Origin of the sequence: Oceanibaculum nanhaiense, from assembly GCF_002148795.1 — a bacterium.
Classification (GTDB): domain Bacteria; phylum Pseudomonadota; class Alphaproteobacteria; order Oceanibaculales; family Oceanibaculaceae; genus Oceanibaculum; species Oceanibaculum nanhaiense.
The window spans coordinates 1-112,549 of record NZ_MPOB01000009.1 but is presented as its reverse complement, the minus strand read 5'-3'; the positions used below and the strand labels follow the sequence as shown (position 1 = coordinate 112,549).

Sequence of the window (112,549 nt, the reverse complement as noted above, 5' to 3'; positions counted from 1 at the left end):
CACGATGCGCTCCTTGGCATATTGTGTCGCCCGTTGCAGCGCCAGCATGCCCAGCCCGATGGCCTCGGCGGCGATCAGCACACGCTCCGGATTCATGCCGTGCAGGATGTATTCGAAGCCCCGGCCTTCCTCGCCGATGCGGTCCTCGACCGGAATCTCGAAATCGTCGATGAACAGCGCGTTCGAATCGACGGCGTGGCGGCCCATCTTCTCGATCTCGCGGATCTCGATCCGGCTGCGGTCGAGATCGGTATAGAACAGGCTGAGGCCGTGGGTGGGCTTGCTGACCTCCTCCAGCGGGGTGGTGCGGGCCAGCAGTAGGATCTTGTGGGCCTCCTGCGCAGTCGATATCCACACCTTGTTGCCGTTCACCACATATCGGTCGCCCTTGCGTTCGGCGCGGGTCTTCAGCTGCGTCGTGTTCAGGCCGGTGTTCGGTTCGGTAACGGCGAAGCAGCACTTCTCCTTGCCCTGCAGCATCGGCGTGAGCATGCGGTGCTTCTGCTCCTCGGTGCCGAAGACCAGCACGGGGTTGAGGCCGAACACATTGATGTGGACCGCCGAGGCGCCGCTCATGCCGGCCCCGGATTCGGCAATCGCCCGCATCATCACCGTGGCCTCGCTGACGCCGAGACCGGAGCCGCCATATTCCTCCGGGATGCAGATGCCGAGCCAGCCATCCTTCACCATGGCGTCGTAGAACTCGGTCGGGAAATCGCCGCTCTTGTCCTTCTCGCGCCAGTAATCATCATTGAACCCGGCGCAGATACGGGTGATCGCCTCGCGGACAATTTCCTGATCGGGGGTGAGGGCGAAATCCATCAGCGTGTCTCCATTTCTTCCGGTTCGGATGCGGCGATCGCGGCGCCGTCTGTCAGTAGCTCGTCGATATCCGTGTCACTCAGGCCGGCTTCGCGCAGGATGGCGCGGGTCTGCTCGCCCAGGCGCGGGGCGGGGATCTGCGGATCCGGTTGGGTTGCGGTCCAGCGGCTGGGCACCCGCATGGTGCGGATGGCCCCCTCGCTGGGATGCTCGACCGGCCGGAAGAACCCGCAGGCCGCCAGATGCGGGTCCTCCAACAGGCTTTCCAGCGTGTGCAGCGGCATCACCGGGATATCCGCCTCATCCAGCAGATTCTTCCATTCCGCAGTGCTGCGGGTGGCGAAGACCGCCGCCGCTTCCTCATAGATCGCGTCGATATGGCGGATGCGGCTGCCATGATTGGCGTAGCGCGGGTCGCTGGCCTTCTCCGGCTGGCCGATGGCGGCGAAGAAATTGCGCCAGTGCTTGTCGTTATAGATCAGCGCACAGATATGCCCGTCGCTGGTGCGGTAGGGCGCGCGGTGCTTCGACAGCAGGCGCGGATAACCGCCCTTGTCCAGCGGCGGGTCGTAGGTCAGCCCGCCCAGATGGTCGCCCAGCACGAAACTCGCCATGGTCTCGAACATCGGGATGTCGATGCGCTGGCCCTGGCCTGTCTTTTGCCGGTGGAACAGGGCGGCCAGCACCGCATTCACCGCATGCAGCCCGACGACCCGGTCGGCCATGGTCAGCGGCACATAGCGCGGCGTGCCGTCGCCGGCCTGGGCGATCAATGAGGGGATGGCGCTGGCGCCCTGGATCAGATCGTCATAGGCGGGCAGGGCGCCATAGGGTCCGTCCTGGCCATAGCCGAACAGCCCGGCATAGACGATATCGGGCCGCGCCTTCGCGATCTCCTCATAGCCGAGGCCGAGGCGCTGCATCACCTGCGGGCGCAGATTATACATCAGCACATCGCAGGAGGCGGCGATCCGCATCAGCGCCGCCTTGCCGGAAGGTTTCTTCAGGTCGAGAACGATGCTGCGCTTGCTGCGGTTCAGCTGCAGGAACATCCCGCCCATGCCGGGCGAGCGGCCAGGGCCGATCTGCCGCACGATATCGCCATCCGGGCTTTCGACCTTCAGCACCTCCGCGCCCATGTCGCCCAGCAGCTGGGTCGCATAGGGCCCCATCATCACCGATGTCAGGTCGAGAATGCGCACGCCGTGCAGCGGGCCCATGGGCGTTTCCTCCTGTCGGCGCGCCGGTTCAGGCTGGCGCGCTCTTTGTTCATATTTGTGTCGATACTGTTCACCTGCATGGACAGTGTCAAGGCGAATGGCTGACCTCCCGGAACATGGCTTGCCCTCTGCCCAGACATGGCCAGAATGGCGCTCATAACGGCACAGCACATCGGCACTGGCCGAATTCATCCAAAGGAGAGGAAACATGACGACAAAAGTCGCGATAGTGACCGGGGCGGGCAGCGGTGTCGGCCGCGCGGCGGCACTGGCGCTGGCGAAAGACGGCTTCGTGGTCGGCCTGGCCGGCCGCCGTAAGGAACCGCTGGAGGCGACCGCCGCCCAGATCGTCGAACTCGGCAGCGAGGCGTTGGTTGTGCAGACGGATGTTGGCGATCCGGCCTCGGTGAAGGCCCTGTTCGCCGCGGTGAAGGCGAAATACGGGCGGCTCGATTTCCTGTTCAACAATGCCGGCATGGGCGCGCCCGCCATTCCGCTGGAAGATCTCAGCTACGAGCAGTGGAAGAATGTCGTGGATGCCAATCTGACCGGCACCTTCCTGTGCACCCAGGAGGCCTTCCGGATCATGAAGGACCAGTCGCCGCGCGGTGGCCGGATCGTCAATAACGGCTCGATCTCGGCGCATGTCCCGCGGCCCTTCTCCTCGCCCTACACGGCGACGAAGCATGCGGTGACCGGCCTGACCAAATCCACCTCGCTGGATGGCCGGCAATACGACATCGCCTGCGGCCAGATCGATATCGGCAACGCCGCGACCGAGATGACCGACCGCATGACCAAGGGCGTGCCGCAGCCAAACGGCACCATGATGGTCGAGCCGCGCATGGATGTTGCCCATGTCGGAAGCTCGGTCGCCTATATGGCCAGCCTGCCGCTGGACGCCAATGTGCAGTTCATTACCGTGATGGCGACCAAGATGCCTTTCATCGGTCGCGGCTAGGTCTTTCAAAGGAGCCCTCCCAATGCACCGCAGCAGGCTGGCCGGTTTCATCATCGACTGTCTCGGCGAGGATCTCGACGGGGCGTCAGATTTCTGGAGCCAGGCGCTCGGCCTGCCGCGGCGGCGGGACAAGGCAACCGAGGATGCCGGCTACATCAAGCTGGAAATGCCGCCTGGCAAGTCATTGGGTGAAATGGATATCGAGGTGCAGAAGGTCGATCACCCAAGCCGCGTGCACCTCGATATCGAAGCCGACGATATCCCGGCGGAGGTTGCCCGGCTGGAAAGGCTGGGGGCGAAGAAGATCGCCGAGATCAAGGGCTGGGTGGTGATGGCTGCCCCGACCGGTCACCGATTCTGCGTGGTAAAGGCGAAGAGCGGCGGTTTCGACGAAAACGCGAATCGCTGGGAATAGGGCGCCTGCATGGCCCTGATGAGCGCTGATGAGGAAGCAAAAGCGCTGAAGGCCGGCATCGCCATCGTGCTGCTCGGTGTCTTCATGTTCGCCTGCGTCGATACGCTGAACAAGGTGCTGGGGCAGAGCCACAGCATCGCGCAGATCCTCTGGGTCCGCTTCCTGATCTTCGTGCCGATCGCGCTGGCACTATCCTACAGACGGCATGGTGGGCTTACCTGGCGCTCGCAGCGGCCGTTGCTGCAGGGGGCGCGGGCGGCGCTACTGGTCATCGAGATGGGGTTCTTCGTCGCCGCGCTGAAGTACCTGCCGCTGGCCGATGTGCAGGCCATCGCCGCCAGCGCGCCGCTGATGGTGGTGGCGCTGTCCGTGCCGTTCCTGGGGGAAAAGGTCGGGTGGCGGCGCTGGTCGGCGGTCACGGTGGGGTTCGTCGGCGTTCTTATCATCGTCCGGCCGGGCTTCGAGAGTATGAGCACCGGCACCATCCTGACGCTGATTGGTACCGCCATGTGGGCCGTCTATCAGATCATGCTGCGCATCGTCGGCCGCTACGATCCGGCCCCGACCACGGCGCTGTGGACGGCGGTGATCGGCCTCGCCATGACCAGCATGGTCGTACCGTTCCACTGGACCGCGCCGACGCCGCTCGGCTGGTTCCTGCTGCTGCTGATCGGCATATTGGGCGCGGCGGGCCACACCGTGTTCATGAAGGCCTTCACCCTGGCACCGGCCTCGGCCTTGCAGCCCTTCACCTATACCCAGCTGGTACTGGTGACCTTCCTGGGCTGGCTGGTGTTCAACGATCTGCCGGACGGCTGGACGGTGGCCGGCGCCAGCCTGATCGTGGCCGCCGGCCTCTATTCGATCTACCGGGCGCGGCTGCGCGCCGCGTCAGGCGACTAACACTAGCGGATCGACTCGAACAGGCCAGCCAGCAGCCGGGCGCGCGGTTCCAGCGAGGAGACCAGCAGATGCTCACCATGGGTATGCGGGCCGCCGCCGCGAACGCCCAGACCATCCAGCGTCGGTACGCCCAGCGCGCCGGTGAAATTACCGTCGCTGCCGCCGCCGAACTGGCCGTGGGTCAGCTCAATCCCCTCCGCCTCGGACAGCTGGCGCGCCATCTCGTACAGCGCCATGGTGCCCTCGCTGGCGCGGAACAGCGGCCGCACTGGCCCCGGCTCGACCACCAGCGTCACCTCGGGATCGTCCGGCTGGAGTGCGGCCATGGTCGCCTGCACCTCGGCGAAGGCTTCTTCGGTCGGGGCGACGCAGAGCACTTCCGCCGTACATTCGATGGGAATGACGTTCACCCACTGGCCACCGCGCACCACGCCGACGGAATAGGTGATGCCGCGCTCGAAATCGGACAATCCTTCCAGCCGGTCGATCAGCCGGGCCATGGCGCGGATAGCGCTGCGCCCGGCACGGTTATCGGCGCCGGCATGCGCCGGCTTGCCATGCATGTGCAGCCTGTAGCGCAGGAAGGCATGACGGCCGGTGACCACATTGCCCTGGCGTGAGGGTTCCGGCACCAATACGCAACGGCTGCGCTTCGCCTCGGCCTCGATCAGCGCACGGGTCGAGGGGCTGCCGACCTCCTCGTCGGAGATGAACAGGAAGGTGATCGGCAGGGCCGGCTTCTGCCCGGCCTTCAGCAGCTGCCGCAACGCGTAATAGGCGAGGTACATCCCGCCCTTCATGTCGTAGATGCCGGGGCCATAAACCTTATCGCCCTCGCGGCGCAGTTTCAGCGGCCCGTCGATGGTGCCGCCCGGATGCACCGTGTCGAGATGGCCCAGCACCAGGATGCCGGGCGCGTCCGGATCGTCGCCGAAGGGCAGGGTAGCCTTCACCACATCGGCATAACCATCGGTGCCGGGAATCCGCTCGATGGCGGCGCCGAGGGCGCGCATCGCCCCCTCGGCCTCGTCCATCATGCGGTTCACCCGGTCCGGCTCGTAGGTCGGGCTTTCGATCCGCACCCAACCGCAGATACCGTCGAGGATCTCCTCGGCATTGAACAGGTTGGAGGCGGATGTCATCCCTAGACCCCCAACGCCTTGCGGAAGCGCAGCTTCAGCTCGACGCCATCCCGGGTTGGCAGGGCGCGCGGCGTCTCCTCGGCGGAAATGCCGACGCGGGCAAACAGCGTGCCGCCGCCCTGGCGGATGCGGGTCTTCAGCTCGGCCACGCCGTCCATATCGTTCACGTCACGGCAGTCGGGAATGCCGCAGGCCGCCGCCACGCCGACCAGATCGACACCCTTGCCGGTGTGGCTGGCCTGCATGCCGGTCTCGCCGTAATGCGCATTGTCGAAGGCGACGATGGAGAGGTTGGCCGGATGCTGCACACCGATGGTGGCCAAAGACCCCATGCCCATCAGCATCTCGCCATCGCCGGTGATGACCAGCACCTTCCGGTCCGGCTGGGCCAGTGCAATGCCCAGCCCCATGATGGCGGCACCGCCCATGGCACCCCAGAGATAGAAATTCAGATCGTGATCGCCAGCGGCGAAGGCGTCATAGGTGGTCGAGCCGAGGCCAGTAACGACGAGGAGATTATTGTCGCGCCCGTCCAGCAGGGCCTTGGCGACCGCGCGGCGGTCCAGCTTGTTGGAGCGGCTCATTTCTTCACCCATTGCTTGCGGCCGATCAGGCGCTGCCCCAGCAGCACGGCGGCGACGCTGTCGCCATTGAAGGCAATGTCGGCGGCGGCCTCGACGGTCTCCGCGACTTCTTCCGGCTTGTCCGCGCGATAGACCAGTGCGCCCATCATCTCGAAGGAGTGCGGCGTGGCCTGGCTCATCGGCAGCTGCCAGGGGTTGAACTCCGCCCACTCGCCGCGCATCGTCACCAGCGTCAGCAGCGGAAAGCGGCAGGATTTCGCCAGCGAGAGCATGTTCACGCAATTGCCAACGCCGCTGCTCTGCATCAGCAGGGCGGCCCGCTGCCCGCCGAGCCAGGCACCGGCGGCAAGCGCGATACCTTCCTCCTCAGTGGTCAGGGAAACCGTGTGCATCTGCGGGTCGGCCTGGCACAGCTTGATCAGCCGGCTGTGGCCGGCATCGGGCACATAGCCGACCTGGCGGATTTCGGCGCGTTTCAGCACCTCGAATATCTGCTCCGGCCAGTTGCCGGCCGGATTGCTGTCGGAAGCTGTCATGAAGGGGCTGTCTTTTTTAGTTGTTAAAATTGCAGGCAGCTTAACAGCCCTTCCGGCCCAGGCAACCGCGTGAGGCGCAGGGCTGCATGACAGCAGCGCACAACGAAAACGGCGCAAACAAAAACGGGCGCCCTGAGGGCGCCCGTTCCGTAATCCCAGTCGGGAAGGCTTACTTCGCCGCCAGATACTCGTCGATGACCTTGGAGTCGCTCGACTTGATGGTCATCCCGCCGGGGCCGGCGGCAATACGCGTCACCTGCTTCGCCGGTTCGCCATGCTTGGAGAAGGCTTCCCACTCCTTGGAGCCGGACTTGAACACCCAGAGGCGGCCATCTTCGATCTTCGTCTCGAAGCCGGCCTTCTTGACGATATAGGCGTCAATGGTCGCGCTGTCGGTGGACTTCACCGTCATGCGGTTCGGACCCGCCGCGATGCGGGTCACCTGCTTGGCCGGCTCACCCTTCTTCTGGAAATCCGCCAGCTCCTTGGAGCCGGTCTTGAACACCCAGAGACGGCCATCCTCCACCATCGTGGTGAAGCCCGGCTTGTCGTAAGGCGACGACATCTTGTGCGAGTCGGCAGTGGCGCAGCCTGCAACGAGCACGCCCAGCGACATTGCCAGTACCATTTTACGGAAAAGAGACATGCAAAACCCCCGTTTGCTACAATCCTTGCGGATATCCAAAATCCGAGAGGACTATAGTCACGAGGGTTTGCGGTTTTATTACAGGATGACGAATTTGTTCACTATGCGCGCCGAATAAATTCTGAACAGATGGCGCCGCGGGCGATCAATGCTCGTTGATCTCACCCTTCTTGTAGAGGAATTCGTCCATATATTTCGCGAAGTGCTCATTGTTGCGGCGCAGCCATTCCAGCGCCATACAGGCGTGCTCGATCTCCTCGCGCATATTGTGCAGCAGGATTTCCTTCAGGCTCTCATCCTCGCAATCATCGGCGCGCTGGCGGTACCAGTCGACCGCCTCCAGCTCTTCAATCACCGAAACGATGGCATGATGCATCGTCAGGGTTTCCTTGCTGAGACGTTCGCGCGGGGCGTGAAGGTTTTCGCTCGACATCTGGCTTGTGCTCCTTGCTGGGTGCGAGACGGAAATGAAAGCTGCGCAACGGTTGGGATAACGCCACGCAGAATGCAATCGTTCCAGACAGTTTTAATCCAGTCAGGACAGCACGACAATAAACCCGCCATTGCCGCGCCCTGCTGGCCGTTCATTCTTTGTTAGGAATATCGCCCTATATTCCCTCTCATCGCCACCAATCAAACGCCAATCAAACGAGGGAATCGCTATGAATGTAGGAAGCGCCGCCGGCGTCCAGTCGCTCGCCATTACGGGCATGCGCCCCGAACAGCAGCAGCAGGTTCCCGCCCAGGGGGGTGCCGCCAATCTTCAGGCCGCCGGCGAGACTGCCCGCGGTGCCGGCCAGCAGGGCGGACAGCAGCCAGCCGCTCCGGCGGAGTCCGGCCGTGGCACCACGCTGGACATCAGCGTCTAGGACTACGGAGAAGGCGGCCGGCCTTTTTGACAGGCCGCCTTCACAAGCATATTCTTTTCCGCCAACGAGCGGCGGAAAGAGACTGTGATCGCAATGATTGCGACACTTGCCGGAACGACCAGCTACACAGCGCCCGGGGCGACAATTTCGTCCAGGGCGCTTTCTGTCGTCTCAGCGCCGGAAGCGAAAGTGCCAGCGCCGCAGACGCCGACCGACAACACGGCATCCACCACCGCCTCGCAAGACCAGGCCGCTCAGGCCGGCAATGGCCGGTTGATTGACCTCCAGACCTTCACCAACGCAAGCAATGCGGAACAGGAGGGGGAAGAGGAATCCACCGACCCGTCTGGCCTCACCGAAGAGGAGCGGGCGCAGGTCGATGAGCTGAAGCAGACCGACCGCAAGGTACGCGCACACGAGCAGGCACATGCTGCCGCCGGCGGCGCCTATGCAAGCTCCCCATCCTATGAGTACGAAAACGGCCCGGATGGCAACCGCTACGCCATTGGCGGCGAGGTCTCGATCGACGTCTCACCGGTCTCTGGCGATCCGGAGGCAACCATCCAGAAGATGGAGGTGGTGAAGCGCGCCGCCCTGGCGCCTGCCGAGCCATCCCCCCAGGACCGTGCCGTCGCCGCCCAGGCCGACCAGACCCGGCTGAAAGCCCAGGCAGAGCTGCGCGAACAGCGCGCCGAGGAACAGCAAGCGGCAACGGAAGGTGGCACAGCTGGTACGGGCGAAGGCCAGTCGGTGCAGCAGGCCGGCCGCGCCGCCGGCGCCTATGCCCAGGCGGCACAGGCCATTGACGGCATCGTCTCGCAGATCAACATCGCCGCCTGATCTGGCTTCCAGGCTGGACTGACATGGCAGATGCGCGCCGCCAATGTCTTGCCATGCGCGCCCAGCATTTCTATTGCTGAGGAAGCTGCTGCTCTTTCCGGAGCCTACCCTTGACAGAATCGCGGATTATCACCGCCCCGCCGACGGCATCTCCCCTGCCGGCGAGCGGTTTTGTGCTGCTGGTGCTGCTGACGCTGTTCTGGGGCGTGAACTGGCCGGCCATGAAGCTGGCCCTGACCGGCATCGCGCCTTTCACCTTCCGCACCATCTGCCTGTTCGTCGGCGGTTTCTCGCTGCTGGCCTTCGCGCTGGCGAAACACCAGAAAATCCGCATCGACCCGGCCGACCTGAAGCCGCTGCTGCTGGCCAGCCTGCTGAACGTCACCGGCTGGCATCTGTTCTCCGCCTATGGACTGCTGCAAGTGCAGGCGGGCAGGGGGGCAATCATCGCCTTCACTATGCCGATCTGGGCCTCGATCCTGGCCAGCCTGGTGCTGAAGGAGGCCTTCACGCTGCGCAAGTTCATCGGCCTTGTCCTTGGCATCGGCGGCCTGTCCGTGCTGATCGGGCCGGAGATGGCCAAGCTGGGCGCCGCCCCGGTCGGCTCCCTGCTGATGCTGGGGGCCGCACTCAGCTGGGCCATGGGTACCATCGTCACCAAGCGACACAGCTGGCAACTGGGCACCGTGGCATTGACCGGCTGGCAGTTGACGCTGGGTGGCCTGCCGATCTTCCTCGGGGCGCTGCTGATCGATCCGGCCCCCGATTTTGCCGGCTTGCGCGGCGATGTGCTGTGGGCGGCGCTCTATGCCGCGCTGATTCCGATGATCTTCTGCCACTGGGCCTGGTTCCGCATTGTCGCGCTGTTCCCGGCCAGCATCGCCGCCATCGGCACCCTGGCGATTCCGGTGGTCGGCGTGCTGTCCAGCGCCCTGGTGCTGGGCGAACCCATCGGTGTTGCCGAAATCGCCGCACTCATGCTCGTGCTTGCCGGCCTCTCGGTGGTGATGCTGCGGCGCTAGATCCGCTCACATTTGCGTGAAAATGGCGGCCAGACTTGCCCTCGGGACGATTCCGCCATACTTTAGCGTTTGTGAAACGACGTATCGTAATTCACAGGTGACACCATGAGTTTTATCGACGGTATCGGATCGGCCTTGTCGGGCGCTGCGGCGGCAACCAACCGCTTCAATGTCAGCGCCAACAATGTTGCGAACATCCAGAGCCGCGGTGTGGCGCCGGAAGAGACCGCGCGGCCACAGCAGAATAATGCCCAGCCCGAGGAAGAGCGGGGCTTTCAGCCGCTTCGCGCCATCGATCAGAGCCAGGAAGGCGGCGGTGTCCAGTCGACCACCCGGCCGATCTCGCCGGCCTCGATTCCCGTGCTGCAGGAAAATGCGCCGGAAGAGCAGGCTGGGACGCAGCAGACGGGTGAGACCGGGCAGGAGGGTCTGAGCTTTCTGCCGAACGTCGATCCGGCGAATGAGGTAGTGCAGCAGATCACCAGCCAGCGCCAGTTCGAGGCCAATCTGCGCACCGTTCAGACCGGCCTGCAGCTGAACCAGTCGCTGCTCGACATCAACAGCTGACTTCGGATCTGGCTATTCATCCGCGCCGGTAGCGTGTAAGCGCGTCCGGCGTGTCGATGTCAATCAGCACGCCATCCTCATCCATCTCGACCTCAACCACCAGATCGGCATGTTCGCCGATCAGGTGCTTCGCGCCGACATCGCCGGCCAGCGCCGCCATTTCCGGCAGGAAGCGCTTGCCCCACAGCACCGGGTTGCCCCGTTTCCCCTTATAGGTCGGTACACAGATCTCACGTCCCTCTACCGGGTCGAAGGCCGCGATCAGCCGGTCGATCATCGCCGGTGATATCCGCGGCATGTCGCCAAGACAGACCACTACCCCGTCAATATCGGCAGGCAGGGCGGCGATCCCGGCCTTCAGCGAGGCGCTGAGCCCAGCCGCATAATCCTGATTGTCCACAAAGGCGAGATCGCCGGGCAGTGCCGCCTTCACACGCGCTGCCTCATGGCCGGTGACCACGGTAAGGGGGCCGGCCTTGGAGTCGCGGATGATCTCCACCACGCGCGCGACCATGGGCTTGCCATCGATCTCGGCCAGCAGCTTGTTGATCTCGCCCATCCGGCGCGACTGACCGGCGGCGAGAATCAGCGCGGCGATGCGCGGCGCCTTGCGCGTGGCCGGTTGTCTGTCATCCGCCTCACGGGCATCCGCTTCACGGGGGCGGGGACGACTGGCGATCTCCTTCAGCAGCCCGCCGGCGCCCATGCGCATGATGTCCGTACGCGTCACCGGCAGCCCGGCGACGAGGCGTTGCAGCACCCAGTCGAACCCGTTCAGCTTCGGCGAACGCGCGCAGCCCGGCATGCCGATGACCGGCGTGTCGCCAACATGGCCCAGCAACAGCAGATTACCGGGATCGACCGGCATGCCGAAATGATCGACCGTGCCGCCGGCCTCGACAATGCCGGCGGGCAGCACGTCGCGCCGGTCCACCACGGCGGAGGCGCCGAACAGCAGCACCATCTCGTGACCGGCGGCGATCTGCGCGCGGATCGCGGTAGCGACCGCGGCGGTATCGTGGGGGCAGCGCGCCTCCTCGCCCAGGCTGGCGCCCATGCGTTCCAGCCGGGCCGCCGTGATCCGCGCGGTATTGTCCAGCACGCTTTGCTTGGTGGCGGGCAGGGCGGTCTGCACCAGCCCGGCGCGGACCGGCCGAAAGGCGGCGACACGCACCCTGCCGGCCAGCGATTCGCAGTGTTTCAGGGCCGCTTCGGGGGCGGCGAAGGGGATGATCTTCACCGTGCCGACCATCTGGCCCTTTTCCACCACCTCATAAGGCGGCAGCAGGGCGACCGTCAGCGCCTCGTCGATCAGGTTCACCGCATCCAGCGCCGCAGGATCGTAGGACAGCACACCATCGGCGGCGGCGATGAGATTGCAGCGGCCGGTGAAGGGGGCGGCAGTATCGATTCCATCGCCAGCCATCGCGGCAGCGAGACAGGCAGCCGCCTCGTCCTCCGGCACGTCGCCTTGTTCCAGCCGCGCGGCGATTACCGTCTCGACGCCAGCCTCGCGCAGCGCCGTGATATCCTCCGCCGTCAGCACGCGGCCCTTCTTCAGCGCCTTGCCGGATAGCCGGCGGCTGTGCGCCAGGATGGCGCCCTCGGCCTCGTCCAGCGGCGTGTCGCCGAAGATCATGCGGCCCTGTTCGTGTCTTTGGGGGTCTCGCTCTCCGTCTTGCGGCGCAGCACCTGGGTGATCTCGGCCAGCGCGGAGATCGCGATTTCCGCCGGCGTGATGGCACCGATATCGAGACCGAGTGGCCCGTGGATGCGCTGGAAGTCGGCCGAACCGAAACCGGCTTCTGTTAGTCTTTCCAAACGGCTGGCATGCGTCTTTCGACTGCCCAGGCAACCGATGTAGAAGGCGTCCGACTTCAGCGCGACCATCAGCGCCGGGTCGTCCAGCTTCGGGTCATGGGTGAGGGTCACAACGGCGGTGCGCCGGTTCGGCTGCAGATCCTCCAGCGCCTCGTCCGGCCAGCGGTCATCCAGCGTGATGCCGGGGAAGCGCTCGTCGGTGGCGAAGGCGCGCCGCGGATCGACGATCAGCACCCGGTAGCCGGCAATCGCCGCCATCGGCGCCAGCGCTTGCGCGATATGCACCGCGCCGACCAGGATAAGGCGCAGCGGCGGATTGTGGACATGCACGAAATAGCCGCCCTCGATCATGCCGCTGCGGTCTTCGGCGAGGCTGGCGCGAACCCGTTCCAGCTCATCCTCGTTCAACGCCAGGTCGCCCAGCCGTTCGCGCGGCATGACAATGCATTGCAGCCCGTCCTCGATCCGCGTAACCAGCGCCACCGGCCGCTGTGCCGCACGTTCCTCGAGCAGGCGTTTCAGGATCGGCGGCTGCATCTCAGTCCACCCGCTCGACGAAGACCTGCACCTTGCCGCCGCAGGCCAGGCCGACTTCCCAGGCCTGCTCGTTGGTGACGCCGAAATCCAGCAGCTTCGGCGCACCTTCCTGCATGACCTGCAGCGCCTCATGCACCACGGCGCCCTCAATGCAGCCGCCGGAGACCGAGCCGATCATCCGCCGGTCCTCGTCCACCGCAAGCTGGCTACCAACCGGACGCGGGGAGGAGCCCCAGGTGCTGACGACGGTGGCCAGCGCCACCTGCTTGCCGGAGGCCCGCCACTGCGCCGCCTGTTCCAGAATATCTTCCGCGGGATTGTTCATGCCACTTCCTCCATGCGCCGGAGCCAGGGCGCCATACCGGCGCCGCGCCTTGCCTCGGGCCTGCTCAACGCCTCGGCCAGAGCGCCAAGGCTGTCCAGATTATGCACCGGGCGGAACTCGTCAACATGCGGCAGGATCGCCCGGACCCCTAGAGATTTGGGCGCGAAACCATCGAAGCGCAACAGCGGGTTCAGCCAGATCAGCCGCTGGCAGGACCGGCGCAGCCGTTCGACCTCCTCCGCCACGCCATCGCCGGCATCGCGGTCCAGCCCGTCGGTGATCAGCAGCACTACGGCCCCCTGGCCCAGCACACGGCGCGACCACAGCCGATTGAACCCCTCGATGCAGGCGCCGATGCGCGTCCCGCCCGACCAGTCGCCGACCGCCTCGCCAACCTTCGACAGCGCCTCGTCCACATCGCGTTTGCGCAGATAGCGCGTCACATTGGTCAGCCGCGTGCCGAACAGAAAGGTGTGCACCCGGTCGCGGTCATTGGTCAGCGCATGCATGAAATGCAGCAGCATGCGGGAATAGCGGCTCATCGAGCCGGAAATGTCGCACAGGATAATCAGCGCCGGCGGCCGGGTGCGGCGCTTCTTCAGCTCCAGTGGAATGACATCGCCGCCGCTGCGCAGCGCGCCGCGCAGGGTGGCGCGCAGATCGACCGCACCGCCGGCGGAGGCGGGGGCGAAGCGCCGCGTGCGCATCTCCGCGATGGGCAGGGCCAGACGGCGCAGCATGGATTGCGCCTGCCGCACCTCATCGCCGCTCATCTTCTCGAAATCCATCGACTGCAGCATCTCCTTGTCGGAGGCGGTAAAGGCCGCGTCGATCTCCAGCTTTTCCTCGTCGGCCTCATCGGCCAGCACCGCCTCATTGCCCTGCATCAGCGCCTCGGCAAGGCGGCGGTTCATCTCCTCTCCCTGCGGCTGCGGCTGGTCGAGCTGCAACTGCGGCAGCACCAGCTGCATCATGCGTTCCAGCAGGCGGGGATTGCGCCAGAACACATGGAAGGCCTGGTCGAATATCTCGCGCTGGTCCTGCCGGTTCACGAAGACGGCGTGCAGCGCCCAGTAGAAATCGTCGCGCCGCCCGATGCCGACGGCGCGCACCGCCGATATCGCGTCCAGCACCTTGCCGGGGCCGATGGGCAGGCCCGCGGTGCGCAGGGCGCGGGCGAAATGCATGATGTTGGCGACCAGCTTGCCGCCGTCATGCGGATCATCCTTTTGCGGGGCGCCGTCCATCGGCCTGGCCCTAGACCGCGCCGTGCGCGGCCAGCTCGCTCTTGATCTGGGTCAGGATGCGGTTGGCCTCGCTGCCCTGAATGCGGGCGATGTCGTCCTGGTATTTCAACAGCACGCCCAGCGTGTTGTTCACCGTCTCGGGATCGAGGCTGAGCTGGTCGAGCTGCACCAGCGCATGCGTCCAGTCGATGGTTTCGGCCACGCCCGGCTGCTTGAACAGGTCCAGCTTGCGCAACTCCTGCACGAAGCCGACCACCTGCCGGCTCAGCGCTTCCGGTGCGGTCGGCGCTTTCACCTTCAGGATATCCAGCTCGCGCTGGGCATTGGGATAATCCACCCAGTAATAGAAGCAGCGCCGCTTCAGCGCGTCGTGGATCTCGCGCGTGCGGTTGGAAGTGACGATGACCAGCGGCGGCGTGGCCGCCTTTATCGTGCCCAGCTCCGGGATCGTCACCTGGAAATCGGACAGCACCTCCAGCAGATAGGCCTCGAACGGCTCGTCGGTGCGGTCCAGCTCGTCGATCAGCAGCACCGGCGCGCCGCCGGCATGCGGCTCCAGCGCGCGCAGCAGGGGCCGGCGGATCAGGAAGCGGTCCTGGAAGATGTCGCTGGCCAGCGTCTCGCGGTCGGCGCCGCCGGCCGCCTCGGCGACCCGGATCTCCACCATCTGCCGCAGATAGTTCCACTCATAGACGGCGGAACCGACATCCAGCCCCTCATAGCATTGCAGCCGGATCAGGTCGCGGCCCAACGCCGACGCCAGCACCTTGGCAATCTCGGTCTTGCCGACGCCGGCTTCGCCCTCCAGGAACAGCGGGCGGCCCAGCTTCAGCGCCAGATAGAGCGCAGTGGCGAGGCTGCGGTCGGCGACGTAATCGCCCCTGGCGAGTAGGGAAACGGTCTCGTCGATCGAGGCGGGCAGGGCGGCCGGAGCGGCACCCGAAGCGCCAGCGGGAGCGGATATCTGTGTCATGCCGATTATCTAGCACGCAGACGCGGCAAGGCAAAAGAGGGCGTGGCAGGGTGCATGGCAGATGCTGACTGGCCGAACGTACCCGCCATGGCGCCTGCGCTATAATACTTCGATCGCCCCCTGCAGGATGGAGACGGACATGAAAACGCTGCCACTCGGCAGGGCATTCACCCTGATAGAGCCAGGCCCACTTGTTCTGGTGACGACGAATGACGGTCGCAAAGACAATGTCATGACCATCACCTGGACCATGGTAACGGGTTTCTCCGCCAGCTTTGCCATCACCACCGGGCCGTGGAACCATTCCTATGCCGCGCTGCAGGAAACGCGGGAATGCGTGATCGCAGTGCCCACGGTGGACATGATCGATATCGCCATCGGCGTGGGGACGTGCTCCGGCCGCGACACGGACAAGTTCGATAAATTCGGCCTCACTCCGGTCAAAGCCAGGCATGTCCGGGCGCCGCTCATCAGCCAGTGCCTCGCCAACATCGAATGCCGGGTGGTGGACATCATCGACCGGCACAGCATCGTCATGCTCGAAGGCATCGCCGCCTATTTCGACAGCAGCCGGAAGGAAAAGCGGACGATCCATGCCGTCGGCGACGGCACCTTCATCGTCGATGGTCGCAGGCTGGACCGGAAAGACATGATGCGCGACAAGCTTCCAGGCGGGCTGTAGCGTCCTTCACCCTCGCCGGGTATCGCGGCCTTTGCCGTTCGCACCATTGACAGTCTTTTTCCAGGATATCGGCATGCAGATCATTGAAACCGAGCGCTTGATCCTCAGGCCCTTCCGGGAGGGCGATGCAGCGGACCTCTTCGCATATCTGCGCGCACCGACCGCCACCTGCTTCCTCTCGCTGAAGCTCGCAGACCTTGCCGAGGCGGAGGCCGAGGTCAAAAAGCGCGCCCTCGACGAGGGCTCCGTGGCGATCTGCCTGAAACAGACCGGTCAGGTCATCGGCGATCTGTTCGGCGGCGGGGCAGGAGAGGAGGAAGACGGGACTACCTCGGTCGGCTGGAACCTCAATCCCCAGTTCGGTGGCCAAGGATATGCGTTCGAAGCCGCAAAGGCCCTGCTCGACCACTTGTTTCGGGTAAAGGGATATCGCCGGGTTTATGCCTATGTCGAGGAGCACAACACGCCCTCGCAGCGCCTCTGCGAAAAGCTGGGCATGCGCCGGGAAGGTGTGTTCGTCGAGTTCATCTCGTTCACCAGGGACGAGGACGGCAATCCGATCTACGAAAACACCATGCAATACGCCATCCTTCGCCGCGAGTGGATTTCTGCTGCTACAGCAAAATTTGGCAACCATCGGGCGTGAACGGCGTCACAGGTGCCGAGACGTCGGGCTATGGCGTATAAACGGCGGGGATTGGCGGGGTGCGTATACTACTTGGTGGTGATGCGGCGGCAGTCGGCGACTATACCGCATTGTAGACGGCAACTGGCGGATGGGGTGGGATTCGAACCCACGGTGGGCTCTCACCCACGCCGGTTTTCAAGACCGGTGCCTTAAACCGCTCGGCCACCCATCCTTTTTGCTGACTTGCCAGATTATGGCAGGCGAGCGCGTTCTAGCACAGCGGGACGCAGGGTCCAATCTCTTGCGTCTCCGGTAGCGTTCTACCGCTGGCACTACCTTTCTACCGCCACTCTACCGCCACAGCGCTTCCGGCGCTGGCTGGCTGTTGCCAAGCGCCCGGGCCTGTGCCACATGCTGAAGGCCAGACATGCTTAATCGACGCTTTAACAGCCCCCTATGACAGAAGGCAGCGCCATGGTCCCGAGCCTCCGTTCCCGCCCCGCGATCCTCTCCGGCCCACAGACCGATGGGGAAGCCAGCAAGGGCAGGGGGCGCAATAGCAGGGGGCGCAATCTGGCGCGCGCGGCTCTGCTGGCCTTTGGGCTGGCGCTTGGGGGCGGGGCAGGAGCCCATGCTGCCGATCAGCCCTTCGATGCCTGGATCGAGGGCGTGCGCGCCGAGGCGAAGCAGAAAGGCATCTCCGACGCCACGGTGCAGGCGGCGCTGACCGATATCCAGCCGATCCCGCGCGTCATCGAACTGGACCGCCGGCAGCCGGAATTCACCCTGACCTTCCAGCAATATCTCGACCGGGTGGTGCCGCAATCGCGCATCGATCGGGGCCGCCGCATGATGGCGGAGCACCGGGAACTCCTGACCCGCATCGAGGGGCAGTTCGGCGTGCCGGCCCGGCAGATTGTCGCGCTGTGGGGTATCGAGACCGATTTCGGCCGCGTCACCGGCGGCTTCAAGGTGATCCCGGCACTCGCCACCCTGGCGCATGATGGCAGGCGCAGCGCCTTCTTCCGTAAGGAGCTGATGGACGCGCTGCAGATCATCGATGAAGGCCATATCGATGCCGAGCGGATGCTGGGCTCCTGGGCCGGTGCGATGGGCCAGAACCAGTTCATGCCGTCCAGCTTCCGCGCCTATGCCATCGACTATACCGGCGACGGCAAGCGCGACATCTGGACCACGCTGCCCGACGTCTTCGCCTCCATCGCTAATTACCTGTCCCGGGTCGGCTGGAAGAGCGACCAGACCTGGGGCCGGGCGGTTACCCTGCCGGCGGGCTTCGACGCCAGCCTGGCGGGAAAGAAGGTAAAGCGGCCGATTTCGGCCTGGCAGGAGATGGGCGTACGCCGCGCCGATGGCGGCGACCTGCCGGCGCGCGACCTGCCGGCGCAGATCGTGCTGCCGGGCGGCACCGGCGGGCCGGCCTACATGGTCTATGATAATTTCGAGGCGATTCTGAAATGGAACCGCTCGACCTATTTCGCGGTTGCGGCAGGAACGCTCGCAGATGCCCTTGGCAAGGAAGAGGCAGGTCGGTAAGCTACCAGATACTGTTTCGGACTTCAGACTGGCCACCAGATAATGAATCGGCAATTGACCGCACGTCCTCGCCTCCGTCTTGCCGCTCTGGCCATGTTCCTGCCATTCGCCCTGGCGGCCTGCGCGGAAGCGCAGTTCGCGGCGCAGACAGCGAAAGCCATCCAGCAGCCTTCCGCCAAGGCCCAGGGCTATTACAAGATTGGCGATCCTTACGAGATAAGGGGCGTCTGGTACTATCCGACGGTCGATTACAGCTACACCGAGACGGGCATCGCCTCCTGGTATGGCCCCGGCTTCCACGGCAAGCTGACCGCCAATGGCGAAATCTACGACGAGAACGACCTGACCGCCGCGCACCGCACCCTGCCGATGCCCAGCCTGGTGCGGGTCACCAATCTGGAGAATGGCCGGTCTCTGGTGGTCCGGGTCAACGACCGCGGTCCGTTTGCGCATGGCCGGATCATCGACCTGTCGCGCCGCAGCGCGCAGCTTCTGGGCATCGAACAGCGCGGAACCGCCAAGGTGAAGGTCGAAATCCTGCCGGCGGAGAGCCAGCGCCTCGCCGAGGCGGCGAAACAGGGCACGCTGATCGCCACCGCCGACGCACAGCAGCCGGGCGCATCGGTGGGCCCGGCCGTTCGGCCGTCTCCGGTCGCCTCGGTCAGTGCCGAGACATTGCCACCAGCACCTTCCGCCAGCGGCGGCGTCAGCCGCGCGCCGGCGCCGCCGCCGATTGCTGTGATAAACCCGGCGACGACCCAGGCGGGCGCCACCCAGGCCGCCCGCGCGCCGCAGAGCAATGACGGCAGGATCGACACCGTGCCGGTGGAACAGACGCGGATCTATATCCAGGCGGGTGCCTTCTCCGACCATAATAATGCGCTGCGGCTCAGCGGCGCGCTGCGCCGGATCGCCCCGTCGCAGATTTCCGAGACACGGGTCGATGGCCAGACATTCTACCGGGTACGCCTGGGGCCGGTGGCCTCGGTCACGGATGCCGATGCGATACTGGAGCAGGTGATCGGTTCCGGCTATCCCGGGGCGCGCGTGGTGGTGGATTAAAACCCGCCGCAATCGTGTGACTTCAGTCGCCGGGCGCCCAAATTTCGGCCATCTTGTACCGCAGGATGCGGTATGCGAGTGCAGCCTTTGAACGCAGAGTAAGTTGGGTGACTTCATGATCGGTTACAGCACGTTCCGCCCTGCCATGGTAGGAGCCGCGATCGTCGGGGCTGTCCTGCTGGCCCCGCTGTCGGTCGGCGCGCAGGAGATCGAGACCCCGGCCAAACAGGCTTATATCCTCGATGCCCAGACCGGAACGGTCCTGCTCGACAAGGATGCCGACTCGCTGATGCCGCCGGCCTCCATGAGCAAGCTGATGACGGCCTACATGATCTTCCAGCGGCTGAAAGACGGGCGGCTGACGCTGGAAGACGAGTTCCTGGTCAGCGAAAAGGCGTGGCGCAAGGGCGGCTCCAAGATGTTTGTCGAGGTGGGCAGCCGGGTCTCCGTCGAGGATCTGCTGCGCGGCATCATCGTGCAGTCGGGCAATGACGCCTGCATCGTGGTGGCGGAAGGCATTGCCGGTTCCGAAGAAGCCTTCGCCGAGATGATGACCGAGACGGCGCGCAAGATCGGTCTGGAGAAAAGCGTCTTCCGCAACGCGACCGGCTGGCCCGACGAGGACCACGTCATGACGGCGCGCGAGCTTGCGGTCCTGGCGGAGCGCATCATTGCCGATTTTCCCGAGTATTATCATTACTATGCGGAAACAAGCTTCACCTATAATGAGATCCGCCAGGGCAACCGGAATCCGCTGCTCTACACCATGCCGGGGGCGGACGGGCTGAAGACCGGCCATACCGAGGCCTCGGGCTACGGCCTCACCGCCTCGGCCAAGCGGGACGGCCGGCGCATCATCCTGGTGGTGAACGGCCTGCCCAGCATGAACGCGCGCTCGCAGGAATCCGGCCGGCTGATGGATTGGGCGTTCCGCGAATTCGAGGCGCTGAGCCTGTTCAAGGCCGGCGAGACGGTGGAACAGGCGGAAATCTGGATGGGCGACACCCATACCGTTCCGCTGGTATCAGCCGAGGATATCGTCATCACCGTGCCGAAGGCGGCACGCCGCAGCATGGTGGTCAGCGCCGTCTATGACGGGCCGGTCGCGGCCCCAGTGAAACAGGGCGACCGGATCGCCACGCTGCGCGTCGCCCTGCCCAACGGAGCCACCATGGACTATCCGCTGCAGGCCGGCGCCGATGTGGAGGAACTGGGCCTGTTCGGCCGGATGCTGGCAGCAGCCCAGCATCTGGCGTTCGGCCCGCGCTGACGGCGCATGAGCGAGAGCAGCGGCAAAACGATACGCGGCCGCTTCATCACGCTGGAAGGCGGAGAAGGAGCCGGAAAATCGACCCAGATCGGCCGGCTGGCTGATTGGCTGGCCGCGCGCGGCATCCCCGCCGAGACCACGCGGGAACCGGGTGGCGCGCCGGGGGCCGAGGCGATCCGCACTCTCATCGTCAATGGCAGCATCGACCGCTGGGACGCCATGGCCGAGGCGCTGCTGATGACGGCGGCGCGGCGCATGCATGTCGAACAGCGCATCCGCCCCGCGCTGGAAGCCGGGCGCTGGATCGTCTGCGACCGGTTTTCCGATTCGACCATGGCCTATCAGGGCTATGCGCACGGGTTGGGGCGGCAGCCGGTGGAACAGCTGCAACAGATTGCCATCGCCGGCATGAAGCCGGACCTGACGCTAATCCTCGACATGCCGGTGGAAGCCGGGCTGGCCCGCGCAAGCGCGCGCGGCTCCCAAGCGCCTGGTTCCGGTGAAGACCGGTTCGAGCGCATGGGTCTCGACTTTCACCGCCGGCTGCGCGAGGGTTTCCTGGATATCGCCCGGCACGAACCGGAGCGCTGCGTGGTGATCGACGCCACGGCGGATATCGAGACGGTCGCCACCGCGATCCGCGACGCCGTCGCCACCCGTTTAGGGCTGGAGAGATCGTGAGCACGGAAGATCAAGCCTGGCCTGAGCCCCGCGCCAACCCGCTGCTGGTGGGACAGGAGGCGGCGGAGGCGACCTTCCTGTCCGCCTGTCAGAGCGGGAAACTGCCGCATGCCTGGCTGATCGCCGGCCCGCCCGGGATCGGCAAGGCGAGTTTCGCCTACCGCATCGCCCGCTTCGCCCTGAATGGCGGTATCGGCGGCGAATCGGACGACGGTCCTTCCCTGTTCGGTGATGCGCCGGCGGCCGACAATCTGCCCTCTGGCAATCTTGAAGTCGATCCCGCCAGCACCGTGTTCCGGCAGGTCGCGGCGGCCAGCCACCCCGATCTGCTGAGCGTGGAACGCGGCATCAACGAACGCACCAAGAAGGAACGCAGCGAGATCGTCGTCGAGGATGCTCGGCGCGTCGCCGGTTTCCTGCACAAGACGGCATCCGGCAAGGGCTGGCGCGTGGTGGTGATCGACAGTGTCGATGAGATGAACCGCAACGCCGCCAACGCGATCCTGAAGATATTGGAGGAACCGCCGGCAAACGCGCTGCTGCTGCTGGTCAGCCACAGTCCCGGCCGGCTGCTGCCGACCATCCGTTCGCGCTGCCGGCTGCTGCGGCTGTCGCCCTTGGGCGAGGCGGATATGGACCGACTGCTGGCGCATTACCTGCCTGAGGAATCAGGCGAGAACCGGCTGCTGCTAACACGGCTGGCGGAAGGCAGCATCGGAGGCGCGCTGGCGCTGCATGCGGCGGGCGGCATGGCGCTGTATCGCGATCTGGTCGGGCTGCTCGCCGCCTTGCCCGATCTGGAGGCGCGCAAGCTGCATGCCTTTGCCGGCCGGTTCGAGCGTGCCGGGACCGAGGCCGCGTTCCAGACCGCAATGTCGCTGCTGGCCGACTGGATCGCGCGCCTGGCCCGCGCCAGGGGGCTGGGACAGATGCCGCAGCCTGTCCTTGTGGAGGAAGAAGCGGCCCTGCGGCGGCTGGCAACGCTGCACAGCCTTGATCGCTGGCTGGAGCTATGGGAGAAAGTGCGGCATCTGACGGCCCGCACCGATGCCATCAACCTGGATCGCAAGCAGGTGGTGATCGGCGCCTTCCTGGCGCTGCAGGGAGCGCCCTAGGGGGAGCGCCCTAAGGGGGCCTGAACTTTCGCTGGAGTACAGATGAGCATGTCGGGGTCCGCGCCGAAGACCTTTTATATCACCACGGCCATTTCCTACCCGAATGGCGCGCCACATATCGGCCACGCCTATGAGGCGATCGCCAGTGACGTGATCGCGCGCTTCAAGCGGCTGGACGGCTATGAGGTGATGTTCCTGACCGGCACCGACGAGCACGGCCAGAAGATGCAGCAGACGGCGGAAAAGCTGGGCATCACGCCGCGCCAGCTGGCCGATGAGATGGCGCCCAAGTTTCAGAACATGGTGCGGCACCTGAACATCTCGAACGACGATTTCATCCGCACGACGGAACCCCGGCACTACGCCTCCGTGCAGGAGCTGTGGGGCCGCATGCAGGCGGCCGGCGACATCTATCTCGGCAAATATGGCGGCTGGTACTCGGTGCGCGACGAGGCCTATTTCGGCGAGGACGAGCTGACCAAACAGCCGGACGGCACGCGCCTCGCACCGACAGGTTCGCCGGTCGAATGGGTCGAGGAGGAGAGCTACTTCTTCAGGCTGTCGGCCTATCAGGACCGGCTTCTGGCCTATTATGAGGCCAATCCCGGCTTCATCCAGCCCGATGGGCGGCGCAACGAGGTGACGAGCTTCGTGAAGGCCGGCCTGAAGGACCTCTCGGTCTCGCGCACCACCTTCGACTGGGGCGTGCCGGTGCCGGGCGATCCGAAGCATGTCATGTATGTCTGGGTCGATGCGCTGACCAACTACATCACCGGGCTGGGCTATCCCGACCGCGAGGGCGAGGCTTTCCAAAAATTCTGGCCGGCCGACGCGCATGTGATCGGCAAGGATATCGTGCGCTTCCACGCCATCTACTGGCCGGCCTTCCTGATGTCCGCCGACCTGCCTTTGCCGAAGCGCGTATTCGGCCACGGCTTCCTCACCAACCGCGGCGAGAAGATGTCTAAATCGGTCGGCAATGTCATCGACCCGATCGCCATGGCCGATACCTATGGCGTCGATCAGATCCGCTATTTCTTCTGCCGCGAGGTGCCGTTCGGCCAGGATGGCAGCTACAGCCACGAGGCTCTGGTGAACCGCATCAATGCCGACCTCGCCAATGATTTCGGCAATCTGGCGCAGCGCTCGCTGTCGATGATCGCGAAGAATTGCGGCGGCGTGGTACCGGAACCGGGCGATTTCAGCGATGCAGACACAGCGATCCTGGCCCAGGCCGATGGTCTGCTGGCCGGCGCGCGCGCGGCGATGGAGAATTACGAAATCCACAACATGCTGGCCGAGGTCTGGGCGCTGATCGGCGAGGCCAACCGCTATTTCGCCGGCGAGGCCCCCTGGGCGCTGAAGAAGACCGACCCGAAGCGGATGGAGACGGTGCTTTACGTTACCGCCGAGCTGATCCGCCAGGCCGCCATTCTGGCGCAGCCCGCAACACCCGCCGCTGCCGCCCGGATGCTTGATCTGCTGGCATTGCCGGAAGAGGCCCGCAGCTTCGCCAGCCTTGGCGCCGCCGGGCGGCTGAAGCCCGGCACCGCGTTGCCGGCCCCGGCAGCGGTGTTCCCGCGCTGGGTGGAAGAGGATGCAGCGAAAGGGGAAGCCTGATGCTGGTCGACAGCCACTGCCATCTCGATTTTCCGGATTTCGCCGAGGAACTGGACGCGGTCGTCGAGCGTGCCCGGGCCGCCGGCATCGGGCGGATGGTGACGATCTGCACCAAGATCACTGAGTTCGAGCGCGTCCGCGCTATCGCCGAACGGTATGACGACATCTATTGCACCGTCGGCATCCACCCGCATGAGGCGGACAGCCAGCCGGAAATCGATACCGCCCGGCTGGTCGAGGCGGCGCGCCACCCGAAGGTCGTCGGCATCGGCGAAACCGGCCTCGACTATTTCTACGAGCACAGCGCGCGGGAGGCCCAGCAGCGCAGCTTCCGGTCCCATATCCGTGCCGCGCGGGAAACCGGCCTGCCGCTGGTGGTCCACACGCGCGACGCGGACGAGGATACGGTGGCGATCCTGAAGGACGAGATGGGGCGGGGGAACTACCCCGGCCTGATCCATTGTTTCAGCTCCTCGGCCTGGCTGGCGGAGGAGTGCCTGAAACTAGGATTGTATATTTCACTGTCCGGCATCGTCACCTTCAAGAAGGCGGAGGAACTGCGCGAGACGGTGAAGGCACTACCGCTGGACCGGATCCTGGTCGAGACCGATTCTCCCTATCTTGCGCCGGTGCCGCACCGGGGAAAGCGCAACGAACCGGCCTTTGTCGCCCATACGGCGAAGGTGGTGGCGGAGCTGAAAGGGGTTGGCATGACCGAGATCGAGACCCGGACGACCGAGAATTTCCTGCATCTTTTCAACAAGGTGCCGGCGCCGGCCCAGATTTCAGGTTAAGGCGCTACCATGCGCATTACCATCCTCGGCTGCGGCTCCTCGACCGGCGTGCCGATGATCGGCGGAAACTGGGGAAACTGCGATCCCGCCAACCCCAAGAACCGCCGCCGGCGCGCCTCCATCCTCGTCCAGCACGGGGAAACTACCCTGCTGGTCGATACCCCACCGGACCTGCACGACCAGCTGGTCGATGCCAATGTGCAGGACGTTACGGCCATACTCTATACCCATGCCCATGCCGACCATGTGCACGGCATCGACGAGGTGAGGGGGCTGAACCTGCTGACCGGGCGCTGGATCGACTGCCATGCCGATGCGGCCACCCTGGACGCCATCGGGAAGCGCTTCAGCTATGTCTTCAAGCCCATCGAGAAGGACTACTTCTACAAACCCTGCCTGACACCGCATGTGATCGATGGGCCGTTCCAGGTTGGCAGCATCCGCGTGACATCCTTCGAACAGGACCATGGCTATTCTGTTTCAACGGGTTTTCGGTTCGATATGCCGAATAAAATGAGCGCTGCCTACTCGACGGATGTGGCTTTCCTGTCCGACGAGGCCCTCGACCTGCTGACCGGCGTCGATGTCTGGATCGTCGATTGCCTGCGCTTCGAGCCGCACCCGACCCATGCGCATTTCGAGCGCACGATGGAATGGGTAGCGCGGGTGAAACCGGGCAGGGCGGTGCTGCACCACATGAACCACCACGCCGATTACGAGGCCTTGCGCGTGGCCTGTCCGCCCGGCGTGGAGCCTGGCTATGACGGATTGGTGATTGAGGGTTAACGGAACGTCCCGGCCTCGAAATCCTGCAGGGCGCGGGTGACATCATCGATCAGCGGCAACGACCCGGCCAGTTCCGGATAGAAGGCCAGCAAGATGGCGATATGGCCGGTATCGGGATATTCGACATGACGGACCGGCACGTTCTTCTCGCGCAAGGCCTTTGCCAGTTCCTTTGAGTTCACCGGATAGACCGTGCCGTCACCGGCGCCGTGCAGCAGCAGCATGGGCGGCGCGCGGCCGGTCACGAACGCGACCGGCTGGGTGCTCTCCCGGTTTTCCGCCGTGGCGAAGATATTGCGGGTCGATCTGTATTCTGTCGGGTCGAACGCATAGGGCCCGGCCAGGCCGAAGAAGCCCTTGACGATATCCGTATCGAGACCTTCAGCCTGCAGGTAGTGCCGGTTCAGCGCCAGCATCGCGCCCAGATGCGCCCCGGCCGAGTGACCGCCGAGATATATCCGCTCAGGGTCGCCGCCATAGCGCCCAACATTCTCGCGCGCCCAGGCGACAGCCCTGGCGCCATCCTCGATGAAGGAAGGGAACCGCACCGCCGGATAGACCCGGTAATCCGGAATCACGACGACATAGCCGCGCTTCACCAGCGCCTCGGCAACGAACCGGTAATCGCCGCGGTCGCCATTCTTCCAGCCGCCGCCGTAGAAAAAGACAACCACCGGGTGTCCCGAACCGTCCTCCGGCCTGTGTACATCCAGCCGGTGCCGGGGATCCGGCCCATAAGCAATATCCGCCGCAACCGGATAATCCTGCGACAGCAACGCCGCGTTCAGCGTTGCCAGGCCGGAGCAACCGGACAGCAGCGAGGCGACCAGAGCAGGGATTGCCGTGAATTTCAGCGCGCGTGCGAGAACAAGAACAGACATTAGTCTGAATTCGGTCGATTTTTGCGCAAGTCGAGGCCTGATCGCATAAGCTGCGCGCATGACTGACGGAGCGGCATTTTTCAGCGGCCATAATCTGCGGGTCGGGTTCTACGATCTGCTGTTCGGGCGCGCTTCGAACCTGATCGGCGAGGCGGAGTTCTATCGCGACTTCACCGCCGGCACCGGCAGCGTTCTGGAAGCCGCCTGCGGCAGCGGAAGGCTGTTTCCGGCGCTGGGGGCACCGGGACGGCTGCTTGTCGGCTTCGATGCCTCGGTGGAGCTCCTGCAGCAGGCCCAGACCCATTATGGCGGTAATACCGATCTCGGACGGCCGTTACTGTGCGCCCAGCGGATGGAGAATTTCGCCTTTGGCTGCCGGTTCGAACGCATCATCGTCGGCTATTACGGCCTGAGCTATGTACTGGATCCGGACGGACGGCGCAGCTTTCTGCAGCGCATCGCCGATCATCTGACGCCGGACGGTCAGGCCGTGCTGCATCTGCCGGACGCCGATCTGCTGCGCCGTCCGGTCCCGCAGAGCGAGATCGATGCCCAGCGCGGCAGCCTGGTGCTGAAATCCGAGGCTCAGGGGTTTAGCGGCAGGCTGGCATACCACACCACAGAGAACCGGGTGGTGGAGAATGGTGCCGTCCATATTACGGCGCTGACATTCGCGCTGCTGGATGAATCCGGGGCGATTCTTCGCGAGGAAAGCGCTGCCATGCAGTATGCAATCCTCGACAGGCAGGATATCGAAACCCTGGCAACAGCCGCCGGGCTGACGCTGACGGGGTGCCGCAGCGGCTTCACCGAGGATAATGAGTCCGAACTGATCGTAACCCTGGCCCTTGCCTGATCAATATTTACCATAATATACATTATGCGATAATTGGACGCTGCAATCGCCACACGGCGATCACCATCCGGGGTTTCATCCCCTGCCCATTCTCGCTACTCTCCCGCTCCGGTAACCATACAGCTTATTCCGCATCTCATGACCGCACCGATCGACAGGCTTCTCGGGATCATGGCGCGCCTCCGCGCGCCGGACGGCTGCCCGTGGGACCGCGCGCAGGATTTCGCCAGCATAGCGCCCTACACCATCGAAGAAGCCTATGAGGTGGACGATGCGATCCGCCAGGGCGATATGGGCCAGCTGCGCGACGAGCTGGGCGACCTCCTCCTCCAGGTCGTATTCCATGCTGAGATGGCAAAGGAAGACGGGCATTTCGATTTCGACGCCGTGGCGACCGCGATCTCCGACAAGCTGGTCGAGCGCCATCCGCATGTGTTCACCGATGGCACGGCCGACACTGCCGAGGCGGTCAAGCTGAGCTGGGAAGAGCTGAAGGCCGCCGAGCGCGCCCGCAAGGCCGAGGCGAAAGGCAGAACAGCCAGCATTCTCGACGATGTCGGCCTTGCCCTGCCGGCGCTGATGCGCGCCGAAAAGCTGCAGAAGCGCGCCGCGCGGGTCGGCTTCGACTGGCCGGAAACCGCGCAGGTCATCGCCAAGATCGAGGAAGAGCTGGCCGAACTGAAGGAAGAGCTGGCCGCCGAGCGCCGCGATTCCGCGAATATTCATGAGGAGATGGGCGATCTGATCTTCGCGCTCACCAACCTCGCCCGCCATCTGAAGGTCGATCCGGAGCTTGCCTTGCGCGACTGCAATGCCAAGTTCGAACGGCGCTTTCAGTTCATCGAATCGGCCCTGGCCGCCGAAGGGCGCACGCCCGATCAGGCCAGCCTCGCGGAGATGGAAGCGCTCTGGCAGCGCGCCAAAGCCGGAGAGAAACTCAAGAAATCCGCCTAACCACCTGAACTGTTGACTAAAATAGAGGTTTCAATCATGTCCCAGCTAACCGTCTTCATCACCGGCGCCACGGCCGGATTCGGCGCCGCCACGGCGCGCCGCTTTGCCAAGGACAAGCACAAGCTGATCCTGACCGGCCGCCGGCAGGAGCGCCTTGAGGCGCTGCAGAAGGAACTGGACACCGATGTCCATATCATTCCGCTGGATGTCCGCGACGAGAAAGCAGTGCGCGCCGCTGTCGCCGCCCTGCCCGACAATTTCAAGAATGTCGATGTGCTGGTGAATAATGCCGGCCTCGCCCTGGGTCTGGAGCCGGCCCATCTGGTCGCCATGAGCGACTGGGAGACGATGATCGACACCAACATCAAGGGCCTGCTCTACTGCACCCAGGCGCTGCTGACCGGCATGGTGGAGCGCGGCAAGGGCCATGTCATCAATCTCGGCTCCGTCGCCGGCAGCTATCCCTATCCGGGCGGCAATGTCTATGGCGCCACCAAAGCCTTCGTGAAGCAGTTCTCGCTGAATCTGCGCGCCGATCTGGTGGCCCAGAACATCCGCGTCACCGATGTCGAGCCCGGCCTCGCCGAAAGCGAGTTCTCGATGGTCCGCTTCAAGGGTGATGCCGACAAGGCGAAGGATGTCTACAAGGGCACCGATCCGATCACCCCGGACAATGTCGCCGAGGTGATCTACTTCACCGCCACCTTCCCGGCCAATGTGAACATCAACCGCATCGAGCTGATGGCCGCCTGCCAGGCCTTCAGCCCGTTCAACGTGGTCCGCAAGTAAGCGGCTGGGACCGAACAGGAAGCCCCCGCCTTCTGGCGGGGGCTTTTTTATGCGGCGATCTTCGCCAGCTCGCCCAGCAGATGGTTGAGCCCGACGACGCGCTTGTCCGCCTGCCCCCAGGGGCGCTTGCAGACCAGCTTGTGATCGGGGCGCAGCTGCACGCTGCCGGCCTGCCTGGAGATGAACTGCACAAGGCCGCCCGGATTGGCGAAATGATTGTTGCGGAAGGACAGCACGGCGCCCTTCGGCCCGGCATCCACCTTGTCGATACCGGCCTGCCGGCACAGCCGCTTGATGGCGACGATCTGCAGCAGATTCTCCACCTCTTCGGGTAGCGGGCCGAAGCGGTCGATCATCTCGGCGGCGAAGCTGTCGATCTCCTGCCGATCCAGCAGCGTGGCAATGCGCCGGTAGAGGCCGAGCCGGACCGACAGATCGGCGACATAGGCCTCCGGGATCAGCACCGGCATGCCGATGGCGATCTGCGGCGTCCATTCCTCCTCGGCGGCGGCCGCGTCCGCACCGCTGCGCAGTTCGGCAATCGCCTCCTCCAGCAGATGCTGGTACAGCTCGACGCCAACCTCCTTGATATGGCCGGACTGTTCCTCGCCCAGCATGTTGCCGGCGCCGCGGATATCGAGATCGTAGGAGGCCAGCGAGAACCCCGCCCCCAGCGTATCCAGCGTCTGCATCACCTCCAGCCGCTTCACCGCGTTCGGCGTCAGCTTCATCTGCGGATGCAGTGTCATATAAGCGTAGGCACGGGTCTTGGAACGGCCGACCCGGCCGCGCAGCTGATAGAGCTGGGCCAGCCCGAACATGTCCGCCCGGTGGATGATCAGCGTGTTGGCCGAGGCAATATCCAGGCCGGATTCGACGATATTGGTCGAGAGCAGGATATCGAAGGCGCCGTCGGTGAAGCGTGTCATCACCTCTTCCAGCTCGCTGGCCGGCATCTGGCCATGCGCCACCGCCAGCTTGCATTCCGGCACCAGGTTGCGCAGCCGTTCCGACACCTTCGCCAGATCGTCCAGGCGCGGGCAGACATAGAAGCTTTTGCCGCCGCGATAATGCTCGCGCATGATCGCCTCACGGATGATCACGCTGTCATAGGGCATGACGAAGGTGCGCACCGCCAGCCGGTCCACCGGCGGGGTGGCGATGATGCTCATCTCGCGCACGCCGGCCAGCGCCATCTGCAGCGTGCGCGGGATCGGCGTCGCGGTCAGCGTCAGCACATGGATGTTGGCGCGGATTTCCTTCATCCGCTCCTTCTGCGCCACGCCGAAATGCTGTTCCTCATCGACGATCAGCAGCCCCAGCCGCTTGAAGGACACGCTTTTCGCCAGCAGCGCGTGGGTACCGACGACGATATCGACGGACCCGTCGGCGAGGCCCGCCTTGGCGTCCTTCGCGTCCTTCGCCGTGACCATCCGCGACAGCTGCTCGACCCGGACCGGCAGGCCCTGGAAACGCTCCCTGAAGGTCTTGAAATGCTGGCGCGCCAGCAGCGTGGTGGGCACCGCCACGGCAACCTGCATACCGGCCATCACGGCGACGAAGGCGGCGCGCAGCGCCACCTCGGTCTTGCCGAAGCCGACATCGCCGCAGACCAGCCGGTCCATCGGCCGGCCCGAGGCCATATCCGCCAGCACTTCCTCGATGGCGCGCAGCTGGTCGTCGGTCTCCGAATAGGGGAAGCGCGCGCAGAATTCGTCGAACAGCCCCTCGGCCGGGCGTGCCGGCTCGCCCTTGCGCAGCTCGCGTTCGGCGGCAACACGGATCAGCTTTTCGGCAATCTCGCGAATGCGCTGCTTCACCCGCGCCTTGCGTGCCTGCCAGCCGACGCCGCCAAGCTTGTCGAGCTGTGCGGCCGCATCCTCCGAGCCATAGCGCGACAGCGTGTCGATATTCTCCACCGGCACGAACAGCTTGTCGTTGCCGGCATAGATCAGCCGCAGGCAGTCGTGCGGCGCGCCACCGACCTCCAGCGTCACCAGCCCGTCATAGCGGCCGATACCGTGCTCCATATGCACGACCAGATCGCCCTCGGTCAGGGCCGAGGCCTCGGCGATGAAGGCGTCCGCCTTGCGCTTGCGCCTGGCCGGCCGCGACAGGCGCTCGCCCAGAATGTCCTGCTCGGCGATGACCGTGACGCCTTCGGCGGCGAAGCCCCGGTCCAGCCCGATGACCGCCAGCGCGACGGCGCCGCGCTCCAGCTTTTCCAGCTCGCGCCAGCCCTCCACCGGATGCAGCCCGTCGATGCCATGCTCGCGCAGCAGCGCCGACAGACGGTCGCGCGAGCCGGCGCTGACGGCGGCGATGGCGATCCGGCGCCCGCTGCCCTGCTCCGCCTTGATGGTATCGCGCACGGCGTCATAGAGGTTCAGGTCGGGCCTAGCGCGAGCCTCCGCGAAATCCGGACCAAGCCGGCCGCCGGCATCGAGAATGGCGCGGCCGGTCTCGTCCTTCTCCGCTTCCGGCGCCATGAAGGGCGAAAGCTGGATCGAGGCGCGCACCGCCAACAGCTTCGGCAGCGCCGCGCCCATCAGATAAAGATGGCCGGGCGGCAGCGGCTTATAGACCTGCCCGTCCTCGCCGCCGGCGCGCAGCATGCCGCGCCGCGCCTCGTAATATTCGTCGATCAGCCCCAGGCGCGCATCCAGCGCTTCCTGCGCCTGATGGTCGAAACTGACCGCGGCACCGGGCATATAATCGAACAGGGTTTCCAGCCGGTCATGGAACAGCGGCAGCCAATGCTCCATACCGACATGGCGGCGGCCGGCGCTGATCGCCTCATAGAGCGGATCGCCGCCGGTTTCCGCCCCGAAGGCCTGGCGGTAGCCGTGACGGAAGCGCTGGATCGAGGCCTCGTCCAGGAAGATTTCCCCGACCGGCTTGAACAGGATGCGCTTTTCCTTGCCGACGGTGCGCTGGGTGACCGCATCGAAGCTGCGGATGCCATCCACCTCGTCGCCGAACAGGTCGATGCGCAGCGGCTCCGGGGCGCCGGCGGGATAGACATCGAGAATACCGCCGCGCACCGCATATTCACCCGGCTCACGCACCGTATCGGCGCGGATATAACCGTTGCGTTGGAAAAAGCCGATCAGATCGTCCAGCTGCACCCGCTGGCCAACCTCGACCGAGAGCACCGCCCCCTCGAAGCTGGCGCGCGCCGGCAGCTTCTGCAGCACCGAACTCACCGTGGTCAGCAGGATGCGGCCGCCCTTCTTTTCGGCGGGCAGCAGCAGGCGAGTCAGGCTGTCCACCCGGCTGCTCAGGATCTCGCCATTCGGCGAGGTCCGGTCATAGGGCAGGCAGTCCCAGGCCGGCAGCTGCAGCACCTCGCAATCGGGCGCGAAGAAAGCCAGAGCCTCGGCAAGCGTGGCCATGCGCGCATCATCGACGGCAACATGCAGAATGCCGTCCCCTCCCGCCTCCCGCGCCAGGCGGGACAGGATCAGTGCGTCATACCCTGCAGGCGCCCCGAACAGCGCAGTACGGCCGGGGGCGTTCAGTGTTTGTTTAAGTGATTTCAAGACCGTGAATCGACAAATTTAAAGTTACGCAGCATCTCCAGAACATCGGAATTCATGCCAGGCGGCGGCTCGGACAGGCCCATGATCCAGCCATACAGCGCCGGATCATTGTTCATGCCGAGCAATGCCTCATAGCTGTCGAGCTGCGCCTCGGTCATGGAATCGAGATGCTGCTTGGCGAAACTGCCCAGCAGCAGATCCATTTCCTTGATGCCGCAATACCAGCTGCGGTACAGCAGGCGCCGGCGGCGGGTTTCCAACGGCTCTGATTGGGGTTCGGTCCCGGATGAGGGGCGATCCGACATTGGTGTCCTCCTTCTCGAAGCCTAGGATATAGACTTGAGGAGCGGCTCTGTCAGCCGTTCAATGGCATTTCATCCACCAACAGCCAGGCCGGTTGCGTGCGTCCCCAGATTCTGTTCCCGCTTTTCGCCGATGTCACCACCCTGCCCGGACTTGGCCCGCGCCTTGGCAAGCTGGTGCAGGGCGCCATCGGCCCGCATGTGGTCGATATGCTCTGGCACCTGCCCAGCGGCATTGTTGACCGCTCCTACACGCCGCGCATTGCCGAGGCGGAACCGGGCCGCATCGCGACCCTGACCGTCCGCATCGAGGGGCACATCCCCTCGCCCACGCCACGCCGGCCCTATCGCGTGATCTGCCGCGATGCCAGCGGCGATATCGATCTGGTGTTCTTCCACGCCCGGGGCGACTTCCTGGTCAAGCAGCTGCCGGTCGGCGAAACCCGTGTGGTCAGCGGCCGGGTGGAATTCTTCCAGGACCGCGCGCAGATGGCGCATCCGGACTATATCGCGAAACCGGAGGAAGCCGGCGAGATCGCCGGGGTGGAGGCGGTCTATCCGCTGACCGCCGGTCTGATGCTGAAGACGCTGCGCAAGGCGGTGCGCGGTGCACTCGACCGGCTGCCGGAGCTGCCCGAATGGCAGGATGCCGCCTGGCTCGCCCGGCAGCGCTGGCCGTCCTTCCGCGAGGCGCTGGAGAGCGTGCATGCGCCGCAATCCGAAGCCGACCTGCTGCCGCTGACCCCGGCGCGGCAGCGTCTCGCCTTTGACGAGCTGCTGGCCAACCAGCTGGCGCTGGCGCTGATCCGCGCCCATCAGAAGCGCCAGTCCGGCCGGGTGATCCGGGGTGACGGGCGGCTCCGTGCGCTGGCCGAGGGCGCCCTGCCCTTCTCTCTCACCAACGCCCAGCGAATGTCACTGGCCGAGATATCCGCGGATATGGACAGCGACAAGCGCATGCTGCGGCTGCTTCAGGGCGATGTCGGCAGCGGCAAGACAGTGGTGGCGCTGCTGGCGATGCTGGCCGCCATCGAGGCCGGCGGCCAGGCAGCCTTGCTGGCGCCGACGGAGATTCTGGCACGCCAGCATCTGGCGACCATCCAGCGGCTGGCCGCCCCTGCCGGTGTGAAGGTGGCGCTGCTGACCGGCCGCGAGAAGGGCCGGAACCGCGAAGCGATCCTGGCCGGCCTGGCCTCGGGCGAGACCGGCATCGTTGTCGGCACCCATGCGCTGATCCAGGAGGATGTCGTCTTCCGGGATCTGATGCTGGCGGTGATCGACGAGCAGCACCGGTTCGGCGTGCATCAGCGCATCGCTCTGTCCGGCAAGGGACGCGGCGTCGATGTGCTGGTGATGACCGCGACGCCGATCCCGCGCACCCTGACGCTGACCGCCTATGGCGATCTCGACGTGTCGCGCCTCACCGAGAAGCCGGCGGGCCGCAAGCCCATCGTCACCATCGCCAAGCCGACCGAGGCCCTGGAAGAGGTAACGGCGGCAGTCGAACGGGCGCTGAACGCCGGCAACAAGGTCTATTGGGTCTGCCCGCTGGTCGCCGAATCGGAAGCGCTGGACGTTGCCGCCGCCGAGGAGCGCCATGCCGCCCTCGCCCAACGCTTCGGTGCGCGCGCCGGGCTGGTGCATGGCCGCATGAAGGGGGCCGACAAGGACCGCGTGATGGAGGGCTTCGCCGAGGGCGGCATCGATCTGCTGGTCTCCACCACCGTCATCGAGGTCGGCGTGGACGTGCCGGCGGCCACAATCATGGTGATCGAGCATGCCGAGCGTTTCGGCCTTGCCCAGCTGCATCAGCTGCGCGGTCGCATCGGGCGCGGCGACAAGCCCTCGACCTGCATTCTGCTGTACCAGAAGCCGCTCAGCGAGACCGCCACGGCGCGGCTGAAAATCCTGCGCGAAACGGAAGACGGCTTCGTCATCGCCGAAGAGGATCTGAAACTGCGCGGCGCCGGCGATCTGCTGGGCACCAAGCAGAGCGGCATGCCGACCTTCCGCCTGGCTGACCTCGCCGCCCATGGCGAGCTGCTGCAGGCCGCCCGCGACGATGCCCGGCTGGTACTTGACCGCGATCCTGACCTGCAGGGCGAGCGCGGCCAGCGCCTGCGCGTGCTGCTCTACCTGTTCGAGCGCGACGCGGCAGCGCGCTATCTACGCTCCGGCTGAGCGGCAGCGGCTTCGTCACTGACTGGCTCCGGCAGTTGCTTGCGCGGGCGGGCTTTGACTTTACGCCCCTGCCCTTCCGACCAGGCCGGCGCCACGATGCCGCCCGAAACCACCATCTTGATGCCCTGCTCGATGCTCATGTCGAGATACACAAGGTCCTCGCCCGGCACGAACAGCAGGAAACCGGAGGTTGGGTTCGGGGTGGTCGGGATAAAAACGTTGATGACCTGAGCCTCGGTGCGCGCCTGCACCTCGCCGGTGGTGGCGCCGCTGACAAAGCCGATCACCCAGCAATCCTTGCGCGGATACTCCACCAGCACGACCTGGCGGAAGGCGTTGGACTGCTGCGCCAGCACCGCCTCCATGATCTGCTTCACCGCGCCATAGACGCTGCGTACCACCGGCAGCTGATTCACGACGGCTTCGCCCACCCGCAGGATCAGCCGGCCAACAAAACCGGCCGTCAGCGCGCCGATCAGGGTGATCGTGACCAGCAGCAGTGCGAGACCAATACCGGGCACGGAGAACGGCAGATAGGTCTCCGGATTGTAGCGCACGGGAATCAGCGGCATGACCTGCTTGTCGATGAAGTCGATCAGCAGCCAGGCGAGATAGATGGTCAGCCCGATAGGGGCGGTGATCAGCACACCGGCGAAGAAATAGGCGCGCAGCCGGCTGGTCATCGTCAGGCGAAGGCTGCGCTTCTGGCGCGGCGCGGCCTCCTCCTGGCTGGTTCGTGGGCTGGTTCGTGGATCGGTGTCGGGCATGCCGGTCGGCTCGGTGCTCATGAGGTTCGCTCGAAAAAGATCAATCGGGTCGGGAAAAGAACGCCATAAGGGCGTCCAGGGTTTCTTGCGGGGCTTCCTCGGCCAGGAAATGGCCGCTGGGAATACCATGCCCCTCGACATGAAGCGCCCGCTTCCGCCAGACGTCCAGAACATCGTACTTGCGGCCGACGAAGCCCTTCTCGCCCCACAGCGCCAGCACCCGGCAGCTCAACTTCCGGTGCATATCGGCTTCGTCATGCTCCAGATCGATGGTCGCCGCCGCGCGGTAATCCTCGCAGCTGGCATGGATCGTCGCCGGATCGGAGAAGCAGCGCTTGTATTCCGCCATCGCCTCCGGCGTGAAGGCCGCCCCGTCGCGCCCCCAATGGCCCATCTTGCGCTCCAGGAAAGTGCCGGGATCGGCACCGATCATGCGTTCCGGCAGATCATAGGGCTGGATCAGGAAGAACCAGTGATAATAGGCGGTGGCGAACTCCATATCGGTCGCCCTGTACATTTCATGCGTGGGGGCGATGTCCAGCACCGCCAGTTTTGTTACCCGGTCAGCATGGTCGATCGCCAGCCGGTGCGCCACCCGGCCGCCACGGTCATGCCCGGCCACCATGAACTCCTCGACGCCCAGCGCTGTCATCACCTCGGCCATGTCCTGCGCCATGGCGCGCTTGGCATAGGGTGCATGCCGCTCATCCGTCTTCGGCTTGGAGGAATCGCCATAGCCGCGCAGGTCCGGGGCGACCACCGTGAAGCGCTCCGCCAGCGCCGGGGCGATCTGGTGCCACATCGCATGGGTCTGCGGATAACCGTGCAGCAGCAGCAGCGCCGGCCCCTGCCCGCCGGTGCGCAGATTGATCTCCGCCCCACTGGTTTCGATCCGGTGCTGCGTGAACCCTTCGAACATGTCACCCCCACAATATATTGCTGGCGTCGCGCCATCCCGCTCCGGCAGCATACACGAGCCTGAACCGGTCTGCAGAGGGGATGAGAGATGGCGGCAAGCCTTGGCCAAGCCGTGCGGCACCACTGGAACCTGCGCGACGATATCATTTTCCTGAATCATGGCTCCTACGGCGCCACGCCGAAAGCCGTGCTGGCCGAGCAGCGGCGCTGGCAGGACCTGATGGAGGAAAATCCCGTCAACTTCATGCGGCGGGTGCTGCCGGAGGCGCTGGAGAAAGCGCGGGCCGATCTGGCGCGGTTTCTGCGCGCCGATCCCGCCGATCTCGGTTTTGTCGAGAATGCGACCGGCGGTGTGAATGCGGTGCTGCGCAGCCTGGACTTCGCAAAGGGCGATGAAATTTTGGTGACCAGCCATGGCTATAACGCCGTGAAGCAGACCGTTCATTTCATTGAGGAAAAGACCGGTGCCACGATAAAGATCGCCGAGGTGCCGTTTCCGCTGGAAGGCACGGACTCCATCGTCGCGGCGGTTAAGGCAAAGCTGAGCGACCGGACGCGGCTGGTGATCCTGGACCATATCACCTCCCCCACCGCAACGATCCAGCCCCTGCAGGAACTGATCGCCGCCTGCAAGAGCGAGAGGCGACTGGTGCTGGTGGATGGCGCGCATGCGCCGGGTATGCTGGATCTCGACGTACCGGCCATCGGCGCCGATTTCTACACCGGCAACTGCCATAAATGGCTGTGCGCGCCGAAAGGCTGCGCCTTCCTGTGGGTGGCGCCGGACCGGCAGGCTGGAATCCACCCCACCACCATCTCGCATCCGTTCAGGAAGGGCTTCGCCGAGGAATTCTCCTGGACCGGCACGCGCGACGCCAGCGCCTGGCTGTCGGTTGGCGCGACAATCGCGTTCTTCGACAGCATCGGCGGACTGCCCGCGATCCGCGCCTATTGCCGCGATTTGGCGACGGAGGCGGCGGAGATGCTGGCGCAAGCCTGGGGTACCGGGATCGGCACGCCGGCGCCCTTGCGCGGCAGCATGGCGACGATCCGCCTGCCCGACCGGTTCCGCGATGTACCGGCGCAGACGATCCTTGACGAATTGTGGGAGAACCACCGGATCGAGGTTCCGGTGCATCATTTCGGCGGCAATCCCTGGGTCAGAATCTCGGCGGCGCCCTACAATCACATACAAGAGTATGAGATTTTGCGCGATGCCGTGCTCGGCTAACGCGGCACAGCCAGCGGTCTCAGCTGCACCATCAGATCCTCGGCCATCGTTACCCCGGAATCGCTGACCGGCAGGCCGGCCCAGGCCAGCTTGCGCGCGACCCAGCTGTTGCAGGTGTTGAACAGGTGGAACTCCCCCCGCGCCGGGTAGAACAGGCTGGTCTCGTAAAGGCCGGGGGCAAGGCTGGCCGCACGATCCTGACCGGCGGGGCGCTCCATGGCGGCATCGATGCGTTCCACCAAGCGGCGCAGCCCCGCCTCGCTGATGCGAAAGCGCAGGATTTCCAGCTTCCCGCCCGCCTCCGGCAGTGCCGCACGGCCGGCGATATGCAATACCGCTGGCGTCGGCGTCAGCCCGGCGGCCAGCGCCATCCCCATCGTGGGGCGCGGATTGGGGTAATATTCGCGGTCGCCCCAGCCAAACTCCAGCCAGGCGGCAGCGGGAAAATCCGCCGCCTCGGGCAGCAGCCCCACCGGCAGGTCAGAGCGTGCCAGGATGATGCCGGCATGCCAGCCATTGCTGATGACATGAAGGGTCCGGGCCGGCGGTCCGTCGCGCGCGGCAATATCGGCCGGCACGCTGTCGCCGGAAGCGCAGCCAGCCAGAAGCAGCAGAAGGGAAAGGAGCCGCAGCAGCATGACCATACCTTAGCGGAAACGGTCATCGCGCTGGCGGAAATTGGTGAGTCCTGTGGGACTCGAACCCACGACCTACTGATTAAAAGTCAGTTGCTCTACCGGCTGAGCTAAGGACTCTTTGCACGATACGCACCAAGGTGCGTTCGGGTGCCGGCAACCTAGGCAAGCTTGCCCGCCCGGTCAATCCCTGTATGCACCCTATATGGGCAATTGAATTCAGGCGCGGGTCTCGACTTCCGGCGTGTTGTCCTTGGCGAAGCGGTGCATAACGCGCTCGGCAATGCGGGGCGGCACGAAGGAACTGATATCGCCGCCCAGAGCACCAATCTCCTTCACGAAGCGCGAGGAGATAAAATGGTGGCGTTCCGAGGCCATCAGGAACACGGTCTCGATCTTCGGGTCGAGGCGGGCATTCATGCCGGCCATCTGGAATTCATATTCGAAATCCGAGACGGCGCGCAGCCCGCGGATGATCAGCGAGGCATTCGCCGCCTGGCAGAAATGCATCAGCAGATTGCTGAACGACCGCGCCTCGATATGGCCGTACTCCCCCGTGTCATTCAGCGCGGCGATCTCGCCCCGAACAAGGTCAAGTCGCTCGCCAATGCTGAACAGCGGCCCCTTGCCGGCATTCTGGGCGACCCCGATGATCAGATGATCGACCATCTTCGAGGCCCGCTTGATGATGTCCAGATGGCCATGGGTGATTGGGTCGAAGGTGCCCGGATAGACCCCGGTCAGATGCTTATTCATCGCTCCCCTCCGATTCCGGCGCCGCCTCCCCTTCAGCAGCGTCGCCCTCGACTGCTTCAGCGGCGTCCTCGATCTCGTCGCCGATCTCGTCCTCCGCGGCACCGCTTTCCTCGGCCATCCAGGCCACCGAGACGATATGCTCGTCCTCGGCCACCCGGAACAGGGTAACGCCCTGCGTGCGGCGTCCGGCAATGCGGATATCGTGTACCGGGCAACGGATCAGCTGGCCGCCATCGGTCACCAGCACGATCTGATCGGTCTGCGCCACCGGGAAAGAGGCCGCCAGCTTACCGTTGCGCTCGTTCAGCTCCATATTGGCGATGCCCTGCCCGCCGCGTCCGGTAACCCGGTACTCATAGGCCGAGCTGCGCTTGCCGAAGCCTTTTTCGCTGACCGTCAGGATGAAGGCCTCGCGTGCGGCCATATCCTCGAACCGGGCATCGTCCAGCGAACCGCCGGCGCCAGCGCCCTCCTCGGCCTCCAGAACGACGGCCTCCTCAGCCCCCTCATCGCCATTCTGGCGCCGCAGTGCCGCGGCCCGCCGCAGATAGGCGGCCCGTTCGTCAGCCGTGGCCGCGACATGGTCAATGATCGACAGCGAGATGACCTGATCGTCATTCTGCAGCCTGATACCGCGCACACCCATGGAATCGCGGCCCTTGAACTCACGCACATCGGTGACGGCAAAACGGATGCACTGGCCATTGCGGGTGGACAACAGCACGTCCTGCTCTTCCGAACAGGGCATGACGCCGACCAGATGCTCGCCTTCGGCCAGTTTCATGGCGATCTTGCCGTTCGACTTGATGTTGGTGAAGTCGGACAGCGAGTTGCGCCGCACCGTGCCGGCCGAGGTGGCGAACATGACATGCAGCCCACCCCAGCTATCCTCATCCGCCGGCATCGGCATGATGGTGGAAATGCCTTCGCCCGCCTGCACCGGCAGCATGTTAACGATCGGCTTGCCGCGGCCCTGCGGCGTTGCCAGCGGCAACTGCCACACCTTCATCCGATAGACCATGCCGCGCGAGGTGAAGAACAGCAGCGGCGTATGCGTGTTGGCGACGAAGACGCGGGACACGAAATCCTCGTCACGGGTCGCCATGCCGGCGCGCCCCTTGCCGCCGCGCTTCTGCGCCCGATAGGTCGAGAGCGGCACGCGCTTCACATAGCCGAGACGGCTGACCGTCACCACCATGTCCTCGCGCTGGATCAGGTCCTCGATATCCTGGTCCAGTTCGCCTTCTTCCAGCGCGGTACGGCGCGGCGTGGCGAACTGATCCTTGATCCGCACCAGCTCCTCGCGCAGCACGCTCATCAGCTTCTCGCGGGACCCGAGGATCGCCAGATATTCCTCGATCTTGCCGGCGATCTCCTGGGTTTCCTCGACCAGCTTCTCGCGCTCCATGCCGGTCAGGCGCTGCAGGCGCAGTTCCAGGATAGCCTTGGCCTGCACTTCGGAGAGCCGGTACCTGCCATCGACCACGGCGCGGCCCGGCTCGTCGATCAGCGCAATATACGGCGCCACATCCATCGCCGGCCAGTCCGTCGCCATCAGCGCGGCGCGCGCCTCGGCGGCATCCTTGGAGGCGCGGATCATCTCGATGACGGGATCGAGATTCTGGATCGCCACCAGAAGACCGACCAAGATATGCGCCCGGTCCCGGGCCTTGCCCAGCTCATAGACCGTGCGCTTGGTGATGACCTCCTCGCGGAACTGCAGGAAAGCCTCGATGACCTGCTTCAAGGTCATCATCTCCGGCCGGCCGCCATTCAGCGCCAGCGCGTTCACGCCAAAGGAGGTCTGCAGCGGCGTATAGCGGTAGAGCTGGTTCAGCACCACATCCGCCTGGGCGTCGCGCTTGATTTCCACGACAACGCGCACACCGTCGCGGTCGCTCTCGTCGCGGATGTCCGAGATACCCTCGACGATCTTGGCGTTCACCACCTCGGCAATCCGCTCGATCAGGCGCGCCTTGTTTACCTGATAGGGGATCTCGCTGATCACCAGCGCTTCGCGGTCCTTGCGGATTTCCTCGACCGCCACGCGGCCGCGCATGATGACCGACCCGCGCCCCGTGCTGTAGGCCTCATGGATGCCGCGCTTGCCCATGATAATGCCGCCGGTCGGGAAATCCGGCCCCGGCACATGCTGCATCAGCTCTTCCATGCCGATCGAGGGATCATCGACATAGGCGCAGCAGGCATCGATCACCTCGCCCAGATTGTGCGGCGGGATGTTGGTCGCCATGCCGACGGCGATGCCGCCGGCGCCATTGACCAGAAGATTCGGGTATTCCGCCGGCAACACCGTCGGTTCGACGACCGATTCGTCATAGTTGGCGACGAACTTCACGGTCTCCTTATCGATGTCGCGCAGCAGCGCCTCGGCCGCCTTGGCGAGCCGCGCCTCGGTATAGCGCATGGCCGCCGGCGGATCGCCGTCCATCGAACCGAAATTGCCCTGCCCGTCGATCAGCGGCAGGCGCATGGAGAAATCCTGCGCCATGCGCACCATCGCATCGTAGATGGCGCTGTCGCCGTGCGGATGGTATTTACCCATGACGTCGCCGACGATACGGGCCGATTTACGATAGGGTTTCGTCCAGTCGTAGCCGCCATCCTTCATCGCATAGAGAATGCGGCGATGCACGGGCTTCAGCCCGTCGCGCACATCCGGAAGGGCGCGGGCGACGATCACGCTCATGGCGTAATCGAGATAGGAGCGGCGCATCTCCTCTTCGATGGAGACGGGCTTTACATCGAAGCCGGGGGGCGTTCCAGGAGGCGTCGTCGTGGACAAGGCGAAGGGAACTTTCCGTTGCGGGCGATGGTGGCTTAGCGGCGCGTCATTATGAGGCGCAATCTTGGCTTACCCCAAGATATTGTTGTTTGAGCAAGGTTTCTAGCATGTTTCGCGAATGCGAACAACGCCGCTGACGGGCTTGCGAAGCCGGCATCGCCTCGCCGCGTGCATTCTTAAGAGAGCCTTAAAGATTAGCGCCTATGATTTTAGTAGGCTCAGCGAAATCCAGGGCGAACCAGTGCCGCACGCCCTGTCAAAAAGCGCGGCAGGATTAAACTGATGGCTGATACGAAATTGATTGCCTCGCAGGATGGTGAAGGAGCCCAGCTCAAGAGTCTCCGTCCCGTCGATCTTGCCAAGGCCCTGGCACTTCACGAAAGGCTGCTGTCCGGCCGCCCCGGTGGCCGTCGCGCCCTGTTATCGGGTTTCCGGCTCGAAAACACCGATTTCAGCGCGCGTGACCTGCGCGAATCGGATTTCACCGGCGCCGCACTTTCCGGCAGCCTGTTCCGGCGGAGCAAGCTGCAATTCTCCAATTTCTACGCCGCCGATCTGCGCCGCAGCAACTTCAACGGCGCCGACCTGACACGCGCCGATTTGCGCGGGGCCTGTTTCCGCGCCGCCAGCCTGATCGGCGCCAATCTGATGGAAGCCGACATCCGCGAGGCCGTCCTGGCGCGCTACTCCGCCAACCGGATTCCCACGGTGGTCAGTCATGGCGACGGCCATGCCGACATGACCGCCATCAACGCCGAAGGGGCGAACCTAAGCAATGCGAAAATCGGCGGTTCCTTCACGCTGCGCGCCGATTTCAGCGAGGCAAACCTGTCCAACGCGGATCTGCGCAACGCCGATCTGCGGATGAGCAATTTCCGGAACGCCATCATGACCGGTGTGAACCTGAACGGGGTGAATGCAGCCGGCGCGGATTTCCAGGGCGCCGTACTCACCAATGCCCGCATTCACGACGCCAATTTCGACGGCGCCGACCTGACCGGCGCCATCCTCGACCTCAACCACCTCTCCTCGCCGGTTTTTGCCCGGGCGGTCCTGCCGAAGACGCCGGAAGCCTCCGATCTGGACCTGGAAGCGGCTCTGGACATGCACGAGATCTGGGTCAAGAGCGCGGCACGCCAGGGCAAGCGGCTGACGCTGGACGGCATCGACCTGTCGCGCTGCGACTTCGCCGGGCGCAGCCTGACCGCCATTTCGATGGCACAAGCCATCTTGCGCGGCTGCAATCTGACCGGGGTGGAGATGGCGACCGCCAATCTGGCACGCACCGACCTTCGCGCCGCCATCCTGCGCAACGCCGATCTGCGCGGGGCAAGCCTGGAACATGCGCATCTGAACGAATCGATCCTGGCCGGCGCCGATTTGTCGCCGCTGACCGATGTCGGCAGTTCCGGGCGATCCCTCAGCACGGACCTGCGCAATGCGCGGCTGGTGGGCGCCGACCTGCGTGGCGCCCGGCTGATGTATGCCAATCTTGCCGGCGCCGATTTGTCGCGGGCGAAGCTGGACGAGGCCGACCTCACCGGTGCCAATCTCACCGACGCCCGGTTCATCGGCGCGGATATCGGCAGCGCAAAGCTGCAAGGCGCCATTCTCGACGGGGTCGTCGGTCTCAGCTGAATCAGCTGATATCTGTTGCCGGGGGGAGGCGAAAGACGCCAATCGGCGCGGACGCACCTCAGGAGACGGCCATCAGCCTGTCGGCGGGCAGTTTCAGCGTGACCCTGGTTCCTCTGCCAACCTCGCTAACCAGTTCCAGCGTGCCGTTATGCAGCACCGCGATGGCCTGGCTGATCGTCAGGCCGAGGCCGGTGCCGCGATCGTCATGCTCGGTCTTGGCGTGCAGTTGCTTGAACGGCATCATTGCGATCTTCGAGTCGGCAGCACTCATCCCGATGCCACTATCGATGACAGAGATGGCGAGCCAGCCGCGCGAATCGATCTCGCTGCGCACCAGAACGCGGCCGCCCGACGGCGTGAATTTCACCGCGTTTGACAGGAGATTGAGAAAAAGCTGCTTCAGCTTGGTTTCGTCGCCGATAACGAAAGGAAAAATACAGGCCGGATCGACCTGTATGCTCACCTGCCCCAAGGCTGCGCGCTCGCTGATAATCCGGATCGAGGACTGCACCACCCGTCCGACATCGACCTGGCGCTCGTCGAGCGTCATCTCGCCAGCCTCGATCTTCGACAGGTCGAGAATATCGTTGATGATGCCGAGCAGGTGACGGCCGCTCTGCATGATATCCTCGGCATAGTCGCGATACCGGTCATCCAGCGGCCCGAACAGCTGATTGACCATGATCTCGCTGAAGCCGATCACGGCGTTCAGGGGCGTCCGCAGCTCATGCGTCATCTGCGCCAGGAACTGCCGGGCCGTGTTCCGCTCCGTCTCCGCCTGCAATCTCGCTCTGTGCAGGGTCTCTTCGCGTTCAAGCAAGGGCCGGCGGTCGCGCAAATAGACAATATGCTCGCGCGCTTCCTTTCCGGCACGGAGCGGCAGCAGCAGCACCTCGATGGGCACGTCGGCATCTGGTCCGCTTAGCTTGCCCGACAGCCAGGAAATTCCTTCCTTACGCTGCGCATCGATACTGACGACACGCGCGAAAGGCTGGCCATGGCAGAATGCAGGGTCGTCGATTCCGATCAATCGGGATAAAGCAATATTCGAATCGCGAACGACCCCGCCCTCAATGAGCAGGATAGGCTCCGGATAGAAACTTACCCAGTGCCCCAGACGCTCTTTGAGGAGTCCAGCCATGCAATGTCTATTGTGATGTGATGTTAAATGCCTGCCAACTTTAGGCTCTATTACTTTCGAGAGCGTTAATTTTTGGGTTGGTCAGGCGAAATAAGGGCACTTCCCCTATCAGAACGGGATTTCCCCTATCAGAACGGAATCTCATCGTCCAGATCGCTGCCGCCCCGTGCGGGACTGCCTGCCGGACCACTCGCCGCACCGCCCGAATAATCGTCCTGGGCCGATTCGTAGCCGCCGCCAGAACCACCGCCAGAACCACCGCCCGACCCGCTGCCGCCATCGGCCCGGCCATCGAGCATCGTCAGTTCGCCACGATAGCGCTGCAGAACGATCTCCGTCGTGTATTTCTCCTGGCCACTCTGGTCCTGCCATTTGCGGGTCTGCAGCGAGCCTTCGATATAGATCTTCGAGCCCTTGCGCAGATATTTCTCGGCGATCTCGATCAGGTTCTCGTTGAAAATCACGACCCGGTGCCATTCGGTGCGCTCGCGCCGCTCGCCGCTCTGCTTGTCACGCCAGTTCTCCGAGGTCGCGAGCGCCAGATTCGCCACCTTCTGACCGTTCTGCATGGACCGGATTTCCGGGTCGCGCCCCAGATTACCGATCAGAATGACTTTATTGACGGACCCAGCCATGTGTTTCCCCAAACCTCAAGAATCGATACAAATCAAACGAAATCATAGACAAAGCGGCGCCAGCTCAGTGCCAACAACCACCGGAAGAAGCGACTTTACATGCAAAGGGCGTTCAGATGCCACCTGGTAGTCATTCCGGTTCCGTACCAACTTCACCCCGCAAGAAATACACTTGAAGTTTCCTGACGCAAATTTTCTTTGTTCTTTTTTTGTTCTAATGTAGGCTAGCAATTGAAAGGTGGCAAGAAAGCAATTCGCCCGCCATATAGTTCTGGCCACAACCTCCCGAGACGGTTTGCCCCATGCAAGAGACCATTCGCGTTCGCGGTGCCCGCGAGCACAATCTGAAAAGTGTCGATGTCGATCTGCCGCGCAACAGCCTGACGGTCATCACCGGCCTGTCCGGCTCCGGCAAGTCATCGCTGGCCTTCGACACGATCTATGCCGAGGGACAGCGCCGCTATGTCGAGAGCCTCTCGGCCTATGCCCGCCAGTTCCTGGAACTGATGGGCAAGCCGGACGTGGACCTGATCGAGGGGCTGTCGCCGGCGATCTCCATCGAACAGAAGACAACCTCGAAGAATCCGCGCTCCACCGTCGGCACGGTCACCGAGATCTACGATTACATGCGCCTGCTGTTCGCGCGTGTCGGCATCCCCTACTCGCCCGCCACCGGCCTGCCGATCGAAAGCCAGACGATCAGCCAGATGGTCGATCGCATCGTGGCGATGCCGGAAGGCACGCGGCTGTATCTGCTGGCCCCCATCGTGCGCGGCCGCAAGGGCGAATACCGCAAGGAATTGCAGGAACTGCAGAAGCGCGGCTTCACCCGGGTGAAGATCGATGGCGAACTGTACGAGATCGACGAGGCGCCGGCGCTGGACAAGAAGCGCAAGCACGATATCGAGGTGCTGATCGACCGCCTGGTGGTGCGCGAGGGCCTGGCGACGCGGCTCGCCGATTCGCTGGAGACCGCGCTGGAACTGGCCGACGGCCTGGCCATCGCGGAGAATGCCGATGGCGGCGAGCGGACGGTGTTCTCCGCCAAGTTCGCCTGCCCGGTCAGCGGCTTCACCATCGATGAGATCGAGCCGCGGCTGTTCTCTTTCAACAACCCGTTCGGCGCCTGCCCGGCCTGCGACGGGCTGGGCACCAAGATGTATTTCGATGCTGATCTGGTGGTGCCGAACGACACGCTGAGCCTGGCTGAGGGCGCCATAGCCCCCTGGGCCAATTCGACCTCGCAATATTACAAGCAGACGCTGAAAAGCCTGGCGAAGCATTACGACGTGAAGATGAACACGCCGTTCCGCGACCTGCCGGAGGCGGTGCGCCAGGGCATCCTGTTCGGCACCGGGGCGGATGCGGTCGAAATGACCTTCGACGATGGATTGCGCAAATACACCACGAACAAGCCCTTCGAGGGCATCGTCACCAATCTGGCCCGGCGTTTCCGCGAGACCGACAGCGCCTGGGTGCGCGAGGAGTTGGGCAAGTTCCAGGGTGTCAGCCCCTGCGAGACCTGCGGCGGCCAGCGCCTGAAACCCGAGGCACTGGCGGTAAAGCTCGACCGGCTGAACATCTCGGAAGTAGCGGAATTCTCCGTTGCCGAGGCGCATGACTGGTTCGGCAGCCTCTCCGATAAGCTGACCGACAAGCAGAATGAGATCGCGCTGCGCATCCTGAAGGAGATCAATGAGCGGCTCGGCTTCCTGATGAATGTCGGGCTTGAGTATCTCACCCTGTCGCGCGCCTCGGCGACGCTGTCGGGCGGCGAAAGCCAGCGCATCCGGCTTGCCTCGCAGATCGGTTCCGGCCTGACCGGCGTGCTGTACGTGCTGGACGAGCCGTCCATCGGCCTGCATCAGCGCGACAATGACCGGCTGCTTGGCACGCTGCGCCGGCTGCGCGATATCGGCAACACGGTAATCGTGGTCGAGCATGACGAGGATTCGATCCGCGCCGCCGATTATCTGGTCGATATGGGGCCGGGCGCCGGCGCGCATGGCGGCAAGGTCGTCGCCTGCGGCACGCCCGAAGAGGTGATGCAGAATCCGGCAAGCATCACCGGCCAGTACCTGACCGGCATGCGCGAGGTGCCGGTGCCAACAAAGCGCCGCAAGGGCAAGAAGGGCCATATTCTGCGGCTGGCCGGCGCTACCGGCAACAATCTGCAGAATGTCTCGGTCGATATCCCGCTCGGCACCTTCGCCTGCGTGACCGGCGTGTCAGGCGGCGGCAAATCGACCCTGATCATCGACACGCTGTACAAGGCGCTGGCCAGGCGGCTGCACAATGCGCGCGAGCATGCCGCTCCGCATGACCGCATCGAGGGGATCGAGCTGATCGACAAGGTAATCGACATCGACCAGTCGCCGATCGGCCGCACGCCGCGCTCCAACCCCGCCACCTATACCGGCGCCTTCACGCCGATCCGCGACTGGTTCGCCGGATTGCCGGAAGCGAAGGCGCGGGGCTATGCGCCCGGCCGCTTCTCCTTCAATGTGAAGGGCGGGCGCTGCGAAGCCTGCCAGGGCGATGGCGTCATCAAGATCGAGATGCACTTCCTGCCCGATGTCTATGTCCAGTGCGACGTCTGCAAGGGCAAGCGCTACAACCGCGAGACGCTGGAAATCCACTTCAAGGGCAAATCCATCGCCGATGTGCTGGACATGACGGTGGAGGATGCGGCGCAATTCTTCCAGGCCGTCCCCTCGATCCGCGACAAGATGGAAACGCTGGAACGGGTCGGGCTCGGCTATGTCCATGTCGGGCAGCAGGCCACCACCCTGTCTGGCGGCGAAGCGCAGCGCGTGAAGCTGGCCAAGGAGTTGTCGCGCCGGGCCACCGGCCGCACCCTCTACATCCTCGACGAGCCCACCACCGGCCTGCATTTCGAGGATGTGAAGAAGCTGCTGGAAGTGCTGCACGCGCTGGTCGAGCAGGGCAACACGGTACTGGTGATCGAGCATAATCTGGAGGTCATCAAGACCGCCGACTGGGTCATTGATCTTGGCCCAGAGGGCGGCACCGGCGGCGGCGAGATCGTCGCCATCGGCACGCCCGAGGAAGTGGCCGAAAACCCGCGCAGCCACACCGGACGCTACCTGAAGCCCTATCTCAGCCGGGCGCTGGAGAAAAAGCTGGCGTAACGGGCCTACACCGCCGCCAGCCGCTGCAGGGCCGCCGACAGCTTGTCACGGGTGGCCTCGGCGTCGGCCTTGCGCTCCTGGTTTTCCTCGACCACCTCGGGCGGCGCCTTGGCGACGAAATTCTCGTTCGCCAGCTTGGCGGCGATCTTCTTGATCTCCACCTCGACCTTGTCGATCTCCTTGGTCAGGCGCTGCTTTTCCACCGAAACGTCGATCAGGTCGGCCAGCGGCAAGGCCAGCGTGGCCTCGTCGAGGACGATCTGCACCGCGCCCTTGGCGGTGTCATCCACCGTCTCGACCCCGGAGAGTCGGGCCATGCGCAGGATGATGTCGTTATGCGAGTCGAAGCGCGCCAGGGTGGCGGCGCTGGCGCCCTTCACCTGCAGCGGCGCCTTGGCGGCGGGCGGCACATTCATGTCGCTGCGCACCGAGCGGATATCGCTGATCAGACGGACCAGCCATTCCATCTCGGCATCCGCCTCCGCATCGATCAGGCTGTCCGGCAGTTCTGGGAAAGCAGCGGAAATCAGCAGCCCGCCCCGCTTCTCGGCAAGCGCGTTCCACAGCTCCTCGGTGATGTAGGGCATCATCGGATGCAGCATCAGCAGGATCTGGTCCAGCGCCCAGCCGGTCATGGCGCGGGTTTCGGCCTTGGCGGCCTCGTCCTCGCCCAGCAGGATCGGCTTGGTGAATTCCAGATACCAGTCGCAGAAACTGCCCCAGACGAACTGGTAAGCCGCCCCGGCTGCGTCGTTAAAGCGATAGGTTTCAAAGGCCTGTGAAATCTTCTTCGCCGTTCGCACCACCTCGCCGGCGATCCAGCGGTTGACCCGCTGCTTCGCCGTGGCGGGATCGAATCCGGCGACCGGCTGTGCCCCGTTCATCTCACAATAGCGCGCTGCGTTCCACAGCTTGGTGGCGAAGTTGCGATAGCCCTCGACCCGGCTCTCGGCCAGCTTGATGTCGCGCCCCTGCCCGGCCTGCGCCGTCAGGGTAAAGCGCAGCGCATCGGCGCCGAACCGGTCGATCAGGTCCAGCGGGTCAATGACATTGCCCTTCGACTTCGACATCTTCTGGCCGCGCTCGTCGCGCACCAGGGCGTGGATATAGACCGTCCTGAAGGGGATATCCTGTTCGAAATGGATACCGGCCATCATCATGCGGGCGACCCAGAAGAAGATGATGTCGAGGCCCGTGACCAGTACGTCACCGGGATAGTACCGCTTCAGCTCCGGCGTCTCCTCCGGCCAGCCCAGCGTGGAGAACGGCCACAGCGCCGAGGAAAACCAGGTGTCGAGCACGTCGGGATCGCGGGTCAGTTCTACCGGCTTGCCATAATGCGCATCGGCGGCGGCGGCAGCTTCTTTCTCGGTTTCCTCGACGAAATATTTGCCATCCGGCCCGTACCAGGCGGGGATCTGATGGCCCCACCAGAGCTGACGCGACACGCACCAGGGCTGGATGTTGCGCATCCACTCGTAATAGGTCTTTTCCCACTGCTTGGGCACGAACTCGGTCTTGCCGGTCTCCACCGCCTCCAACGCCGGCTTGGCCAGCGTGGCGGCATCGCAGAACCACTGGTCGGTCAGCCAGGGCTCGATGGCGACGCCGGAGCGGTCGCCATGCGGCACGGTGTGCGGGTGGTCCTCGATCTCGACCAACAGGCCCAGCGCCTCGATATCGGCGACGATCTTCTCGCGCGCCTTGTAGCGGTCGAGGCCGCGATAGGCCTCCGGCACGTTCTCGTTCATCCGCGCCTCGCGGTCGAGAACGTTGATCATCTCCAGATTGTGCCGCTTGCCGACCTCGAAATCGTTGAAGTCGTGCGCCGGGGTGATCTTCACTGCACCGGTGCCCTTTTCCGGGTCGGAATACTCGTCAGCGATGATCGGGATCAGGCGCCCGACCAGCGGCAGTTCGACCATCTGGCCAACCAGATCGGTGAAGCGCTCATCCTCGGGATGCACGGCTACGGCAGTGTCGCCCAGCATGGTTTCCGGGCGTGTGGTCGCCACGGTGATCGAGCGGCCGCTGCCATCGGCCAGCATGTAGCGGAAATGCCAGAGCTTGCCCTTCACCTCTCGCGGCTCGACCTCGAGATCGGAGATCGCCGTCAGCAGGCGCGGATCCCAGTTCACCAGCCGCTTGTCGCGGTAGATCAGGCCTTCCTTGAACAGCCGCACAAAGACCTTGCGCACGGCATGCGACAGGCCCTCATCCATGGTGAAGCGCTCGCGCTCCCAATCGGCCGAGGCGCCCAGCCGGCGCAGCTGGTTGATGATGGTACCGCCGGATTCGGCCTTCCACTCCCAGATTTTCTCGACGAATTTCTCACGACCGAGATCGTGCCGGGTGATCTGCTGCGATTCGAGCTGGCGCTCGACCACCATCTGCGTCGCGATGCCGGCATGGTCGGTGCCGGGCTGCCACAGCACGTCATAGCCCTTCATCCGGTGATAGCGGACCAGGATGTCCTGCAGGGTGAAGGTCAGCGCGTGGCCCATATGCAGGCTGCCGGTGACGTTCGGCGGCGGCATCATGATCGTGTAGGGCGTCTTGGCCGAAGTCGGGTCGCAGCGGAAGGCGCCGCTCTTCTCCCATTCCGGGTACCATTTCGCCTCGATCGCGGCCGGCTCGAAAGTCTTGCCCAGCATTCTCGAAAATCCTCGGTTTCGTCTGGTCTGCTATGGAATGGCTTGAGGCGCTTTATCTACGCCAAGCGGCCCGCCCTGCCAACGGCTAACACCAAACACCGCCGGTCATCCCTGCGGGATGGGCGGATCCGATGGGGCGGTAAATCGGTTCAGTCTTCCGGGTGGCGCTGACCCTGCCGGGCGATCCGCTCGATCTCCTCGCGGACCAACCTCTCGACGATATGCGGCAGGTTCTTGTCGAGCCATTCCTTCAACATCGGGCGCATAACCTCTTTGGTTAGCGATTCCAATGTCTTGTGGCCTGCCCCGATGGGTAGTTCCGGATGCCGTGCCTCAAGCGAGGAGGTCAGGTTCGCAAAGGCGGAAACGGCTTCCTCGCGCTTCGGCGGGGACACCAGCCCCTCATCCTCGTCCTCTTCCTCGAAAACCGGCGGAGGGGCGGCCTGCGCCCGCCGCTTCTGTTCCTCGAACAGCGGCTCGGCTTCCGGCTCGTCTTCGAGCTTCTCGGTCAGATCGAGAATATCTTCCTCTTCCTCGTCCGGGACGAAGGCTTCTTCTTCTATTTCGGGTTCGAGCTCGGGTTCCGGCTCTTCGGCGGGAACCGCCTCGAAATCCACTTCCGGTTCGGGTTCCGGCTCGGCTACGGGCTGCGGCTTCGGCGCAGGCTTGGCAGCCTTTGGTGCCGGTTCAGGCTCGGCTTCGTCTGCCGCGCCGTCTTCGGAGATAATGCGCCGGATCGACGCAAGTATCTCCTCCATTGACGGTTCTTCTGCCTTGTTTTCGCTCATCTTGCCGCCAGATAATGATATTTCGTTTTACAGTAGAACAGAATATGCCCCTTGGCTAGCATCCGGCGAAATTCGTCGGGCCTGCCGGTAATACCGGATCAATCCTCGGAAATATCAAAGCCCCACCAGCGGCCGCGAGTCTCGCGGTAGTGCTTCTCGAAATCGTAGAGCTGAACCTGAAGCCCGAGGTCCCTGGCCGTCAGATGGCCGATGGCCGTCTGCAATTGCAGCTTATAGACAATCTCGTCACGCTGTGCCGACACCAGGCTGACCTGGGCGTTCAGCAGCTCCTGCTCCGCATCGAGAATGTCGAGAATGGTGCGCGACCCGACCTTCGCCTCTTCCTGCACGCCATCGAGGGCAATCTCCGCGGCACCGATGACGGTCACCAGCGAATCGATGCGGGCCTTGGCCGCCTCCAGATTATCATAGGCCGCCGCCGCATCGGAAACGGCAGTGCGCCGCGCATCCTCCAGCGCGTTCTGGGCACGCATCTCCTGCTGCTTCGACTGCCGGACGCGGGAACTGACCGACCCCGACTGGTACAGCGGCACGCTCACCGTCGCGAAGATAGAGGCCTCATCAGTGCGCGAATCGCGCAGCTGCTGGTTTTCGAAGCGGCTGACCTCAGCGCTCAACGTCACCTGCGGCAGGGTCTCGCCGAAAATCTGTCTGGTCTGCGCCGCGACAGAATCGATCGAGAAACGCTGCGTCAGCACGTTCGGATTGTTGCGCGCGGCCTCGGCCAGAACGGCTTCGCGGTCTTCCGGCGTATCCAGTGGCACGTTAGGCTCGCTGAGGCGCGTCGGGGCAATGCCGACGACCTGAATGAACCCTTCACGCGAGGCCGCAAGCTGGCCTTCTGCAGCGACGCGATCCGCCTGCGACTGGGCCAACCGCGCTTCGGACTGCGCCACGTCGGTGCGCGTTACCTCGCCGACATTGAACTGATCCCCCGTCGCCTCCAGCTGGCGCTGCAGGCGCTGCACGTTGTTAACGCGCAATTCCAGCGTCGCCTCATCGCGGATCACGTTCATATAGGCCGTCGCGGCGCGCAGAAAGACCTGCTGCTCGGTGGAGACAAGCTGGGCACGCTGCGCCTGGATGCTGGCTTCCGCGCGATCGGTCTCAGCAGTGGTGCGGCCACCACGATAGAGCGGCTGATTCACCGCAAAGGTGGCGCGGGATGGCGTCCGCGTATTGCTGCTCTGCGTGTCTTCGTTGCCGAAACGCTCGACTTCCGTCGTGGTCTTGCCGATTTCGCCGGATACGCTGACGGTCGGCCGCCAGTTTGACAGCGCTTGCGCCAGGCTTTCATCCGTCTCGCGCAGCCGGGCACGCTGGGCCTGCAGCACCGGGTTGGTCTCGTAGGCCAGCGCCAGGGCCTCGCTCAGCGTCTGGGCGGATACCGGCGACGGCAAGACGAACCCGGTGGCCAGCGCAACGACCGCGGCGCCACCCAGCAGCAGACCGCGCCAGCCAGTACGGCGCGCCGGATCAGCCATGGTCTGGTTTGCGCCGGTAAGCTTTGGCAACATCATGAGGCCTTTCAGATTTGGCGACAGAATATCCAAGGAAAACAAAGTGGGTAACCGTAACCCAGACCGGCTTAAAAGACGAACCCCAATTCCTTGGCGAAGCCCGGCAAAAGCGGAGTCGAGGCATCGAACAGCACGCGGCGCGAGGCCACGCCCCCCGTCTTGGTGACGATCACCGCCCGGCCGACACCGTTCAGTTGCCCCGGCTCGCGCAGCACGGCCAGCAGCCGGCCGCCCTCGGCCAATTGATCGACCAGCACGCCGGGAATGGTCTCAACCGCGCCGTTCAGCACGATGGCGTTATAGGGCGCCTGCTTGGCATAGCCATCCGGCATGGCGCCGTGGATAACGGCGGCATTGTCGCAATTCAGTTCGGTCAGCAGGCGATTGGCCTCATCGACCATCGGCTCCACCGCGTCCAGCCCCAGCACGGAGGCCGCGAGGCGCGCCAGAATCGCCGTGGAATAGCCCGTGGCACAGCCGATATCCAGCACGGCGTCGGTGGCGGCGATGCGCGCCTCCTGCAGCAGCCGGGCCAGCACCACCGGCTCCATCAGATGGCGCTGCTCGCCAATCGGCAGGTCTTCATCCAGATAGGCGATGCCACGATAGGCCTTCGGGACGAACAGTTCGCGCGGAACCGTCTCGAAAGCCTCGATGATGGCCGCATTCGTCACCTTGTTGGTGCGAAGCTGGCTCTCGACCATATTGTGTCGCGCGGCCGCAAAATTCGTCATGATTCTACCCGGCAAGTGTCTGACGATATCGAACGGATTCAAGCCTATCGATAGGCGACCGCAGCCGCCGTGCGCAGTTATATCCCCCTCCCCGTCCCCTGACAACGCCCGGACAGGTCTGCACACAAAACGAAATAAAAAAGGGCGCGTCCTGCGACGCACCCTTTTCTTCGAATTGGCTCCCCGGGACGGATTCGAACCGCCGGCCAAGCGGTTAACAGCCGCTTGCTCTACCGCTGAGCTACCGGGGATCAGCAACAGCGCGATATCCCGCTGCGATCCTTGACGAACCGTTGTGCGGTCCGCCTTGGGAGGCCGGCCTTATAGCAAAGCCCCCTCCCGCTTTCCAGCCCGAATTCGCTGCCGTCGAAAATTAGCGGCAGCATCGGTCCGGTATCCGGCAAACGGAAGCCGCTGGAGGCCCGGGCCGGAATCGAACCGACGTACAAGGATTTGCAGTCCTCTGCATAACCACTCTGCCACCGGGCCGGCGGCGACGGCCGTTTGACCGTGGGGCGGAAGATATAGGCTCCGCGCGCCGCTGCGGTCAAGCGCTCTTGGCGGTTATCTGCACGTGAAGGTCACAGCCTGTCGGACGCGGACGGCTTGCGCCAGAAACTGTCGCTTGCCTGCAGCCGGCGCCACAGCTTGTCCAGTTCCCTGCCGTGCTCCCACGCAGCCCTTCCATGCCAGCCCAGCACGAGACCGACCGCATGGCCGCGCTGGACGTTCCGTTGGGCATCCTTACCGGAATTGCCCGCACCTTCTTTCGGTAACAGCAGGTTCTCGGCAACCGCCACATCATTCATATGGCCCAGCACTTCCTGCAGCGCCGCCAGCCTTTTCAGATAGGGGCCGGTCTTCTTGCGCGGATAAAGCTCAGAAAAAAATTCCGCCGCATAGCGCATCTTTTTCACGTGAATACGCAGGAGATGCCGGTCCGCGGGAGGGCCGGCCAGCAGGCGTTTGCCATTCTTGCGCAGCTTGCGGCCGCGCTGTTCCAGCAGCGCATCGGCGAAGTCACGCGCCGGCGCGAAGAGCTGCGCACCGGTTTCCGTCAAATTCTGCTCCCGCCAGCCTGCCTCGGCGATCCAGCGGCTGAGGTCGAGCAGCAGCCGCGTGTAGCGGCGGTCGGCAATCGCCGTCCGGGCACGCTCATAGGCCTGCGCACCGACCAGGTCCGCGTCCTTCAGCAGGCCCGCCATACCGGGGGCCGTCGAAAAACGCGCCTGGACGGGCCGCACGATCTCGTCGCGAAACACATCATAGTCCCTGGCCGTGCCCAGCTCGCCGGCCAGCCATTTCAGCTCCGCCTTGAAATGCTCCGTCTGCGCCGCCGGCAGGACCGGCGTGAAAACCGTGAAAAGAGAGCGCAGGCGGCGTAATCCGACCCGCATCTGATGCACGCCTTCCGGATCGTCGCCCTGGCAGACGATGACCTCGTTGGCGAGTATCTGCTTGAGGCAGCTGCGCACGCTGAGGGCCAGCACATCCTCCAGCATCATCTGGCGGCTAAGCGCGGGTTTTTCCGCCTTTTCCGGCCGGGGCTGGCGGTCCAGCAGCAGGTCATAGCCCCGCTTCGACTTGCCGCCATGGGCAACGCGCAGGGGAACATGCGTCAGCAGCTCCTGCGCCAGATCGAACACAAGTCCGACCGGACCGTCCACCAGTTCGATCTCCAGCTCGCACAGCGGCGACTGTTTTTCGCCGACCCGTACCGCCCCACGGTCGAGGCAGAGTGTCATCCGCCCGCCGCCATAGGTGATGCTGCGTTCCCAGCGCCGTATGTCGGTTTCGAAGATCGGCGCCAGGCCTTCCGCAACCGCCTGCTCGACCAGCCTGCGAAGCGCTGCATCGGCAATACGTTCGGGCACCGGAACCGCATGGGGCAGCGCCTCGGGGACCGGCACTTCCAGCTCGTCGCGCTGCACGAGGCCGGCGGCATAGGCGCCGCGGGCCTTGACCGCCTGGATATTCTGGCGGCCCTGGCGCCGCACCCGCAATTCGACCCCGGCGCGGGCAAGCTGCAAATCCGGCGTATCGAAATAGATTGCCCGCAACTGCCGGCTGACAGTGCGGCTCGGCGCATGGGCCTTCCACAGCGGATGCCGCCACAGGCGCTCCGCCAGCGCCGGATCGAGGGCCAGCTTCAGCTCGGTTTCCCGCGGGCGGCCGCTCTCGTGCCCGCCCCCTGTTCGCCTCTCGTCACCAGACATTGCCACGACAGCCTCAAATCCAACTATGGCAACAACGCCCTATACGAATCCTGAAATTGGTGCAATCGCGGCAGGGAAAAAAGCCATTCCTCAACTGTCACAATTCTGTAATGCACGAGGGTGAGAATTCGTCCGGCGCCTACACCAGATCCTTCGGGCTTGTGAAATTGCGCAGCTCAGCCGCTTTCCAGCTGACTTCCGCCCAGGGCTGCTTCGGCAGGGACAGGACGGCGAGAGCGCCGGTTGGGTATTTCTCCGCCATGCCGGCACGCAGTTCTTTTGCGCCGCTTCCCGCCAGGGCCAGGGCGAACTCTTCCAGAGCCGGATTGTGGCCGACGATCAGTGCCGATCCGGCGGTCTCCGGCAGGTCGCGTACCAACGCCAGCAGTGCCGCCGAATCCGCACGATAAATCGCCTTGTCGATGGTCAGGGCCGGCTTGCCGGCAAGGCGCGGACGCACCTGATCCAGCGTCTCCAGCGCGCGCCGCGCGGTCGAGCACAGGATCACGTCCGGCCGGAAACCGCACTGCGCGAAATAGAGCCCCATGACGGTCGCCGCGCGGAACCCGCGTTCGTTCAGCGGCCGCTCTTCATCCTTCAATCCCGGATTGTCCCAACTCGATTTCGCGTGGCGAAGCAGGTAAAGCGTCTTCATACGTGGCGGCATCCCTGATGGTGTTTTGCGATTTATATGGTCATGCCTGGGAGAAAGCGGAAGTGACAAATTGACTTCGACAGAGGCGAAAGGGCATTGTCCGCAAGGGCGTAGCGCCCTGAATCGCCGACTATAGCCCGAACTTTTCCGGAAGACCGTTCCACCGATGACGAGCGCACCTCAGACATTGCGCGGCAGGTAACGTCGATGCCCTCCTTCGAGATACGCGCTCCCGGCCCGAACGATATCGACGCTATCGTCGATCTTAGCCGCGAACTGTTGCAGTTTTACGGGGTCACGCCGCCGCTGCCGCGCCCCGACATGATCCGCAAACTGAAATCCGCCCTGAATGGCGACCGGAAAACGGTCGAACTGCTGCTGGCGATGGATGGCGACGAGCCGCTCGGCATGGTCGCCTTCAGCGAGATCTATGCCGTCGCAATCTGCCGAAACTCCTTGTTCATTCAGGATATTTTCGTGACCAAGCGGGCGCGTGGCCTCGGCGTCGGACTGGCATTGATGCGCGCGCTGGCAGAGGTCGCCCTGCAGCGCGGCGCCTTCCAGATCGACTGGACCGCCGACAGCTGGAACGAGGAAGCAAGGCGCTTCTATGAAGGCATGGCGACGCTGCTGAAGGCGGAGAAAATCTTCTACCGGCTGGCAGGCGGCAATCTGCGGCAATTCCTCGACGGCGCCCAGGACCCGGCAATCGCCGCGAAATAGGCCGTTTTCAGATATTATTGAATGGCATCGGCGGCGGGGCTAGGCTCCGTGCTTCCTTAACGATCCTGTGGAGTTTCCCCGATGAGTTACGCCAAGCCCGACGCCCTGGTCTCGACGCAATGGCTGGCGGACCATCTGGACGACCCTGCCGTGCGGATTATCGATGCCAGCTATTACCTGCCGGCCATGAAGAAAAGCGGCCGCACGGAGTTCGAGGCGAAGCACATCCCCGGCGCCGTATTCTTCGACATCGACGATATTTCCGCCGAAGGCATGGATCTGCCGCACATGATGCCAAGCCCCGAGAAATTCTCGGCCAAGGTCCGGCAGCTCGGCATCGGCGATGGCGTGAAGGTTGTCGTCTATGACCAGTTCGGCCTGATGAGCGCGGCGCGCGCCTGGTGGATGCTGCGCGTCTTCGGCCACCGGGATGTCGCCGTGCTGGATGGCGGCCTGCCGAAATGGCTGGCCGAAGGCCGCGCCGTCGCGGCCGGCCCCAGCCAGGCGGAAGAAAAGCACTTCACCGCCCGGCCGAACGAGGCGCTGCTGCGCCGGGTCGATCAGGTGAAAGCCAATCTGGACAGCAAGGCCGCGCAGATCGTCGATGCCCGCTCCGCCGGCCGCTGGCGCGGCGAGGAGCCGGAAGTCTGGCCGGGCCGCAAAGGGCGGATTCCGGGCAGCCTGAACGTGCCCTTCACCGATCTGCTGAATCCCGAGGACAAGACCGTGAAGCCCGCCGAGGCGCTGCGTGCCCGGTTCACCGAGGCGGGTGTCGATCTCAACAAGCCCATCGTGGCGAGCTGCGGGTCGGGCGTGACGGCCTGCGTGCTGGCGCTTGGCCTCTACCTTGTCGGCCGCGACGATGTCGCGGTCTATGACGGCAGCTGGGCCGAATGGGGCAAGCGCGACGATACGCCAGTGGCCGTGGGGGCGGCCGTGGGATGAGTCTCTCGATCCGGCCGATGCGGCCCGACGAGGCTGACGAGATCGCCGCCCTCTGGCGCAAATGCAACCTCACCGTCTCCTATAACGATCCCGAAGCCGACATCGCGCGTGCCCGGGCGAACCCCAGCAGCGAGATTCTGGTTGGCGAGGAAGCCGGCCGAATTGCCGCCACCGCCATGGTCGGCAGCGAGGGCCATCGCGGCTGGATGTATTATGTCGCCGTTGATCCGGACATCCAGGGCGGCGGCCATGGCCGCGCCATGGTGAAGGCGGCGGAGGACTGGCTGGCGGAACATGGCATCTGCAAGGTCATGCTGCTGGTCCGGCCGACCAACATGAAGGTAAAGGCGTTCTACGAGAAGCTGGGCTATGCCGAGGAAGAGCGCAGCCTGCTGACGCGCTGGCTGCGCGGCGGCCCCGGCACGGACGCCGCCCCCGCCGAGCAGTGGACGATAGAGACCACCGTCACCTATCTGGAAATGCGCCAGCAGCCGACTCGCCCGACAGTACCGGCACCGTCCGGCCTGCGGCTCAGCCTGCAGCGGGCAGAAAACCCGACCGTGTCGTTCTACCGCTATCTCTACAACAGCATTGGCGCGCCCTGGGCCTGGGTCAATCAGCGGCTCTCCTCGGATGCGGAGATCGCCGCCACGATCCAGGACGAGAATGTCGATCTCTACGTGCTGTCGGTGGCCGGCGTGCCGGCCGGCATGGTGCAGCTCGACCGCCGCGAGGCGGATGTCGTAGACCTCGCCTATTTCGGCCTGATGCCGGAATTCATCAGCCGGGGACTTGGCGGCTATCTGCTGAACTGGGGCATCGACCAGGCCTGGAGCAGCAGCCCCGGCCGGGCCACCCCGGGCAAGGTGACGGTGAACACCTGCGACCTCGACCACCCGCGCGCCCTGCCGCTCTATCAGAAAATGGGGTTCCAGCCGGTACGCCGTGAAACCCACCGGCTGCCGCACCCGCATCTGTTCGGCCTGGAAGTACCCGCGCACCGGCGCTGACACCAGCCCGCAAAACAGAAAAGCCGGCGATGGGCACCCCACCGCCGGCTTTTTATTGTATTGGCGACCGCGCTCAGTGATCCAGAATCTGGCTCAGGAACAGCTTGGTCCGGTCGGATTTCGGGTTGGTGAAGAATTCCGACGGCACGTTCTGCTCCACGATCTCGCCCTGGTCCATGAAGATGATGCGGTCCGCCACCTTGTTGGCGAAGCCCATCTCATGCGTGACCACCAGCATGGTCATGCCGCTTTCGGCCAGCCCGACCATGACGTCCAGCACTTCCTTGATCATCTCCGGGTCGAGCGCCGAGGTCGGCTCGTCAAACAGCATGATCGACGGGTTCATGCACAGCGACCGCGCGATCGCCACGCGCTGCTGCTGGCCGCCGGACATCTGGCCGGGATATTTATCCGCCTGTTCCGGGATCTTCACCCGTTCCAGGTACTGCATGGCGATTTCCTCGGCTTCCTTCTTGGGTATCTTCTTCACCCAGATCGGCGCCAGCGTGCAGTTTTCCAGCACGGTCAGATGCGGAAACAGGTTGAAGCTCTGGAACACCATGCCGACATCGCCGCGGATCGCGTCGATGTTCTTCAGATTGCTGTCCAGCGTCACCCCGTTCACCAGAATGTCGCCCTTCTGATGCTCCTCCAGCCGGTTGATGCAGCGGATCAGGGTCGATTTGCCGGACCCTGAGGGGCCGCAGATCACGATCCGCTCGCCCTTATAGACCGAGAGGTTGATGTCCTTCAGGACATGAAACTCACCGAACCATTTGTTCACGCTCGCCAGTTGGATAACAACCTCGTTCTGGATCAGTGACTTGATATGGTTTTCGGTGTCGCTCACCGCTTCGACGCTCATGAATGACTCCCGTTCCTAGCGCCGCGCCTGACCGGCACCCAGAGTACGCTCCAGGTGCTGGCTGTACCGCGACATCGCATAGCAGAAGATGAAGAAGACGAAGGCCCCGAACACGAAAGGCTCCGTGTGCAACCCGTTCCATTGCGGGTTCTGGCTGACCGCTTTCAGCATCAGCAGCAGATCATAGAGGCCGATGATCGAGACCAGCGTGGTGTCCTTGAACAGGCCGATGAAATTGCTGACGATGTTGGGGATCATCAGCTTCAGCGCCTGCGGCATGACCACAAGCCCCATCATCTTCCAGTAGCTGAGACCCATCGACTGGGCCGCCTCATACTGGCCGCGCGGGATAGCCTGCAGGCCGCCGCGGACGATTTCCGCCATATAGGCAGCCGCGAACAGGCAGACCGCGATGATCACCTGGATCAGCTTGTTCAGCACCATCGTCTCCGGCAGGAACAGCGGCATCATGGTCACGGCCATGAACAGGATGGTGATGAGCGGCACCGAGCGGAACAGCTCGATGAAGACGATCGACGCCGTGCGGATGACCGGCATCTTTGACCGCCGGCCAAGTGCCAGCACGACCCCCGCCGGCAAGGCGGTGGTGATGGCGATGCCCGAGATCACCAGAGTCAGAAAGAGGCCGCCCCAGTTGTTGGTCGGGATCTCCCGCAGCGTCCAGGGCATCTGGATCGCGAACACGATGGCAAGCGCGACCAGGAAGGCCCCGACCAGGACATTGCGTTGTACCTTGAGGTCGGCATCATCGCCCTTCCCCGCCAGCCCCAGAATCGTCGCCGGCAAGGAGCGGCCGGTGAACAGGCAGCAGGCGACATGCAGCCAGATCGACAGGAAGGTGACGATGGCCGCTGACAGCATGAGCTGCACGAAGAGGCCCTTGTCCCCGCCGGCGAACATGTAGCCGGCGAAAAACGGAAAGACCAGAACCGCGCTGATGCCGATGCCGATCTTGCCGGTGACGCGGGGAATCCAGCAGGGCGCCATCCACGCGGCCAGCGCCACGAAGCTGAAATTCACCCGCCACTGCTCCAGATAGGGGTAGCGGCCATACATGAAGGCGTTGAACCAGTGGAACACGCCAGCCCAGCAGGCACCGTCGGGGCTGGTGTCCAGGCACTGTCGGCGGCTGTCCGCCTTCCACACCGCCTTGGCAATCCCCCAGTCATAGAGATTGCTGAAGAAGTAGAAGAGCAGCCAGGCCGCCAGGATCGTCAACAGCGTGTTGTACCAGCTGTTGAACAGGTTGCGGCGCAGCCAGCCCACCGGCCCCACCGTATTGGGTGGCGGCGGCAGGCTGGGTTTCGGCCGGAACGTTACTTCGGTGGCATCGGTATTGGCCATCGCTCAACGCTCCTTCAACTGGACGGACTTGTTATAGACGTTCAGCGCCGAGGAAATGCTGAGACTGACCGTCATGTAGAACAGCATCACCATGGCCACGATCTCGATCGCATAGCCGGACTGGTTCAGCGAGGTCTGCATGAAGACCGAGACCAGATCCGGGAAGCCGATGGCGACCGCCAGGGACGAATTCTTCACCACATTCATCCACACGCTGATCAGCGGCGGGATGATCGCGCGCATCGCCTGCGGAATGACGATCAGCCGGACCGTCAGGCTGGGGCGCAGCCCCAGCGAATAGGACGCCTCCGTCTGGCCGTGGCCGACCGACTGGATGCCCGCGCGCACATTCTCCGCGATAAAGGCCGAATGATAGACCACCAGCGCGATCAGCAGCGCGCAGAAGGCAGGCGGAACGCTCGTGCCGCCCGTGAAATTGAAGCCCTGCAGCACCGGATAGTCGAAACTGAGCGGCGCGCCGGTAACAAGGAAAACCGCCAGCGGCAGCAGGATCAGAAGCCCGAGTGACGGCCAGAGGATATTGATCCGGTGCCCCGTCGCCAGATGCCGCCGCTTGGCGAAATTCGCCAGCAGCAGGGTCGCGGCGACGCCAACGACAATCGCCAGCATGGTCAGCCAGAACAGCTCGCCCGGAATCGGCGCCGGCATGTAGAAGCCGCGATTGTTCAGCTCGAAAGCGCCCAGAATAGCCAGGCTGTTGCGCGGCTGCGGCAGCACCGAAAAGACCGCGAGATACCAGAACAGGATTTGCAGCAGCAGCGGTGTGTTGCGCAGGATCTCGACATACCAGCCCGCCAGCTTGGCGATCAGCCAGTTGCTCGACAGCCGCAGGATGCCGACAATGAAGCCCACGATCGTCGTGAAGAATATGGCGACGACCGAGACAATCAGCGTGTTGGTGATGCCGACGAGATAGACCCGGCCGTAATTGTCCGTCGGTTCGTAGGGAATGATGTGCCAGGCAATCGCAAACCCTGCCGTATTGCCCAGAAAGTCAAACCCCGAACTCATGCCGCGTGTCGCGAGATTCTGTGACGTCGTGGTAAACAGGAACCACCCACACCACATGATCACAGCGAACGCGACGATCTGATAGAAGACGGCGCGGTACCTCTCGTCATTCACCATCGAGGCGAACGACATCTCCCGCGCCGGCGATCCTTTTTCCAGCATCGCCATCCCAGAACTCCGCAAAAATAAACTGTGTTACGAAGAACGCCCGGCCGGGATAATCCCAACCGGGCGCTTGTTCGTAGTGCTTACCGGAACGGCGGGGCGTACATCAGCCCGCCCTCGGTCCACAGCGCGTTCTGCGATCCGGCGCGCGGGATGCCGATGGCCCCCGGGCCTTCGCCCATGTACTTCTCGTACACTTCGCCGTAATTGCCGACATGCTTGATGATGTTGTAGGCCCAGTCCTTCTCGAGACCGAGACCCTTGCTAAGCTCGCCCTCGACGCCGAGGAAGCGCGCGACCTCGGGATTCGGCGGGCTGGCCTTCATCTGATCGACATTCTTCGAGTTGACGCCGTATTCCTCGGCCGCAATCAGCGCGAAGACCGACCAGCGAACGATCTGGAACCACTGGTCATCGCCATTACGCACGGCCGGGCCAAGCGGCTCCTTGGAAATCGTCTCCGGCAGGATCACGTGGTCGTTCGGATTGGCGAACTTGGCACGCGTCGAGGCCAGACCCGACTTGTCATTGGTGACCGCATCGCAGCCGCCCTGATCGTAGGTCTGGTCGCGAACATTGTTGTCCTCGAACACGATCGGCTTCAGATCCAGGCCGAGGGTCCGGCTGTAGTCGGTCATGTTCAGCTCGGTCGTGGTGCCGGTCAGCACGCAAACCGTGGCACCCTTCAGCTCCTTGGTGCTCTTCAGACCGAGCGACTTCTTAACCATGAAGCCCTGGCCGTCATAGAAGTTGATGTTGGCGAACTTCAGACCGAGCTGCGTGTCGCGGAACAGCGTCCAGGTCGCAGTGCGCGACAGCATGTCGGATTCACCGTTGGCCAGCGCGGTAAAGCGCACAGCACTGGTCACTGACTGGAATTCGACCTTCGACGGATCGCCGAAGACGGCCGTCGCGACGGCCCGGCAGATCGAGACATCGCTACCGGACCAGTTGCCATTCTGATCGAGCATGTAAAAGCCCGGCGACGGAATGCCAACCTGGCACCGCAGATGGCCGCGCGCTTTGATCTGTTCGAGTGTGCTCTGGGCCGCCGCAGTCCCGGCCGTGACGGCAAAACCCGCCAGCAGACCGAGTCCGAGACCCAAAAGGCTCAGCTTTTTCATCCTGAAACCACCCCTGTTAATTATGGTTTATCGTACAGCCCGCAAAGGCCGGTATGGAGTGCATAGCAAACCGCGCGCCAAACCGATCTTCCCGGTATCGAACAAAATTCCGGCCTTTTCTCCGACCTTGTTGCCCAAATTCCGATCAACTGCCGAAGTTCTAGGCCCTCGTTATTCGATGGCAGGTATTCCACCATGCCATGGCAACATTTGGCAAGCATTCGACTCGAAACACGCGGCACGAAGTACGAGAAGCCTTGTTTTCCAGGGTACTCAGGCCGAAAACTTCATGACAGGCAGCAGGGCTTGACACCAGTTTCCAAGCGCCTCTAGGTAACGGTCAGCCCGATTGGCCTTCACGCATCAGCCCTCCTCAGCCCATGGGAGCCACCAGAAATGAAGAACACTATGTCCAAGGAAACCATGCTGGCCCATCTGGGGCGGAAGGTTGCGACCGAGAACCGGATCATCAATACGCCGGTCTTTCACGCCTCGACGATCACCCACAAGACGCTCGAATCCTGGGAAAACCGTAACCGCGACCTGTATCGCGACATGGCCTATGGCCGGTACGGAACGCCGACCAGCTTTGCCCTGCAGGAGGCAATGGCGGAAATCGAAGGCGGCGACCGCGCCCTGCTTTACCCGTCGGGCATGGCGGCGATCGCAGCGTCGATCCTGGCCTATGTGAATGCCGGCGATCATATTCTCGTCTGTGATGTGGTCTATGCGCCGACCCGCAAATATTGCGAGAGCGTGCTGGTGAAGGCCGGTGTGGAGACGACCTATTTCGCGCCCGGCATCGGCGCCGGCATCGCCGAGCTGATTCGGCCGAACACGAAGCTGGTCTATGTCGAATCGCCGGGCACCCACACTTTCGAGATCCAGGACATCCCGGCCATCGCCGAGGCCGCGCACAAGGCCGGCTGCGTGGTGCTGCACGACAATACCTGGGCGACTCCGCTCTATTTCGACAGCTTCAACAAGGGTGTGGATGTCTCGATCCACGCCGCAACGAAATATGTCGTCGGCCATTCCGACGCCATGCTGGGCATCGTGGTCACCAAGAACGATCATTTCGCGCCGCTGTCCGCGGTGACCAGCGCGATGGGCTATTGCGTGGCCCCGGACGACGCCTATCTGGGCCTGCGCGGACTGCGCACCATGGCGGTGCGGCTGAAGCAGCACCACCAGAACGGGCTGGCCGTCGCCGAATGGCTGGAGAAGCGGCCGGAAGTTTCCCGGGTGCTGCACCCTGCCCTGCCCGGCAATCCGCATCACGCCCTGTGGAAGCGCGATTTCACCGGCGCCAGCGGCCTGTTCGGCGTGGTGCTGAAGGATGCACCGAAGTCCGCGCTGGCGGCGATGATCGAAGGGCTGGACCTGTTCTCCATCGGCGCCAGCTGGGGCGGCTATGAAAGCCTCATCACCACCTGCTATCCGCCGCGCACCGTAGAGGCCTGGAACCCGGAAGGCCCGTTGCTGCGCCTGCATATTGGCCTGGAGGACCCGAAGGACATCATCGCCGACCTGGAGGCCGGCTTCGAGCGGATGAACAAACTCAAGGCCGCCGCATGAGCGAGACGCTATTCGACATCATCAAGTTTGATGCGAACGGATTGGTCCCGGCCATCGCCCAGCAGCACGATACCGGCGAGGTGCTGATGATGGCCTGGATGAACCGCGCCGCCATCGAGCAGACGCTGGCCACCGGCCACGTCTGCTACTGGTCGCGTTCCCGCCAGGCGCTGTGGCGCAAGGGCGAAAGCTCCGGCCAGGTGCAGTCCCTGAAGGAACTGATCGTCGATTGCGACGGCGACACCCTGCTGCTGAAGGTCGATCAGCTGGGCGTCGCCTGCCATACCGGGCGGCGCAGCTGCTTCTACCGCGCCGTGCGCGGCGGCGAGCTGGTCGAGATCATGCCGGTCGAGGTCGATCCGAAGGCGCTGTACGGCGGCTGCGGCCACCAGCACTGACGCAGCATCAGAACTTGATAAAGGTCGCGTCGCCGTCGCGTTCGATCTGCCGCACCAGCTCGATCTCCCAGGACAGATATTCGTTCATCGCCTCTTCGATGCCCTGCTCCCGGTCATAGGGGCGGAGATAGACATCGTCCGGCTCGCAGGCCAGACGCGTCATGCCCTTCTCCGTCGGCAGCCCGTCGGCGCGCCACCTGTCGGTGCCGCCGGCCAGCACCGTGACGCGCGCATCCGTCAGCGCCGCCAGATCGTAGGCCGCCAGCTTGGCCAGCCGTCCATCCTCGGACGTCACAACGTAATGCGCGGATTCCGGCATTCTCTTCAGCGCCTCGGCCAACCGGGCACGGATCGCGAACCAGGCGCCCGGCACATGGCCGTGATCGCGGTAATAGAGGCTGCGCGCCACATCGACGACAACCGCCGAGTCGGCCTCGATCAGCATCTGCAGCGATTCGGGCGAGACGCTCTTCATCGGCTCGCGGTCGAATCCGAGTGCCGGCGCGACGAAATGACCCGTCTCCAGAGTCTCGGAAACCAGCGCATTTTCATAGACATAGACCTCCTTCCAGCCCATCTGGATGAGCCAGGAAGCGGTCATGGTAGCGCGGACGCCGTGATCGTCGATCAGCACGATGCGGGCATTACGGGTCGCCACATAAGCGTCGGTCGCCTGCACCAGCTGGCCGCCCGGCGCCGGCAGTGAACCAGGCACACGGCTGACCTCGAACTCGGTCGGATCGCGCACATCAAGCAGATAGAGCGAGTGCTCTTCCGCCTCGGCGCGGAAACGGTCCACGCCGGCGCGGTCGATCTTCTTCACGCCGAACCGTTGCGCAACATCGGCAGCGTGCTTGCGGGCCGTCTCCAGCCCGGCATCGCTGAGTTCGCCATAACGGCGCATCTGGCCATGCTCCAGCGTGTAGCCGGCCAGGTGCCAGCCCATCGTGCCGTTGCGCAACGCCACCACCTTGTTCGGGACGCCGGCATTGATCAGTGACTGCGCCCCGATGATGGAGCGGGTACGCCCGGCGCAGTTGACCACCACCGTCGTATCGGGATCGGGCACAATATCGTGAACCCGGAAGGCCAGCTCCGCCCCCGGCACATTGATGCCGCCGGGGATGTTCATCGTGGCATATTCATCCATCGGCCGGCTGTCGAGAATCACCAGCTTCTCGCCGGAAGCCACCATGGCGTTCAACTCGTCGGCGGAAACCGAGGGCGTACCATATTCATGTTCGACGAACTCGCCGAACGCCTTGGACGGCACATAGACGCCGCTGAACAGCTCCAGACCGGCATGCGCCCAGCCATCGACGCCGCCCTCCAGCACGGCAACGTCGCGATAGCCCCAGCGTGCCAGCTTCTCCGCCGCCTGCTCAGACAGCCCGTTGCCGCCATCGCAGAGCGCGATGCGCGCACCCTTACGCGGCACCAGCCGGGGCAGGTCAAGCTCCAGCCGGCTCAGCGGTGCGTTGGCGGCCCAGAACAGATGCCGCTTGCCATAGCTGCCTTGCTCCCGGACATCGAGAATCGCGAGTTCGCCGCCGTCGCGGATCCAGCCCTTCAGATCGGCTGCCGAAATGCGCCTTGCCATGCCCGCCTCACCGCACGATCGGGAGAGAGGGAAAGCGCTGGCAGGTGCCTTTCTCCATGTCGAAATAAACCCGGTCATGAAGCTGCTCCAGCCCCTTGCCGTACATATGGAGATGCAGGATCGGCTGCTCGGTCAGCACATGGATCGAATGGATATCCTCCGGCATGAACCCCAGCGATTCACCGACCCCGACGGTGACTTCGCGCGCGACCTCGACGCGGCCGCGGCCGGGATCGCTACCATCGTCAATGCGGCGGTAGATCTTGTTGTGCTCCGCCCCCTCAATGCCGGCGATGACCGCCCAGGTCGTATGATTGTGCGGCGAGCTCGCCTTGCCGGGCAGGCCGGAATTCAGATAGAGCGCAAAGCGGTTGTCATCATCCTCCGACAGCCGGATGAACACGTCGTCGCGCAGATCGGCAGCCGGGAAATCGCTGCGTGGAAACAGCTCCTTCTGCCGCGCCAGAGCCGCAAGTTCAACCCTCATGGCTTCCAAAGAAGCGCGGCTAACCCCTTGTTCTTTCTCGATGGTGCGAATCCGGGCAACGGTTTCCGCGACAGCCTCGGCGCGCCGCGCTGCGGTGCTGCTCATTCTTGTCCTCCCTCAAAGGCTTGTTAGCCAAGCCTATGACGGCGCCGGACAAGGGGCAAGCCGGCAGCATGCAGCCCGGCCATGCCAGAAGGTTCGGCCTTTCCAGGGAGGGTCAGCTGGCCTCTTCCAGCGCGGCCTCGGCTTCCAGCCAGGCCGACTCGGTCTCGGATATCTTCTTTTCCAGTTCGCCCTGCGCGCGCAGCAGTTCCGCCAGCTTTTCCTTCGGACCGTCATAGATCGACGGCTTGGTCAGCGCGGCGGCGATTCGCTGATGCTCGGCGTTGAGCCGCTGCAGTTGCTGTTCCGCGGCTTGGGCACGCTTGCGCAAGGGGGCCAGGTTCTTGCGGTGCGTGGCGGCGGCACGGCGCGCCTCGCGCCGTTCTTCGGCGGTCATGTCCGCCTTCGGGTCGCTTTCCGCCGCCTCTTCGCGCGCTTCGCGGGCACGCCCCAGGATCAGCTTGCGATAATCGTCCATATCGCCGTCGAACGGCGTGACGCAACCATCGGCGACCAGCAGCAGCCGGTCGGCGGTCAGTTCCAGAAGGTGCGGATCATGGCTGATGATGATCACCGCGCCGGCAAACTCGTTCAGCGCCTGGATCAGCGCGTCACGGGCCTCGACGTCCAGATGGTTGGTCGGTTCGTCGAGAATCAGCAGGTTCGGCGATTCCACCGCCATCATCGCCAGCGTCAGGCGTGCACGCTCGCCGCCGGACAGCGCCGAGACCGACACATCGGCCTTGTTCTTGGAAAAGCCGAAGCTGCCGAGAAACTGACGCACCTTTTCCGGGCGGGCGTCCGGCATCAGATCCTTCAGGTGATCGTAGGGCGTCCTGCCGGCATCCAGATCCTCGATCTGGTGCTGGGCGAAGAAGCCGACACGCAGTTTCGCCGACCGGTGCTGGTCGCCCTGCATCGGCTGGAGACGGCCGGCAATCAGCTTGGCCAGCGTCGATTTGCCGTTGCCGTTCGCGCCCAGCAGGCCGATCCGGTCGTCCGGGTCGAGACGGATGCCGATCTGCCGCAGGATCGGCTTGCCCGGTTCGTAGCCGACCGACACATGGTCGAAGGAAATCAGCGGCGGTGCCAGCTCGTCCGCTTCGGGAAAGCGGAACACGACCGAAGCATCGTCGGTCGGCAGCACGATGCTGCCCAGCTTCTCGATGGCCTTGATGCGGCTCTGCGCCTGCCGGGCCTTGCTGGCCTTGTAGCGAAACCGGTCAACGAAGGCCTGCATATGCTTGCGCTGGCTATCGATCTTCCGCTTCTGGGCATCCAGCTGCGCCAGCTTTTCCGCGCGCTGGCGGACGAAATTATCGTAGTTCCCGCGGTAATAGGTCAGCTTCGCATGCTCGAGATGCAGGATGCCATCGACCGCGCGATTCAGCAGGTCGCGGTCATGGCTGACCAGCAGGATCGTGTGCGGATAATGCTTCAGATAGCCTTCCAGCCAGAGTGTGGCTTCCAGATCCAGATGGTTGGTCGGCTCGTCCAGCAGCAGCAGGTCAGGCCGGGTGAACAGCGTGGCCGCGAGGGCGACACGCATCCGCCAGCCGCCGGAAAAATCGTCCAGCGGCGTATTCTGTGCCTCAGCATCGAAGCCGAGGCCCGCCAGGATGGCCGCCGCCCGCGCTTCGGCGGTATGCGCGCTGATATCGGCCAGGCGCATCTGGATTTCCGCGATCCGCGTTGGGTCGCTGGCGGTCAGCTCTTCCCGGCGCAGCGCCGTCAGTTCGGTATCAGCGGCCATCACCGCCTGCAGCGGGGTCGTGCTGCCGCCCGGCGCTTCCTGCGACACCTTGCCGATGCGCGGCTTGCCGGCAAAGCCGATTGACCCGCCATCGATCTGCAGATCGTTGGTGATGAGTTTCAGCAATGTCGATTTGCCGGTGCCGTTACGGCCGACCATGCCGACCTTGTGGCCAGTCGGTACGGCGACAGTAGCCTCGTCGAACAGGACGCGGCCGGCGATACGGAAGGTGAGGTTCTGAATTTGCAGCATGGTGCCTGCGAGATAGCACGCCGCCACTGCCCGGTGAAAGCCTTACCTGTCCTCCGCGCATATGATTGACAGGATGTGTGCCAGACGGCACCGTGCCGGCCCATTTTCGATCCCAGCAGGAGCCAGTCCCTTGTCCGCCGTAACGATTCGTATCGCCCGCCCCGAGGATGCCCGGACCGTGCTGGAGCTGACCCGGGCCCTGGCCCGCTTCATCAAGGCGGAGGACTGGTTTCTCGCCACCCTGGCCGATGTGGAGCGCGACTGCTTCGGCCCGGCGCCGCGCTACGAAGCCTGGCTGGCCGAGGTGAAGGGGGCGCCCGCCGGCCTTGCCACCCTGTTTCCCACCTACTCCACCTTCAAGGCCAAGCCCTGCCTGTTCGTGGACAGCCTCTATGTTGACGAGACGGCGCGTGGCTATGGCGTCGGCAAGGTGCTGATGCGCCATATCTGCCAGCTTGCGATAGAGCGTGACTGCGTGCGCGTCGATCTGAACGTGCTGAACTGGAACCCGGCGCGCAGCTTCTATACCGGCCTCGGCATGCAGGAGACCGGGGAGCTTGGCATGTCAATCACCGGCGCCGCGCTGCGGAGCCTGGCCGGACCGGATCAGCCCGCCGCCTAGAGAACTCACACGGTCGGCGGAATCAGCTCCTCGAAGATCACGGCCCGGCCGCGCCCATCCCTTTTTGCCTCATAGAGCGCTGTATCCGCATTGGGAATGAAATGGTCCAGCGGCCGCGCCGGGTCGGTCAGGCAGGCGCCGATGCTGACCGCGATGGGGATTGTCGTGCCCTCGCCGATGCCGACTGCTTTGCTGGTGATCGCCGCGAGTATCTTGTCGGCCACGATGCGCAGGCTCTTGCTGTCGCAATCGGCAGCCAGCAGCACGAACTCATCGCCGCCCCAGCGGCCGCAGACATCGTAGTTCCGGGCAACCTTCGACAACCGTCGGCCGACCTCGATCAGCACTATATCGCCGGCCTTGTGGCCATGGCTGTCATTGACCTTCTTCAGATCGTCAAGATCGATGATGAGAAGGCCCGGCCTTTCGCCGGACCGGGCGGCGCGGTTGCGTTCGCGCTCCACTGCCTCCAGGAAACCGCGCCGGTTATAGAGTTCCGTCAGGCTGTCGTGATTGGCCAGCTTCTCCAGCCGGGCAGTGCGCTCCTTCACCAGCGCTTCCAGCAGATGCGTATGATCGCCCACCGCCTTGGCCATGTGGGTCAGCGCGCGCGACAGCCGGCTGATCTCGTCGCCGCCGCGTTCGTCCGCACCAGGCTTGTAGTCGCCGGCCTCGACCTGGTGCAGCGCCTTTTCCAGCCCGGAAAGCCGGTCCAGCACGCTGCGCTTGAACAGCAGGGTCACCAGAGCCGCCGCCAGCACCAGCATCGCCCCCAGCAAGGCGGCGATCGGCATGAACAGGTCGCGTTCGATGATGCGATCCACATCCATCAGGCTGACATTGTACCAGCCCAGCTGTTCCAGATAGCCGATGCCGGCCAGATAGCGCTTGCCGCCGATGGTCACGAACCGCGAGGCGACCGACTTTCCGCCACGCGACACCTCCTCCATCATGCGCGCCAGCGCATCGCCATCCTGCTGCCGGTCGAGCAGCGCGAAGAGCGTGTTCTTCGATTTCAGATCCTTGGTCAGGCTGTGAAAATCGATCATGTTCGGATCGCGGTGCGCCTGAATGGCGCCGCTGTGATCGATGAACATGCTGTCCACGCCGATCTGCGGGATGTTCACCACCTCGCGGATGAAATCGGTCAGGTCGATGCCGGTACCGATGATGCCCAGCACCTGCCCGTCCTCGACAACCTTGCAGTTCACCCAGACCTTGGTGACCCGGATATTGTCGTCATGATCGACGTTGAGCTGGCAGCCCCGGCTCTCCTGGATGGTCTTGAAGTACCAGCCATCGCGCGGATTGTCCTGGGTCAGCCGGTAGCGCAGCTGGTTGCCGGCGAACTCATTGGCCTTGTTGTTGAAATAGTAATTTCCGGACTCGTGGATAACGAAGAAATAGCTGCCGTCCCGGAAGGCCTGGCGGTAATGCTCCAGTTCGGCGATGCCGCGCGCGCGTTTCTCCGGGTCGTCCTCATCCCTGGCCCAGTCATGGATCGTCGGCGCGCGCGCCAGGGTTTCAGCCAGCGAGGCCTCGCGGAACAGCGTCTCCAGCCCGCGATACCGGTCATAGAGCACCTGCTTTTCCGCGAACAGCGTCCCCAGCCGGATGATCGCCCGATCGACCATCGAGTTGAAGGCCAGATAGGCGCAGGCGCCGACCGCCGCGAACACGATCACGGTCAGAAGGAAGACGCGAACCCGGAGACTGCTCTTGAAGGAACGGGAAAGAATGGCCAACGGCATGAGGCGGGAATGCCAGCAAAGATGAAAGGGTAACGGAGAGTACCCGTTCACCCGCCCAAGATGTAAGCGCTTATTCCCGCTTTGGCGGAACAAAATAGCCCCGCACAGGGTTGTTCTCGCCATAGGGGCCTGCCGCGCGCGGTTGTGAGTGGCCGGCTACCGCAGGATCAACCGATCAGGCAAGCGAAAGGAAAAAAGAATGAACACGAGCAGGATCGTCGGAATTGTCGCCCTCGCCATTGGCGTGGTGCTGCTGATTTTCGCGCAGCAGGCGACACAAGCGCCGGTCGAAGAACTCTCCAACACGCTGACCGGCCGCTATACGGACGAAACCATGTGGTATCTGGTGGCCGGCGTCGCTGCCGCCGTGGGTGGCGTTGCGCTGCTGATCTTCGGCCGGCGCTGAGGCTCACGGCCTGATGGAATGGCGACCCCGGCAGGGCTCGAACCTGCAACATCCGGCTTAGAAGGCCGGTGCTCTATCCAGTTGAGCTACGGGGCCAGCTGAGCTACGGGGCCATATCCGGATACTGAAGCTTGCGGGCCTGCGGCGCCTCAGTGCGTCCAGGCCTGCATGCGGTTGGTGGCGAAATTGTCGGCATAGGCCTTCGGCTTGATGGTCCGCACCTTCGGCTCCTCGACGACGAACTGGAGGCCCTCCTTCTGGGCGTAGGCGATGGCCTCCTCCTTCGTCGCGAAGCGCAGCCGCACCTGGTTCATCGTGTCCCCCGAAGAGACCCAGCCCATCAGCGGCTCCGGCCGGCGCGGCGTCACCGGCGCATAATCCAGGACCCAGCGGTGCGTGCCCGCGCGGCCCGACTGCATGGCGGTCTTGCTCGGCTGATAGATGCGCGCCAACATCGTCTTTCCCCTCACTCGCGAATAGCCCGGCCTTAAACTGGTCGGGGTGGACGGATTCGAACCGCCGACATCCTGCTCCCAAAGCAGGCGCGCTACCAGGCTGCGCTACACCCCGAATGCCCGGAAACTAGGGATTTAAGGCAGGCGGCGCAAGCAGGATATTGCGCATCTTCCCTCCCGGCAATCGGGGCGGTAGGTTTGTCGCAGCGAACGATTCTCAAGGAACAGACCATGTCCCGCACCACAACCGGAATGACCGAGGATTTGCGCGCCTATCTGATTGGGTCCAGCGTGCGCGAGTCCGCCCTGCTGGCCCGGCTGCGCGAGGAAACCGCCAGCCTGCCGGCCGGCGGCATGCAGATCTCCCCGGAACAGGGCCAGCTGATGCGCCTGCTGGTCGAGCTGACCGGCGCGAAGCGCTGCCTGGAGGTTGGCACCTTCACCGGCTACAGCGCGCTGTGCGTGGCCATGGCGCTGCCCGCCGACGGTACGCTGATCTGCTGCGACGTCAATGCGGAATGGACCGGGATCGGCCGGCGCTACTGGCAGGAGGCCGGCCTCGACCACAAGATCGACCTGCGCATTGCCCCGGCGACCGAGACGCTGGAGGCGCTGATCGCCGACGGCCAGGCCGGCAGCTTCGACTTCGCCTTCATCGATGCCGACAAGGGCAATTACGAACGCTATTACGAGGCGGCCCTGACCCTGCTGCGGCCCGGCGGGCTGATCGGCGTGGACAATGTGCTGTGGGGCGGCTCCGTCATCAATTCGGCGAAGCAGGATGAGGACACGCTCGCCATCCGGGCGCTGAACGCGAAGATCGCCAAGGACGAGCGCGTCACCCCGGCGATGATCCCCATCGGCGACGGGCTGACGCTGGCCCGGAAGCGGTAAGGCAAGCGGTAGGTTTACTGAAACGCCGGATGCACCAGCCGGTCGCCGACGCGGATGCCGAGGCGCTCCGTGGTGCCGGCGTTCAGTTCCAGCACGGCGCTGGCGAGGCCCGGCGACTCGATGGTCTGGGTCGAGAACGGCACGGTGCGTTCCTCGATGCCGGTGATCCGCCCCTTCGTGTCGATGAAGAGCATGTCCAGCGGGATCAGCGTGTTCTTCATCCACATGGCGACACTCTGCGGCCGGTCATAGAGGAACAGCATGCCGGCATCGGGTGCCATCCGCTGGCGATACATCAGCCCCTGCGCCTGCTGCGCCGGTGTCACCGCCAGTTCGATATCGAACCGGTGCTGCTGGCCCTGCGCCGTTTCGATGATCAGGCCGCTGCGCTCGAAGCTTGCAGCCCCCTGCGCGGTGGCATTGCCGGTCCAGAAGGCCAGCAGCAGCGCCAGAGCCGGCACCAGAGAGAATAATTTCCGCATTCCCAAACCTTAATCCTCCAGAATTGCCCTGGCCGCCGCCCGGATTTCCGGCCGCACCGGACCGGGGCGCGGATCGTCCGCCAGCGTGGTGAACCAGTGTTCCGGCGGAGTGCGCCCCCGGCTGTGGTTCCAGACAATCTCCCGCAGCAGCGATTGCGCCGGCATTGGCAGCGGATCGTCAAGAGCCTGTCCGTTCAGGGGGTGGCCGTTCAGCACGCCCCAGATGCCGGCCCAGCAGCGCACCACCGCCCAGGGATTATAGCCGCCGCCGCCGAGCACCAGGGCGCGCGGCGCCATCCGGTGCAGCGTCTCCACGGCGCCCCAGATCGCCCGGTTGGACAGCGACAGCCGGCTTTGCGGATCATCCTCCAGCCCGTCGCAGCCGCATTGCAGCACAATGGCCTGCGGCCGGAAGCGCTGCGCCGTCGGCAGCAGCGCCTCGCCCACCAGATAAGCCAGTTCATCGTCGTTGAAGCCTTCGGGCACCGGGATGTTGCGCGCCATGCCACCAGCCCGGTCATCCAGAGCGCCGGTGCGCGGCCAGCGACCCTGCTCGTGGATCGAGATCGTCAGCACCCTCTCCTCGTCATGGAAGGCGTCCTGCACCCCGTCGCCGTGATGGGCGTCGAGATCGATGTAGAGAATGCGCTCAAGCCCTTGATCCAGAAAGGTAAGGATCGCCAGGACCGCATCGTTGAAATAGCAGAATCCGCTGGCCCGGTCGGGCCGGCCGTGATGCGTACCGCCCGCCGGATTATGCACCACCCCGCCCTCCTTCAGCAGCCCGGCGGCCAGGATGGAGGCAGCGCAGGAGGTGGCGGGCCGGCGGAAAATCTCGGCGAAGACCGGGTTGCCGTTGCGCCCGATATTGTAGCGCTCCTGATCCTCCGGCGGGACGGTCCGTGTTTCCTCCGCCCGGATGATCGCATCGACATAATCGGGCGCGTGGAAGCGGACGAGCTGTTCGCGCGTCGCCGGTTCGACGGCACGGTAACGTCCCGCATCGAACCAGCCCAGCGCCCGGATCATATCCAGCACCGCCGCGACGCGCGGGATCGACAGCGGATGCTTCCGGCCATAGATCGAGTGCCGGTAGATGTCGCTGCCCAGAAGGATCGGCTTTTCAAGCATGAGCTTCAGGTACGTCGCCGACCGCATGCGGTCAATCGTGGCATGCGCAGATCGCCCCTTGCATGACGGAATGCCTGTGCCATAGTTCGCGCCGACCTCGGGGGAGCCATAAGGCTGAGAGGTCGCCTCCCACGCGGGGATGCGACGACCCCAAGAACCTGATCCCGTTAGCACGGGCGTAGGGAAGAGGACATGCACGGCACACTCTTTTTCCGATATATGCGCGCCCTGGGCTGGATGCTGTTCCGCCCCGCCGTGACGCTGGCCGGCCTGCTGCTGGCCTGGCAGGCGCTGGTGTCGCTGACCGGCATCGAATCCTTCCTGCTGCCCGGCCCGGCCGATGTCTATGACGCCCTGATACAGCGCGGCAACATCATCCTGCCCCATGCTGGCGTAACCCTGACGGAAATCGTCGTCGGGCTGCTGCTGGGCGTGTCGCTGGGCGTCTCCACGGCGCTGGTTATGGCACTGTCCGGCGAGGTCCGGCGCTGGCTGATGCCGGTGCTGGTGGTCAGCCAGGCGATCCCGGTCTTCGCGCTGGCGCCGATTCTGGTGCTGTGGCTGGGCTATGGCCTGGCCTCCAAGGTGGCGATGGCGGCCCTCATCATCTTTTTCCCGGTAACCGCCGCCTTCCATGATGGCTTGCGCCGCACCGACCGGGCCTGGATCGACAGCGCCCGCACGCTGGGCTGCCATGGCTGGCGGCTGATCTGGCGGGTGCGCGTGCCGGCCGCCCTGCCCGGCCTTGCCGCCGGGTTGCGCATCGCCGCCGCCGTCGCCCCGATCGGCGCGGTCGTCGGCGAATGGGTGGGGTCCAGCGCCGGCCTCGGTTACCTGATGCTGCACGCCAATGCCCGGCTGCAGATCGACCTGATGTTCGCCGCGCTGCTGGTGCTGGCGGCGATGGCCATCACCCTCTATTTCACGATCGACCTGGCCAGCCGGCGCATCCTGCACTGGCAGCCGGAGACCGATCATTCGGACCTCAGATAACCCTCGATAGGATATAAGGAATGATCCGCAAGCTTTTGCGTTCGCTCGCTTTTGCAGCTATCGTCGCGCTACCGATGCAGGCCCATGCCGCCGACAAGCTGACGGTGCTGCTCGACTGGTTCATAAACCCCGACCATGCGCCGCTGTTCGTGGCACTCGACCAGGGTTATTTTGCCGATGAAAATCTGGAGATTGAGCTGATCGCACCAGCCGACCCGAACGACCCGCCGAAGCTGGTCGCGGCGAAGCGCGCGGAGATTGCCATCTCCTACCAGCCGCAGCTGCATCTGCAGGCCGACCAGGGCCTGCCGCTGGTGCGCATCGGCACGCTGGTGGCCACGCCGCTCTCCACGATCCTCACCCTGGCCGACGGTCCGGTCAAAACCGTTGCCGACCTGAAGGGCAAGACCGTCGGTTTCTCGGTCAGCGGCACGGAGGAAGCCGTTCTCGGCGCGGTGCTGCGCTCGGTCGGGCTGACGCTGGACGACATTACGCTGGTGAACGTGAACTTCTCGCTCTCGCCCTCGCTGGCTTCCGGCAAGGTCGATGCGGTGGTCGGCGCCTACCGGAATTTCGAACTGACCCAGATGGACCTCATCGGCAAGAAGGGCCGTCCCTTCTTCATCGAGGAACATGGCGTACCGCCCTTCGACCAGCTGATCTATGTCGCGCACAGGGACAGCATTAGCGATCCGCGCCTGCGCCGGTTCCTGACCGCCGTCGAGAAGGGCACGCAGTATCTCATCAACCATCCGCAGGAAACCTGGGACACATTCCGTGCCAAGCGGCCGGAACTGGATGACGAGCTGAACCGCCGCGCCTGGTTCGACACACTGGCCCGCTTCGCCCATCGGCCGGCGGCGATGGACAATGCGCGCTATGACCGGTTTGCCCGGTTCCTGTTCGACGCCAAGCTGATCAGGGAGATCAAGCCGGTCTCCAGCTACGCGGTGGAACTGCCTTACTAATATACCGCCGCACACCGGATAGGGGCCGGGGCGTGCTTGCCCCCCTCCGGACGCTCGACTAAGGTTGCGGGCGAAACGCCGTCCCTGGCGCACTGCGCCGGGGGTGGCACAGCCGAAGCCGATAGCGAGAGAGAGCGACATGGAGCTCACGGGCGAACAACGTATTCCCGCACCGCGCCAGAAGGTCTGGGAGGCACTGAACAATCCGGACATCCTGGGCCAGGCGATTCCCGGCTGCCAGTCCATCGAAAAGCATGGCGATGACAAGTTCAGCGCCAAGGTGAAGGCCAAGGTCGGCCCGGTCAGTGCCACCTTTGGTGGCGAGGTCACGCTGTCCGAGCTGAACCCGCCCGAAAGCTATACCATCAGCGGCGAGGGCAAGGGCGGCGCCGCCGGCTTCGCCAAAGGCGGCGCCAAGGTGCGGCTGGAAGAGGATGGCCCCAACGCAACCATCCTGCATTACACGGTCACCGCCAATGTCGGCGGCAAGCTGGCGCAGATCGGTTCCCGCCTGATCGATTCGACGGCGAAGAAACTGTCCGGCGAGTTTTTCGAGAAATTCTCCGAGGTTGTCGCCGGTCCCGCCCCCATCGAGGCTCCGGCTGCTGCTGTTGCAACCCCGGCCGAGACGGCTGCACCGGCTGCTCCGACGCCGCAAGCCACAGCCCAGACAACTGCACCGGCACCGCACCACGCGCCAACCGCAGCAGAAGCGCCGGCACCCGTGCCGTCCTACGAGCATGGCGTGCCGCCGATGATCCTGGTGTCGCTCGCCGCCGCCATCGTCGCCCTCGTCGCCTTCTTCGCGGGCTGAGGTCACTTCTCCCCCGCAACATCGCCTTGTCATGCAACCGCTGCTTGACCTTGGTTGTGCCGCGCGGGAGAGTAATATTAATCATGAAGTTCAAGGGCGGCTTGCGGCGACCGCAAGACCGCCACACATCGAAATACCGAACACTGGGAGGTTCGTATGGCCATTTCCGTCTCCATGAAAGTGAACGGCAAGCCGGTATCTGGAGAGGTTGAGGCGCGCACCCTGCTGGTGCAGTTCCTGCGCGAAAACCTGCAGCTCACCGGCACGCATGTCGGGTGCGACACCAGCCAGTGCGGCGCCTGCGTCGTTCATATCGACGGCGAATCGGTGAAAAGCTGCACCGCCCTGGCAGTCCAGGCGAACGGTGCGGAGATCACCACCATCGAAGGGCTGGCGAAGGACGGCACGCTGCACCCGATGCAGGAAGCCTTCCGCGAGCATCACGGCCTGCAGTGCGGCTTCTGCACGCCGGGCATGGTGATGAGCGCCATCGACCTGGTGAAGCACGATCCGAAGCCGGACGAGCACACCATCCGCGAGTGGCTGGAAGGCAATATCTGCCGCTGCACCGGCTACCACAACATCGTGAAGGCCATCAAAGCCGGCGCCGAGAAGATGGGCGCCGCCTGACGAATCCAATAAAGCAAGGAAGTCAAGAACCGGCAAAAACGCCGGCGGACAGTTCCCGGAAAACCGGGCAGTTCCTGCGCCACCCGCCCTATTCCGGTGCGGGCAGCCAAAAGGGAGGAAGAACATGTCTGCTAATGGCATCGGTGCCTCGGTCCGCCGCAAGGAGGACCAGCGTTTCCTGACCGGTCGGGGCAATTACACCGACGACATCAACCGCCCCGGCCAGACCCACGCCTATATTCTGCGTTCGCCCTACGCGCATGCCAAAATCCGCAAGATCGACACCTCACGGGCGGAAGCCGCCCCCGGCGTCGTCGCGGTGTTCACCGGCAAGGACATGGCGGCCGACAATGTCGGCGGCCTGCCCTGCGGCTGGCAGATCCATTCGCGCGACGGCGAGCCGATGAAGGAACCCGGCCATCCGCCGCTGGTGGTGGATCGGGTACGCCATGTCGGCGACCAGGTCGCCGTGGTGATCGCCGAAAGCCGGTCCCAGGCCAAGGACGCCGCCGAGCTGATCGAGGTCGATTACGAACCGCTGAGCGCCATCGCCAACCCGAAGAAGGCGCTGGACCCCAATGCGCCCCAGGTCTGGGACGAGGCGCCGGGCAATCTCTGCTACGACTGGATCATCGGCGACGAGGCCGAGGTGGATGCCGCCCTCAAGGCCGCGCACCATGTCACGAAGATCGAGCTGGTGAACAACCGGCTGGTGCCGAACGCGATGGAGCCGCGCGCGGCGGTCGGCGAATATGACCGCTCGACTGGCGATTACACGCTCTATACCACCAGCCAGAACCCGCATGTCATCCGGCTGCTGATGGGCGCCTTCGTTCTGCAGATACCGGAGCACCGGCTGCGCGTCGTGGCGCCGGATGTCGGCGGCGGCTTCGGCTCGAAGATCTACCATTATGCCGAGGAGGCCATCGTCACCTGGGCATCCGCCAAGGTGCACCGGCCGATCAAATGGACCGCCGAGCGCTCGGAGAGCTTCATGACCGATGCGCATGGCCGCGACCATGCGACGACCGCGCATCTGGCGATGGACAAGGATGGCAAGTTCCTGGCCCTGAAGGTCGAGACCATCGCCAATATGGGTGCCTATCTCTCCACCTTCGCGCCCTGCGTGCCAACCTATCTCTACGCCACGCTGCTGGCCGGCGTGTACACCACGCCGAAGATCTTCGCCAATGTGAAGGCGGCCTTCACCCACACCGTGCCGGTGGACGCCTATCGTGGCGCCGGGCGACCGGAGGCGACCTATCTGCTGGAGCGCATCGTCAGCCAGGCGGCGCGCGAGATGGGGCTGGACCAGGCGGAGCTGCGCCGGCGCAACTTCATCAAGCGCGAGGAATTCCCCTACCAGACCCCGGTCGCGCTCGTGTACGACTCCGGCGACCCCGGCGGCTGCCTGGATAAGGCACTGAAACTGGCCGACTATGCCGGCTTCGAAGCGCGCCGCAAGGAAGCCGCGTCGCGCGGCAAATATCGCGGCATCGGCTTTTCCACCTATGTCGAGGCCTGCGGCATCGCCCCCTCTGCCGTTGTCGGGTCGCTGGGCGCACGCGCCGGCCTCTACGAATGCGGGCAGGTGCGCGTGCATCCGACCGGCAGCGTGACGGTGTTCACCGGCACGCACAGCCATGGCCAGGGGCATGAGACGACCTTCGCACAGCTGGTCGCCGAGAAGCTGGGCATTCCCATCGAGAATGTCGATGTGGTGCATGGCGACACGGCGAAAATTCCGTTCGGCATGGGCACCTATGGCTCGCGCTCGCTGGCAGTCGGCGGCGTGGCCATCGACAAGGCGCTCGACAAGGTGATCACCAAGGCCCGGAAGATTGCGGCCCATCTGCTGGAGGCGGCGGAGGCCGACATCGTCTTCGAGGATGGCGAGTTCAAGGTGGCCGGCACCGACCGCAAGAAAGCGTTCGGCGAAATCTCGCTGGCTGCCTATGTGCCGCACAACTACCCGATCACCGAGCTGGAGCCGGGGCTGGAGGAGACCGCCTTCTTCGACCCGCTGAACTTCTCCTATCCCGGCGGGGCGCATCTGTGCGAGGTCGAGATCGATCCCGATACCGGTGTTACCGAGGTGGTGAAATTCACCGCCGTGGACGATTTCGGCCGGGTCATCAACCCGATGATCGTCGAGGGCCAGGTGCATGGCGGACTCGCCCAGGGCATCGGCCAGGCGCTGCTGGAGAAGTGCGTCTATGACGAGCAGGGCCAGTTGCTGACCGGCTCCTACATGGACTACACCATGCCGCGCGCCGATAATCTGCCCAACTTCACACTCGACACCCATAATGTGCCGGCCCCCGATAACCCGCTGGGGGTGAAGGGGTGTGGCGAGGTTGGCGCCATCGGCTCTCCGCCTGCCGTTATCAATGCGGTGATCGACGCGCTCACCCCGCTCGGCATCACCGATATCTCCATGCCCGCCACGCCCGACAAGGTGTGGCAGGCGATCCAATCCGCCCGCCCACCGTTGGCCGCCGAGTAAGCCTGCATTAGACGAGGACGTCATCATGTACAATTTCGACTATACCCGCCCCTCCTCGCTCGACGAGGCGCTGAAGGCGCTCTCCACCGGCGATGAGGTGAAGCTGATGGCCGGCGGGCAGACCCTGATCCCGACGCTGAAGCAGCGCCTGGCGCAGCCCGGCAAACTGATCGACCTGTCCGGCATCGCCGAGCTGAAGGGCATCAAGATCGAGGGCAATGCGGTGGTCATCGGTGCGATGACGCCGCATGCCGCCGTCGCCGACTCGGCCGATGTGAAGGCGAAGATCCCGGCGCTGGCCAGCCTGGCGCACGGTATCGGCGACCCGCAGGTGCGCAACCGCGGCACGCTGGGCGGCTCGATCTCCAACAATGACCCGGCGGCCGACTATCCGGCGGCGCTGATGGCGCTGGGCGCCACGGTGCACACCAGCAAGCGGCAGCTCGCAGCCGAGGATTTCTTCGACGGCATGTTCACGACCGTGCTGGAAGAAGACGAGATCGTCACGAAGGTCTCCTTCCCGATCCCGGAGAAGGCGGCCTATGCGAAATTCGCCCAGCCCGCCAGCCGCTATGCGCTGGTTGGCGTGTTCGTCGCCAGGACTGGCGATGGCGTTCGGGTGGCGGTGACCGGTGCCGGTGAAGGCGGCGTATTCCGGGTCAGCGAATTCGAGACGGCCCTGTCCGCCAATTTCTCGGCGTCGGCGCTGGATGGCATCAAGCTTTCCGCCGACGGGCTGAATGGCGACATCCATGGCAGCCCGGAATACCGCGCCCACCTGATCGGCGTGATGGCGAAACGCGCGGTACAAGCCGCCAGCTGATCCCGGACTAACAGTTTGATGGTAAAACGCCCTCCCTTGCGGAGGGCGTTTTTCTTTTTATCATAGTTAGTTAGCACAAGAGATTCGCCTTTTGTCGAATCCCCGGCCGCCATCATGCTTGACCTCATTCCTGCCATAAATAAGAATGACTATCACTTGCATTAATAAATGGACGGGACAGGGATATGACAGGCGTGGAACCGGAACAGACCGCAGCCGCCGCGACAGCTACCGCCCCGACCGGGCCCAATGCGCGCGAACGGTCCCTGGCGCCGGTCGATATCCGCGATTGCCAGCGCGACCGTCTCGATCTTCCCTTCGCGGAACAATTCGCCCTTTGGGCGATGCGGCTCTGGGTCGATGGCCGGCGTGGACAGCCGGTGGACCATGCGCTGGAAGGGGCGTTCCGCCGGCTGCACCAGCCCCAGGCGCTGCGCCGGCTGGAACTGTTCATGCTGTCGCTGGCGCATGGCGCGATCCGGCCGATCCGCTTATGGCCAGCCTGCAGCCGGCCGGTCAGCGACGACGAGGCCCGGCTGCTCGATCTGCTGCGCTACAGTCAGGCGGGCGAGCAGTTCGCCCCTGCCCTGCTCTGCCGGTCTTTTCTGCGCCCTGCCGCCGCCGCTGTGACGGCACGGCTGGGCCACGATCTCGCAGCAGAGCTTGCCGAGGCCGGCCTGCATTTCCCGCTCAGCCGGCAAGCCTGCCATGTATAGCGGCTGTGACAATCACCGGAACAACCCGCCGGACGGCGAAGATTCCTTCGCCGCGCTCGATAATGGCCGGAAACTGACCCTCTGGGGCATTCGCGTCTGGGTTGCCGCCCTGCGCCAGGGCTGGCCACCCGCACAAACCCGCGAGATCCTGATGGAAGGGTTTGCGCTTGCCTATGCGCTGGACGCCATCGACCCGCTGGAAGGCATGATGAGCATCCTGGCCGGTGGCTCCTGCCGGCAGATCGCGGTGAACTGCCCGCGCTGTCCCGAGGTCACAGAGGATGAGACATGCCTGCTTGATCTCGTCTCACTGTGCCAGCAGCGCCGCCGCGACAGGCGCCAGGCCGACCGGGAAGATTCCTTTGGCCGCCTGGCCGGCAGCATCCTGAAACCGGCCGCCATCCGCCTGTTCGAGCTTCCTGCCCTGCTGCTGGCCGACTGCCTGCTGCGCGCCGGCATTCACCTGCCACCGAAGGGCGCTGACATCATAGGGATGGCGCGCGCCGGGTCAGGACGGGCGGACGCGGGCAACATCCTGCCCTTCATCCACCCGGCCTCGCCCAACCTGCATTGAAGAAGTGTCAGCTGGCCATCACGCGGAAAGCGGTGAGCCAGCCATAGGTCATGACCACCATCAGCAATGCGAAGCTGCCGAAAACGGCAACACTGCTGAGCACCCGGTCCATCGCATTCAGAGTCTGTTCCGACATGACACTCTCCCTCACCAGATAGGTTCTGGCGGGAAGAGTGCCGCATGTTCCGTTCTTTCGTCAAGAACAAAACATGAACATTTATAGTCGGCTGTTTTATATAGATTATTTCAGCTCAAAGAACGGCGCCGCCTTCAGGATCTTGTTCTCCTGCCGCGCGACATAGCCGGCTTCGGCACTCTTGGCGAGATAGGCCTGCCAGGCCGGATCGGCCTGCAGCGCGCCCCGCTTCGCCTCACGGTCGGCCAACGACTCGTACTTCCACATATGGATGACCTGGTTCAGCGGCCCGATGTCGGTGACGGTGAAATAGCCATAGGGCTGGTCCAGATGCTTCAGCTGAACCGGAAAGCCTTCGGTGCCGTAAAGCTGCAGGAATTTCGGCAGGCAACCCGGCTTGATGTCGTAGGTGCGGTGATCGATGATCATCCTTTGGTCTTTCCTGAATTGGTAAAGGGATAAGACATCTCGGCACGCCACGGCGCGCCGGTCAAGCCGGCTCCACGCTGCTGGCCTGCTGGCGCAGCACGAATTTCTGAATCTTGCCGGTCGAGGTCTTCGGCAGCGGCCCGAACACCACGGTGCGCGGCACCTTGAAGCGCGCCAGCTTCTGCCGGCACCAGTCGATCACCTCTGCCTCGCTCAGCGCCGGGGCACCGGGCTTCAGCGTGACAAAGGCGCAGGGGCTTTCGCCCCATTTCTCGTCCGGCCGGGCCACCACCGCGGCCTCCATGATCGAGGGGTGGCGGAACAGCGCCTCCTCCACCTCCAGCGAGGATATGTTCTCGCCGCCGGAGATGATGATGTCCTTGGCGCGGTCCTTCACCTCCATATAGCCGTCGGGGTGCAGCACGGCGAGATCGCCACTGTGGTACCAGCCGCCGGCAAAGGCCTCGTCCGTGGCCTTCCGGTTCTTCAGGTAGCCCATCATCACCGTATTGCCGCGGAACAGCACCTCGCCGATGGTCTGACCGTCGGCCGGCACATCCTGCAGCGTTTCCGGATCGACGACGCGCATGCCCTCCAGCGTCGGATAATGCACGCCCTGCCGCGCCATCTTGCCCGACCGCTTCTCCAGTTCCAGATCGGCCCACTCCTCCTGCCAGGCGCAGACCGTGGACGGGCCATAGGTCTCGGTCAGCCCATAGAGGTGGGTGACGCGGAAGCCCATCGCCTCCATCTTCTCGATCACCGCCGAGGGCGGTGCAGCGCCGCCCGTCGCCACCTCCACCACATGATCGAAGGCGAGCTTCTGCTCCTCGGGCGCATGGATCATCATGTTCAGCACGATAGGCGCGCCGCACATATGGCTGACGGTATGGTCGCGGATCGCCGGGAAGATCAGCGCCGGATCGACACGCCGCAGGCAGACATGGGTGCCGCCCACCGCCGTCACCGCCCAGGTGTAGGTCCAGCCGTTGCAATGGAACATCGGCAGGGTCCAGAGATAGCGGGTCTGGGGCCCGAGCCCGAAGGCCAGCACCTGCCCGATGGCGTTCAGATAGGCGCCGCGATGGGAATAGACCACGCCCTTGGGATTGCCGGTGGTGCCGGAGGTATAGTTCAGCGCGATCGGATGCCATTCGTCGGCAGGCGGCGCGCAGGCGTGCCCCGTATCCCCTTCCGCCAGGAAATCCTCATAGTCGATACCGCCCAAAGGGCTTCCCGCCCCGCCCGCTTCCAGATCGTCGATCTCGACCAGCAGGATGTCCCGCCCAAGCTTTTCCAGCGCCGGTCTCACCATATCGGCGAATTCCCGGTCAGCGATCAGCGCCTTTGATTCGCCGTGCTGCAGGATGAAGGCGATGGTATCGGCATCGAGCCGGGTGTTGATCGCGTTCAGCACCGCCCCCAGCATCGGGATACCGTAATGCGCCTCCAACAGGGGCGGCGTATTTGGCGCCAGGATGGAGACCGTATCGCCCGCCCCGATGCCGCGCGCCGCCAGCGCCGCCGCCAGCCGGCCGCAACGCGCCCGCAAATCGCGGTAACTGTACCGCCGGCTCCCATGGATGACGGCAATCTTGTCAGGATAGACAAGCGCCGAGCGTTCCAGAAACGACAGCGGACTCAAGGCGACATGATTGGCCGCCCCTCTGTCCAGATCGCGCGCATAGGCGCCCGGCAATGCAGCGTTGGACACGGTTCCTCCCGTTCTTGTGATTAGGCCCCCCGATTGACGGGTTGCCGTTTGTTGTGCCTCATGCTCGAATCCCTGCTGACGCCCGTCAAGCGGCATGCCGGCTACGCGGCAAGATGAGCAGCAAAATGGGCGGGAAAGGAACTGTCATGCGCCTCGATATTTTCTCCGACGTGATCTGCCCCTGGTGTTATATCGGCAAGCGCCGACTGGAGCGCGCGCTGAAGCTGCGGCCGATGCCTGCCCTCGAAATCCGCTGGCGCGCCTTCCAGCTGAACCCCGGCATGCCGAAGGAAGGCATGGACCGCCAGGCCTATGTCGAAGCCAAGTTCGGCAGCGAGATGCGCGCCCGGCAGATCTACGACACCATCCGCCGGGTCGGCAGCAGCGAGAACATTCCGTTCGATTTCGAGCAGATCAAGCGCACCCCCAACACGGTGGATGCGCACCGGATGATCCGCTTTGCCTATGACAAAAAACTGCAGGAACCGGTGACAGAGGCGCTGTTCCAGGCCTATTTCCTGGAAGGCCGCGATATCGGCGACCGGCAAGTGCTGGCGGAGATCGGCACGACGCAAGGCCTGCCCGCCGCCGAGCTGGAGACTTTCCTCGACGGGATCGAGCATAAGGCCGAGGTCGAGGCCGAATGCACGACCGCCAACCGGATCGGGATCAATGGCGTGCCCTGCTTCGTGCTGAACGGCAAATATGGCCTGTCCGGCGCGCAGGAACCCGAGGCGCTGTTTCCGATGTTCGATCTCGCCTTGCAGGAAGAAGGCAGCCCCGCCGCCTGAGGGCGGCTTATGTATCCCGCCGCCTGAGGGCGGCCCGGAAAGGACCGCCGGCCATGCGCTACATACTGCGTTATCCGGTTCCGCATCGCCGTTCGCTCGACTATGCTGAAACCTGGCTGTCGGCGCACAGCAAAGGCAAGTGGAGCATCCGCTTCGGCGGATTCATGATGGCGCGCGACCATGGCGGCGGGCGGGTTCAGGCGCTGTCCCTCACCGTGCTGTTCGAGCAGGAGAAGGACCGTCGCCGCTTCGCGCTGGATTATCTCGGCACCCTGTTGCCGGACAGTGCCGATGACAGCCTGACCCTAGAGAAACTGGGCCTAACCGAAGCCGATTCGCCCGCAAAGCCATCACTGCCTGCAGAGCCGCCGGCCATCGACGTGCCGGTCCGGGCCTCAACCCCCTTGCGCCGGCAAGAGCCGGTAATCATCGCGCCGGGAAATAAAAAGATTATCGATCTGAAGGCGTAACGCCAGCCTGTTCAACTGACAGATTCAACCCGGTCCGCCGGCGTCGGGAACAGCAGGTCACGCAGGGCGCGCCAGCTTTCGCCGTCCGGCGCCATGATCAGGCGCCCCTGATGGATCGTCGCATTGTAGGGGGTATCGTCCGCGAAGGCGCCGACGCCGCCGGCCTCCTTATGGATCAGCCAGCCAGCCGCATGGTCCCAGGGCATAATCCGGCGATAGACGGAAAAATGCGTCCGCCCCTCCGCCAGCTGCAGATATTCCTGGCCGGCGCAGCCCAGTGAAAAGAACCGGCGCAGTTCCTGGGCGCGGGCCCGCAGCACCGGCCGCTCCCCGGTGGGGACGAATTTCAGGCTGAGCGTCCCCAGCATCTCCGACAGCGCCACAGGATTCGACACCCGCATCCGCTTGTCGTCCAGATACGCCCCCTCGCCCGCCTCGGCCACCGCCATGCGATCGCGGATCGGATCGTAAATCCAGCCGGCCAGCACCTCGCCGCCCTGCACCAGCGCCACGATGACGGCGAACATCTCCGATCCGTCGGCGAAATTGGCGGTGCCATCCACCGGGTCGATGATCCAGACCGGGCTGTCCCCGTGCAGAAGGTCGAGCACAGCCGCGTTGGCGGAGGCCGCCTCCTCGCCCACCACCTCGGAACCGGGGAGCAGACGCTTCAGCGCCGGCGTCAGATGTTTTTCGGACTCCAGATCGGCGATGGTGACCAGATCGCCTGGTCCCTTCTCATGTGTGTCGCCTTCGCCAAGTGCGCGGAAGCGCGGCAGGATTTTTAGCTCTGCTGTCTCGCGCAGCAGGGCCGAAACGCGGTCAGGATCGAGATTCATGCCGAAGTCCGAGAAGTATCAGGAAAGGGTCAGGCCGGCCTGACGGCGCTCGAAACGCGCCCGGTCGGCCGGATCGAGGCCGACCAGCAGATGCGAATGTTCTTCATCATCCTCGCGCTCCAGCACCTCGCCATGCTGATACAGCCAGGCCAGCGTGGCGCCGTCCGTCAGATCGACATCGACGCGCAACAGTTCCCGCCGGGCGTTCAGCCGCTGGTCGAGCACGGTGAGCAGATCATCCACGCCAGAGCCTTCCAGGGCGGATACGGCGACCTTGTCCGGATCGCGGGCGGCGAGATTGAGCACCTGCCCGCGCTCCTCTTCCGGCAGCAGATCGACCTTGTTCAACACCTCAAGCATCGGCGTCGCGATCTGGTCCGGCGCGATGCCGAGATCGGCCAGCACTGCCTCGACATCGGCGCGCTGCGCCGCGCTGTCGGGGTGGGCGACATCACGGACATGCAGGATGATATCGGCCTCCAGAACCTCCTCCAGCGTGGCGCGGAAGGCCGCGACAAGCTGCGTCGGCAGGTCGGAGATGAACCCCACCGTGTCCGACAGGATGATCTGCCGGCCGGATGGCAGGGAGAGCCGCCGCATGGTCGGGTCCAGCGTCGCGAACAGCAAATCCTTGGCGAAAACGGCGGACCGCGTCAGCCGGTTGAACAGGGTGGACTTGCCGGCGTTGGTGTAGCCGACCAGCGCGACGATGGGGTACGGCACCTTGCGCCGCGCGCTGCGATGCAGCTCGCGGGTGCGCTTCACCTCTTCCAGCTGGCGCTTCAGCTTCACGATCTTGTCGTCGATGATGCGACGATCCAGCTCGATCTGGCTTTCACCCGGGCCGCCCATGAAGCCGGCGCCGCCGCGCTGCCGCTCCAGATGGGTCCAGGACCGCACCAGACGGCTGCGCTGGTAGGTCAGCGCCGCCAGTTCGACCTGCAGCCTTCCTTCATGAGTGCGCGCGCGGGCACCGAAAATCTCCAGGATCAGCGCGGTGCGGTCGATCACCTTGCATTTCAGGGAGCGTTCCAGATTACGCTGCTGCACCGGCGACAGGGCGGTATCGATCACCGCCACCTCGATTTCCATCGCGTCGATGACATCGGCGAAGCGTTCGACCTGGCCGCTGCCCATCAGCGTTGCCGGCGTCGCACGGGAAACCCGCACGACCTCCGCATGGACGATGTCGAGATCGATGGCGAGCGCAAGACCGCGCGCCTCTTCCAGCCGTGCTTCGGGCGCACGAACAGCCCCGCCGCCGCCCTTGTCAGAGGCGGACAGCAGGTCGAGATGAAGGATCAACGCACGAGTCGAGGATGCGTGCGTCGCAATACCCTCGGGTGCCCCCTGGTGGGGCGTCCCCTTTGACGCGTCACCCATTCCGTTGGCCCGCGCCTGTGGCATTAATCGTCAGTTTCAGTGCCTTCCTTCGCCCCGTCGAACAGCTGGATCGGCTGGGCCGGCATGATCGTCGAAATCGCATGCTTGTAGACAAGCTGCGAATGCGCATCACGGCGCAGCAGAACCGAGAAATTATCGAACCAGGTTACGATCCCCTGCAGCTTCACGCCATTGATCAGGAAGATCGTGACCGGCGTTTTATGCTTGCGGATGTTGTTGAGGAATACGTCCTGAACATTTTGATTCTTATCAGACATTTTTGCTTTCCGTCTGTTAATTTGTTGGAGCCCGGTTGAGGCTCTTGTCGCCCCGGTCTTTTCGCATCTGCGAAATAACTACCGATAAATGAAATTGGGGTGCAACTCAATGGATTCAATGGGGACGCAAGGCCACCGCCGGCAAAGCCGGTCCGTCATCCTTAGGCGCTGTTCCGCAGCCAATCTATCAGCTGCCCGCAATGCGGCGCCAGCCAGGACGGCGGAAAGGCCGTCAGCGCCGGGTCATCGGGCACCGGATCGCGGACCAGGACCGGCATGCAGCGGGCATTGTGCGCGCATTCCATGTCAATCGACGTATCCCCGACGAACCAGACATCGGCGCCTGGCACGATACCGCTGCCTTCCAGCGCCATCGACACCGGTATCGGCGATGGCTTGTCCTCCGGCGCATCCTCCGCACCGATGATCCGCCCGAAATAACGGTCCCAGCCAAGATGCGTCACTTCCAGCCGCAAGACCGGACCGCGCTTGTTGGAGACGATGCCCATATAGATGCCCTGCCCGGCCAGATGCTCCAATAAATCGGCGGCCCCCGGCAGCGGTTTCAGGACTTCCAGATGATTGGCGGCGAAATGGTCGAGAAAGACCGTGCGCGCATCCTCCCAGCGCTCGCCGAACAGCACCGGAAAACTGTCGCGCAGCGAGGCTTTCACGCGGGCGCGCGTCTCCTCGACGCTCCATTCCTGCTGGCCGAAGCTGACCAGCGTGAAATTCAGCGCCGCGCGGATCGCATCCCAGTTATCGACCAGCGTATGATCCCAGTCGAAAAGGACGGCACGCGGGCGCGCCGGAAATTCGTTTACCGCCAAGGCGCTCACGCGCTCTCCTTCAGGCCCGCCATGAATTCGTCGTACCAGTCGCGCAGGCCGAGCGACACCGTGCCGGCGCGGCCATTGCCGATGACCGTGTCATTGATCTGCGTCACCGGCGTAACGAAGCTGGTGGCGCTGGAAATAAAGGCCTCGCGCGCCTGCAGCGCTTCTTCCAGGCTGAACGCCCGCTCGACGAACTTCACGCCATGCTCGTCGGCGATCTTCAGGATGCGCAACCGGGTGATGCCGTTCAGGATATCGTTGGTGGCCGGCCTTGTGACCAACTCGCCATCCTTGGTGATGATCCAGGCATTGGTCGAGGTGCCCTCGGTCACCATGCCGTCCTCATCGACCTGCCAGGCCTCGGTGGCCCCGGCCTCGCGCGCCTGCTGCTTGCCGAGGATATTCGGCAACAGCCCTACCGTCTTGATATCGCAGCGTTCCCAGCGGATATCCTTGATCGAGATGACCTTCACGCCTTCCTCGATCTTCGCCCGGCCCGGCAGCCGCATATGCTTCACCGTCATGACCATGGCCGGCGGCGTGCCCGGCTTCGGAAACGGATGGTCGCGCCGGGCAACACCGCGCGTCACCTGCATATAGACCAGGCCGGTCTTCAGACGGTTGCGGTGGATGATCTCCCGCGTCACCGCCTTCATCGAGGCGCGCGACATCGGCACATCGATGCGCAGCTCACCGAGCGAGCGCCACAGCCGGTCGAGGTGCGGATCTTCGTCCACCAGCCGCCCCTTCACCACGGTGACCACCTCATAGACACCATCGGCGAACTGATAGCCGCGATCCTCGATATGGACGGCGGCCTCGCCATGCGGGACATAGCGGCCATTGACGTAAGCGATACGGGACATGCGCAACCTCGAGAGACGCAACGGGAACGGGAAGGCGTCAACCGCCTCAGAAATACTCTAGCCGAACCGAGAACAGCTTCTCCACCTTCTTTACCGCATTGCTGGCAGCAAAAAGGATGATCCTGTCCTTGGCCTGTATCCTGGTGTCGCCGCGCGGCACGACCAGCTCGTCTTCGCGCAGGATGGCGCCGACAATGACACCGTTCGGCAGCTTCGCCTCGCGCAGCGGCACCCCGACCATGGTGGAGGTTTCCAGCGCCTCCGCCTCGATCACTTCGCCCACCCCCTCGCGCAGCGAGTGGACGGCCCGGATACGGCCGCGGCGGATATGCTGCAGGATGGTCGAGACCGTGATGGAGCGCGGATTGACCACCGCATCCACCCCCAGCGCCGTGACCAGCGGGCCGTAGGGCTGATTGTTGATCAGGGTCACCGCGCGCTCGCAGCCATAGCGTTTGGCCAGCAGCGCGCTGATGATGTTCACCTCGTCATCGTTGGAGACCGCGACGAAGGTCTCCGTGCTGCGGATATTCGCCTCTTCGAGGATTTCCGGGTCCAGCGCGCTGCCCGCCAGCACCATCGTCTTGGCGAGCTGGCCAGCCGCCCGCTTGGCACGTTCGGGCGACACCTCGATCAGCTTCACGCTGACGCCAGCCTGATTTTCCTCGATATTCTGGGCCAGGGTCAGGCCGATATTGCCGGCACCGACGATGATGATGCGGCGCGCTTCCGGTTCCTGATGGCCAAAGGCGGCCATGGCCCGGGCCAGATGCCCGGTATCGCAGACGAAATAGACCTCATCATCGGCCAGCATCTGGTCTTCGCTGGACGGTACGATCACCTTGTCGTTCCGGATGATCGCAACGACCACCATGTTCAGATCCGGGAACAGGCTGGCGAGCTGGCGCATCGGCGTGTTCAGCACAGGGCAGTCGTCACCGCAGCGGACGCCGACAACCCGCACCTTGCCATCAGCCATCGCCAGCATGTCGAAGGCGCCGGGCACCTGAAGCTGCTGGCCGATATGGCGCGCGACCTCCACCTCCGGCGAGATGATGACGTCGATCGGCATGTTCTCGCGGCTGAACAGATCCGCCCATTCCGGCTGCAGATAATTCTGGCTGCGTATGCGGGCGATCTTGGTCGGCACCTGGAACAGGGAATGGCCGACCTGGCAGGCGACCATGTTCACCTCGTCCGCATAGGTGACCGCGATCAGCATGTCGGCCTCCTTGGCACCCGCCATCTCCAGCGTGCTGGGATGCGAGGCGTGGCCAACGAAGGCGCGCACGTCGAGCGTGTCGTTGATCTTGCGGATCAGGTCCGGCGACTGGTCGATGACGGTAACGTCATTGCCCTCGGAGGACAGATAGCGGGCGATGCTGGAGCCAACCTGCCCCGCGCCGCAGATAATCACGTTCATGGCTGTTGCCTATCCTTTCGGCCTGGTCTCCGGCAGGTGCCGGACATCAGGAAACCAGCTTGGGCGCCCGTTCCGTGGCCGGTACGCCCAGTGACTTCAGCTTCCGGTGCAGCGCGGACCGTTCCATACCGACGAAGGCCGCGGTTTTCGAGATATTCCCGCCGAACCGGTTCACCTGCGCCATCAGATATTCGCGCTCGAACAGCTCACGCGCCTCGCGCAGCGCCAGATTCATGATCTCGCTGCCCTTGTCCAGCCGTGTCACCGCCGGTGCGGTGGCGCTGATCTCGGGCGGCAGATTCTCGATCCGGATCGGCTCGCGCGCGTCGCCGGGCGCCATGATGAGCATCCATTCCGCCAGATTGCGCAGCTGGCGCACATTGCCCGGCCATTCATAGACCTGCAGCGCCGCGATCACATCCTCGCTGATCTGGCGCACCGGCAGACCGGCCTGTTCCGCCGCACGAGCCAGGAAATAGGCGATCAGGGTCGGCACATCATCCCGGCGGTCGCGCAGGGACGGGACGCGCAGCGGCACAACATTCAGCCGGTAATAGAGATCCTGCCGGAACCGGCCTTCTTGCATCTCCTGCTCAAGATCGCGGTTGGTGGAAGCGATGACACGGACATCCACCTCGACGCGGCGGCGGCCGCCCAGACGCTCGAAGGTCTGATCCTGCAGCACGCGGACGATCTTGCCTTGAGTCTCCAGCGGCATGTCGGCCACCTCGTCGAGCAGCAGCGTGCCGCCATGGGCCTGCTCGAAAGTGCCGATCTTCCGCCCGCCATTGCCTTCCTGCTCGCTTTCGCTGCCGAACAGCTCCAGTTCCAGCCGGTCGGGATGCATGGTGGCGCAATTCAGCACCACGAAAGGACCATTGTTGCGCCGGGAGCGCGCATGGACCATCCGCGCCACCACTTCCTTGCCCGACCCGGCCGGGCCGGTAATCAGTACCCGGCTGCCGGTCGGCGCCACTTTCTCGATCGACTGGCGCAGATTCAGAACGGCAGGCGAGGTACCCGTCAGCTCCATCTCCGGGCCGCCGCGCAGCCGGAGTTCCGCATTCTCCTTGCGCAGGCTGGCATCCTCGATGGCGCGCTTGACCAGCAGCAGCAGGCGGTCGGTCTTGAACGGTTTTTCGACGAAATCGTAGGCACCGCGCTGAATCGAACTGACCGCCATCTCGATGGTGCCATGGCCGCTGATCATCACCACCGGCAGGTTCGGATGATCGTGCTTCACGCGGTCGAGAATCTGCAGCCCGTCCAGCCGGCTGCCCTGCAGCCAGATATCCTGGATCACGAGATGCGGCAGGCGGGTCGCGATAACCTCGAACGCCTCGTCAGAGTTCGCCGCCATCCGCGTGCGATAGCCCTCATCTTCCAGAATATCGGAGATAAGCTGCCGAATATCCGCCTCGTCATCGACGATCAGGATGTCATGCGCCATGAATAACCGCTAACTCAGGGGTGTCGTCGCCAGAGCCTGGGCCTGAACCCTGGCCGGAATCGGGCGAACGGGCAGTCTCTGCCTCGGTGCTGGATTTACCATTGTGGCCGGAGATTACATCCCGCCCCGGGAAAATCAACCGGACACGTGCACCGCTGCGCCGGCGATCCTCGATCACCAGGTCGCCACCATGATCCTCCATGATCTTCTTGACGATGGCGAGCCCCAACCCCGTGCCCTTCTCGCGCGTCGTCACATAGGGTTCGGTCAGGCGATGCCGGACATCCTTGGGCAATCCCTTGCCATTGTCCTCGACATGCAGCTCAACCTGGCCCTGCCTGTGCAGCACTGCCAGCCGGACAATACCGGGCCGGAGATCGGTTTCCCGCCTTGCCTCAATCGATTCGATGGCGTTCTGCACCAGATTGGTCAGCGCCTGCCGGACCTGGCGATGGTCGCACCATACGGTAGCCGGCTCGTCCGGCAGGGAGGCCACAAAGCGGATATCCTGGTGGGCACTGCGATACAGCATCAGGGTCTCGCGGCACAGCGCGTCGAGAGCTTCGTTGCGCAGCACCGGAGCCGGCATCCGCGCGAAGGCGGAGAATTCATCGACCATGCGGCCGATATCCCCGACATGACGGATGATCGTCTCGGTGCAGGCGACGAAGCTTTCCTTGTCGGAGACGATTTCACCCAGATATTTGCGCTTCAGCCGCTCGGCGGAAAGCTGGATCGGGGTAAGGGGATTCTTGATTTCGTGCGCGATGCGGCGCGCCACATCGGCCCAGGCGGCCTTGCGCTGTGCCGTCATCAATTGGGTGATATCGTCGAAGGTAAGGATGAAGCCCAGCGCGCGCTCCTGCTCGGCATTGCTGTCGCCACGCTCCGCCGTGATCCGCACCAACAGCGTGCGTTGCCCCGCCTCGCCCTGCAGGATGACCTCGCGTTCCTGATCGCGGTCCGGGCGCGCCTGCGCCACGGCCAGCAATTCCGCCATCTCCGGCACAACATCGCCAATCGGCAGGCCAATTGCCCGTTCCAGCGGCTGATCCAGCAGCAAAGAGGCGGATCGGTTGGGCAGGTTGATCCGTCCCTCTGCATCGAGGCCGATGACGCCGGCCGAAACACCGGCCAGCACCGTCTCGGTAAAGCGGCGGCGCGTATCGAGCTGCCGGTTGGCGTCGATCAGCTCCTGCCGCTGCTCCTCAAGCTGGCTTGTCATCCGGTTGAAGGCCCGGCTGAGCACGCCCAGCTCGTCGGTACTGTCTTCGTCCGCCACCCGGGCGGTCAGGTCGCCGGCGCGCACCCGTTCCGCCGCGCCGATCAGGTTGCGCACCGGCCGCCACAGCTCCGCCGCCACGTTCAGCCCAACCCAGACGGCAGCCAGCAGCATGAGCAGCGCCACCACGACAAAAATCATCACGAAGGTGATCTGCAGGCTGGATTGCCGGCCCTGCAGGCGCTGATATTCCTCGACCGCCGCCTCTGTCTGGTCCATATGGGCCAGAACCTTGCTGTCAACGAACCGCCCGACATAGAGGTAGGCATCGGCGAACCCGTCGAGCCGGACCAGAGCGCGCACCCGGTCGTCGGCATCATTCTCCATCAGCACGACAACGCCGGTTTCCGCCTCACGCAGCGAGGCTTCCGGCACGGTCTCGAAATGCATCGCGAAACTGAGCGCCGATTGCGCCAGGATATAGCCGGTGCTGTCGAACACCACCGCCTCGGCCAGCGCCCGCACTTGCGCCTGCGCGCTGATGAAAGCAGTGAGACGCCGGGGATTGGCGGACAGATTCAGCGCCTCGCGGTTCAGATCCGCAGCCATCGCCAGCACGTCGGCACGGATCGTCTTCTGATGCTCCGCCAGATAGGCCTTCGCCACCTCGCGCGATTCGTTGACTGCCGTGCGCACCCGCTCGTCGAACCAGGACTGAACGCCGAAATTCAGGAACAGGGCGGAAAACACCGCGACGATGATCGCCGGAATCACAGCAACCAGGGCGAACAGCGTCACCAGCTTCAGATGCAGCTTGGAACCGGCGAGGCCACGCCGCCGTTCCAGCCAGAGCTGCACGAGCCGGTAGGACACCACCATGCCAACCAGCAGCAACAGCAGCAGATTGACATTCATCAGCACGAAGATGGTGTTCGGATCGGGACCGACCGGTCCGGAATCCGTCAGCGCGGCATAGGTCACCACGCCCGACACCAGGGCGGCGACGATCAACAGCAGCGCCACCTTGCGGCCAAGCCGCACGCGCTCCGCCCAGTGCCCGAGATGACGCCAGAAATGCGTCATGCCTGCCGAGCCTGTTCCGTCTTTTCTCGCGCCGTCCTCGCGCCGCGCCTGTTCCAAGGCGTCGTCGCTCATAGCATTACCATCGGCCAGCCTTGCGTTTCCGGATCACGCGTTTAGGGGCGCTATTTTAGGCCGCGCGTCACCCTGATGTCCAATTCGCGGATTTTCTTGCGCAGGGTGTTCCGGTTCAGCCCCAGAAGCTCCGCCGCCTTGATCTGATTGCCGCGGGTCGCCGACAGGCTGAGCGAGATCAGCGGGCGCTCGACTTCACGCAGCACGAGATCGTAAAGGCCGGAGCCAGGCATGCCATCGGCATGCGCGGAAAAGAAGCTCTTCAGATGCCGCTCCACGGCCGATCCCAGGCTTTCGCCCTCGCCGCCGACCTCCAGTGCCGGCTGTGGCTCCTCGGCCTCGGCCAGTTCCTCATTCACCACATCGGCGGTGATCTCGTCCTGCGAATAGAGCACGGCCAGACGGCGGACCATATTTTCCAGCTCACGGACATTGCCCGGCCAGGAATAGCTCTTCAGCCGGTCGAGCGCCGCCGGTTCGATGCTCTTGCGCGGCAATCCCTCGCTATGCGCCTCGGCCAGGAAATGCCGGACCAGGGCCGGCACGTCCTCCTTGCGCTCGCGCAGCGGCGGCAGGCGGATGGGCACGACATTCAGGCGATAGAACAGATCCTCACGGAACAGGCCCTGACGGATAAGCTGGCGCAGATCGCGGTGGGTCGCGGCGATGATCCGCACATCGGCCTTGATCGGGGTGCGGCCGCCGACCGTGGTGTATTCGCCTTCCTGCAGAACGCGCAGCAGCCTGGTCTGGGCGTCCAGCGGCATGTCGCCGATCTCGTCGAGGAACAGTGTGCCGCCCTGGGCCTGCTCGAACCGGCCGGTGGACCGTTGGGTGGCGCCGGTGAAGGCGCCCTTTTCGTGGCCGAACAGCTCGCTCTCGATCAGTTCGCGCGGGATCGCGGCCATGTTGATCGCCACGAACGGGCCGCTGCGGCGTTTGCCGTAATCGTGCAGGGCACGAGCCACCAGTTCCTTGCCGGTGCCGGACTCGCCATGGATCATAACCGTAAGGTCGGTGCCCATGAGCCGCGCCAGCACACGGTAGATTTCCTGCATCGCCGGCGAACGGCCGATCAGCGGCAGTGTGTCGTCGCTCTCCTCCGGCTGCTCGATGACCGGCGGCGGCGTTTCCTTCGGCGACAGCAGCGCGCGCTGCACCACATTGATGAGCTGCTTCAGATCGAACGGCTTGGCGAGATACTCGAACGCGCCGCGCTCGGTCGCTTTCACCGCGGTCAGCAGCGTGTTCTGCGCGCTCATCACCACGATGCGCAGATCGGGCCGCTGGCGCTTGATACGGGGGATGAGGTCGAGGCCGTTCTCGTCCGGCATCACCACATCGGTCAGTACCAGATCGCCCTCGCCCGCCTCGACCCAGCGCCAAAGCGCGGCTGCCGTTCCGGTTACCTTCACATCATAGCCGGCGCGTGCAAGCGCTTGATGCAGAACTGTTCTTATCGCGCGATCATCGTCAGCAACCAGAATGGTCTGGGTCCGTGCCGGCGCCATCACTCGGCCTCCGCCGGCAGCATCCGCGCCACCGGATCGCTGCCCATCTCCTCCGGCGCCATTGGCAGCATGACGCGCAGGGTGGTGCGCCTGGGCTGGCTGTCGACCTCGATGATGCCGCCATGATCGCCGACGATCTTGGCGACCAGCGCCAGCCCGAGGCCGCTGCCATTCTGCTTGGTGGTGACGAACGGGTCGAACAGGTTCTGCCGCAACTCGTCGGGGATGCCGGACCCGTTATCGGTGACGCTGATCACGAGCGGCAGGTCGAAGCTGCTGCGCGTGCCCGGCACAGCCAGCCGGATGCCATGCTTGTAGGCGGTGCTGAGGGTGATTTCCCCGCCCTCCTCCGGCAAGGCCTCCGAGGCGTTCTTCACCAGATTCAGGAATATCTGAATCAGCAGGTCGCGGTTACCGAGCACCGCCGGCAGCGAGGGGTCATACTGTTCGATAAACCGGTGCTGCCGGGCGAAGCCGGTCTTGGCGACCTTGCGCACATGATCCAGCACCAGATGAATATTCACCGGGCCGCGCGGCATCGGCCGCTCATCGGAGAACACTTCCATCCGGTCCACCAGCGCACAGATACGGTCGGTCTCGTCGCGGATCAGCGTGGTCAGTTCCTGATCGCCGGGGTCCTGCACGCTTTGCTCAAGCAGCTGCGCCGCGCCGCGAATGCCGGACAGCGGATTTTTCACCTCATGCGCCAGCATTGCCGCCATAGCGGTGACGGAGCGCGCCGCACCGCGGAAGGTCAGCTGCTGATGGAATTGCAGCGCCACCGAGCGTTCATGGATACAGATCGCCACCTGCCCCTCGTAATCCGCGATGCTCGCCACCTCGATCGTCACGTCGCGGGTACCGATGCGCGGCGTCTCCAGCGTCACGCCATGATCCGACATGCTGTTGCCATGCGCCCTGACCTGAGACAGCAGGGAGAAAAGCGGGCTGTCCGCCGGAATGAAGTCGGCGAGCCGATGATCGACGAGCTGGTTGGCGCTGAGCCGGAAAAACTGCTCGGTCGCATCATTCACATAAACGATCTGATTGTCCGCATCGACCACCAGAACCGGACTTGCCAGCGCCAGCAGGATCGCCGATTCGTCGAGGCGTGCCGGGCGCCGCCCCCTGCCCAGCAGCTTCAGCGGCGCGCTAATCTTCGCCATCAGGCGGCCTCCCGAACTGTATTGCCTGCCTGCCCGTCCATGACGGCGGCGAAATAACTTTCCATCGCGGAACGCACCTCGTCCGAATCGGTGGTGTTGTTGACCTGCTGGCGGAACGCGGCGGAACCAGGCAGGCAGCGGCTGTACCAGCCGATATGCTTGCGGGCGATGCGGCAGCCCAGCTGCGGGCCGTAATGGCGCTGCATCGCCTCCCAATGATCCCGCACGGTTTCCAGAACCACCGGCAGGGGCGGGTCCGGCAGTTTCTCGCCGGTGCGCAGATAATGCGCCACCTGGGAGGGGAACCAGGGCCGGCCATAGCTGCCGCGCCCGATCATCACCCCGTCGGCGCCGGACAGGCGCAGCGCCTCGGCGGCCTCTTCCTCACTGGTCACGTCGCCATTCACGATCACCGGGATGGAGACGGCCTGCTTCACCGCGCGCACATAGGACCAGTCGGCACGGCCGGTATAGAACTGGCAGCGGGTACGACCATGCACCGTCACCATGCGCACGCCGAGATCCTCTGCGATCCTTGCGAGCTCCGGCGCGTTGCGGCTGTCATCGTCCCAGCCGGTGCGCATCTTCAGCGTGACCGGGATATCGACGGCCTTCACCGTCGCCTCGATCAGCGCCGCGGCATGAGCGAGATCGCGCATCAGCGCCGAGCCGGCCTGCTGTCCGCCGGTCACCTTCTTCACCGGGCAGCCCATATTGATGTCGATGATGGCCGCGCCCCGGCCGGCATTCAGCTTCGCCGCGTCGGCCATCAGCGCGGGTTCGCAACCGGCAAGCTGCACCGACAACGGATAATCCGTGCTGTAATCCTCCGACATTTTGCGGATTTCCTTGCGCGCCTGCTGCACCATGGCGGCGCTGGCGATCATCTCGGAAACCACGAGCCCGGCACCGAAACGCCGGACGATGCGGCGGAACGGCTGGTCGGTGACACCCGACATGGGTGCCAGAATCACCGGCGAGTCCAGGGTAATCGGTCCGATTGATACGCTCATATTTTAGGCATCTTCCTTTCGTGCCCAAACTTTGGGCAACGCTACACCGAACAAATCCGGATGACAAGCGCGTGAATCACGCGACCTGCATACAGATTGTCGTGCGTTAGCCGAGAAGAATATCGGCGACGAATTTCACGCCCGGATAGGCCAGGGTCAGCAACAGGAAGGCAATCAGCACCAGGCGGGCCGCCATGCGACCGCGCAGCCCGGTCAGCCAGTGCGCCAGCAGCAGGGCCAGCACGACGGCGAAGGCGATGATCGACAGGATACTCTTATGGTCCAGCGCCAGCACGCCGCCGCCCTTGGTCCAGTTCACCGCCATGCCGGTGGCAACGCCGAGGCCAAGCAGGATTTCCGCCAGAACGAGCAGGCCGATCTGCAGCCGCTCGCCTTCCGCCACGGCGGGCAGCAGCCGGGTCAGCTTCGTCGGCTGCTTGCGCTTCAGCGCGCGCTCCTGCAGGAACACCGCGAAGCCGGAGACCGCCGACAGGGTCAGTAGCGCATAGGCCATGACCGACATCACGATATGCGCCTGGGTCCAGAGGCCCGGCACGGTTCCCGGAAACGGCCCGGCCTCGATCGGCCGCAGCACGGTGGCCAGCACGCCCAGCAACACCAGATAGGGCAGCAACAGCGGCGCCAGGCGCCGGCTGGCAGGCACGATCAGCGACAGGCCGGCGAACAGCACCATGGTCGCGGCCACGGTGACCCACAGCGCGCCGGACAAATCCGCGTACCAGCGTCCGTACATCTGCACCACCACCCAGGCCGTCGGGCCGACAATGGCAGGCACCAGCAGCAGCCAGAACAGCCGCTCCCTGCCCGCCGCCTGGCCAAAGGGCAGCAGCGACGCCGGAAGCATCGACAACAGAGCGGAAAGACTGAGAATCACGGAAGTCGGCATGTGCGCCTTATATCCTGTCTGATGAGGAATATATAGTGCTGCGAACGATTCGCAAAATATCATTTTCCGCAGCGCAGAAATTATCGGACTGCGCGGTTACGTGTGGAAGATTCTACCCGGCAAATTCTGCCGATGGGCAGGAATGACCATCCGGGCATCAAAGGCACTTATAATAAAGTCAAATAGTTAGAAGGATACTCTGCGGGCATGACATTTGCGCCTTCCCCGACAGGTCAATCGACTGGAAGGAAATTTCTCATGTCTGTTTCCGGTATCGGCGCCCCCTATACCCCTCCTGTCGGCGGCGCGTCCTCTGCGGCGTCGAGCCCGTCCGCGCAAATCGGGAAGACGTCGGCCCAGGACGAATTCCTCAACTATATGAACAAATCGCCAGCCGAGCGCATGCGCGAGATGATTCTCGGCGAGCTTGGCGTGACGGAAGAGGAATTGCGCAACATGGACGCGCAGGAGCGCGCCAAGATCGAAGAAAAGATCCGCGAGACGATCCTGGAGAAGGTCAAGGAAACGGCGGAGAAGAAGACCGGTATGATCGTAGACGTGGCAGTCTGACAGCGCATCGCGGTGGAAATTCCGGCCGCGCCGGCATAGGCTCCGGCGCATGTCGAAGACCATCGCCCTCATTGTCGCCGCCGGACGCGGCCACCGCCTCGGCGGCAGCCTGCCAAAGCAATATCTGCCGCTGGCCGGGCAACCGGTGCTGCGCCATACGGTGGCGCGGTTCCTGGCACATCCCGGCATCGATGCTGTGCGCGTGGTCATTCATCCCGACGACCGCAATCTCTACGATCAGGCAGTGGGCGATCTCAGCCTTGGCGAGCCGATTGCCGGCGGGGCGACGCGGCAGGACAGCGTGCGGCTGGGTCTGGAAGCGCTCTCCGCAGCTGCACCCGATCTGGTGCTGATCCAGGACGCCGCCCGGCCCTTCACCGCCCCCGCGACCATCGACGCCGTTCTGGCGGCGCTGAAGGAGCATCCCGGCGCCATCCCCGCCCTTGCCGTCGCCGACACGCTGAAGCGCGCCGAGGGCGCCCGAATCGCCGCGACGGTGCCGCGCGGCGGCCTGTATCGCGCGCAGACGCCGCAGGGCTTCCGCTTTGCCGATATACTGGCGGCGCACCGAGCACTGGCCGGGCAGGAGCTGACCGACGATGCATCGCTGCTGGAGGCGGCAGGCCAGACGGTCGCGCTGGTGCCGGGCACCGAGAAGAATTTCAAGATCACCACGGCGGAGGACCTGATGCGCGCCGAAACCCTTCTGGGTGCTGCCTTCGAGACCCGCAGCGCCGGCGGCTTCGACGTGCACCGCTTCGCCAACGCCGGCGACCATGTGATACTGTGCGGCGTCGCCGTGCCGCATGAGCGCGGGCTGGAGGGCCATTCCGACGCCGATGTCGGACTGCACGCACTGACCGATGCGCTGCTGGGCTGCATCGCCGCCGGCGATATCGGCCAGCATTTCCCGCCAAGCGACCCGCAATGGAAGGGCGCCTCCTCCGACCGGTTTCTTGCCCATGCGGCCGAGCTGGTGGCGGCAAAGGGCGGGCGGATTGTCCATGTCGATGTGACGCTGATCTGCGAGCGCCCCAAGGTCGGTCCATACCGGGAAGCCATGACCGCACGGATCGCGGAGATTCTTGGCCTCGCCGCAGACCGGGTCAGCGTGAAGGCGACCACAACCGAGCAACTGGGTTTCACCGGCCGGCGCGAGGGCATCGCCGCGCAGGCCATGGCAACCGTCGAACTGCCGCGCACATGAGTCCGTTTCACCCGGCCTATATCCTGGCCACCTGGTTCTGGGTCGGGCGTATCCCGAAGGCACCGGGCACCTGGGGATCGCTGGCCGCCCTGCCCCTCGCCTGGCTGATCGCGGATCAGTTCGGCCCGCTGACGCTGCTGGCGGCGGCTGCGCTGCTGTTCCCCATCGGCTGCTGGGCGAGTGCCGCCTATGCCGGAGGGATCGGCCGCAAGGACCCCGGATCCGCCGTCATCGACGAGGTGGTGGGACAATGGATGGTATTGGCCGTGCTGCCGCTCGACCCGCTGGCCTATGCCATCGGTTTCGCGCTGTTCCGGCTGTTCGACATCGCCAAGCCCTGGCCGGTCTCACTCGCCGACAGAAAACTGACCGGCGGCTTTGGCATCATGGCGGATGACGTGCTGGCAGGGCTTTATGGCATGATGGTCGCCGCCCTGATCGTCCATTTCTTCTGGTGACTGCGATGCTTCCCGCCGATCTTCAGGCCCAGGCCGCCGCCCTGCTGGACCGCTGCAAGAAAGCAGGTTTCATGCTCGCCACGGCGGAATCCTGCACCGGCGGGCTGATCGCCGGCACGCTGACCGAGATCGCCGGTTCCTCCGCCGTGGTGGATCGCGGCTTCGTCACCTATTCCAACGAGGCGAAGGCGGAGATGCTGGGTGTCGATCCGGCGCTGATCGCCCAGCAAGGCGCGGTCAGCGAGGCGGTTGCCCGCGCCATGGCCGAGGGCGCGCTGGCCCGGTCCCGCGCCGATATCGCGGTCGCCGTCACCGGCGTTGCCGGCCCCGGCGGCGGCACAGCCACGAAGCCGGTCGGGCTGGTTCATTTCGCCGTCGCCCGCACGGGTGCGGAGACCGCCGCCCATCACGAAGTCTTCCCCGGCGACCGCAGTGCGGTGCGCCGGGCCACGGTGGAGAAGGCGCTGGCGATGATCGACGCGGCGGTTCGACCGAGGGAAAGAAAACCTGAAGCGCCCTGAATCAGTCGGCTGAAGGGTTTGCAGGCCCCGCCGCCTCGCCATAGAGCGCATGGGCGCGAGTCTCGAAAGCGCCGACCATGCGCCGGACCGCCTCGTTGAACAGCACCGACATCATCTTCTGCAGCAAGACCGAGCGGAACTCGAAATCGACATAGAAGTCGATGAGGCAACCCTCGCCGCCGCCCTCGCCCGCGCCTTCGGCCGGCAGGAAAATCCAGTGATTGTTCAGATACTTGAACGGGCCTTCCGTATAGGTGACGTCAATCCGCATGCCCGGCTGGTCGAGCGCCACGCGCGAGGTGAAGCGTTCCCGCACCATCTTGAAACCGATGATCAGGTCGGCGACCAGCAGCGCCGGCTCGCGCTTGCGGATGCGCGCGCCCAGGCACCAGGGCAGGAATTCCGGATAGCGCTCCACATCCGCGACCAGATCGAAAAGCTTCTGCGGCGCGTAGGGCAGGACGCGCTGTTCCGCGTGTGTCGGCATTGAGGCTCGGCTACTCGGCGGCGGGAACGGCCTGGGCCGTCAGCTTCGCCTCGCGCGCCGCGCGCAGGCGCTGGAAATCATCGCCGGCATGATGCGAGGAGCGTGTCAGCGGCGAGGCCGAGACCATCAGGAAGCCCTTGGAATAAGCCTTGCGCTCATAGGCCTTGAACTCGTCCGGCGTGACGAAGCGGTCCACCGCCGCATGCTTCGGCGTCGGCTGCAGATACTGGCCGATGGTGATGAAATCGACATCGGCGCTGCGCAGATCGTCCATCACCTGCGCCACCTCCTCCGCCGTCTCACCGAGGCCGACCATGATGCCGGACTTGGTGAAGATCGACGGGTCCAGTTCCTTCACCCGGTCGAGCAGGCGCAGCGAGTGGAAATAGCGGGCACCGGGCCGGATCGACGGGTAGAGCCGCGGCACGGTTTCCAGATTGTGGTTGAACACGTCCGGCTTGGCCGCGACCACCACCTCCAGCGCGCCCTCCTTGCGCAGGAAGTCCGGCGTCAGAATCTCGATGGTGGTGCCCGGCGCTTCCTCGCGCAGCCGCTGGATGACGCGCGCGAAATGCGCCGCCCCCCCATCCGGCAGATCGTCGCGGTCCACCGAGGTGATGACGACATGCTCCAGCCCCAGCTTGCCGACCGCCACCGCAATATTGTCGGGCTCATGCGGGTCCAGCTTGTCCGGCATGCCGGTGGCGACGTTGCAGAAGGCGCAGGCGCGGGTGCACACGCTGCCCAGGATCATGAAGGTGGCGTGCTTCTTCTTCCAGCATTCGCCGATATTCGGGCAGGCCGCTTCCTCGCACACGGTCACGAGGTTGAGCGTGCGCATCAGCTGCCGTGTCTCGTTGTACTCCTTCGAGACCGGCGCCTTCACGCGCAGCCATTCCGGCTTGCGGCGCTGCACGGGATTGTCCGGACGGTGGGCCTTTTCCGGATGGCGGACCACCGGTTTCACCTCCACGGAACTCATGAGGCTATATCCTTATTTCGGAGCCAGACCCTAGAAGTGGATAACCCGGCCGTAAGCGTCAAGCACGGATTCGTGCATCATCTCGGACAGCGTCGGATGCGGGAAGACGGTGTGCATCAGCTCCGCCTCCGTACTCTCCAGCGTGCGGGCGATGGTATAGCCCTGGATCAGCTCGGTCACTTCCGCGCCGATCATATGCGCACCCAGCAATTCACCGGTCTTGGCGTCGAACACGGTCTTCACCAGACCCTCGGGTTCACCCAGCGCGATGGCCTTGCCATTGCCCATGAAGGGGAAGCGCCCGACCTTCACCTCGTGGCCCGCCGCCTTCGCCTTGGCCTCGGTCATGCCGACGCTGGCGACCTGCGGACGGCAATAGGTGCAGCCGGGGATGTTCGCGGTATCCAGCGGGTGGACATCTTTCAGCCCGGCGATCTTCTCGACACAGATCACGCCCTCATGGCTGGCCTTGTGCGCCAGCCAGGGCGGGCCGGTCAGATCGCCGATGGCATAGACACCCGGCTCGCCGGTGGCGCTGTAGGGGTCGGTGACGATATGCGTCTTCTCCACCTTCACCTTGGTGCCGTCGAGGCCCAGATTCTCGACATTGCCGACGATGCCGACGGCCAGGATCACCCGGTCCACCGTGATGTCGCTGGTCTTACCGCCGGCCTTGATGGTCGCGGTGACGTTGTTCTGGCCCTTCTTCAGCGCCTCCACCCCGGCCGAGGTGATGATCTTCATGCCCTGCTTTTCCAGCGCCTTGCGGGCGAAGGCGGAGATTTCCTCATCCTCCACCGGCAGAATACGGTCCATCACTTCGACGACCGTGACCTCCGCACCCATATCCTTGTAGAAGCTGGCGAATTCGATGCCGATGGCGCCCGAGCCGACGACCAGCAGCGATTTCGGCATGGTCTCCGGCACCATCGCTTCCTTGTAGGTCCAGACCAGCTTGCCGTCCGCTTCCAGCCCCGGCAGGGAACGCGCCCGCGCGCCGGTGGCCAGAATCACATTCTTCGCGGTCAGGTCGGCGGTCTTCTTGCCGTCCTTGCCGGTCACGGCGATCTTGCGCTGCCCGCCGGCGGTGCCGTCGAGCTTCGCCGAACCGTCGAACACGGTGACCTTGTTCTTCTTCAACAGGTGCTTCACGCCGCCGGAAAGCTGCGCCGCCACCTTGCGGGAGCGCTCCACCACCTTCTTCACGTCGAAGCTGATATCCTTGGCGGAGAAGCCGTAATCGCCCAGATGGTCGAGCATGTGCTTGACCTCGGAGGAGCGCAGCAGCGCCTTGGTCGGGATGCAGCCCCAGTTCAGGCAGATGCCGCCCAGATGCTCACGCTCGACCAGCGCCGTCTTCATGCCAAGCTGCGCCGCGCGGATGGCGGCGACGTAGCCGCCCGGCCCGCCGCCGACGACGATGAGGTCGAATGAGGTATCGGCCATGTCGGTCTCCCTTCCTGCCACCTTACAGCAGCATCGTCATCGGGTCTTCGATCAGCTTCTTGAAGACGGAGAGGAACTCCGCCCCGACCGCGCCATCGACCACGCGGTGATCGACCGACAGGGTGCAGCTCATCACCGTGGCGATGGCCAGCGCGCCGTCCTTCACCACCGGCCGCTGCTCGCCCGCACCGACCGCCAGGATGGCGCCCTGCGGCGGGTTGATGACGGCGGCGAAATCCTTGATGCCGAACATGCCGAGGTTGGAGATCGAGAAAGTGCCGCCCTGGAATTCCTCGGGCTTCAGCTTGCGATCACGCGCCCGCTTTGCCAGATCCTTCATCTCGGCGGAAATCTCGATCAGCCCCTTGGAGCCGGCATCGCGGATCACCGGGGTGATCAGCCCGTCATCGATGGCGACGGCGACCGAGATATCGACCTGGTCGTAGATGCGGATAGCGCTTTCGGTCCAGGTGGCGTTGGCCGCCGGGACCTTCTTCAGCGCCAGCGCGCTGGCGCGGATGATGAGATCGTTGACCGACAGCTTGTAGCCGCTGTCGCCGGCCTTCTCGTTCAGCTCCTTGCGCACGGCGAGCAGCCTGTCGATCTCGCAATCGATGGTCAGGTAGAAATGCGGCGCGGTCAGCTTCGACTCCATCAGGCGCTTGGCGATGACCTTGCGCATGGAGCTGTTCGGCACCTCGGTATAGGAGGGCAGGCCCGGCACGTCCGGCTGGCTCTGCGGCAGTGCTGCCCCACCAGATGGCGCGGCAGCGGCCTGCGGTGCGGGCGCAGCGGCCTTGCCCGCCTCCTTGCCAGTGCCCTTCGACAGCGCGGACTCGATATCGGCCTTCACGATGCGGCCATTCGGCCCGGAACCGCTCACAGAGCCGAGATCAAGGCCGGCCTGCTCCGCCATGCGGCGGGCCAGCGGGCTGGCGAAGATGCGGTCGCCCTTGTCACCGGAAGCAGCAGCAGGCTTCGCCGGCTCCTTCGGAGCTTCCTTGGGCGCTTCCGTCTTTGGGGCTTCCTTAGGGGCCTCGGGCTTCGGCTCTTCCTTGGGGGCTTCCGGCTTCGGCGCCGGCTTGGCGTCGCCCGCCGCGTCGATGGCGGAGGCGTCCTCGCCCTCCTCCAGCAGCCAGCCTATGATCTCGTTCACCGGCACGCCCTCGGTCCCGTCCGTCACGACAATCTTGCCGAGCACGCCCTCATCGGCCGACTCGACCTCCATCGTGGCCTTGTCGGTCTCGATCTCGGCAATGACGTCACCGGAGGCGACGCTGTCGCCCTCCTTCTTCAGCCATTTGGCGAGCGTACCCTCTGTCATGGTCGGCGACAGGGCCGGCATGAGAACCTTGATCGGCATGGTGTTTCCCCTTTAGCGTCCGGCGTTATCGTGGGCTGGCTCAGCGATAGCAGACGGCCTTGGCCGCCTCGGTGATATGCTCTGCCTGCGGCAGCGCCAGCTTTTCCAGATTAGCGGCATAGGGCAGCGGCACATCGGCACCACTAACCCGCCTCACCGGCGCGTCCAGATGGTCGAAGCATTCCTCCATCATCAGCGCCGCCAGCTCGGACCCGATGCCGGCATAGGGCCAGCCTTCCTCGCAGGTAACGAGACGGTTGGTCTTCTTCACCGAATTGATGATGGTCTCGGTATCCAGCGGCCGGATGGTGCGCAGATCGATGACCTCCGCCTCGATGCCGATCTCGGCCAGCTTCTCGGCCGCCTCAAGCGCCCGGCCGACCATGATCGAGAAGGCGGTGATGGTCACGTCTGAGCCCGCGCGCACCACCTTGGCGCGACCGATGGGCACGACAAACTCTTCCGATTCCGGCACCTCGAAGCTCTGGCCGTAGAGCAGCTCGTTCTCCAGGAAGATGACCGGATTATCGTCGCGAATCGCCGATTTCAGCAGGCCCTTGGCGTCTGCTGCCGACCAGGGAGACACCACTTTCAGGCCCGGACAATGCGCATACCAGGAGGCATAGCACTGGCTGTGCTGCGCGGCGACGCGCGACGCTGCACCGTTCGGCCCGCGGAACACGATGGGGCAGCCCATCTGGCCGCCCGACATGTAGAGCGTCTTGGCCGCCGAGTTGATGATCTGGTCAATCGCCTGCATGGCGAAGTTGAAGGTCATGAACTCGACGATCGGGCGCAGCTTCTTGAAGGCGGCACCGGTGGCTAGGCCAGCAAAGCCCTGCTCGGTGATCGGCGTATCGATGACGCGCTTGGCGCCGAATTCGTCCAGCAGCCCCTGGCTGACCTTGTAGGCGCCCTGATACTGGGCGACTTCCTCGCCCAGCAGGAACACCTTCTTGTCGAGCCGCATCTCTTCGGCCATCGCGTCGCGCAGCGCCTCGCGGACGGTCTGGGTCCTGGTATTGGCGAAAAAGCGATCCTCGTCGCTGGCCGGCACGGCGGCCTTCGGCTGGGCCGGCGCGGCCGGTGCCTTGGCTTCTTCCTTGGGGGCCTCCTGCTTCGCCTCGGGCCCAGGGGCGGATTTCGGCGCGGGGGCAGCCTTTGCGTCCTCGGCCGATTCGCCTTCCTCCAGCAGCATCGCGATGGGGGTATTCACCGCCACCCCGTCAGTGCCCGCCTCGACCAGGATCTTGCCGAGCGTGCCCTCATCGACCGCCTCAACCTCCATGGTCGCCTTGTCGGTCTCGATCTCGGCCAGCACGTCGCCGGCCTTGACCGCATCGCCTTCTTTTTTCAGCCAGCTGGCCAGTTTGCCTTCCGTCATGGTCGGCGACAGCGCCGGCATCAGAACCTCGATGGGCATGATATCCCTCACCTGTTTCGCGGCAGCGCCTTGATCGCCGGCCGCAGAGTGTAGCTTCGGATTGCGTTCAGGACCCGACCAGCACGTCGGTCCACAGTTCGGACGGATCGGGCTCCGGGCTGGTCTGTGCAAAATCGGTGGCGTCGGTCACGATGTCCTTCACCTCGCGGTCGATGATTTTCAGATCATCCTCGGCCGCGCCGGCGTCGAGCAGCATCTTGCGCACATTGTCGATGGGGTCGCGTTCCTGCCGCATCTTGTTGACCTCCTCCTTGGTCCGGTACTTGGCCGGATCGGACATGGAGTGGCCGCGATAGCGGTAGGTCTTCATCTCCAGTATGTACGGCCCCTTGCCGGCGCGGGCATGGGCCACGGCCTTCTCGCCGGCCTCCTTCACGGTCAGCACATTCATGCCGTCCACGACTTCGCCGGGAATGCCGTAGGCATGGCCGCGATGCGCGAGGTCAGGTCCGGCGGCGGCGCGCTGCACCGAGGTGCCCATGCCATACTGGTTGTTCTCGATGATGTAGATGACCGGCAGCTTCCACAGGGCGGCCATGTTGAAACTCTCATAGACCTGGCCCTGATTGACCGCGCCATCGCCCAGATAGGTGAGGCAGACCCGGTCATTCTCTTCATACTGGTTGGCGAAGGCGATGCCGGTGCCGATCGGCACCTGGGCACCGACGATGCCGTGCCCGCCATAGAAATTCTTCTCGCGGCTGAACATGTGCATGGAGCCGCCCTTGCCGCGCGAATAGCCGCCGCTGCGGCCGGTCAGCTCCGCCATCACGCCGCGCGATTCCATACCGGTTGCCAGCATGTGACCGTGGTCGCGGTAGGAGGTGACGACCGAATCGCCATCCTCAATGGCGGCCTGCATGCCAACCACCACGGCCTCCTGGCCGATATAGAGATGGCAGAAGCCGCCGATCAGGCCCATGCCGTAAAGCTGGCCCGCTTTCTCCTCGAAACGGCGGATCAGCAGCATTTCGCGGTAATGATGCTTCAGCTCGTCGAGCGACGCCTTTGGCGCGCCTTTGGCCGGCGTGCTCTTGGCTTTCGTCGCCGTGCGGCTGGCTGTGCTGCGGTTGGCAGCACTTTTTGTTCCGGTTTTGCTGCTGGTACTAGCCATAACGCCTCCCTTCAGTCGCGCTCATATGATCGCGCTCATGCGTTGGATGGTGGCCGGCTGCATCACAGCCATTAACCATCACCATCCAGTATATAGGAGAAATTGCCGGCAAGCCTAATTGCTTGATCGGCGCCCCCAGAACCTGGGCAAGAAATAGTGCAATCCCCCGATGCGATCAAGGGCGTCTTAATAAATTGAAAATATTGAAAAAATCGTGAATTAACTGAAATTCAGTTAATCAGCTTTTGCGATGGCAGGCGCCTGTGCGACCATCGATTTTGCAGCGCGAAAGTCTGGGGCTGGCGGCAAGTCTGGCGTAACAGAAAAACCGTTCGCAGACGCAGCAAAAACCACCAGCTCATCGGCATGGACAAGATTCAGCATGATCCTGGCCCGCTCATCCAGCATATCAGGGTCAATGCTGGTGGGTTCCAGCAGGGACACCTTGCGCGCCAGCCGTTCATGAACGGTTTGCACCTCGGCCAATGTCGCCTCGGCCCCGGCAATCTGCTGATCAACCTGGCGCCAGGCCAGCAGCCCGCGCTCGCCCTGCACCGCGTGATAGACGAAATAGCCCAGCAGCAGCGCCCCGCAGACCGGGCCTACAGCATGTCGCGCGCGGCGGCGTATTTCACGAATGGCGTCCATGGCTCGATGGAATCACAGCGACTCCAATGCCGTCAAGCGCAACCGGATCGATTCGCTAAGAAGAATCAACCTGTTGCGGAAATGACTCAGTGTCCGTCCGGGGAGTTTGTGAGTCGACAGAGTCGGTTGGCGATTCCGGCTTGCGGGGCTGGAATCGGCTGTGAT

General features: G+C 64.3%; 107 protein-coding genes, 6 tRNA genes and 1 riboswitch (1 of these 114 cut by a window edge). Of the genes, 46 read left to right on the top strand and 67 right to left on the bottom strand.

Features of this window, described 5'->3' with window-relative positions; all coding sequences use genetic code 11:
- On the bottom strand, positions 1-822 hold the 5' portion of the coding sequence (locus BKM74_RS15260; RefSeq protein ID WP_086466572.1) for an acyl-CoA dehydrogenase family protein. It extends 345 nt beyond the left edge of the window; 822 of the gene's 1,167 nt are visible here — the first part of the coding sequence; the start codon lies at positions 820-822; its stop codon lies beyond the left edge, outside the window.
- Positions 822-2,042: a CaiB/BaiF CoA transferase family protein gene (locus tag BKM74_RS15255; protein WP_086466571.1), complete on the bottom strand. Its 1,221-nt coding sequence runs from the start codon at positions 2,040-2,042 to the stop codon at positions 822-824. Before BKM74_RS15255 ends, BKM74_RS15260 begins: the two co-directional genes overlap by 1 nt.
- A 208-nt stretch (positions 2,043-2,250) precedes the next feature.
- On the opposite strand from BKM74_RS15255, the gene BKM74_RS15250 reads away from it, so the two are divergent.
- From BKM74_RS15250 to BKM74_RS15240, 3 genes are read left to right on the top strand one after another with little or no spacing between them, the layout of a single operon-like run.
- Complete coding sequence (locus tag BKM74_RS15250) at positions 2,251-3,003, top strand: SDR family oxidoreductase (RefSeq protein ID WP_086466570.1); 753 nt, start codon at positions 2,251-2,253, stop codon at positions 3,001-3,003.
- Between the two features lie 22 nt (positions 3,004-3,025).
- Positions 3,026-3,418: a VOC family protein gene (locus BKM74_RS15245; RefSeq protein WP_086466569.1), complete on the top strand. Its 393-nt coding sequence runs from the start codon at positions 3,026-3,028 to the stop codon at positions 3,416-3,418.
- Positions 3,419-3,427: 9 nt separating this feature from the next.
- Positions 3,428-4,321, top strand: coding sequence for a DMT family transporter (locus BKM74_RS15240; protein ID WP_086466568.1), 894 nt, complete (start codon positions 3,428-3,430; stop codon positions 4,319-4,321).
- 2 nt (positions 4,322-4,323) lie between these two features.
- Here BKM74_RS15240 and BKM74_RS15235 read toward each other — a convergent pair whose 3' ends face one another.
- From BKM74_RS15235 to BKM74_RS15215, 5 genes are all read right to left on the bottom strand, one after another.
- Positions 4,324-5,463, bottom strand: a complete 1,140-nt coding sequence (locus BKM74_RS15235) for a M20/M25/M40 family metallo-hydrolase (RefSeq protein WP_086466567.1) — start codon at positions 5,461-5,463, stop codon at positions 4,324-4,326.
- 2 nt (positions 5,464-5,465) lie between these two features.
- On the bottom strand, positions 5,466-6,047 hold the full coding sequence (locus BKM74_RS15230) for a thiamine pyrophosphate-dependent enzyme (protein ID WP_086466566.1): 582 nt from the start codon (positions 6,045-6,047) through the stop codon (positions 5,466-5,468).
- Entirely contained in the window at positions 6,044-6,583 is a 540-nt protein-coding gene (locus BKM74_RS15225) for a thiamine pyrophosphate-binding protein (protein ID WP_086466565.1), read from the bottom strand. Before BKM74_RS15225 ends, BKM74_RS15230 begins: the two co-directional genes overlap by 4 nt.
- A 169-nt stretch (positions 6,584-6,752) precedes the next feature.
- Entirely contained in the window at positions 6,753-7,229 is a 477-nt protein-coding gene (locus BKM74_RS18870; protein ID WP_217895498.1) for a hypothetical protein, read from the bottom strand.
- Between the two features lie 145 nt (positions 7,230-7,374).
- The gene (locus BKM74_RS15215; RefSeq protein WP_086466564.1) at positions 7,375-7,662 is read right to left on the bottom strand and encodes a ferritin family protein; all 288 of its coding nucleotides are present in this window, start codon (positions 7,660-7,662) and stop codon (positions 7,375-7,377) included.
- A 229-nt stretch (positions 7,663-7,891) separates the two neighbouring features.
- Between BKM74_RS15215 and BKM74_RS15210 the strand changes: the two genes are divergently transcribed.
- The 4 genes from BKM74_RS15210 (at position 7,892) to BKM74_RS15195 (ending at position 10,527) form a co-directional block, all read left to right on the top strand.
- Positions 7,892-8,098, top strand: a complete 207-nt coding sequence (locus tag BKM74_RS15210) for a hypothetical protein (RefSeq protein WP_086466563.1) — start codon at positions 7,892-7,894, stop codon at positions 8,096-8,098.
- Between the two features lie 189 nt (positions 8,099-8,287).
- A complete protein-coding gene (locus tag BKM74_RS15205; protein WP_217895497.1) occupies positions 8,288-8,938 on the top strand; it encodes a putative metalloprotease CJM1_0395 family protein in 651 nt (216 codons plus the stop codon).
- 110 nt (positions 8,939-9,048) lie between these two features.
- Complete coding sequence (locus BKM74_RS15200; protein WP_086466561.1) at positions 9,049-9,960, top strand: DMT family transporter; 912 nt, start codon at positions 9,049-9,051, stop codon at positions 9,958-9,960.
- Positions 9,961-10,065: 105 nt separating this feature from the next.
- Positions 10,066-10,527: a flagellar basal body rod C-terminal domain-containing protein gene (locus BKM74_RS15195; protein ID WP_086466560.1), complete on the top strand. Its 462-nt coding sequence runs from the start codon at positions 10,066-10,068 to the stop codon at positions 10,525-10,527.
- A gap of 16 nt (positions 10,528-10,543) precedes the next feature.
- On the opposite strand, the gene BKM74_RS15190 is transcribed toward BKM74_RS15195, so the two are convergent.
- From BKM74_RS15190 to BKM74_RS15170, 5 genes are read right to left on the bottom strand one after another with little or no spacing between them, the layout of a single operon-like run.
- The gene (locus BKM74_RS15190; protein ID WP_086466559.1) at positions 10,544-12,166 is read right to left on the bottom strand and encodes an NTP transferase domain-containing protein; all 1,623 of its coding nucleotides are present in this window, start codon (positions 12,164-12,166) and stop codon (positions 10,544-10,546) included.
- A complete protein-coding gene (locus tag BKM74_RS15185; protein ID WP_086466558.1) occupies positions 12,163-12,885 on the bottom strand; it encodes an XdhC family protein in 723 nt (240 codons plus the stop codon). Before BKM74_RS15185 ends, BKM74_RS15190 begins: the two co-directional genes overlap by 4 nt.
- Before the next feature lies 1 nt (position 12,886).
- On the bottom strand, positions 12,887-13,210 hold the full coding sequence (locus BKM74_RS15180) for an XdhC family protein (protein WP_086466557.1): 324 nt from the start codon (positions 13,208-13,210) through the stop codon (positions 12,887-12,889).
- Entirely contained in the window at positions 13,207-14,457 is a 1,251-nt protein-coding gene (locus BKM74_RS15175; protein WP_086466556.1) for a vWA domain-containing protein, read from the bottom strand. Before BKM74_RS15175 ends, BKM74_RS15180 begins: the two co-directional genes overlap by 4 nt.
- Positions 14,458-14,467: 10 nt before the next feature.
- The gene (locus BKM74_RS15170) at positions 14,468-15,430 is read right to left on the bottom strand and encodes an AAA family ATPase (protein ID WP_086466555.1); all 963 of its coding nucleotides are present in this window, start codon (positions 15,428-15,430) and stop codon (positions 14,468-14,470) included.
- A 127-nt stretch (positions 15,431-15,557) separates the two neighbouring features.
- Here BKM74_RS15170 and BKM74_RS15165 point away from each other — a divergent pair, with 127 nt between their 5' ends.
- Complete coding sequence (locus BKM74_RS15165) at positions 15,558-16,112, top strand: flavin reductase family protein (RefSeq protein ID WP_322096689.1); 555 nt, start codon at positions 15,558-15,560, stop codon at positions 16,110-16,112.
- Positions 16,113-16,185: 73 nt separating this feature from the next.
- Positions 16,186-16,758, top strand: a complete 573-nt coding sequence (locus BKM74_RS15160; protein ID WP_086466553.1) for a GNAT family N-acetyltransferase — start codon at positions 16,186-16,188, stop codon at positions 16,756-16,758.
- Positions 16,759-16,882: 124 nt separating this feature from the next.
- Here the strand turns inward: BKM74_RS15160 and BKM74_RS15155 are convergent.
- Positions 16,883-16,972 (bottom strand) — tRNA-Ser (locus BKM74_RS15155).
- Between the two features lie 242 nt (positions 16,973-17,214).
- Between BKM74_RS15155 and BKM74_RS15150 the strand changes: the two genes are divergently transcribed.
- From BKM74_RS15150 to BKM74_RS15115, 8 genes are all read left to right on the top strand, one after another.
- Positions 17,215-18,294 (top strand): lytic murein transglycosylase, encoded by a 1,080-nt coding sequence (locus BKM74_RS15150; RefSeq protein ID WP_086466552.1) that lies wholly within the window; start codon positions 17,215-17,217, stop codon positions 18,292-18,294.
- A 54-nt stretch (positions 18,295-18,348) separates the two neighbouring features.
- Positions 18,349-19,356, top strand: a complete 1,008-nt coding sequence (locus BKM74_RS19110; protein WP_281251464.1) for a septal ring lytic transglycosylase RlpA family protein — start codon at positions 18,349-18,351, stop codon at positions 19,354-19,356.
- A gap of 115 nt (positions 19,357-19,471) precedes the next feature.
- Positions 19,472-20,626: a D-alanyl-D-alanine carboxypeptidase family protein gene (locus tag BKM74_RS15140; protein ID WP_086466550.1), complete on the top strand. Its 1,155-nt coding sequence runs from the start codon at positions 19,472-19,474 to the stop codon at positions 20,624-20,626.
- Positions 20,627-20,632: 6 nt separating this feature from the next.
- Entirely contained in the window at positions 20,633-21,307 is a 675-nt protein-coding gene (gene tmk, locus BKM74_RS15135; RefSeq protein ID WP_086466549.1) for a dTMP kinase, read from the top strand.
- The gene (locus BKM74_RS15130) at positions 21,304-22,422 is read left to right on the top strand and encodes a DNA polymerase III subunit delta' (RefSeq protein WP_245825956.1); all 1,119 of its coding nucleotides are present in this window, start codon (positions 21,304-21,306) and stop codon (positions 22,420-22,422) included. The genes tmk and BKM74_RS15130 overlap by 4 nt, the downstream gene beginning before the upstream one ends.
- A gap of 48 nt (positions 22,423-22,470) precedes the next feature.
- Positions 22,471-24,042 (top strand): methionine--tRNA ligase, encoded by a 1,572-nt coding sequence (metG, locus tag BKM74_RS15125; protein WP_086466594.1) that lies wholly within the window; start codon positions 22,471-22,473, stop codon positions 24,040-24,042.
- Entirely contained in the window at positions 24,042-24,836 is a 795-nt protein-coding gene (locus BKM74_RS15120; RefSeq protein WP_086466547.1) for a TatD family hydrolase, read from the top strand. The genes metG and BKM74_RS15120 overlap by 1 nt, the downstream gene beginning before the upstream one ends.
- Positions 24,837-24,845: 9 nt before the next feature.
- Positions 24,846-25,622, top strand: coding sequence for an MBL fold metallo-hydrolase (locus tag BKM74_RS15115; protein ID WP_086466546.1), 777 nt, complete (start codon positions 24,846-24,848; stop codon positions 25,620-25,622).
- Here the strand turns inward: BKM74_RS15115 and BKM74_RS15110 are convergent.
- Positions 25,619-26,503: an alpha/beta hydrolase gene (locus BKM74_RS15110; protein ID WP_176342559.1), complete on the bottom strand. Its 885-nt coding sequence runs from the start codon at positions 26,501-26,503 to the stop codon at positions 25,619-25,621. The two genes, BKM74_RS15115 and BKM74_RS15110, sit on opposite strands and share 4 nt — an antisense overlap.
- Before the next feature lie 58 nt (positions 26,504-26,561).
- On the opposite strand from BKM74_RS15110, the gene BKM74_RS15105 reads away from it, so the two are divergent.
- The 3 genes from BKM74_RS15105 (at position 26,562) to BKM74_RS15095 (ending at position 29,102) form a co-directional block, all read left to right on the top strand.
- The gene (locus BKM74_RS15105; protein WP_086466544.1) at positions 26,562-27,359 is read left to right on the top strand and encodes a class I SAM-dependent methyltransferase; all 798 of its coding nucleotides are present in this window, start codon (positions 26,562-26,564) and stop codon (positions 27,357-27,359) included.
- Positions 27,360-27,497: 138 nt separating this feature from the next.
- Positions 27,498-28,313, top strand: coding sequence for a nucleoside triphosphate pyrophosphohydrolase (gene mazG / locus BKM74_RS15100; RefSeq protein ID WP_086466543.1), 816 nt, complete (start codon positions 27,498-27,500; stop codon positions 28,311-28,313).
- A gap of 36 nt (positions 28,314-28,349) precedes the next feature.
- Complete coding sequence (locus BKM74_RS15095; protein ID WP_086466542.1) at positions 28,350-29,102, top strand: SDR family NAD(P)-dependent oxidoreductase; 753 nt, start codon at positions 28,350-28,352, stop codon at positions 29,100-29,102.
- A 47-nt stretch (positions 29,103-29,149) separates the two neighbouring features.
- On the opposite strand, the gene mfd is transcribed toward BKM74_RS15095, so the two are convergent.
- Both mfd and BKM74_RS15085 read right to left on the bottom strand, forming a co-directional pair.
- Positions 29,150-32,644, bottom strand: coding sequence for a transcription-repair coupling factor (mfd, locus tag BKM74_RS15090; RefSeq protein ID WP_086466541.1), 3,495 nt, complete (start codon positions 32,642-32,644; stop codon positions 29,150-29,152).
- Complete coding sequence (locus BKM74_RS15085; RefSeq protein ID WP_086466540.1) at positions 32,641-32,949, bottom strand: succinate dehydrogenase assembly factor 2; 309 nt, start codon at positions 32,947-32,949, stop codon at positions 32,641-32,643. The genes mfd and BKM74_RS15085 overlap by 4 nt, the downstream gene beginning before the upstream one ends.
- 96 nt (positions 32,950-33,045) lie before the next feature.
- Here BKM74_RS15085 and recG point away from each other — a divergent pair, with 96 nt between their 5' ends.
- Positions 33,046-35,127 carry an ATP-dependent DNA helicase RecG gene (gene recG / locus BKM74_RS15080; RefSeq protein ID WP_086466539.1) on the top strand — a complete coding sequence of 694 codons (2,082 nt, stop codon included), beginning with the start codon at positions 33,046-33,048 and terminating at the stop codon, positions 35,125-35,127.
- On the opposite strand, the gene BKM74_RS15075 is transcribed toward recG, so the two are convergent.
- A complete protein-coding gene (locus tag BKM74_RS15075) occupies positions 35,109-35,915 on the bottom strand; it encodes a DUF502 domain-containing protein (RefSeq protein WP_086466538.1) in 807 nt (268 codons plus the stop codon). The two genes, recG and BKM74_RS15075, sit on opposite strands and share 19 nt — an antisense overlap.
- Positions 35,916-35,934: 19 nt before the next feature.
- Positions 35,935-36,813, bottom strand: coding sequence for an alpha/beta fold hydrolase (locus BKM74_RS15070; RefSeq protein WP_086466537.1), 879 nt, complete (start codon positions 36,811-36,813; stop codon positions 35,935-35,937).
- A gap of 87 nt (positions 36,814-36,900) precedes the next feature.
- Here BKM74_RS15070 and BKM74_RS15065 point away from each other — a divergent pair, with 87 nt between their 5' ends.
- Positions 36,901-38,043: an aminotransferase class V-fold PLP-dependent enzyme gene (locus BKM74_RS15065; protein ID WP_086466536.1), complete on the top strand. Its 1,143-nt coding sequence runs from the start codon at positions 36,901-36,903 to the stop codon at positions 38,041-38,043.
- Here BKM74_RS15065 and BKM74_RS15060 read toward each other — a convergent pair.
- The 4 genes from BKM74_RS15060 to gyrA all read right to left on the bottom strand — a co-directional run bounded on the left by BKM74_RS15060 (position 38,040) and on the right by gyrA (position 42,237).
- Complete coding sequence (locus tag BKM74_RS15060) at positions 38,040-38,681, bottom strand: DUF2459 domain-containing protein (RefSeq protein ID WP_176342558.1); 642 nt, start codon at positions 38,679-38,681, stop codon at positions 38,040-38,042. The genes BKM74_RS15065 and BKM74_RS15060 overlap by 4 nt on opposite strands.
- A gap of 41 nt (positions 38,682-38,722) precedes the next feature.
- A tRNA-Lys gene (locus BKM74_RS15055) sits at positions 38,723-38,798 on the bottom strand.
- A gap of 99 nt (positions 38,799-38,897) precedes the next feature.
- Positions 38,898-39,434 (bottom strand): pantetheine-phosphate adenylyltransferase, encoded by a 537-nt coding sequence (gene coaD, locus BKM74_RS15050; RefSeq protein ID WP_086466534.1) that lies wholly within the window; start codon positions 39,432-39,434, stop codon positions 38,898-38,900.
- On the bottom strand, positions 39,427-42,237 hold the full coding sequence (gyrA, locus tag BKM74_RS15045; protein WP_086466533.1) for a DNA gyrase subunit A: 2,811 nt from the start codon (positions 42,235-42,237) through the stop codon (positions 39,427-39,429). Before gyrA ends, coaD begins: the two co-directional genes overlap by 8 nt.
- 282 nt (positions 42,238-42,519) lie before the next feature.
- On the opposite strand from gyrA, the gene BKM74_RS15040 reads away from it, so the two are divergent.
- Complete coding sequence (locus BKM74_RS15040) at positions 42,520-43,875, top strand: pentapeptide repeat-containing protein (protein WP_086466532.1); 1,356 nt, start codon at positions 42,520-42,522, stop codon at positions 43,873-43,875.
- A gap of 58 nt (positions 43,876-43,933) precedes the next feature.
- On the opposite strand, the gene BKM74_RS15035 is transcribed toward BKM74_RS15040, so the two are convergent.
- Both BKM74_RS15035 and ssb read right to left on the bottom strand, forming a co-directional pair.
- Entirely contained in the window at positions 43,934-44,905 is a 972-nt protein-coding gene (locus BKM74_RS15035; RefSeq protein ID WP_176342557.1) for a sensor histidine kinase, read from the bottom strand.
- Between the two features lie 239 nt (positions 44,906-45,144).
- Positions 45,145-45,651, bottom strand: coding sequence for a single-stranded DNA-binding protein (gene ssb / locus BKM74_RS15030; protein WP_086466530.1), 507 nt, complete (start codon positions 45,649-45,651; stop codon positions 45,145-45,147).
- A gap of 302 nt (positions 45,652-45,953) precedes the next feature.
- On the opposite strand from ssb, the gene uvrA reads away from it, so the two are divergent.
- On the top strand, positions 45,954-48,803 hold the full coding sequence (gene uvrA / locus BKM74_RS15025; protein ID WP_086466529.1) for an excinuclease ABC subunit UvrA: 2,850 nt from the start codon (positions 45,954-45,956) through the stop codon (positions 48,801-48,803).
- A 5-nt stretch (positions 48,804-48,808) separates the two neighbouring features.
- On the opposite strand, the gene BKM74_RS15020 is transcribed toward uvrA, so the two are convergent.
- The 8 genes from BKM74_RS15020 to BKM74_RS14985 all read right to left on the bottom strand — a co-directional run bounded on the left by BKM74_RS15020 (position 48,809) and on the right by BKM74_RS14985 (position 57,391).
- A complete protein-coding gene (locus BKM74_RS15020) occupies positions 48,809-51,457 on the bottom strand; it encodes a valine--tRNA ligase (protein WP_086466528.1) in 2,649 nt (882 codons plus the stop codon).
- 149 nt (positions 51,458-51,606) lie between these two features.
- On the bottom strand, positions 51,607-52,245 hold the full coding sequence (locus tag BKM74_RS15015; RefSeq protein WP_086466527.1) for a DUF2497 domain-containing protein: 639 nt from the start codon (positions 52,243-52,245) through the stop codon (positions 51,607-51,609).
- A gap of 98 nt (positions 52,246-52,343) precedes the next feature.
- Positions 52,344-53,750, bottom strand: a complete 1,407-nt coding sequence (locus BKM74_RS15010) for a TolC family outer membrane protein (RefSeq protein ID WP_176342556.1) — start codon at positions 53,748-53,750, stop codon at positions 52,344-52,346.
- 104 nt (positions 53,751-53,854) lie between these two features.
- On the bottom strand, positions 53,855-54,520 hold the full coding sequence (locus BKM74_RS15005; RefSeq protein WP_086466525.1) for a protein-L-isoaspartate O-methyltransferase family protein: 666 nt from the start codon (positions 54,518-54,520) through the stop codon (positions 53,855-53,857).
- Between the two features lie 176 nt (positions 54,521-54,696).
- Positions 54,697-54,771, bottom strand: a tRNA-Asn gene (locus BKM74_RS15000).
- 164 nt (positions 54,772-54,935) lie between these two features.
- Positions 54,936-55,009, bottom strand: a tRNA-Cys gene (locus tag BKM74_RS14995).
- 92 nt (positions 55,010-55,101) lie between these two features.
- Positions 55,102-56,736, bottom strand: a complete 1,635-nt coding sequence (locus BKM74_RS14990; protein ID WP_086466524.1) for a CYTH and CHAD domain-containing protein — start codon at positions 56,734-56,736, stop codon at positions 55,102-55,104.
- Between the two features lie 139 nt (positions 56,737-56,875).
- Entirely contained in the window at positions 56,876-57,391 is a 516-nt protein-coding gene (locus BKM74_RS14985; protein ID WP_176342555.1) for a SixA phosphatase family protein, read from the bottom strand.
- Between the two features lie 207 nt (positions 57,392-57,598).
- Here BKM74_RS14985 and BKM74_RS14980 point away from each other — a divergent pair, with 207 nt between their 5' ends.
- From BKM74_RS14980 to BKM74_RS14970, 3 genes are all read left to right on the top strand, one after another.
- Entirely contained in the window at positions 57,599-58,114 is a 516-nt protein-coding gene (locus tag BKM74_RS14980) for a GNAT family N-acetyltransferase (RefSeq protein WP_086466522.1), read from the top strand.
- An 81-nt stretch (positions 58,115-58,195) separates the two neighbouring features.
- On the top strand, positions 58,196-59,059 hold the full coding sequence (gene sseA, locus BKM74_RS14975) for a 3-mercaptopyruvate sulfurtransferase (protein ID WP_086466521.1): 864 nt from the start codon (positions 58,196-58,198) through the stop codon (positions 59,057-59,059).
- A complete protein-coding gene (locus tag BKM74_RS14970) occupies positions 59,056-60,069 on the top strand; it encodes a GNAT family acetyltransferase (RefSeq protein ID WP_086466520.1) in 1,014 nt (337 codons plus the stop codon). Before sseA ends, BKM74_RS14970 begins: the two co-directional genes overlap by 4 nt.
- 73 nt (positions 60,070-60,142) lie before the next feature.
- Here BKM74_RS14970 and BKM74_RS14965 read toward each other — a convergent pair whose 3' ends face one another.
- The 4 genes from BKM74_RS14965 to BKM74_RS14950 all read right to left on the bottom strand — a co-directional run bounded on the left by BKM74_RS14965 (position 60,143) and on the right by BKM74_RS14950 (position 64,620).
- Positions 60,143-60,934, bottom strand: coding sequence for an amino acid ABC transporter ATP-binding protein (locus tag BKM74_RS14965; RefSeq protein ID WP_086466519.1), 792 nt, complete (start codon positions 60,932-60,934; stop codon positions 60,143-60,145).
- A 15-nt stretch (positions 60,935-60,949) separates the two neighbouring features.
- The gene (locus BKM74_RS14960) at positions 60,950-62,299 is read right to left on the bottom strand and encodes an amino acid ABC transporter permease (protein WP_086466518.1); all 1,350 of its coding nucleotides are present in this window, start codon (positions 62,297-62,299) and stop codon (positions 60,950-60,952) included.
- Positions 62,300-62,302: 3 nt separating this feature from the next.
- Positions 62,303-63,499 carry an amino acid ABC transporter permease gene (locus BKM74_RS14955; protein WP_086466517.1) on the bottom strand — a complete coding sequence of 399 codons (1,197 nt, stop codon included), beginning with the start codon at positions 63,497-63,499 and terminating at the stop codon, positions 62,303-62,305.
- Between the two features lie 80 nt (positions 63,500-63,579).
- Complete coding sequence (locus BKM74_RS14950) at positions 63,580-64,620, bottom strand: amino acid ABC transporter substrate-binding protein (RefSeq protein ID WP_086466516.1); 1,041 nt, start codon at positions 64,618-64,620, stop codon at positions 63,580-63,582.
- 396 nt (positions 64,621-65,016) lie between these two features.
- On the opposite strand from BKM74_RS14950, the gene metC reads away from it, so the two are divergent.
- Both metC and hisI read left to right on the top strand, forming a co-directional pair.
- A complete protein-coding gene (gene metC / locus BKM74_RS14945) occupies positions 65,017-66,198 on the top strand; it encodes a cystathionine beta-lyase (RefSeq protein WP_086466515.1) in 1,182 nt (393 codons plus the stop codon).
- Positions 66,195-66,596, top strand: a complete 402-nt coding sequence (gene hisI, locus BKM74_RS14940) for a phosphoribosyl-AMP cyclohydrolase (protein WP_086466514.1) — start codon at positions 66,195-66,197, stop codon at positions 66,594-66,596. The genes metC and hisI overlap by 4 nt, the downstream gene beginning before the upstream one ends.
- Before the next feature lie 7 nt (positions 66,597-66,603).
- On the opposite strand, the gene BKM74_RS14935 is transcribed toward hisI, so the two are convergent.
- The 3 genes from BKM74_RS14935 to BKM74_RS14925 form a co-directional block, all read right to left on the bottom strand.
- On the bottom strand, positions 66,604-68,196 hold the full coding sequence (locus BKM74_RS14935) for a rhodanese-like domain-containing protein (protein ID WP_086466513.1): 1,593 nt from the start codon (positions 68,194-68,196) through the stop codon (positions 66,604-66,606).
- Positions 68,197-68,203: 7 nt separating this feature from the next.
- Entirely contained in the window at positions 68,204-68,788 is a 585-nt protein-coding gene (locus BKM74_RS14930; RefSeq protein WP_086466512.1) for a cysteine dioxygenase family protein, read from the bottom strand.
- 112 nt (positions 68,789-68,900) lie between these two features.
- Positions 68,901-70,790 carry an ABC-F family ATP-binding cassette domain-containing protein gene (locus BKM74_RS14925; RefSeq protein ID WP_086466593.1) on the bottom strand — a complete coding sequence of 630 codons (1,890 nt, stop codon included), beginning with the start codon at positions 70,788-70,790 and terminating at the stop codon, positions 68,901-68,903.
- Between the two features lie 130 nt (positions 70,791-70,920).
- Here BKM74_RS14925 and BKM74_RS14920 point away from each other — a divergent pair, with 130 nt between their 5' ends.
- A complete protein-coding gene (locus tag BKM74_RS14920; protein WP_176342554.1) occupies positions 70,921-71,412 on the top strand; it encodes a GNAT family N-acetyltransferase in 492 nt (163 codons plus the stop codon).
- A gap of 5 nt (positions 71,413-71,417) precedes the next feature.
- Here the strand turns inward: BKM74_RS14920 and BKM74_RS14915 are convergent, their stop codons facing one another.
- Positions 71,418-73,163, bottom strand: coding sequence for a sensor domain-containing diguanylate cyclase (locus tag BKM74_RS14915; RefSeq protein ID WP_086466510.1), 1,746 nt, complete (start codon positions 73,161-73,163; stop codon positions 71,418-71,420).
- A gap of 199 nt (positions 73,164-73,362) precedes the next feature.
- Here BKM74_RS14915 and BKM74_RS14910 point away from each other — a divergent pair, with 199 nt between their 5' ends.
- On the top strand, positions 73,363-73,569 hold the full coding sequence (locus BKM74_RS14910) for a DUF3185 family protein (RefSeq protein WP_086466509.1): 207 nt from the start codon (positions 73,363-73,365) through the stop codon (positions 73,567-73,569).
- A 19-nt stretch (positions 73,570-73,588) separates the two neighbouring features.
- Here the strand turns inward: BKM74_RS14910 and BKM74_RS14905 are convergent.
- From BKM74_RS14905 to BKM74_RS14895, 3 genes are all read right to left on the bottom strand, one after another.
- Positions 73,589-73,665: transfer RNA gene (locus BKM74_RS14905), tRNA-Arg, on the bottom strand.
- 53 nt (positions 73,666-73,718) lie between these two features.
- Positions 73,719-74,024, bottom strand: coding sequence for an ETC complex I subunit (locus BKM74_RS14900; RefSeq protein WP_086466508.1), 306 nt, complete (start codon positions 74,022-74,024; stop codon positions 73,719-73,721).
- Between the two features lie 38 nt (positions 74,025-74,062).
- Positions 74,063-74,139: transfer RNA gene (locus tag BKM74_RS14895), tRNA-Pro, on the bottom strand.
- Between the two features lie 116 nt (positions 74,140-74,255).
- Between BKM74_RS14895 and BKM74_RS14890 the strand changes: the two genes are divergently transcribed.
- On the top strand, positions 74,256-74,918 hold the full coding sequence (locus BKM74_RS14890) for a class I SAM-dependent methyltransferase (RefSeq protein WP_086466507.1): 663 nt from the start codon (positions 74,256-74,258) through the stop codon (positions 74,916-74,918).
- Between the two features lie 14 nt (positions 74,919-74,932).
- Here the strand turns inward: BKM74_RS14890 and BKM74_RS14885 are convergent, their stop codons facing one another.
- Together BKM74_RS14885 and BKM74_RS14880 are read right to left on the bottom strand one after the other, a co-directional pair.
- Entirely contained in the window at positions 74,933-75,400 is a 468-nt protein-coding gene (locus BKM74_RS14885) for a DUF192 domain-containing protein (protein ID WP_086466506.1), read from the bottom strand.
- Positions 75,401-75,409: 9 nt separating this feature from the next.
- Positions 75,410-76,558, bottom strand: coding sequence for an acetoin utilization protein AcuC (locus BKM74_RS14880; protein WP_245825955.1), 1,149 nt, complete (start codon positions 76,556-76,558; stop codon positions 75,410-75,412).
- Between the two features lie 62 nt (positions 76,559-76,620).
- Positions 76,621-76,734, top strand: a riboswitch (TPP riboswitch).
- Between BKM74_RS14880 and BKM74_RS14875 the strand changes: the two genes are divergently transcribed.
- The 8 genes from BKM74_RS14875 to BKM74_RS14840 all read left to right on the top strand — a co-directional run bounded on the left by BKM74_RS14875 (position 76,724) and on the right by BKM74_RS14840 (position 84,555).
- Positions 76,724-77,524 carry an ABC transporter permease gene (locus tag BKM74_RS14875; RefSeq protein WP_086466505.1) on the top strand — a complete coding sequence of 267 codons (801 nt, stop codon included), beginning with the start codon at positions 76,724-76,726 and terminating at the stop codon, positions 77,522-77,524. Its footprint overlaps the riboswitch before it by 11 nt.
- Before the next feature lie 20 nt (positions 77,525-77,544).
- On the top strand, positions 77,545-78,492 hold the full coding sequence (locus tag BKM74_RS14870) for an ABC transporter substrate-binding protein (protein WP_086466504.1): 948 nt from the start codon (positions 77,545-77,547) through the stop codon (positions 78,490-78,492).
- Positions 78,493-78,631: 139 nt separating this feature from the next.
- On the top strand, positions 78,632-79,306 hold the full coding sequence (locus BKM74_RS14865; protein WP_086466503.1) for a CoxG family protein: 675 nt from the start codon (positions 78,632-78,634) through the stop codon (positions 79,304-79,306).
- 156 nt (positions 79,307-79,462) lie between these two features.
- A complete protein-coding gene (locus tag BKM74_RS14860) occupies positions 79,463-79,936 on the top strand; it encodes a (2Fe-2S)-binding protein (protein ID WP_086466502.1) in 474 nt (157 codons plus the stop codon).
- Positions 79,937-80,060: 124 nt separating this feature from the next.
- Positions 80,061-82,442, top strand: coding sequence for a xanthine dehydrogenase family protein molybdopterin-binding subunit (locus BKM74_RS14855; RefSeq protein WP_086466501.1), 2,382 nt, complete (start codon positions 80,061-80,063; stop codon positions 82,440-82,442).
- A 25-nt stretch (positions 82,443-82,467) separates the two neighbouring features.
- On the top strand, positions 82,468-83,265 hold the full coding sequence (locus BKM74_RS14850) for an FAD binding domain-containing protein (protein ID WP_086466500.1): 798 nt from the start codon (positions 82,468-82,470) through the stop codon (positions 83,263-83,265).
- A gap of 185 nt (positions 83,266-83,450) precedes the next feature.
- Positions 83,451-83,981, top strand: a complete 531-nt coding sequence (locus BKM74_RS14845; protein ID WP_086466499.1) for a hypothetical protein — start codon at positions 83,451-83,453, stop codon at positions 83,979-83,981.
- Positions 83,974-84,555 carry a hypothetical protein gene (locus tag BKM74_RS14840; RefSeq protein ID WP_086466498.1) on the top strand — a complete coding sequence of 194 codons (582 nt, stop codon included), beginning with the start codon at positions 83,974-83,976 and terminating at the stop codon, positions 84,553-84,555. Before BKM74_RS14845 ends, BKM74_RS14840 begins: the two co-directional genes overlap by 8 nt.
- Positions 84,556-84,562: 7 nt before the next feature.
- Here BKM74_RS14840 and BKM74_RS19105 read toward each other — a convergent pair whose 3' ends face one another.
- From BKM74_RS19105 to BKM74_RS14830, 3 genes are all read right to left on the bottom strand, one after another.
- Complete coding sequence (locus BKM74_RS19105; protein WP_272943347.1) at positions 84,563-84,691, bottom strand: hypothetical protein; 129 nt, start codon at positions 84,689-84,691, stop codon at positions 84,563-84,565.
- Between the two features lie 105 nt (positions 84,692-84,796).
- On the bottom strand, positions 84,797-85,120 hold the full coding sequence (locus tag BKM74_RS14835; RefSeq protein ID WP_086466497.1) for an NIPSNAP family protein: 324 nt from the start codon (positions 85,118-85,120) through the stop codon (positions 84,797-84,799).
- A 61-nt stretch (positions 85,121-85,181) separates the two neighbouring features.
- Positions 85,182-86,834, bottom strand: a complete 1,653-nt coding sequence (locus tag BKM74_RS14830) for an acyl-CoA synthetase (protein ID WP_086466496.1) — start codon at positions 86,832-86,834, stop codon at positions 85,182-85,184.
- Between the two features lie 146 nt (positions 86,835-86,980).
- Here BKM74_RS14830 and BKM74_RS14825 point away from each other — a divergent pair, with 146 nt between their 5' ends.
- Positions 86,981-87,625, top strand: coding sequence for a DsbA family oxidoreductase (locus tag BKM74_RS14825; protein WP_086466495.1), 645 nt, complete (start codon positions 86,981-86,983; stop codon positions 87,623-87,625).
- A 53-nt stretch (positions 87,626-87,678) separates the two neighbouring features.
- Complete coding sequence (locus tag BKM74_RS14820; protein WP_086466494.1) at positions 87,679-88,095, top strand: hypothetical protein; 417 nt, start codon at positions 87,679-87,681, stop codon at positions 88,093-88,095.
- Positions 88,096-88,106: 11 nt separating this feature from the next.
- Here BKM74_RS14820 and BKM74_RS14815 read toward each other — a convergent pair whose 3' ends face one another.
- The 12 genes from BKM74_RS14815 to BKM74_RS14760 form a co-directional block, all read right to left on the bottom strand.
- On the bottom strand, positions 88,107-88,934 hold the full coding sequence (locus BKM74_RS14815) for an inositol monophosphatase family protein (protein WP_086466493.1): 828 nt from the start codon (positions 88,932-88,934) through the stop codon (positions 88,107-88,109).
- 18 nt (positions 88,935-88,952) lie between these two features.
- Positions 88,953-90,236, bottom strand: coding sequence for a GTPase HflX (gene hflX, locus BKM74_RS14810; protein ID WP_407668709.1), 1,284 nt, complete (start codon positions 90,234-90,236; stop codon positions 88,953-88,955).
- A 104-nt stretch (positions 90,237-90,340) separates the two neighbouring features.
- Complete coding sequence (hfq, locus tag BKM74_RS14805; protein ID WP_086466492.1) at positions 90,341-90,595, bottom strand: RNA chaperone Hfq; 255 nt, start codon at positions 90,593-90,595, stop codon at positions 90,341-90,343.
- 161 nt (positions 90,596-90,756) lie between these two features.
- Positions 90,757-91,434, bottom strand: coding sequence for an HAD family hydrolase (locus tag BKM74_RS14800; protein WP_086466491.1), 678 nt, complete (start codon positions 91,432-91,434; stop codon positions 90,757-90,759).
- Entirely contained in the window at positions 91,431-92,297 is an 867-nt protein-coding gene (locus BKM74_RS14795; protein WP_086466490.1) for a D-amino-acid transaminase, read from the bottom strand. The genes BKM74_RS14800 and BKM74_RS14795 overlap by 4 nt, the downstream gene beginning before the upstream one ends.
- A gap of 46 nt (positions 92,298-92,343) precedes the next feature.
- Positions 92,344-93,720: a Trk system potassium transporter TrkA gene (gene trkA / locus BKM74_RS14790; protein ID WP_086466489.1), complete on the bottom strand. Its 1,377-nt coding sequence runs from the start codon at positions 93,718-93,720 to the stop codon at positions 92,344-92,346.
- 46 nt (positions 93,721-93,766) lie between these two features.
- Positions 93,767-95,170 (bottom strand): nitrogen assimilation response regulator NtrX, encoded by a 1,404-nt coding sequence (gene ntrX / locus BKM74_RS14785; protein WP_086466488.1) that lies wholly within the window; start codon positions 95,168-95,170, stop codon positions 93,767-93,769.
- Positions 95,160-97,547, bottom strand: coding sequence for a sensor histidine kinase NtrY-like (locus tag BKM74_RS14780; protein WP_176342552.1), 2,388 nt, complete (start codon positions 97,545-97,547; stop codon positions 95,160-95,162). The genes ntrX and BKM74_RS14780 overlap by 11 nt, the downstream gene beginning before the upstream one ends.
- Positions 97,548-97,597: 50 nt before the next feature.
- On the bottom strand, positions 97,598-99,058 hold the full coding sequence (gene ntrC, locus BKM74_RS14775) for a nitrogen regulation protein NR(I) (RefSeq protein WP_086466487.1): 1,461 nt from the start codon (positions 99,056-99,058) through the stop codon (positions 97,598-97,600).
- Entirely contained in the window at positions 99,058-100,224 is a 1,167-nt protein-coding gene (locus tag BKM74_RS14770) for a two-component system sensor histidine kinase NtrB (protein ID WP_086466486.1), read from the bottom strand. Before BKM74_RS14770 ends, ntrC begins: the two co-directional genes overlap by 1 nt.
- Positions 100,224-101,237, bottom strand: coding sequence for a tRNA dihydrouridine synthase DusB (dusB, locus tag BKM74_RS14765; protein ID WP_086466485.1), 1,014 nt, complete (start codon positions 101,235-101,237; stop codon positions 100,224-100,226). The genes BKM74_RS14770 and dusB overlap by 1 nt, the downstream gene beginning before the upstream one ends.
- 106 nt (positions 101,238-101,343) lie before the next feature.
- Complete coding sequence (locus tag BKM74_RS14760) at positions 101,344-102,144, bottom strand: cytochrome C assembly family protein (RefSeq protein WP_086466484.1); 801 nt, start codon at positions 102,142-102,144, stop codon at positions 101,344-101,346.
- 258 nt (positions 102,145-102,402) lie between these two features.
- Between BKM74_RS14760 and BKM74_RS14755 the strand changes: the two genes are divergently transcribed.
- Genes BKM74_RS14755 through BKM74_RS14740 form a run of 4 tightly spaced genes read left to right on the top strand, consistent with a single transcriptional unit; the run spans position 102,403 to position 104,900 of the window.
- The gene (locus BKM74_RS14755) at positions 102,403-102,714 is read left to right on the top strand and encodes a hypothetical protein (RefSeq protein WP_086466483.1); all 312 of its coding nucleotides are present in this window, start codon (positions 102,403-102,405) and stop codon (positions 102,712-102,714) included.
- Between the two features lie 49 nt (positions 102,715-102,763).
- Positions 102,764-103,921 (top strand): bifunctional 2-C-methyl-D-erythritol 4-phosphate cytidylyltransferase/2-C-methyl-D-erythritol 2,4-cyclodiphosphate synthase, encoded by a 1,158-nt coding sequence (locus tag BKM74_RS14750; protein ID WP_086466482.1) that lies wholly within the window; start codon positions 102,764-102,766, stop codon positions 103,919-103,921.
- Positions 103,918-104,379 carry a phosphatidylglycerophosphatase A family protein gene (locus BKM74_RS14745; RefSeq protein WP_086466481.1) on the top strand — a complete coding sequence of 154 codons (462 nt, stop codon included), beginning with the start codon at positions 103,918-103,920 and terminating at the stop codon, positions 104,377-104,379. The genes BKM74_RS14750 and BKM74_RS14745 overlap by 4 nt, the downstream gene beginning before the upstream one ends.
- A 5-nt stretch (positions 104,380-104,384) precedes the next feature.
- Positions 104,385-104,900: a CinA family protein gene (locus BKM74_RS14740; protein WP_086466480.1), complete on the top strand. Its 516-nt coding sequence runs from the start codon at positions 104,385-104,387 to the stop codon at positions 104,898-104,900.
- A gap of 1 nt (position 104,901) precedes the next feature.
- Here BKM74_RS14740 and BKM74_RS14735 read toward each other — a convergent pair whose 3' ends face one another.
- The 7 genes from BKM74_RS14735 to BKM74_RS14705 form a co-directional block, all read right to left on the bottom strand.
- The gene (locus BKM74_RS14735) at positions 104,902-105,387 is read right to left on the bottom strand and encodes a type II toxin-antitoxin system RatA family toxin (protein WP_086466479.1); all 486 of its coding nucleotides are present in this window, start codon (positions 105,385-105,387) and stop codon (positions 104,902-104,904) included.
- A gap of 10 nt (positions 105,388-105,397) precedes the next feature.
- A complete protein-coding gene (gene lipA, locus BKM74_RS14730; RefSeq protein WP_086466478.1) occupies positions 105,398-106,369 on the bottom strand; it encodes a lipoyl synthase in 972 nt (323 codons plus the stop codon).
- 30 nt (positions 106,370-106,399) lie between these two features.
- Positions 106,400-107,815: a dihydrolipoyl dehydrogenase gene (gene lpdA, locus BKM74_RS14725; RefSeq protein ID WP_086466477.1), complete on the bottom strand. Its 1,416-nt coding sequence runs from the start codon at positions 107,813-107,815 to the stop codon at positions 106,400-106,402.
- Positions 107,816-107,837: 22 nt separating this feature from the next.
- A complete protein-coding gene (locus tag BKM74_RS14720) occupies positions 107,838-109,178 on the bottom strand; it encodes a pyruvate dehydrogenase complex dihydrolipoamide acetyltransferase (protein WP_086466476.1) in 1,341 nt (446 codons plus the stop codon).
- A gap of 40 nt (positions 109,179-109,218) precedes the next feature.
- Entirely contained in the window at positions 109,219-110,601 is a 1,383-nt protein-coding gene (locus BKM74_RS14715; RefSeq protein WP_086466475.1) for a pyruvate dehydrogenase complex E1 component subunit beta, read from the bottom strand.
- Positions 110,602-110,668: 67 nt separating this feature from the next.
- A complete protein-coding gene (gene pdhA / locus BKM74_RS14710) occupies positions 110,669-111,736 on the bottom strand; it encodes a pyruvate dehydrogenase (acetyl-transferring) E1 component subunit alpha (protein ID WP_086466474.1) in 1,068 nt (355 codons plus the stop codon).
- Between the two features lie 234 nt (positions 111,737-111,970).
- Positions 111,971-112,384, bottom strand: coding sequence for an FtsB family cell division protein (locus BKM74_RS14705; protein WP_086466473.1), 414 nt, complete (start codon positions 112,382-112,384; stop codon positions 111,971-111,973).
- Between the last annotated feature and the right edge of the window lie 165 nt (positions 112,385-112,549).

Coding starts and splice junctions, on each gene's coding strand:
- BKM74_RS15255 (WP_086466571.1), bottom strand. CDS start 2,042: ATGGGCCCGCTGCACGGCGTGCGCATTCTCGACCTGACATCGGTGATG.
- BKM74_RS15250 (WP_086466570.1), top strand. CDS start 2,251: ATGACGACAAAAGTCGCGATAGTGACCGGGGCGGGCAGCGGTGTCGGC.
- BKM74_RS15245 (WP_086466569.1), top strand. CDS start 3,026: ATGCACCGCAGCAGGCTGGCCGGTTTCATCATCGACTGTCTCGGCGAG.
- BKM74_RS15240 (WP_086466568.1), top strand. CDS start 3,428: ATGGCCCTGATGAGCGCTGATGAGGAAGCAAAAGCGCTGAAGGCCGGC.
- BKM74_RS15235 (WP_086466567.1), bottom strand. CDS start 5,463: ATGACATCCGCCTCCAACCTGTTCAATGCCGAGGAGATCCTCGACGGT.
- BKM74_RS15230 (WP_086466566.1), bottom strand. CDS start 6,047: ATGAGCCGCTCCAACAAGCTGGACCGCCGCGCGGTCGCCAAGGCCCTG.
- BKM74_RS15225 (WP_086466565.1), bottom strand. CDS start 6,583: ATGACAGCTTCCGACAGCAATCCGGCCGGCAACTGGCCGGAGCAGATA.
- BKM74_RS18870 (WP_217895498.1), bottom strand. CDS start 7,229: ATGTCTCTTTTCCGTAAAATGGTACTGGCAATGTCGCTGGGCGTGCTC.
- BKM74_RS15215 (WP_086466564.1), bottom strand. CDS start 7,662: ATGTCGAGCGAAAACCTTCACGCCCCGCGCGAACGTCTCAGCAAGGAA.
- BKM74_RS15210 (WP_086466563.1), top strand. CDS start 7,892: ATGAATGTAGGAAGCGCCGCCGGCGTCCAGTCGCTCGCCATTACGGGC.
- BKM74_RS15195 (WP_086466560.1), top strand. CDS start 10,066: ATGAGTTTTATCGACGGTATCGGATCGGCCTTGTCGGGCGCTGCGGCG.
- BKM74_RS15190 (WP_086466559.1), bottom strand. CDS start 12,166: ATGATCTTCGGCGACACGCCGCTGGACGAGGCCGAGGGCGCCATCCTG.
- BKM74_RS15185 (WP_086466558.1), bottom strand. CDS start 12,885: ATGCAGCCGCCGATCCTGAAACGCCTGCTCGAGGAACGTGCGGCACAG.
- BKM74_RS15180 (WP_086466557.1), bottom strand. CDS start 13,210: ATGAACAATCCCGCGGAAGATATTCTGGAACAGGCGGCGCAGTGGCGG.
- BKM74_RS15175 (WP_086466556.1), bottom strand. CDS start 14,457: ATGGACGGCGCCCCGCAAAAGGATGATCCGCATGACGGCGGCAAGCTG.
- BKM74_RS15170 (WP_086466555.1), bottom strand. CDS start 15,430: ATGACACAGATATCCGCTCCCGCTGGCGCTTCGGGTGCCGCTCCGGCC.
- BKM74_RS15165 (WP_322096689.1), top strand. CDS start 15,558: ATGGAGACGGACATGAAAACGCTGCCACTCGGCAGGGCATTCACCCTG.
- BKM74_RS15160 (WP_086466553.1), top strand. CDS start 16,186: ATGCAGATCATTGAAACCGAGCGCTTGATCCTCAGGCCCTTCCGGGAG.
- BKM74_RS15150 (WP_086466552.1), top strand. CDS start 17,215: ATGGTCCCGAGCCTCCGTTCCCGCCCCGCGATCCTCTCCGGCCCACAG.
- BKM74_RS15140 (WP_086466550.1), top strand. CDS start 19,472: ATGATCGGTTACAGCACGTTCCGCCCTGCCATGGTAGGAGCCGCGATC.
- tmk (WP_086466549.1), top strand. CDS start 20,633: ATGAGCGAGAGCAGCGGCAAAACGATACGCGGCCGCTTCATCACGCTG.
- metG (WP_086466594.1), top strand. CDS start 22,471: ATGTCGGGGTCCGCGCCGAAGACCTTTTATATCACCACGGCCATTTCC.
- BKM74_RS15120 (WP_086466547.1), top strand. CDS start 24,042: ATGCTGGTCGACAGCCACTGCCATCTCGATTTTCCGGATTTCGCCGAG.
- BKM74_RS15115 (WP_086466546.1), top strand. CDS start 24,846: ATGCGCATTACCATCCTCGGCTGCGGCTCCTCGACCGGCGTGCCGATG.
- BKM74_RS15110 (WP_176342559.1), bottom strand. CDS start 26,503: ATGTCTGTTCTTGTTCTCGCACGCGCGCTGAAATTCACGGCAATCCCT.
- BKM74_RS15105 (WP_086466544.1), top strand. CDS start 26,562: ATGACTGACGGAGCGGCATTTTTCAGCGGCCATAATCTGCGGGTCGGG.
- mazG (WP_086466543.1), top strand. CDS start 27,498: ATGACCGCACCGATCGACAGGCTTCTCGGGATCATGGCGCGCCTCCGC.
- BKM74_RS15095 (WP_086466542.1), top strand. CDS start 28,350: ATGTCCCAGCTAACCGTCTTCATCACCGGCGCCACGGCCGGATTCGGC.
- BKM74_RS15085 (WP_086466540.1), bottom strand. CDS start 32,949: ATGTCGGATCGCCCCTCATCCGGGACCGAACCCCAATCAGAGCCGTTG.
- BKM74_RS15075 (WP_086466538.1), bottom strand. CDS start 35,915: ATGAGCACCGAGCCGACCGGCATGCCCGACACCGATCCACGAACCAGC.
- BKM74_RS15070 (WP_086466537.1), bottom strand. CDS start 36,813: ATGTTCGAAGGGTTCACGCAGCACCGGATCGAAACCAGTGGGGCGGAG.
- BKM74_RS15065 (WP_086466536.1), top strand. CDS start 36,901: ATGGCGGCAAGCCTTGGCCAAGCCGTGCGGCACCACTGGAACCTGCGC.
- BKM74_RS15060 (WP_176342558.1), bottom strand. CDS start 38,681: ATGCTGCTGCGGCTCCTTTCCCTTCTGCTGCTTCTGGCTGGCTGCGCT.
- coaD (WP_086466534.1), bottom strand. CDS start 39,434: ATGAATAAGCATCTGACCGGGGTCTATCCGGGCACCTTCGACCCAATC.
- BKM74_RS15040 (WP_086466532.1), top strand. CDS start 42,520: ATGGCTGATACGAAATTGATTGCCTCGCAGGATGGTGAAGGAGCCCAG.
- ssb (WP_086466530.1), bottom strand. CDS start 45,651: ATGGCTGGGTCCGTCAATAAAGTCATTCTGATCGGTAATCTGGGGCGC.
- uvrA (WP_086466529.1), top strand. CDS start 45,954: ATGCAAGAGACCATTCGCGTTCGCGGTGCCCGCGAGCACAATCTGAAA.
- BKM74_RS15020 (WP_086466528.1), bottom strand. CDS start 51,457: ATGCTGGGCAAGACTTTCGAGCCGGCCGCGATCGAGGCGAAATGGTAC.
- BKM74_RS15015 (WP_086466527.1), bottom strand. CDS start 52,245: ATGAGCGAAAACAAGGCAGAAGAACCGTCAATGGAGGAGATACTTGCG.
- BKM74_RS15010 (WP_176342556.1), bottom strand. CDS start 53,750: ATGGCTGATCCGGCGCGCCGTACTGGCTGGCGCGGTCTGCTGCTGGGT.
- BKM74_RS15005 (WP_086466525.1), bottom strand. CDS start 54,520: ATGACGAATTTTGCGGCCGCGCGACACAATATGGTCGAGAGCCAGCTT.
- BKM74_RS14990 (WP_086466524.1), bottom strand. CDS start 56,736: ATGTCTGGTGACGAGAGGCGAACAGGGGGCGGGCACGAGAGCGGCCGC.
- BKM74_RS14985 (WP_176342555.1), bottom strand. CDS start 57,391: ATGAAGACGCTTTACCTGCTTCGCCACGCGAAATCGAGTTGGGACAAT.
- BKM74_RS14980 (WP_086466522.1), top strand. CDS start 57,599: ATGCCCTCCTTCGAGATACGCGCTCCCGGCCCGAACGATATCGACGCT.
- sseA (WP_086466521.1), top strand. CDS start 58,196: ATGAGTTACGCCAAGCCCGACGCCCTGGTCTCGACGCAATGGCTGGCG.
- BKM74_RS14970 (WP_086466520.1), top strand. CDS start 59,056: ATGAGTCTCTCGATCCGGCCGATGCGGCCCGACGAGGCTGACGAGATC.
- BKM74_RS14965 (WP_086466519.1), bottom strand. CDS start 60,934: ATGAGCGTCGAAGCGGTGAGCGACACCGAAAACCATATCAAGTCACTG.
- BKM74_RS14960 (WP_086466518.1), bottom strand. CDS start 62,299: ATGGCCAATACCGATGCCACCGAAGTAACGTTCCGGCCGAAACCCAGC.
- BKM74_RS14955 (WP_086466517.1), bottom strand. CDS start 63,499: ATGGCGATGCTGGAAAAAGGATCGCCGGCGCGGGAGATGTCGTTCGCC.
- BKM74_RS14950 (WP_086466516.1), bottom strand. CDS start 64,620: ATGAAAAAGCTGAGCCTTTTGGGTCTCGGACTCGGTCTGCTGGCGGGT.
- metC (WP_086466515.1), top strand. CDS start 65,017: ATGAAGAACACTATGTCCAAGGAAACCATGCTGGCCCATCTGGGGCGG.
- hisI (WP_086466514.1), top strand. CDS start 66,195: ATGAGCGAGACGCTATTCGACATCATCAAGTTTGATGCGAACGGATTG.
- BKM74_RS14935 (WP_086466513.1), bottom strand. CDS start 68,196: ATGGCAAGGCGCATTTCGGCAGCCGATCTGAAGGGCTGGATCCGCGAC.
- BKM74_RS14930 (WP_086466512.1), bottom strand. CDS start 68,788: ATGAGCAGCACCGCAGCGCGGCGCGCCGAGGCTGTCGCGGAAACCGTT.
- BKM74_RS14925 (WP_086466593.1), bottom strand. CDS start 70,790: ATGCTGCAAATTCAGAACCTCACCTTCCGTATCGCCGGCCGCGTCCTG.
- BKM74_RS14915 (WP_086466510.1), bottom strand. CDS start 73,163: ATGCCGTTGGCCATTCTTTCCCGTTCCTTCAAGAGCAGTCTCCGGGTT.
- BKM74_RS14910 (WP_086466509.1), top strand. CDS start 73,363: ATGAACACGAGCAGGATCGTCGGAATTGTCGCCCTCGCCATTGGCGTG.
- BKM74_RS14900 (WP_086466508.1), bottom strand. CDS start 74,024: ATGTTGGCGCGCATCTATCAGCCGAGCAAGACCGCCATGCAGTCGGGC.
- BKM74_RS14890 (WP_086466507.1), top strand. CDS start 74,256: ATGTCCCGCACCACAACCGGAATGACCGAGGATTTGCGCGCCTATCTG.
- BKM74_RS14885 (WP_086466506.1), bottom strand. CDS start 75,400: ATGCGGAAATTATTCTCTCTGGTGCCGGCTCTGGCGCTGCTGCTGGCC.
- BKM74_RS14880 (WP_245825955.1), bottom strand. CDS start 76,558: ATGCGGTCGGCGACGTACCTGAAGCTCATGCTTGAAAAGCCGATCCTT.
- BKM74_RS14875 (WP_086466505.1), top strand. CDS start 76,724: ATGCACGGCACACTCTTTTTCCGATATATGCGCGCCCTGGGCTGGATG.
- BKM74_RS14870 (WP_086466504.1), top strand. CDS start 77,545: ATGATCCGCAAGCTTTTGCGTTCGCTCGCTTTTGCAGCTATCGTCGCG.
- BKM74_RS14865 (WP_086466503.1), top strand. CDS start 78,632: ATGGAGCTCACGGGCGAACAACGTATTCCCGCACCGCGCCAGAAGGTC.
- BKM74_RS14860 (WP_086466502.1), top strand. CDS start 79,463: ATGGCCATTTCCGTCTCCATGAAAGTGAACGGCAAGCCGGTATCTGGA.
- BKM74_RS14855 (WP_086466501.1), top strand. CDS start 80,061: ATGTCTGCTAATGGCATCGGTGCCTCGGTCCGCCGCAAGGAGGACCAG.
- BKM74_RS14850 (WP_086466500.1), top strand. CDS start 82,468: ATGTACAATTTCGACTATACCCGCCCCTCCTCGCTCGACGAGGCGCTG.
- BKM74_RS14845 (WP_086466499.1), top strand. CDS start 83,451: ATGACAGGCGTGGAACCGGAACAGACCGCAGCCGCCGCGACAGCTACC.
- BKM74_RS14840 (WP_086466498.1), top strand. CDS start 83,974: ATGTATAGCGGCTGTGACAATCACCGGAACAACCCGCCGGACGGCGAA.
- BKM74_RS19105 (WP_272943347.1), bottom strand. CDS start 84,691: ATGTCGGAACAGACTCTGAATGCGATGGACCGGGTGCTCAGCAGTGTT.
- BKM74_RS14835 (WP_086466497.1), bottom strand. CDS start 85,120: ATGATCATCGATCACCGCACCTACGACATCAAGCCGGGTTGCCTGCCG.
- BKM74_RS14825 (WP_086466495.1), top strand. CDS start 86,981: ATGCGCCTCGATATTTTCTCCGACGTGATCTGCCCCTGGTGTTATATC.
- BKM74_RS14820 (WP_086466494.1), top strand. CDS start 87,679: ATGCGCTACATACTGCGTTATCCGGTTCCGCATCGCCGTTCGCTCGAC.
- BKM74_RS14815 (WP_086466493.1), bottom strand. CDS start 88,934: ATGAATCTCGATCCTGACCGCGTTTCGGCCCTGCTGCGCGAGACAGCA.
- hfq (WP_086466492.1), bottom strand. CDS start 90,595: ATGTCTGATAAGAATCAAAATGTTCAGGACGTATTCCTCAACAACATC.
- BKM74_RS14795 (WP_086466490.1), bottom strand. CDS start 92,297: ATGTCCCGTATCGCTTACGTCAATGGCCGCTATGTCCCGCATGGCGAG.
- trkA (WP_086466489.1), bottom strand. CDS start 93,720: ATGAACGTGATTATCTGCGGCGCGGGGCAGGTTGGCTCCAGCATCGCC.
- ntrX (WP_086466488.1), bottom strand. CDS start 95,170: ATGGCGCATGACATCCTGATCGTCGATGACGAGGCGGATATTCGGCAG.
- BKM74_RS14780 (WP_176342552.1), bottom strand. CDS start 97,547: ATGAGCGACGACGCCTTGGAACAGGCGCGGCGCGAGGACGGCGCGAGA.
- ntrC (WP_086466487.1), bottom strand. CDS start 99,058: ATGGCGCCGGCACGGACCCAGACCATTCTGGTTGCTGACGATGATCGC.
- BKM74_RS14770 (WP_086466486.1), bottom strand. CDS start 100,224: ATGGCGAAGATTAGCGCGCCGCTGAAGCTGCTGGGCAGGGGGCGGCGC.
- dusB (WP_086466485.1), bottom strand. CDS start 101,237: ATGAGCGTATCAATCGGACCGATTACCCTGGACTCGCCGGTGATTCTG.
- BKM74_RS14760 (WP_086466484.1), bottom strand. CDS start 102,144: ATGCCGACTTCCGTGATTCTCAGTCTTTCCGCTCTGTTGTCGATGCTT.
- BKM74_RS14755 (WP_086466483.1), top strand. CDS start 102,403: ATGTCTGTTTCCGGTATCGGCGCCCCCTATACCCCTCCTGTCGGCGGC.
- BKM74_RS14750 (WP_086466482.1), top strand. CDS start 102,764: ATGTCGAAGACCATCGCCCTCATTGTCGCCGCCGGACGCGGCCACCGC.
- BKM74_RS14745 (WP_086466481.1), top strand. CDS start 103,918: ATGAGTCCGTTTCACCCGGCCTATATCCTGGCCACCTGGTTCTGGGTC.
- BKM74_RS14740 (WP_086466480.1), top strand. CDS start 104,385: ATGCTTCCCGCCGATCTTCAGGCCCAGGCCGCCGCCCTGCTGGACCGC.
- BKM74_RS14735 (WP_086466479.1), bottom strand. CDS start 105,387: ATGCCGACACACGCGGAACAGCGCGTCCTGCCCTACGCGCCGCAGAAG.
- lipA (WP_086466478.1), bottom strand. CDS start 106,369: ATGAGTTCCGTGGAGGTGAAACCGGTGGTCCGCCATCCGGAAAAGGCC.
- lpdA (WP_086466477.1), bottom strand. CDS start 107,815: ATGGCCGATACCTCATTCGACCTCATCGTCGTCGGCGGCGGGCCGGGC.
- BKM74_RS14720 (WP_086466476.1), bottom strand. CDS start 109,178: ATGCCGATCAAGGTTCTCATGCCGGCCCTGTCGCCGACCATGACAGAG.
- BKM74_RS14715 (WP_086466475.1), bottom strand. CDS start 110,601: ATGCCCATCGAGGTTCTGATGCCGGCGCTGTCGCCGACCATGACGGAA.
- pdhA (WP_086466474.1), bottom strand. CDS start 111,736: ATGGCTAGTACCAGCAGCAAAACCGGAACAAAAAGTGCTGCCAACCGC.
- BKM74_RS14705 (WP_086466473.1), bottom strand. CDS start 112,384: ATGGACGCCATTCGTGAAATACGCCGCCGCGCGCGACATGCTGTAGGC.